The 115,343-nt window shown below is 62.9% G+C and carries 102 protein-coding genes, 4 tRNA genes, 4 rRNA genes and 1 pseudogene (2 of these 111 only partly in view); 50 read left to right on the forward strand and 61 right to left on the reverse strand.

The genetic code is table 11. The features are described 5' to 3' along the window. Together OX462_RS24700 and OX462_RS24705 are read left to right on the forward strand one after the other, a co-directional pair. Positions 1-519 carry the 3' portion of a type III pantothenate kinase gene (locus tag OX462_RS24700; protein WP_409027283.1) on the forward strand. It extends 240 nt beyond the left edge of the window, so only the last 519 of its 759 coding nucleotides appear in the window; its start codon lies off the left edge, out of view; the stop codon is at positions 517-519. Beyond that, positions 513-1,202, forward strand: a complete 690-nt coding sequence (locus OX462_RS24705) for an SPOR domain-containing protein (RefSeq protein ID WP_121668430.1) — start codon at positions 513-515, stop codon at positions 1,200-1,202. Before OX462_RS24700 ends, OX462_RS24705 begins: the two co-directional genes overlap by 7 nt. Positions 1,203-1,362: 160 nt before the next feature. On the opposite strand, the gene OX462_RS24710 is transcribed toward OX462_RS24705, so the two are convergent. From OX462_RS24710 to OX462_RS24735, 6 genes are all read right to left on the reverse strand, one after another. Beyond that, entirely contained in the window at positions 1,363-2,415 is a 1,053-nt protein-coding gene (locus OX462_RS24710; RefSeq protein ID WP_070311062.1) for a septal ring lytic transglycosylase RlpA family protein, read from the reverse strand. After that, positions 2,415-3,530 carry a rod shape-determining protein RodA gene (rodA, locus tag OX462_RS24715; RefSeq protein ID WP_070222781.1) on the reverse strand — a complete coding sequence of 372 codons (1,116 nt, stop codon included), beginning with the start codon at positions 3,528-3,530 and terminating at the stop codon, positions 2,415-2,417. Before rodA ends, OX462_RS24710 begins: the two co-directional genes overlap by 1 nt. A gap of 8 nt (positions 3,531-3,538) precedes the next feature. Next, complete coding sequence (gene mrdA / locus OX462_RS24720; RefSeq protein WP_230506391.1) at positions 3,539-5,509, reverse strand: penicillin-binding protein 2; 1,971 nt, start codon at positions 5,507-5,509, stop codon at positions 3,539-3,541. Between the two features lie 12 nt (positions 5,510-5,521). After that, positions 5,522-6,034 carry a rod shape-determining protein MreD gene (gene mreD / locus OX462_RS24725; protein WP_035824494.1) on the reverse strand — a complete coding sequence of 171 codons (513 nt, stop codon included), beginning with the start codon at positions 6,032-6,034 and terminating at the stop codon, positions 5,522-5,524. Continuing rightward, entirely contained in the window at positions 6,031-7,092 is a 1,062-nt protein-coding gene (gene mreC / locus OX462_RS24730) for a rod shape-determining protein MreC (protein ID WP_070222785.1), read from the reverse strand. Before mreC ends, mreD begins: the two co-directional genes overlap by 4 nt. 108 nt (positions 7,093-7,200) lie before the next feature. Next, positions 7,201-8,244, reverse strand: a complete 1,044-nt coding sequence (locus tag OX462_RS24735) for a rod shape-determining protein (protein WP_010393186.1) — start codon at positions 8,242-8,244, stop codon at positions 7,201-7,203. Positions 8,245-8,595: 351 nt separating this feature from the next. On the opposite strand from OX462_RS24735, the gene gatC reads away from it, so the two are divergent. From gatC to OX462_RS24765, 6 genes are all read left to right on the forward strand, one after another. Then, positions 8,596-8,898, forward strand: coding sequence for an Asp-tRNA(Asn)/Glu-tRNA(Gln) amidotransferase subunit GatC (gene gatC, locus OX462_RS24740; RefSeq protein WP_070222787.1), 303 nt, complete (start codon positions 8,596-8,598; stop codon positions 8,896-8,898). 53 nt (positions 8,899-8,951) lie between these two features. Continuing rightward, positions 8,952-10,448, forward strand: coding sequence for an Asp-tRNA(Asn)/Glu-tRNA(Gln) amidotransferase subunit GatA (gene gatA, locus OX462_RS24745; RefSeq protein WP_409027284.1), 1,497 nt, complete (start codon positions 8,952-8,954; stop codon positions 10,446-10,448). Between the two features lie 8 nt (positions 10,449-10,456). Continuing rightward, the gene (gene gatB / locus OX462_RS24750; protein ID WP_409027285.1) at positions 10,457-11,959 is read left to right on the forward strand and encodes an Asp-tRNA(Asn)/Glu-tRNA(Gln) amidotransferase subunit GatB; all 1,503 of its coding nucleotides are present in this window, start codon (positions 10,457-10,459) and stop codon (positions 11,957-11,959) included. A 190-nt stretch (positions 11,960-12,149) separates the two neighbouring features. Continuing rightward, positions 12,150-12,533, forward strand: a complete 384-nt coding sequence (locus OX462_RS24755; protein WP_070222793.1) for a BlaI/MecI/CopY family transcriptional regulator — start codon at positions 12,150-12,152, stop codon at positions 12,531-12,533. Then, the gene (locus OX462_RS24760; RefSeq protein ID WP_409027286.1) at positions 12,530-13,777 is read left to right on the forward strand and encodes a TonB family protein; all 1,248 of its coding nucleotides are present in this window, start codon (positions 12,530-12,532) and stop codon (positions 13,775-13,777) included. Before OX462_RS24755 ends, OX462_RS24760 begins: the two co-directional genes overlap by 4 nt. A 247-nt stretch (positions 13,778-14,024) precedes the next feature. Beyond that, positions 14,025-15,062 (forward strand): oxidoreductase, encoded by a 1,038-nt coding sequence (locus tag OX462_RS24765; RefSeq protein WP_409027287.1) that lies wholly within the window; start codon positions 14,025-14,027, stop codon positions 15,060-15,062. On the opposite strand, the gene OX462_RS24770 is transcribed toward OX462_RS24765, so the two are convergent. The 5 genes from OX462_RS24770 to OX462_RS24790 form a co-directional block, all read right to left on the reverse strand. Further along, positions 15,055-15,384 carry a hypothetical protein gene (locus tag OX462_RS24770; protein ID WP_409028781.1) on the reverse strand — a complete coding sequence of 110 codons (330 nt, stop codon included), beginning with the start codon at positions 15,382-15,384 and terminating at the stop codon, positions 15,055-15,057. The genes OX462_RS24765 and OX462_RS24770 overlap by 8 nt on opposite strands. Beyond that, positions 15,384-15,848, reverse strand: coding sequence for a carboxypeptidase regulatory-like domain-containing protein (locus OX462_RS24775; protein ID WP_409027288.1), 465 nt, complete (start codon positions 15,846-15,848; stop codon positions 15,384-15,386). Before OX462_RS24775 ends, OX462_RS24770 begins: the two co-directional genes overlap by 1 nt. A gap of 65 nt (positions 15,849-15,913) precedes the next feature. Continuing rightward, positions 15,914-16,105, reverse strand: a complete 192-nt coding sequence (locus OX462_RS24780) for a YqaE/Pmp3 family membrane protein (protein ID WP_070222801.1) — start codon at positions 16,103-16,105, stop codon at positions 15,914-15,916. A gap of 95 nt (positions 16,106-16,200) precedes the next feature. Beyond that, positions 16,201-17,070: an alpha/beta fold hydrolase gene (locus OX462_RS24785; RefSeq protein ID WP_409027289.1), complete on the reverse strand. Its 870-nt coding sequence runs from the start codon at positions 17,068-17,070 to the stop codon at positions 16,201-16,203. 21 nt (positions 17,071-17,091) lie between these two features. Continuing rightward, positions 17,092-17,985: a LysR family transcriptional regulator gene (locus OX462_RS24790; RefSeq protein WP_070222806.1), complete on the reverse strand. Its 894-nt coding sequence runs from the start codon at positions 17,983-17,985 to the stop codon at positions 17,092-17,094. A gap of 125 nt (positions 17,986-18,110) precedes the next feature. On the opposite strand from OX462_RS24790, the gene OX462_RS24795 reads away from it, so the two are divergent. Both OX462_RS24795 and OX462_RS24800 read left to right on the forward strand, forming a co-directional pair. Beyond that, positions 18,111-18,854: a sulfite exporter TauE/SafE family protein gene (locus OX462_RS24795; RefSeq protein ID WP_409027290.1), complete on the forward strand. Its 744-nt coding sequence runs from the start codon at positions 18,111-18,113 to the stop codon at positions 18,852-18,854. Then, positions 18,842-19,096, forward strand: coding sequence for a GNAT family N-acetyltransferase (locus OX462_RS24800; RefSeq protein ID WP_070222810.1), 255 nt, complete (start codon positions 18,842-18,844; stop codon positions 19,094-19,096). The genes OX462_RS24795 and OX462_RS24800 overlap by 13 nt, the downstream gene beginning before the upstream one ends. Here the strand turns inward: OX462_RS24800 and pyrE are convergent. Further along, positions 19,093-19,755 (reverse strand): orotate phosphoribosyltransferase, encoded by a 663-nt coding sequence (gene pyrE / locus OX462_RS24805; RefSeq protein WP_070222812.1) that lies wholly within the window; start codon positions 19,753-19,755, stop codon positions 19,093-19,095. The genes OX462_RS24800 and pyrE overlap by 4 nt on opposite strands. A 109-nt stretch (positions 19,756-19,864) precedes the next feature. Here pyrE and OX462_RS24810 point away from each other — a divergent pair, with 109 nt between their 5' ends. Further along, positions 19,865-20,641 (forward strand): exodeoxyribonuclease III, encoded by a 777-nt coding sequence (locus OX462_RS24810; protein WP_070222814.1) that lies wholly within the window; start codon positions 19,865-19,867, stop codon positions 20,639-20,641. 134 nt (positions 20,642-20,775) lie between these two features. Here OX462_RS24810 and OX462_RS24815 read toward each other — a convergent pair whose 3' ends face one another. From OX462_RS24815 to OX462_RS24875, 13 genes are all read right to left on the reverse strand, one after another. Then, a complete protein-coding gene (locus tag OX462_RS24815; RefSeq protein ID WP_070289938.1) occupies positions 20,776-21,687 on the reverse strand; it encodes a pseudouridine synthase in 912 nt (303 codons plus the stop codon). A gap of 1 nt (position 21,688) precedes the next feature. Continuing rightward, positions 21,689-22,591 carry a M48 family metallopeptidase gene (locus OX462_RS24820; protein WP_070289936.1) on the reverse strand — a complete coding sequence of 301 codons (903 nt, stop codon included), beginning with the start codon at positions 22,589-22,591 and terminating at the stop codon, positions 21,689-21,691. After that, positions 22,572-23,831, reverse strand: a complete 1,260-nt coding sequence (locus OX462_RS24825; protein ID WP_070289934.1) for an AmpG family muropeptide MFS transporter — start codon at positions 23,829-23,831, stop codon at positions 22,572-22,574. The genes OX462_RS24820 and OX462_RS24825 overlap by 20 nt, the downstream gene beginning before the upstream one ends. Beyond that, complete coding sequence (gene metW, locus OX462_RS24830; RefSeq protein ID WP_070222822.1) at positions 23,831-24,442, reverse strand: methionine biosynthesis protein MetW; 612 nt, start codon at positions 24,440-24,442, stop codon at positions 23,831-23,833. Before metW ends, OX462_RS24825 begins: the two co-directional genes overlap by 1 nt. Then, entirely contained in the window at positions 24,439-25,638 is a 1,200-nt protein-coding gene (locus OX462_RS24835; RefSeq protein ID WP_071650235.1) for a homoserine O-succinyltransferase MetX, read from the reverse strand. Before OX462_RS24835 ends, metW begins: the two co-directional genes overlap by 4 nt. A gap of 133 nt (positions 25,639-25,771) precedes the next feature. Beyond that, a complete protein-coding gene (gene ptsP / locus OX462_RS24840) occupies positions 25,772-27,514 on the reverse strand; it encodes a phosphoenolpyruvate--protein phosphotransferase (protein ID WP_070222880.1) in 1,743 nt (580 codons plus the stop codon). Between the two features lie 44 nt (positions 27,515-27,558). Then, a complete protein-coding gene (locus OX462_RS24845) occupies positions 27,559-27,828 on the reverse strand; it encodes an HPr family phosphocarrier protein (protein WP_010393142.1) in 270 nt (89 codons plus the stop codon). 92 nt (positions 27,829-27,920) lie between these two features. Continuing rightward, complete coding sequence (locus OX462_RS24850) at positions 27,921-28,325, reverse strand: PTS sugar transporter subunit IIA (RefSeq protein ID WP_035824452.1); 405 nt, start codon at positions 28,323-28,325, stop codon at positions 27,921-27,923. Positions 28,326-28,337: 12 nt separating this feature from the next. Next, positions 28,338-29,294, reverse strand: a complete 957-nt coding sequence (gene gshB, locus OX462_RS24855; RefSeq protein WP_070222826.1) for a glutathione synthase — start codon at positions 29,292-29,294, stop codon at positions 28,338-28,340. Between the two features lie 96 nt (positions 29,295-29,390). Beyond that, positions 29,391-30,689, reverse strand: a complete 1,299-nt coding sequence (gene gshA / locus OX462_RS24860) for a glutamate--cysteine ligase (protein ID WP_070222828.1) — start codon at positions 30,687-30,689, stop codon at positions 29,391-29,393. A 203-nt stretch (positions 30,690-30,892) separates the two neighbouring features. Beyond that, positions 30,893-32,431, reverse strand: a complete 1,539-nt coding sequence (locus tag OX462_RS24865; RefSeq protein WP_409027291.1) for an ammonium transporter — start codon at positions 32,429-32,431, stop codon at positions 30,893-30,895. An 11-nt stretch (positions 32,432-32,442) separates the two neighbouring features. Beyond that, on the reverse strand, positions 32,443-32,781 hold the full coding sequence (locus tag OX462_RS24870) for a P-II family nitrogen regulator (RefSeq protein WP_010393464.1): 339 nt from the start codon (positions 32,779-32,781) through the stop codon (positions 32,443-32,445). Between the two features lie 11 nt (positions 32,782-32,792). Then, the gene (locus OX462_RS24875) at positions 32,793-33,560 is read right to left on the reverse strand and encodes a TorF family putative porin (RefSeq protein WP_230506402.1); all 768 of its coding nucleotides are present in this window, start codon (positions 33,558-33,560) and stop codon (positions 32,793-32,795) included. Positions 33,561-33,830: 270 nt separating this feature from the next. Between OX462_RS24875 and OX462_RS24880 the strand changes: the two genes are divergently transcribed. From OX462_RS24880 to OX462_RS24895, 4 genes are all read left to right on the forward strand, one after another. Next, positions 33,831-34,085 (forward strand): accessory factor UbiK family protein, encoded by a 255-nt coding sequence (locus OX462_RS24880; protein ID WP_070289926.1) that lies wholly within the window; start codon positions 33,831-33,833, stop codon positions 34,083-34,085. A 119-nt stretch (positions 34,086-34,204) separates the two neighbouring features. After that, entirely contained in the window at positions 34,205-35,725 is a 1,521-nt protein-coding gene (locus tag OX462_RS24885; RefSeq protein ID WP_230506403.1) for a YifB family Mg chelatase-like AAA ATPase, read from the forward strand. Positions 35,726-35,789: 64 nt separating this feature from the next. Continuing rightward, on the forward strand, positions 35,790-36,335 hold the full coding sequence (locus OX462_RS24890; RefSeq protein WP_099409725.1) for a hypothetical protein: 546 nt from the start codon (positions 35,790-35,792) through the stop codon (positions 36,333-36,335). Between the two features lie 180 nt (positions 36,336-36,515). Further along, entirely contained in the window at positions 36,516-36,860 is a 345-nt protein-coding gene (locus OX462_RS24895; RefSeq protein ID WP_070224486.1) for a DUF1840 domain-containing protein, read from the forward strand. Between the two features lie 60 nt (positions 36,861-36,920). On the opposite strand, the gene rrf (OX462_RS24900) is transcribed toward OX462_RS24895, so the two are convergent. The 7 genes from rrf (OX462_RS24900) to OX462_RS24930 form a co-directional block, all read right to left on the reverse strand. Then, a 5S ribosomal RNA gene (gene rrf / locus OX462_RS24900) occupies positions 36,921-37,033 on the reverse strand. A gap of 319 nt (positions 37,034-37,352) precedes the next feature. Next, positions 37,353-37,465, reverse strand: a 5S ribosomal RNA gene (gene rrf / locus OX462_RS24905). A 139-nt stretch (positions 37,466-37,604) separates the two neighbouring features. Further along, a 23S ribosomal RNA gene (locus OX462_RS24910) occupies positions 37,605-40,494 on the reverse strand. A 258-nt stretch (positions 40,495-40,752) separates the two neighbouring features. Beyond that, a tRNA-Ala gene (locus tag OX462_RS24915) sits at positions 40,753-40,828 on the reverse strand. 107 nt (positions 40,829-40,935) lie between these two features. Continuing rightward, positions 40,936-41,012, reverse strand: a tRNA-Ile gene (locus OX462_RS24920). A 100-nt stretch (positions 41,013-41,112) separates the two neighbouring features. Further along, a 16S ribosomal RNA gene (locus tag OX462_RS24925) occupies positions 41,113-42,643 on the reverse strand. Together the 16S, 23S and 5S rRNA genes with 2 tRNA genes alongside form the textbook arrangement of a ribosomal RNA operon. A 384-nt stretch (positions 42,644-43,027) precedes the next feature. Beyond that, entirely contained in the window at positions 43,028-43,804 is a 777-nt protein-coding gene (locus tag OX462_RS24930; RefSeq protein WP_099411739.1) for an enoyl-CoA hydratase, read from the reverse strand. A gap of 185 nt (positions 43,805-43,989) precedes the next feature. Here OX462_RS24930 and OX462_RS24935 point away from each other — a divergent pair, with 185 nt between their 5' ends. Together OX462_RS24935 and OX462_RS24940 are read left to right on the forward strand one after the other, a co-directional pair. Then, positions 43,990-45,183, forward strand: a complete 1,194-nt coding sequence (locus OX462_RS24935) for an MFS transporter (RefSeq protein WP_409028782.1) — start codon at positions 43,990-43,992, stop codon at positions 45,181-45,183. A 137-nt stretch (positions 45,184-45,320) separates the two neighbouring features. Further along, positions 45,321-45,758 (forward strand): universal stress protein, encoded by a 438-nt coding sequence (locus tag OX462_RS24940; protein ID WP_034753546.1) that lies wholly within the window; start codon positions 45,321-45,323, stop codon positions 45,756-45,758. 37 nt (positions 45,759-45,795) lie between these two features. Here OX462_RS24940 and OX462_RS24945 read toward each other — a convergent pair whose 3' ends face one another. Beyond that, the gene (locus OX462_RS24945; protein ID WP_409027292.1) at positions 45,796-47,025 is read right to left on the reverse strand and encodes a murein transglycosylase A; all 1,230 of its coding nucleotides are present in this window, start codon (positions 47,023-47,025) and stop codon (positions 45,796-45,798) included. A 49-nt stretch (positions 47,026-47,074) separates the two neighbouring features. On the opposite strand from OX462_RS24945, the gene OX462_RS24950 reads away from it, so the two are divergent. Next, positions 47,075-47,221, forward strand: coding sequence for a hypothetical protein (locus OX462_RS24950; protein ID WP_175444843.1), 147 nt, complete (start codon positions 47,075-47,077; stop codon positions 47,219-47,221). Positions 47,222-47,245: 24 nt separating this feature from the next. Here the strand turns inward: OX462_RS24950 and apaG are convergent, their stop codons facing one another. Next, positions 47,246-47,620, reverse strand: a complete 375-nt coding sequence (apaG, locus tag OX462_RS24955) for a Co2+/Mg2+ efflux facilitator ApaG/CorD (RefSeq protein ID WP_070223779.1) — start codon at positions 47,618-47,620, stop codon at positions 47,246-47,248. Positions 47,621-47,787: 167 nt separating this feature from the next. On the opposite strand from apaG, the gene rpe reads away from it, so the two are divergent. From rpe to OX462_RS24990, 7 genes are all read left to right on the forward strand, one after another. Beyond that, on the forward strand, positions 47,788-48,462 hold the full coding sequence (gene rpe / locus OX462_RS24960; protein ID WP_070223781.1) for a ribulose-phosphate 3-epimerase: 675 nt from the start codon (positions 47,788-47,790) through the stop codon (positions 48,460-48,462). Beyond that, positions 48,462-49,166 (forward strand): phosphoglycolate phosphatase, encoded by a 705-nt coding sequence (locus tag OX462_RS24965; RefSeq protein WP_409027293.1) that lies wholly within the window; start codon positions 48,462-48,464, stop codon positions 49,164-49,166. The genes rpe and OX462_RS24965 overlap by 1 nt, the downstream gene beginning before the upstream one ends. A gap of 269 nt (positions 49,167-49,435) precedes the next feature. Continuing rightward, the gene (trpE, locus tag OX462_RS24970; protein ID WP_070312617.1) at positions 49,436-50,932 is read left to right on the forward strand and encodes an anthranilate synthase component I; all 1,497 of its coding nucleotides are present in this window, start codon (positions 49,436-49,438) and stop codon (positions 50,930-50,932) included. Between the two features lies 1 nt (position 50,933). Beyond that, positions 50,934-51,497 carry an aminodeoxychorismate/anthranilate synthase component II gene (locus tag OX462_RS24975; protein WP_099411734.1) on the forward strand — a complete coding sequence of 188 codons (564 nt, stop codon included), beginning with the start codon at positions 50,934-50,936 and terminating at the stop codon, positions 51,495-51,497. Between the two features lie 65 nt (positions 51,498-51,562). Beyond that, entirely contained in the window at positions 51,563-52,606 is a 1,044-nt protein-coding gene (trpD, locus tag OX462_RS24980; protein ID WP_070223787.1) for an anthranilate phosphoribosyltransferase, read from the forward strand. A 34-nt stretch (positions 52,607-52,640) separates the two neighbouring features. Continuing rightward, positions 52,641-53,441 carry an indole-3-glycerol phosphate synthase TrpC gene (gene trpC, locus OX462_RS24985; protein ID WP_070223789.1) on the forward strand — a complete coding sequence of 267 codons (801 nt, stop codon included), beginning with the start codon at positions 52,641-52,643 and terminating at the stop codon, positions 53,439-53,441. A gap of 20 nt (positions 53,442-53,461) precedes the next feature. After that, positions 53,462-53,932: an energy transducer TonB gene (locus tag OX462_RS24990; RefSeq protein WP_409027294.1), complete on the forward strand. Its 471-nt coding sequence runs from the start codon at positions 53,462-53,464 to the stop codon at positions 53,930-53,932. On the opposite strand, the gene OX462_RS24995 is transcribed toward OX462_RS24990, so the two are convergent. From OX462_RS24995 to dkgB, 9 genes are all read right to left on the reverse strand, one after another. Continuing rightward, positions 53,883-55,052, reverse strand: a complete 1,170-nt coding sequence (locus tag OX462_RS24995; RefSeq protein ID WP_409027295.1) for a GGDEF domain-containing protein — start codon at positions 55,050-55,052, stop codon at positions 53,883-53,885. The genes OX462_RS24990 and OX462_RS24995 overlap by 50 nt on opposite strands. A 219-nt stretch (positions 55,053-55,271) precedes the next feature. Beyond that, positions 55,272-57,092, reverse strand: a complete 1,821-nt coding sequence (locus OX462_RS25000; protein WP_409027296.1) for a M61 family metallopeptidase — start codon at positions 57,090-57,092, stop codon at positions 55,272-55,274. Positions 57,093-57,209: 117 nt separating this feature from the next. Next, positions 57,210-57,818: a nucleotidyltransferase family protein gene (locus tag OX462_RS25005; RefSeq protein WP_409027297.1), complete on the reverse strand. Its 609-nt coding sequence runs from the start codon at positions 57,816-57,818 to the stop codon at positions 57,210-57,212. Positions 57,819-57,831: 13 nt separating this feature from the next. After that, a complete protein-coding gene (locus OX462_RS25010; RefSeq protein WP_409027298.1) occupies positions 57,832-60,090 on the reverse strand; it encodes a xanthine dehydrogenase family protein molybdopterin-binding subunit in 2,259 nt (752 codons plus the stop codon). A gap of 10 nt (positions 60,091-60,100) precedes the next feature. Further along, positions 60,101-60,559, reverse strand: a complete 459-nt coding sequence (locus OX462_RS25015; RefSeq protein ID WP_070292451.1) for a (2Fe-2S)-binding protein — start codon at positions 60,557-60,559, stop codon at positions 60,101-60,103. A gap of 132 nt (positions 60,560-60,691) precedes the next feature. After that, positions 60,692-61,408: a DsbC family protein gene (locus tag OX462_RS25020; RefSeq protein ID WP_257218242.1), complete on the reverse strand. Its 717-nt coding sequence runs from the start codon at positions 61,406-61,408 to the stop codon at positions 60,692-60,694. A gap of 171 nt (positions 61,409-61,579) precedes the next feature. Next, entirely contained in the window at positions 61,580-62,812 is a 1,233-nt protein-coding gene (locus OX462_RS25025; RefSeq protein ID WP_257218241.1) for an FAD-dependent monooxygenase, read from the reverse strand. A 66-nt stretch (positions 62,813-62,878) separates the two neighbouring features. Next, a complete protein-coding gene (locus OX462_RS25030) occupies positions 62,879-63,799 on the reverse strand; it encodes an LLM class oxidoreductase (RefSeq protein ID WP_409027299.1) in 921 nt (306 codons plus the stop codon). Positions 63,800-63,809: 10 nt separating this feature from the next. After that, the gene (gene dkgB / locus OX462_RS25035; protein ID WP_409027300.1) at positions 63,810-64,634 is read right to left on the reverse strand and encodes a 2,5-didehydrogluconate reductase DkgB; all 825 of its coding nucleotides are present in this window, start codon (positions 64,632-64,634) and stop codon (positions 63,810-63,812) included. 186 nt (positions 64,635-64,820) lie between these two features. Between dkgB and OX462_RS25040 the strand changes: the two genes are divergently transcribed. After that, positions 64,821-64,896, forward strand: a tRNA-Phe gene (locus OX462_RS25040). 128 nt (positions 64,897-65,024) lie between these two features. Here the strand turns inward: OX462_RS25040 and OX462_RS25045 are convergent. Then, positions 65,025-65,564 (reverse strand): DUF2058 domain-containing protein, encoded by a 540-nt coding sequence (locus tag OX462_RS25045; RefSeq protein WP_070223805.1) that lies wholly within the window; start codon positions 65,562-65,564, stop codon positions 65,025-65,027. Positions 65,565-65,841: 277 nt separating this feature from the next. Here OX462_RS25045 and OX462_RS25050 point away from each other — a divergent pair, with 277 nt between their 5' ends. From OX462_RS25050 to OX462_RS25065, 4 genes are all read left to right on the forward strand, one after another. Beyond that, positions 65,842-66,147 (forward strand): PsiF family protein, encoded by a 306-nt coding sequence (locus OX462_RS25050; protein ID WP_046682222.1) that lies wholly within the window; start codon positions 65,842-65,844, stop codon positions 66,145-66,147. 90 nt (positions 66,148-66,237) lie between these two features. Beyond that, complete coding sequence (locus tag OX462_RS25055) at positions 66,238-66,627, forward strand: energy transducer TonB (RefSeq protein WP_083287464.1); 390 nt, start codon at positions 66,238-66,240, stop codon at positions 66,625-66,627. A gap of 128 nt (positions 66,628-66,755) precedes the next feature. Next, positions 66,756-69,026, forward strand: coding sequence for a putative bifunctional diguanylate cyclase/phosphodiesterase (locus OX462_RS25060; protein ID WP_409027301.1), 2,271 nt, complete (start codon positions 66,756-66,758; stop codon positions 69,024-69,026). A 92-nt stretch (positions 69,027-69,118) separates the two neighbouring features. Then, complete coding sequence (locus OX462_RS25065; protein WP_070292444.1) at positions 69,119-71,506, forward strand: S9 family peptidase; 2,388 nt, start codon at positions 69,119-69,121, stop codon at positions 71,504-71,506. A gap of 119 nt (positions 71,507-71,625) precedes the next feature. Here the strand turns inward: OX462_RS25065 and OX462_RS25070 are convergent, their stop codons facing one another. After that, positions 71,626-72,621 (reverse strand): cytochrome-c peroxidase, encoded by a 996-nt coding sequence (locus OX462_RS25070; protein ID WP_121668405.1) that lies wholly within the window; start codon positions 72,619-72,621, stop codon positions 71,626-71,628. Between the two features lie 208 nt (positions 72,622-72,829). Between OX462_RS25070 and OX462_RS25075 the strand changes: the two genes are divergently transcribed. Next, positions 72,830-73,255: a hypothetical protein gene (locus OX462_RS25075; protein WP_409027302.1), complete on the forward strand. Its 426-nt coding sequence runs from the start codon at positions 72,830-72,832 to the stop codon at positions 73,253-73,255. 41 nt (positions 73,256-73,296) lie between these two features. Here the strand turns inward: OX462_RS25075 and OX462_RS25080 are convergent, their stop codons facing one another. Further along, the gene (locus OX462_RS25080; RefSeq protein WP_409027303.1) at positions 73,297-74,067 is read right to left on the reverse strand and encodes a hypothetical protein; all 771 of its coding nucleotides are present in this window, start codon (positions 74,065-74,067) and stop codon (positions 73,297-73,299) included. 119 nt (positions 74,068-74,186) lie between these two features. On the opposite strand from OX462_RS25080, the gene OX462_RS25085 reads away from it, so the two are divergent. The 4 genes from OX462_RS25085 to OX462_RS25100 all read left to right on the forward strand — a co-directional run bounded on the left by OX462_RS25085 (position 74,187) and on the right by OX462_RS25100 (position 80,385). After that, positions 74,187-74,262, forward strand: a tRNA-Phe gene (locus tag OX462_RS25085). A 540-nt stretch (positions 74,263-74,802) separates the two neighbouring features. Further along, entirely contained in the window at positions 74,803-77,136 is a 2,334-nt protein-coding gene (locus tag OX462_RS25090; protein WP_409027304.1) for a PKD domain-containing protein, read from the forward strand. A 324-nt stretch (positions 77,137-77,460) separates the two neighbouring features. Next, positions 77,461-77,793, forward strand: coding sequence for a collagen-like protein (locus OX462_RS25095; protein ID WP_409027305.1), 333 nt, complete (start codon positions 77,461-77,463; stop codon positions 77,791-77,793). A 144-nt stretch (positions 77,794-77,937) separates the two neighbouring features. After that, positions 77,938-80,385, forward strand: coding sequence for an acyl-CoA dehydrogenase (locus OX462_RS25100; protein WP_409027306.1), 2,448 nt, complete (start codon positions 77,938-77,940; stop codon positions 80,383-80,385). On the opposite strand, the pseudogene OX462_RS25105 reads toward OX462_RS25100, so the two are convergent. Next, a pseudogene (locus tag OX462_RS25105) lies at positions 80,361-81,467 on the reverse strand (TCR/Tet family MFS transporter); the annotation flags it as partial. The gene OX462_RS25100 and the pseudogene OX462_RS25105 sit on opposite strands and share 25 nt — an antisense overlap. 105 nt (positions 81,468-81,572) lie before the next feature. Here OX462_RS25105 and OX462_RS25110 point away from each other — a divergent pair. The 4 genes from OX462_RS25110 (at position 81,573) to gdhA (ending at position 86,605) form a co-directional block, all read left to right on the forward strand. Continuing rightward, a complete protein-coding gene (locus OX462_RS25110; protein WP_409027307.1) occupies positions 81,573-82,211 on the forward strand; it encodes a TetR/AcrR family transcriptional regulator in 639 nt (212 codons plus the stop codon). Positions 82,212-82,299: 88 nt separating this feature from the next. Further along, entirely contained in the window at positions 82,300-83,661 is a 1,362-nt protein-coding gene (gene yegQ / locus OX462_RS25115) for a prephenate-dependent tRNA uridine(34) hydroxylase TrhP (protein WP_409027308.1), read from the forward strand. A 184-nt stretch (positions 83,662-83,845) separates the two neighbouring features. Beyond that, positions 83,846-85,054, forward strand: a complete 1,209-nt coding sequence (locus tag OX462_RS25120) for a DUF819 family protein (protein WP_409027309.1) — start codon at positions 83,846-83,848, stop codon at positions 85,052-85,054. 207 nt (positions 85,055-85,261) lie between these two features. Further along, the gene (gdhA, locus tag OX462_RS25125) at positions 85,262-86,605 is read left to right on the forward strand and encodes an NADP-specific glutamate dehydrogenase (RefSeq protein WP_409027310.1); all 1,344 of its coding nucleotides are present in this window, start codon (positions 85,262-85,264) and stop codon (positions 86,603-86,605) included. A gap of 95 nt (positions 86,606-86,700) precedes the next feature. Here the strand turns inward: gdhA and OX462_RS25130 are convergent, their stop codons facing one another. Then, the gene (locus OX462_RS25130; RefSeq protein WP_070312598.1) at positions 86,701-87,258 is read right to left on the reverse strand and encodes a flavin reductase family protein; all 558 of its coding nucleotides are present in this window, start codon (positions 87,256-87,258) and stop codon (positions 86,701-86,703) included. Positions 87,259-87,433: 175 nt separating this feature from the next. Between OX462_RS25130 and OX462_RS25135 the strand changes: the two genes are divergently transcribed. Further along, positions 87,434-88,063: a head GIN domain-containing protein gene (locus OX462_RS25135; RefSeq protein ID WP_409027311.1), complete on the forward strand. Its 630-nt coding sequence runs from the start codon at positions 87,434-87,436 to the stop codon at positions 88,061-88,063. A 42-nt stretch (positions 88,064-88,105) separates the two neighbouring features. Beyond that, positions 88,106-88,903: an enoyl-CoA hydratase gene (locus OX462_RS25140; RefSeq protein WP_409027312.1), complete on the forward strand. Its 798-nt coding sequence runs from the start codon at positions 88,106-88,108 to the stop codon at positions 88,901-88,903. A gap of 135 nt (positions 88,904-89,038) precedes the next feature. Here OX462_RS25140 and OX462_RS25145 read toward each other — a convergent pair whose 3' ends face one another. From OX462_RS25145 to OX462_RS25165, 5 genes are all read right to left on the reverse strand, one after another. Next, entirely contained in the window at positions 89,039-89,776 is a 738-nt protein-coding gene (locus OX462_RS25145; protein ID WP_409027313.1) for an AIM24 family protein, read from the reverse strand. A gap of 3 nt (positions 89,777-89,779) precedes the next feature. Beyond that, positions 89,780-90,421, reverse strand: coding sequence for an AIM24 family protein (locus tag OX462_RS25150; RefSeq protein WP_101483726.1), 642 nt, complete (start codon positions 90,419-90,421; stop codon positions 89,780-89,782). A gap of 17 nt (positions 90,422-90,438) precedes the next feature. Continuing rightward, positions 90,439-91,056, reverse strand: a complete 618-nt coding sequence (locus OX462_RS25155; protein ID WP_070217680.1) for an AIM24 family protein — start codon at positions 91,054-91,056, stop codon at positions 90,439-90,441. Positions 91,057-91,213: 157 nt separating this feature from the next. Next, entirely contained in the window at positions 91,214-94,378 is a 3,165-nt protein-coding gene (locus OX462_RS25160; RefSeq protein WP_409027314.1) for a S8 family serine peptidase, read from the reverse strand. Between the two features lies 1 nt (position 94,379). Continuing rightward, positions 94,380-95,195, reverse strand: a complete 816-nt coding sequence (locus OX462_RS25165; RefSeq protein WP_409027315.1) for an NF038120 family PEP-CTERM protein — start codon at positions 95,193-95,195, stop codon at positions 94,380-94,382. A gap of 442 nt (positions 95,196-95,637) precedes the next feature. Here OX462_RS25165 and OX462_RS25170 point away from each other — a divergent pair, with 442 nt between their 5' ends. Further along, the gene (locus OX462_RS25170; RefSeq protein ID WP_409027316.1) at positions 95,638-96,549 is read left to right on the forward strand and encodes a histidine kinase; all 912 of its coding nucleotides are present in this window, start codon (positions 95,638-95,640) and stop codon (positions 96,547-96,549) included. Between the two features lie 8 nt (positions 96,550-96,557). Continuing rightward, entirely contained in the window at positions 96,558-97,205 is a 648-nt protein-coding gene (locus OX462_RS25175; RefSeq protein ID WP_409027317.1) for a response regulator, read from the forward strand. On the opposite strand, the gene OX462_RS25180 is transcribed toward OX462_RS25175, so the two are convergent. Next, positions 97,202-99,691 (reverse strand): TonB-dependent receptor, encoded by a 2,490-nt coding sequence (locus OX462_RS25180; protein WP_409027318.1) that lies wholly within the window; start codon positions 99,689-99,691, stop codon positions 97,202-97,204. The genes OX462_RS25175 and OX462_RS25180 overlap by 4 nt on opposite strands. 106 nt (positions 99,692-99,797) lie before the next feature. Continuing rightward, positions 99,798-100,259, reverse strand: a complete 462-nt coding sequence (locus OX462_RS25185) for an Lrp/AsnC family transcriptional regulator (protein ID WP_070217690.1) — start codon at positions 100,257-100,259, stop codon at positions 99,798-99,800. A gap of 99 nt (positions 100,260-100,358) precedes the next feature. On the opposite strand from OX462_RS25185, the gene ilvB reads away from it, so the two are divergent. Beyond that, on the forward strand, positions 100,359-102,107 hold the full coding sequence (gene ilvB, locus OX462_RS25190; protein ID WP_409027319.1) for a biosynthetic-type acetolactate synthase large subunit: 1,749 nt from the start codon (positions 100,359-100,361) through the stop codon (positions 102,105-102,107). Between the two features lie 619 nt (positions 102,108-102,726). Here the strand turns inward: ilvB and OX462_RS25195 are convergent. Next, positions 102,727-103,584, reverse strand: coding sequence for a helix-turn-helix domain-containing protein (locus tag OX462_RS25195; RefSeq protein WP_070312583.1), 858 nt, complete (start codon positions 103,582-103,584; stop codon positions 102,727-102,729). Positions 103,585-103,719: 135 nt separating this feature from the next. On the opposite strand from OX462_RS25195, the gene OX462_RS25200 reads away from it, so the two are divergent. The 5 genes from OX462_RS25200 to OX462_RS25220 are packed head-to-tail and all read left to right on the forward strand — an operon-like array spanning position 103,720 to position 107,164. Beyond that, on the forward strand, positions 103,720-105,159 hold the full coding sequence (locus tag OX462_RS25200; protein WP_409027320.1) for a cytochrome P450: 1,440 nt from the start codon (positions 103,720-103,722) through the stop codon (positions 105,157-105,159). Positions 105,160-105,194: 35 nt separating this feature from the next. Then, on the forward strand, positions 105,195-105,656 hold the full coding sequence (locus OX462_RS25205) for a GNAT family N-acetyltransferase (RefSeq protein WP_409027321.1): 462 nt from the start codon (positions 105,195-105,197) through the stop codon (positions 105,654-105,656). Next, positions 105,653-106,012 (forward strand): nucleotide pyrophosphohydrolase, encoded by a 360-nt coding sequence (locus OX462_RS25210; RefSeq protein WP_409027322.1) that lies wholly within the window; start codon positions 105,653-105,655, stop codon positions 106,010-106,012. Before OX462_RS25205 ends, OX462_RS25210 begins: the two co-directional genes overlap by 4 nt. Positions 106,013-106,061: 49 nt before the next feature. Further along, positions 106,062-106,859: a hypothetical protein gene (locus tag OX462_RS25215; protein WP_409027323.1), complete on the forward strand. Its 798-nt coding sequence runs from the start codon at positions 106,062-106,064 to the stop codon at positions 106,857-106,859. Next, a complete protein-coding gene (locus OX462_RS25220) occupies positions 106,856-107,164 on the forward strand; it encodes a hypothetical protein (RefSeq protein WP_409027324.1) in 309 nt (102 codons plus the stop codon). Before OX462_RS25215 ends, OX462_RS25220 begins: the two co-directional genes overlap by 4 nt. Before the next feature lie 95 nt (positions 107,165-107,259). Here the strand turns inward: OX462_RS25220 and OX462_RS25225 are convergent, their stop codons facing one another. The 3 genes from OX462_RS25225 to OX462_RS25235 all read right to left on the reverse strand — a co-directional run bounded on the left by OX462_RS25225 (position 107,260) and on the right by OX462_RS25235 (position 112,586). Beyond that, entirely contained in the window at positions 107,260-108,909 is a 1,650-nt protein-coding gene (locus tag OX462_RS25225) for a methyl-accepting chemotaxis protein (protein ID WP_070292421.1), read from the reverse strand. Positions 108,910-109,350: 441 nt separating this feature from the next. Continuing rightward, the gene (locus OX462_RS25230) at positions 109,351-111,504 is read right to left on the reverse strand and encodes a DEAD/DEAH box helicase (protein ID WP_121670919.1); all 2,154 of its coding nucleotides are present in this window, start codon (positions 111,502-111,504) and stop codon (positions 109,351-109,353) included. 200 nt (positions 111,505-111,704) lie between these two features. After that, a complete protein-coding gene (locus tag OX462_RS25235; RefSeq protein WP_409027325.1) occupies positions 111,705-112,586 on the reverse strand; it encodes an alpha/beta fold hydrolase in 882 nt (293 codons plus the stop codon). A 135-nt stretch (positions 112,587-112,721) separates the two neighbouring features. Here OX462_RS25235 and OX462_RS25240 point away from each other — a divergent pair, with 135 nt between their 5' ends. Next, on the forward strand, positions 112,722-114,338 hold the full coding sequence (locus OX462_RS25240) for a M28 family peptidase (protein WP_409027326.1): 1,617 nt from the start codon (positions 112,722-112,724) through the stop codon (positions 114,336-114,338). 117 nt (positions 114,339-114,455) lie between these two features. Here OX462_RS25240 and OX462_RS25245 read toward each other — a convergent pair whose 3' ends face one another. Both OX462_RS25245 and OX462_RS25250 read right to left on the reverse strand, forming a co-directional pair. Beyond that, positions 114,456-114,872, reverse strand: coding sequence for an SRPBCC family protein (locus OX462_RS25245; protein ID WP_070217725.1), 417 nt, complete (start codon positions 114,870-114,872; stop codon positions 114,456-114,458). 140 nt (positions 114,873-115,012) lie between these two features. Further along, positions 115,013-115,343: the final stretch of a dienelactone hydrolase family protein gene (locus tag OX462_RS25250; RefSeq protein ID WP_070292419.1), read on the reverse strand. It continues 368 nt past the right edge of the window; the window shows 331 of its 699 coding nt (coding positions 369-699); the start codon falls outside the window, past its right edge; the stop codon is at positions 115,013-115,015.

Here is a 115,343-nt window from a genome sequence, read left to right on the forward strand (position 1 = left end):
CCGCAGCTGGCCGGACTGACGAACGGCTACCGCGCGCCGTCGCAACTGGGCTGCGACCGCTTTGCCGCCGCCATCGGCGCGCACGCGCTGGCGCCTGGCCAGGCCGTCATCGTCGCCAATTGCGGCACCGCCACCACCATCGACGCCATCACGGCCGAAGGCGTTTTCCTCGGCGGGATGATCTTGCCTGGACTGGGATTGATGGCCAGTTCGCTGGCGCGCAACACGGCGCAGCTGCCGCACATCGCCAGCGACGCTGCGCTGCCGGCCGGTTTTGCCGACAATACGGACGACGCCATCCTCTCCGGCTGCCTGGCGGCGCAGGCGGGCGCCATCGAACGGGCCGTGCGCATGCACGGCGCCAGCGCCTGCCTGCTGTCGGGCGGCGCCGCAGCGCGCATCGCACCGGCCCTGGCGCTGGCGGTGCCGCTGCACCTGGTCGACAATATCGTCATGATCGGCCTGCAGGCGGCCGCGCGCGCCGGGGCCGCAGGAACACAAGGAAACCACGTATGCTGAAATTCGTCTTCTGGCTGCTGGCCGGCGTCAACCTGCTGGTGCTGGCCATCGGCCAGGGTTATCTGGGCAGTTTTCGCAGCGAGACGCGCGAACCGGCGCGCCTGAAAAACCAGCTGCAGGCGGGCAAGCTCACCTTGCTGACGCAGGAGCAGGCGACCGCACCGGCCGTGGCCACAGCGCCTGCGCCGGTCGCCGCAGAAACGCCGGCGCCGCCGCCATCGTATGCGTGCACGGAGGTGGGCAATTTCCTGCTGGCCGATGGCCGCCGCTTCGAAGCGCAAGTGGCCGCGCTGAGCCTGGGCGACCGCCAGTCGCGCCGCAACGTCGCCGGCCAGGACATTTCCAGCTACATGGTGTACATCCCGCCGCAGGGCAGCAAGGAAGGCGCCGACCGCAAGGCCGGCGAATTGAAGCAGCTGGGCGTGACGAATTACTTCATCATGAACGAAAACAGCCCGCTGCGCTGGGGCATTTCACTGGGCGTATTCAAGTCGGAAACGAGCGCGCAAAGCCAGCTGGCATCGCTCAACAAACAGGGCGTGCACAGCGCCCGCGTCGCGCCGCGCTACAGCGCCAGCAAGCAATTCGCCTACCAGTTCCGCGACCTCGACGCCGCCACGCGCGCGCGGCTGGCCGAGATCACGAAGCAGTTCGACGAGCAGGAACTGCGCTCCTGTAAATAAGCGCCGGACCAAACCTACTGCGCGTCCGGCATAGGCAACCTGCGATGCTCACTGTGCTGCAGCCAGGTAGGTCGGATTAGCGCTTGCGCGTAATCCGACAACGCCAGCGACGCCAACCATGGTGTCGGATTACGCGCTTGCACGCTAATCCGACCTACGCTCATCTCTCAATGACGATCGGTTTGACACCCGCCGACGCCGGCAGGCTGGCCGCCGCGCGCGCCGCATCGGTGCGGCTCGTGAACGGTCCGCCGTACAGGCGGAACAACGGGCCGGCCGGCACCACATCAAGATTGCCCAGCGTTTGCGCATACGGCGCCAGTTGCGCGCGGCCCGCTTCCGCATTGTCCGCACGCGAATAGGCGCCCAGCTGCAGGTAGAAGCCGGTGGCCAGCGCCGCTGGCGCGGGCGCGGCCACGGTGGCATCGACCGCTGACAGCGCGGTGATTTCAGGCTGCACCACGGCGCGCATTTCCGGTTCGCTGTCGGCCGGCGTATCGATGGAGATGGCCACCACCGACGGCACCGGCTTGGGCGCCGCGCGGGCCGCCAGGATGGCGTCGATATCGGCCGGCAGCAGGCGTTCGACGACCACCTGGTGGCTGCCCTTGCCGAGAAAGCCCAGTTTCAGCGCCGCCGTGTAGGACACGTCGATCACGCGCGTGGCGTGGAACGGGCCGCGGTCGTTGATGCGCACGATCACCTGCTCGCCGCTGTCGATGCTCGTCACGCGCGCATACGATGGAATCGGCAAGGTCGGATGGGCCGCCGTCATCTTGTACATATCGTAGATTTCGCCCGACGAAGTGCGCTGGCCATGGAATTTCTTGCCATACCAGGTGCCCGTGCCCTTTTGCTTGAATGGCTCGTTGTCGGTGATCGGCGTGTACGTCTTGCCGAAGACAACATACGGGCGATTCGAGCGCGTCGAATACGGTTCGTTGCGCACTTCCGCATCGGGCACGTCGCGCAGGTTGGCAGGCGGATTGTCGCCCGGACCGTCATCCTTGTAGTAGCCGCCGCGCCCGGAGCCGGCCGCCGGCAAGACCGGCAAGGTGGGATCCTGGCGCACGGGCACCTTGACCTTGCCGCCCGACGGCAGCGGCACGTTGTTCGACGCGGGCTTGTGCGGCGCGGTGCCGCAGGCGGCCAGGGTCAGCAAGGCGGCAAGGCTCAGCCCGCGCATGGCGAAGGTATCGACAGGCGCCCGCATCAGGTCTGCACCAGCTTGCGGTGGCGCTGAATGCTCATCAGGATGCCGGTGGCCACGCCCAGGGTCAGCAGCGCGGTGCCGCCATAGCTGAGGAATGGAAGGGGAACGCCGACCACCGGCACGATGCCGCTGACCATGCCCATGTTGACAAACGCATACGTAAAGAAAATCATAGTTATCGCTCCTGCCAGCAGGCGAGTGAAAAAACTGGGGGCGTTGGCGGCGATCATCATCCCCCGTCCCACCAGCAGTAAATACATCAGCATCAGAATCAGATTACCGACCAGGCCGAACTCCTCCGAATACACGGCGAAGATGAAGTCGGTGGTGCGCTCCGGAACGAATTCCAGGTGAGCCTGCGTGCCGTGCGTCCAGCCCTTGCCCGTCATGCCGCCGGAACCGATGGCGATGATGGACTGGATGATATGGAAGCCCTTGCCCAGCGGGTCCTTGGTCGGGTCGATCAGCATCATCACGCGGTCGCGCTGGTAATCATGCAGGTGCGACCAGGCGATCGGCAGGCAGGAAACAAAGGTGATCAGCAAGCCGGCCAGCACCTTCCACGACAGGCCGGCCAGGAAAATGACGGTAAAGCCGGCCGCCACCACCAGCAGCGCCGTGCCCAGGTCGGGCTGGCGCGCGATCAGGTAGACGGGCACCAGCAGCAGCACGGCCGCCATCAGGAACGATTTCCAGCGCAGGGCGCCCGCATTATGCTGGAAGAACCAGGCCAGCATCAGCGGCGTGGCGATCTTCAGGAATTCGGACGGCTGGATGTCGATCACGCCGATATGCAGCCAGCGCCGCGCACCGAGCTTGATGGTGCCGAACAGCGCCACGGCCACCAGCAAGATCACCGATACCGTGTACGCCGGCACGGCGATGCGCATCATCATCTGCGGCGTGACGTTGGCCGCCACCCACATGACGAAAAAGCACAGCATGATGTTGCGCAGATGGTCCTCGATCTTGCCGGGGATGCCGATGCTGGCCGAATACAGGGTCAGCAGGCTGGTGCACAGCAGCATCAGGATGATGATCATCAGCGGCGGATCGAACACCGCCAGGTAGGGTTTGGCGCGCCGCCACAGCGAGCGCCTCTCGTTAATGGGCATGTGCTTCCTTATTGCCTGGCAGGCGGCGCCGGGGCGGCCTGCTCGTCGGTGATTTCTTCCAGGGTGCGCACTTCGTCGACATCTTCCTTGGGCACCTTGGTGGTGTCCTTTTCCTTGTCGCTCGGACGCTTGCCCAGCAGGTAGTAGTCGAGCGCCTTGCGCGCGATCGGCGCGGCCACGCCGGCGCCGAAGCCCGCGTTTTCCACCACGATGGCTATCGCGATGCGCGGCTTGTCGGCCGGCGCGAAGGCCGTAAACAGGGCGTTGTCGCGCAGGCGCTCGGCCAGCAGCTTGGCATTGTACTTTTCGTTTTTCTTGATGCCGACCACCTGCGCCGTGCCCGTCTTGCCGCCCACCGTGTACTGCACGCCGGTGAAGATGCGCGCGGCCGTGCCGCCCTGCTCGCTGGTCACGCCCACCATGGCGCGCTTGATGATGTCGATGTTTTCCTGCTTGAGCGCGATGCGGTAGCTTTCCTTCGGTACCGTCAGGGTGCGCGCACGCGTGCTCGCGTCTTCGATGATCTTCACCAGATGCGGCTTCATCACCACGCCGTTATTGGCCAGGTTGGCCGTCGCGTGGGCGATCTGCAGCGGCGTGTAGGAGTTGTAGCCGGAGCCGTTACTCACCGAAATCGTGTCGCCGCCCACCCATTTTTTCTGCTGCGGCGTCTTGAAGCGGTTGCGCTTCCACTCCGTCGACGGCAGCACGCCCGTCTTTTCATTATTCAGGTCGATGCCGGTCAGCTGGCCGAAACCGAACGGCTTCATGAAGTCGTGGATGGCGTCGATGCCCATGTCACGGCCCAGCTGATAGTAATAGGTGTTGCACGAGACGACGATGGACTTGTGCATGTCCACCGTGCCATGGCCGCCCACCTTGTCGTCGCGGAAGGTGTGGCCGCCGAGGATGAAGAAGCCGGGATCGGAAATCGACTGGCTCGGCGTGCGCTTGCCCAGTTCCAGCGCGGCCAGCGCCATGAAGGGCTTGAAGGTCGAACCGGGCGCGTAGGTGCCCGACAGGGGCCGGTTGACCATCGGCCGGTCCAGCGAGGTATTGAGTTCGTTCCAGCTTTGCTGGTCGATGCCGTCGACGAACAGGTTCGGGTCGTAGCCTGGCTTGGAGACGTAGGCCAGGATGTCGCCCGTGGCCGGGTCGATGGCCACGGCAGCGCCGCGCCATTCGCCGAACGCTTCCTCGACCACCTTCTGCAGTTCGATGTCGATCGACAGAATCAGGTTGTTGCCGGGGGTGGCCGCCGTGCGCGACAGGGTGCGCATGGCGCGCCCGCCGGCCGACACTTCCACTTCTTCGTAGCCGGTGGTGCCATGCAGCTGCTTTTCGTAGCTTTTTTCCAGGCCTTCCTTGCCGATATGGTCGGTGCCGTTGTAGTTGGCCGCGTCCTCGCCCTCTTCCAGCGCCTTGGCTTCATTGCGGTTGATGCGGCCGATGAAGCCCACCACGTGCGAGGCCACCTCGCCCATCGGATACTGGCGGAACAGGCGCGCCTGCACTTCCACGCCGGGGAAGCGGAAACGCTGCGCCGTGAAGCGCGCCACTTCCTCGTCCGTCAGGCGCGTGCGCAGCGGCACGCTGACGAAGTTCTTCGATTCTTCCAGCAGTTTCTTGAAGCGACGGCGGTCCTTGATATCGATCTGCACCAGGGTCGACAGCTCGTCGATCACCGAATCGAGGCTGGCGCTCAATTTCGACGGCGTGATTTCCAGCGTGTAGGCCGAGTAATTGCGCGCCAAGACCACGCCGTTGCGGTCGAGGATCAGGCCGCGCGTGGGCACGATGGGCACCACGGCGATGCGGTTGTCCTCGGCCTTGGTCGCGTAGTCTTCGTGCTTGATCACCTGCAGCCAGATGAAGCGCGCCAGCAGCAGCGAAAAGCAGACGAAGACGAGCGCGCCCAGGATGGTCAGGCGCATGCGGAAAAAATGCAGTTCGCGCTCGGTATTTTTCAGTTCGGTCATGGCAGGCGCCCGTCAGATCGGCCGGTTATGGTCGCGGTCCACGGCGCGGCGCTGCGGCGCCAGCAGGATCCACGTCACGAAAGGCCAGAGGGCGACGGCGACGAAGCTCTCGATGAAATTGAGCCAGCCGGGGAAACGGCCCGAGACGATCAGCCGCGTCAGCAATTGCAGCGCCTGCGTCAGCAGCAGCAGCGGCAGCACGTGCAGCGCCTGCGTCAGGATGGGGAACCACAGCACGCGCCGGTGCATCATGATGGCGAAATACGACAGCAAGGTATACGCCAAGGCATTCTCGCCCAACAGGGTCGAATCGTGCACGTCCATCATCAGGCCCATGAAGAACGCGACGCCGATGCCGACCTTGCGCGGCTGGTGGATGCCCCAGAAGACCAGCACCAGCGCGACGAAATCGGGCACGCCGACAAACTGGCCCCATGGCAGCAGATTCAGCAAAAAAGCGCACAGCAGGGAAAAACCGATGAACAGGGGGCTGACCGGCAGCAGGATGTAATGCGGGCGGTTCATCGTGTCGCTTCCTTCGGTGGCACGGCGGCAGGTGCTGGCGTTGTTACAGGCGTTGCGGCAGGTCCTGCCGGCGCCGCCGGTTTCGGCGCTGCGCTGGCGGGCGGCTTCGCGGCGGGGGCTGTCGCGGCGGCGGCAGGCTCCTTGGCCGGGTCCTTGATCGGCGCCATCTTGCCGGCGATCTTGCGGCCCGTCTTGACATCTTCGGCGGGCGGGCGCGGCGGAATATCGGGCGACGTCATCAGGATGAGCAGCTGGGTGTTGCGTTCGATGCCGGCCAGCGGCTGGCACACGACGCGACCGAACGGGCCATGCGCATTGCGCTCGACCAGGGTCACGCGCGCCACGGCCAGGCCGGCCGGGTACAGGCCGTCGAGGCCCGAGGTGATGACGATGTCGCCGATCTGGATGTCGGCGCTGGGGGCCGTGAAGCGCAGCTCCATGGTGCCCGACTTGCCGCGGCCGATGGCCACGCTGCGCACGCCGTTGCGCAGCAGCTGCACGGGAATGGCCTGCTCTTCATCGGTCAAGAGCGTTACTTCGGAGGTGAACGGGAACACGCGCGTGACCTGCCCCACCACGCCCAGGTTGTCGATCACGGGGCGGCCCAGTTCCACGCCATTCTGGATGCCGCGATCGAGCACGATCTTGCGCGAGGCCGAATCGCGCGTGTCGTACAGCACTTCGGCCATCATGGTCTTGACGGGCACGCGCTCGCGCGCTTCCATCAGCTTGCGCAGGTGGTTGTTTTCAACGATGTTGAGCTGCGCCTGCTGCAGGATCTGCGCCGAGGCGATCTGTTCGTGCTTCAGGTCGCGCACCTGTTTTTCCAGGGCCGACAGCGAAGAAAAGTAATTGCCGACGCCCAGCGCCACGTCGCGCGGCACCAGGGCCGCCATCTGCACCGGATACAGCACGGTGCCGACCGCCTGACGCACGGCCGTCAGCGCGTGCATGCGCGAATCGACCAGCAGCAGGGCGATAGAAATGCCGGCGAACACCATCATCTTGACGCGGGCGGAGGCGCCTTGTTTGAAAAGTGGCGGAGGACTGTATTCCATGACTTCCAATAATCAGGCCAGGCGCAGTGCGCCAACGTGCAGGCCCCGGTCAGACGCCGGCGCCAAAACCAAAAAAAGGCCGGAATGGTTTCCGGCCCTTCTGTCAGATTATTCGTAGGAGAAGATCGAGCCGAGCTTGTCCATACGTTCCAGTGCCATCCCGGAACCGCGCACCACGCAGGTGAGCGGGTCCTCGGCCACCAGCACCGGCAGGCCGGTTTCCTCCATCAGCAGGCGGTCCAGGTCGCGCAGCAGCGCGCCGCCACCCGTCAGCATCATGCCTTTTTCGGCGATGTCGGCGCCCAGTTCCGGCGGCGTCTGTTCCAGCGCGTTTTTCACGGCCGAGACGATGTTGTTCAGCGGGTCGGTCAGCGCTTCGAGGATCTCGTTGCTGGAAATGGTGAACGAACGCGGAATGCCTTCGGACAGGTTGCGGCCCTTGACTTCCATTTCCTTCACTTCCGAACCAGGGAAAGCCGAACCGATGGCCTTCTTGATGGCTTCGGCCGTCTGTTCGCCGATCAGCATGCCGTAGTTGCGGCGGATGTAGTTGACGATGGCTTCATCGAACTTGTCGCCACCCACGCGCACGGAACCCTTGTAGACCATGCCGCCGAGCGAGATGATGCCCACTTCCGTCGTGCCGCCGCCGATGTCGACCACCATCGAGCCGGTCGCTTCCGACACGGGCAAGCCCGCGCCGATGGCCGCTGCCATCGGTTCCTCGATCAGGTACACCTGCGAGGCGCCGGCGCCCAGGGCCGATTCACGGATCGCGCGGCGTTCGACCTGGGTCGAACCGCACGGCACGCAAATGATGATGCGCGGCGATGGACGGAAGAATTTCGAGTCATGCACCATGCGGATGAATTGCTTGAGCATTTGTTCGGTCACGGTGAAGTCGGCGATCACGCCATCTTTCATCGGACGAATCGCTTCGATATTGCCCGGCACTTTGCCCAGCATCTGCTTGGCTTCCTTGCCGACTGCCTGAATGGTCTTCTTGCCATTCGGACCGCCTTCCTGGCGGATGGCGACGACGGATGGCTCGTCCAGGACGATACCGAGGCCGCGTACATAAATAAGGGTGTTGGCCGTGCCCAAGTCAATGGCCAGATCGGTGGAGATATACCTGCGTAAAAAACCAAACATGAGTGTCCTGTAGCGCATCGAGCTGCGCAAAAGCTGTTTATGGGGAGTTTCAAAGCGGGCGCTTTCAGGCACCCTGAAAATCCGTGGAGGCGATTTTTTCGGGTTTCGCTTGGCGCTTGCGCAATCTTTTCTATGCTGCGGCAGCGGTCCATCAGCGCCGGCAACGCATTAACCCGCCATTCTACCTTATAATTTGAATGCGATTTGCTCAAAAACCATGGAAAAGTGCGACTCTTGCAGCCGCGAGTTACGCGGCATTCCTCGATTTTTGTGAGCAAAATAGCAGTAAATACCCGCGTTTTATCAAAACGCCAACTTAATACTAATGCGCGGCACTCCGCGCCATTCGCCATGTCCCTGACACTCTCCGACGTAAAACGCATCGCCCACCTGGCCCAACTTGAAATGGCCGACGACCAGGCCGTCACGTCTTTGGCCCAATTGAACAAGATTTTCGCACTGGCGGAACAAATGCAAGCCGTCAATACCGATGGCGTGGCGCCCCTGAGCCACCCGCTGGCCGCCCACATGGACAATATCGCCCTGCGCCTGCGCGAAGACGTCGCCACCGAACAGAATCGCCGCGACGCCTACCAGGCCGTGGCGCCGAAGGTACAGGATGGCCTGTACCTGGTGCCCAAGGTTATCGAATAAACACGCCGTTGCGCCGTTCCCGCCTTCTTGCCGAATATCACAATAGAAACGCCATGCATACAAAATCCATCAAACAGCTGTCCACGCTTTTGCAGAACAAGGAAATTTCCGCCGTTGCACTGGCGACGCATTTCCTCGACCGCATCGAAGCGGACAACTCGAACGCATTCCTGCACGTCGACCGTGCGCTGACCCTGGCGCAAGCAGCCGACGCCGACGCGCGCATCGCCGCCGGCACGGCCACGCCATTGACGGGCGTGCCGATCGCGCACAAGGACTTGTTCGTCACGAAAGGCTGGCGCACGACGGCCGGCTCGAAAATGCTGGCCAACTACGCCAGCCCGTTTGACGCCACCGTGGTGGAAAAATTCCAGGCGGCCGGCATGGTCACTTTGGGCAAGGTCAACTGCGATGAATTCGCCATGGGTTCCGGCAACGAGAACTCGGCCTTCGGCGCCGTGCAGAACCCGTGGGATAAAACAGCCGTGCCGGGCGGCTCGTCCGGCGGCTCGGCCGCCGCCGTCGCCGCCGGCCTCACGCCAGCGGCTACCGGCACCGATACGGGCGGCTCGATCCGCCAGCCGGCCGCCTTCTGCGGCATCACCGGCATCAAGCCGACGTATGGCCGCGTCTCGCGCTTCGGCATGATCGCCTTTGCCTCGTCGCTGGACCAGGGCGGCCCGATGGCCCGCTCGGCCGAAGACTGCGCCCTGCTGCTCACCGCCATGGCCGGCTTCGACGAACGCGACTCGACCAGTCTGTCCCCGGAACAGGGCGGCGTGGCGGAAGATTTTTCACGTGAACTGGGCCAGCCGTTGACGGGCTTGCGCATCGGCGTGCCGCGCGAGTACTTCGGCGAGGGCCTGGCCAAGGACGTGGAAGCGGCCGTGCGCGGCGCGCTGGCGCAGTATGAAAAGCTGGGCGCCACCCTGGTCGACATCTCGCTGCCGAATACGGCCCTGTCGATTCCCGCCTATTACATGATCGCCCCGGCCGAAGCATCGTCGAACCTGTCGCGCTACGACGGCGTGCGCTACGGCCACCGCGCGGCCGAGTACAAGGACTTGCAGGACATGTACAAGAAGTCGCGCGCCCAGGGCTTCGGTCCGGAAGTGCAGCGCCGCATCATGGTCGGCACCTACGTGCTGTGCCACGGCTACTACGACGCCTACTATCTGAAGGCGCAAAAGATCCGCCGCCTGATCGCGCAGGATTTCGACGCCGTCCTGAATGGCCCGAACGCCGTCTGCGACGTCATCATGGGCCCCGTCGCGCCGACCGTCGCCTGGGACCTGGGCGACAAGACGGACGACCCGGTGGCGAACTACCTGGCCGACATCTACACCCTGTCGACCAGCCTGGCCGGCCTGCCCGGCATGTCGATACCGTGCGGCTTCGGCGCAGGAGAGAAGAGTGGCAAGCGCCCCGTCGGCCTGCAAATCATCGGCAATTATTTTGGCGAAGCCAAACTGCTGAACGTGGCCCACCAATTCCAGCAAGTGACGGACTGGCATACGCGTGCTCCAGGCAACGCAACGGCCGGCATCTAAGAAAAAATTTGCGCCGCCCAGGCGGCGCCACCAAATTAAGCGAGAACACTATGCAATGGGAAGTCGTCATCGGTCTTGAGAACCACGTGCAGCTCACGACCGAATCCAAAATTTTCAGCGGTTCGCCGATCAAGTACGGCGCCGAAGCCAACACGCAGGCGAGCCCCGTCGATCTGGCGCTGCCCGGCGTGCTGCCGGTGATGAACAAGCAGGCCGTCGACCGCGCGATCCGCTTCGGCCTGGCCGTGGGCGCGACCGTCGCGCCGCACTCGGTCTTCGCCCGCAAAAACTATTTTTATCCCGATTCGCCCAAGGGCTACCAGATCAGCCAGTTCGAGGACCCCGTCGTCATCGGCGGCGCCCTGACCTTCGGCTACGAAAAGGATGGCGAATTCGTCACCAAGACGGTGAACCTGACGCGCGCCCACCTGGAAGAAGACGCCGGGAAGTCCTTGCATGAAGACTATGCCGGCATGAGCGGCATCGACTTGAACCGCGCCGGCACGCCGCTGCTGGAAATCGTCTCGGAACCGGAAATCCGCAGCGCCGCCGAAGCCGTGGCCTACGCCAAGGCCCTGCACTCGCTGGTCATGTGGCTGGGCGTTTGCGACGGCAACATGCAGGAAGGCTCGTTCCGCTGCGACGTCAACGTTTCCGTGCGTCCCGTCGGCCAGAAGGAATTCGGCACCCGCTGCGAGATCAAGAACCTGAACTCCTTCCGCTTCATCGAGGAAGCCGTGCACGTCGAAGTGCGCCGCCAGATCGAACTGATCGAAGACGGCGGCAAGGTCGTGCAGGCGACGCGTTTGTACGATCCGGACCGCAAGGAAACGCGCGAAATGCGCAGCAAGGAAGACGCCCAGGATTACCGCTACTTCCCGGACCCTGACCTGCCGCCGCTGGTCATCTCGCAAGCGTGGATCGACACGGTCAAGGCCTCGATGCCGGAACTGCCGGCCGCCATGCGCGCCCGCTTCATCAGCGAATACGCACTGCCGGACTACGATGCGCTGGTGCTGACGCAATCGAAAGCCATGGCCACCTACTTCGTCGCCGTGGTCGAGAAGGCCGGCAAGGAAAACGCCAAGGCCGCCGCCAACTGGCTGATGGGCGACGTCTCGTCGACCCTGAACCGCGAAGGCGTGGACCTGGACGACGCGCCCGTCTCCGCCGCCCAGCTGGCCGCCATGCTCAAGCGCATCGCCGACGGCACGATCTCGAACAAGGCGGCAAAGGAAGTCTTCGCCGGCATGTGGGAAGCGAAGTCAAACGACGAGCATCTGGTCGACGCCATCATCGACGCCAAGGGCTTGAAGCAGATCTCGGATTCGGGCGCGCTGGAAGCCATCGTCGATGAAGTACTGGCGGCCAACGCCAAGTCGGTGGAGCAGTACCGCGCCGGCAAGGAAGCGGCGATCAACGCGCTGATCGGCCAGGCCATGAAGGCATCCAAGGGCAAGGCCAACCCGGCCCAGCTGACGGAACTGCTGAAGGCCAAGCTGGCTGGATAATTTTCACTCGCCCCAAAAAAAGACGCTGCGGCGTCTTTTTTTTTGCCTGCCGGGTCTCCTCATAAACAAGCTTGTCTACGTTTTATGTCACGTCTGACAGGCGTTTATACGCCACTGAAAATTAAAGTATACATTTTTGTCTACAAGGTTTAATCTAGCCATATTGAATTTCAGGCAAGAGGAAGACCGCATGACCAAGACGCACGACATCCCGAAACCGACGGCAGCCGAGCTCGATCTGCTGCAGGCGCTGTGGCCGCTGGGTGCGGCCACGGCCAAGCAGGTGCACGAGGCGATGGCGCTGGCCAAGCCGGCCATCACCTATGGCACCGTGCTGCGCCTGATGCAGATCATGCACGGCAAGGGCTTGCTGATCCGCGACGAAAGCCAGCGCTCGCACGTGTATGCGCCAGCGCAGGCGCAGGACAGCCTGCAGACGAATCTGCTGAAGGAATTGATGCAGAAGGCCTTTGCCGGTTCGGCCAAGGCGCTGGTGCTGGCGGCGCTGCGCACGGGCGTGTCGCGCGCCGAACGCGAGGAAATCGAAAAAATGCTCAAGGACGATCAGTCATGAGCGGCTTCGTGCCGGCGCTGGGCTGGACCCTGCTGCACTTCCTGTGGCAAGGGCTGCTGATCGGCTGCGCCACGGCGCTGGCGTGGGCGGCCCTGCGCAATGCGCGTCCCGAGGCGCGCTACGCCGTCGGTTGCGGCGCCCTGCTGGCCTGCCTGGCGTGGCCGGCGGCGGGCTTGTATCTGCGCCTGGCCGGGGCCGATACCACGGGCGCGCTGTACTCCAGCGCCTTGCTGCCCGCCGCACTGCTGGCGCCCGACAGCCTGCCCGACCTGGACCTGCTGCTGCGCGCCGTCGTCGGCGTGTGGGCCCTGTGCGCCGCCGTGCTGGCCGTGCGCATGGCGCTGGGCATGCTGTGGATAGAGCGCAGCGCCAGGAACACGGGCACCACGCATGGACAACTGCAGACAAGGCTGTCGCGCATGGCGCACGATGCCGGCGTGGCGCGGCCCGTGCGGCTGCGCGTGCTCGACAACATCGCCAGTCCGCTCACGGCCGGCATCTGGCGCCCCATGGTGCTGGTGCCCGCGGCACTGCTCACCGGCATGCCGCCCCACCTGCTCGATGCGCTGCTGGCGCATGAACTGGCGCACATCCGGCGCCACGATTATCTGGTCAACCTGCTGCAAAACGCCATCGAGGCGCTGCTGTTCTTCCACCCCGCCGTCTGGTGGATTTCACGCGGCGTGCGCCTCGAACGCGAACATATTGCAGATGATTTCGCAGCAAGACAACTGGGCGAACCGCGGCGTCTGGCTCTTGCACTCTCGGAACTGGAACGTCTCCAGTTCTCAACCCACCACCTGGCCCAGGCGGCCAACGGAGGAGATCTTATGTCACGTATCAAACGATTGCTGCGCCCCGCACCACAAGCCCTGAACTGGAAGGCGGCCGTGCCGCTGCTGGCATTGGCCGGCGCCTGCCTCGGCATCTACGGCCAGGCCGTCGCCGCCGACAGCGCACCCGTGCTGGAGCGCCGCCCCGTCATCGACTTTGGCGTGTGCGGCAAACCGGTCTACCCGCCCGCATCGCTGCAGGCGAAGGAAACGGGCACGGTCAACCTGTCCTTTGATGTCGACGCCACCGGCAAGGTCCAAGGGTCAAGCGTGGTCAAGAGCAGCGGCCATCCTGCCCTCGACGAGGCGGCGCGCACTGGCATTGCCAAGTGCACGTTCAAGCCGGCCCTCGCTGGCGGCAAGCCGGTCAGCGCCAGCGTCAAGGTGCAATACGTCTGGAGCCTGAACTAAGATCCTATCCCAGTAGATGAATACATCTCTTGCAAGCGCCCCTCAGAAGCGGGGAGTCGTCGCGTGGCTCGCCACGCGTCCTCCTCGCGCCTTGTCCGCGCTCCTGATGTGCTGCTTGCAAAAGACGCTCCCTACTGGGATAGGCTCTAAAGCATGCGCGGCGGCATCGTGGCAGCATTGCTGCAGCGGTGCCGCCGCCCGCTTGCGGGTATGATCATGGATTCTTCCACGCACCTGTGAATCCGCCATGAACAAGATCAAAACCGGCCTGGTCGGCTACGGCTTTGCCGGCTCCACCTTCCACGCTCCCGTCCTGTCCGCCATCGATGCCCTGGAACTGGCGGCCGTCGCCTCCAGCAAGCCCGAGCTCGTGCACAAGGATTGGCCGCACGCGACCGTGTATGCGGAACCCGCGCAGCTGTTTGCCGATCCGTCCATCGAGCTGGTCGTCATCGCCGCGCCCAACGAGGCGCACTTCAGCCTGGCGCAGGCGGCCCTGCAGGCGGGCAAACACGTGGTGGTCGACAAGCCCTTCACCATTTCCAGCGCGGAGGCGCAGAGTCTGATCGCGCTGGCGAAAGAGCGCCAGCTGGTGCTCAGCGTGTATCACAACCGGCGCTGGGATGGCGACTTCCTGACCCTGCAAGCGCTGCTGGCGCAAGGCACGCTGGGGCGCATCGCCAGCGTCGAATCGCACTTCGACCGTTTCCGCCCCGAGATCCGCCAGCGCTGGCGCGAATCCGGCGCGCCGGGCGGCGGCTTGCTGTACGACCTGGGTCCGCACATGCTGGACCAGGCCATGCAGCTGTTCGGCAAGCCGGAAAAACTGTACGCCGATATCGTCCTGCAGCGCGATGGCGCGCAAGCCGTCGACTACATGCACATCGTTTTGTATTACGACCGGCTGCGCGTGGTGCTGCAAGCGGGCTGCCTGGTGAAGGCGCCGACGGCGCGCTTCGCCGTGCATGGCGACAAGGGCAGTTTCGTGAAATTCGGCCTCGATCCGCAGGAAGATGCGCTGAAGGCGGGCGGCAGGCCGGGCCAGCCCGGCTGGGGCGTGGACCCCGTGCGCGGCGCGCTGCACCTGGGCACGCAGCCGGACGGCCATTGCGAACACCTCGAGATGCAGGCGGGCCGCTACCAGGACTTTTACCAGGGCATGGCCGACGCCATCCGCCACGGCGCACCGGCGCCGGTGGCGGCCGAGGATGCGGCAGCGACGATACGCCTGATCGAACTGGCGCTGCAAAGCGCCGCCGAAGGGCGCGTGCTCGCGGTCAGTTGATGACGAAGGCCAGCACCACGGCGCCCAGCGCCAGCAAGGCCAGGCCGCAGATGAACAACAGCTCGCCCCACGATTCGTAGCGCAAGCGCGACTGGCCGGGGCGCAGCGACATGAACGAGAGCACTGCGCTGACGAGAAAGACGATGGCATCGACGGCGAGCAGCTTGTCGATGACCACGCGCATGTCGCCGCGCGGCGCCAGATGCCCGATCGACAGCACCGTCATGCACACGCCGACCATCGTCGCCGACGTGGGCAGGATATGTGCCGACAAGCCCCGCGCCGACAAGTCCCGTTCGGGCGCCTTGCCGTCGCCAGACATCAAGGCCGGCCCTGGTTCGTTCCCGCCGGCCAGACCAGCTCCACGCGCGCGGAACTGCCCGCCTTGATCTGCACCTTGCGCTCCAGCGACTTGCCGGCCAGGGTGGCGCGCAGGCTGTAGCTGCCTGGCGGCAGTTTCGCCAGCAGGAACGGTCCGCTGGCCGTCGTATCGAGCACCGGAGCGCCCTTGGCATCGCGTATTTCCAGCTTCACATCGGAGGCAAATTCCGCCTTGCCCGCCGCCTGCACGGAAAACACGAGACTCAAGGGCCAATGTCGGCTGGCGCTCTTGATGGCCGTCGACTCATCGAGGCCGATGCCGCCGCTCAGATACTCCACCGCCCCGCTTTTCTGCACGGGCGGCAGTGCACCGTCGGTTTGCGCCTGCGCCGCACTTCCCAGCAACAGCCCGGCGGCCAGCATCGCCGCCGCCAGGCCCAGGGTACCGCGTCTGTTTGATGCCATCTCACTCTCCTCATGTCGGTTGAATCAAGATAGGAAGCGCAGCTTAAACAGGCCTTAGCCCTACATCAACGCCGGCGCATGGCGTCGGCGATCTTCTGGTCCGTCTTGTACTGGCTCAGCGCATATACGGCCCAGATCGTGGCCGGCAGCCAGCCGATCAAGGTGATTTGCAGGATCAGGCAAATGATGCCGGCGATCGGACGGCCGATCGTGAAAAAGGTCAGCCATGGGAGTAACAGGGCAATCAGCAAGCGCATCGTTCGTTCCTTGAGTATTCCCCTGTGCCGCGGGGACCGGGCCGGCATGCGCCGGCGGTAAATGCAGTCAAGCCGATTATAACGATACCCGGCCCTCAAGCCTGCACGGGTGCCAGCAGTTTCTCCATCCAGGCCAGGATGGCGGCAAAGATCGTCTCGCGGTTCACTTCATTGAAATTCTCGTGATAATTGGCCGGATAAAAATGATAGTCGAGCAAGCCATCGGGCACGCTGCGCAGCAGGCTTTCCGTGGCGCGGCTGTCGGCCAGCTTGTCGTCGCCCGCCACCGCGGCGAACAGGGGGAAGCGCCAGTCCGACAGGCCGCCCGCCAGTTCCTTTTGCGCCGACGTCAGCGCATGGGCAAACCGCACCGACGCCGCACTGGCGCGTATGCCGTCGCGCTCGTCCTGGAAATGGCGCGCGGTGATGGTCTGGTCATGCGTGAGCAGCATGGTCAGGTTACCCAGCGGCACCTTCATCGTGGGGAAGCGCCGCGCCAGCCAGCCCGACAGCATCTGCAGCACCTTCGGCACGGGAATCGCATTCACGTAATACGGCGATGAAATCACAAATCCCTTGATGGCCGGATCGCCCGCAAAGCGGCGCAGCCCCAGGTGGGTGGCGATCAGGCCGCCCATGGAGTGGCCCATGACGAAGATCGGCACGCCCGGATACGCCTGCTTGACCCAGGCGAGGAACAGCTCTTCGTCGTCAAGGAAGGCGTCGAACGAGGGGATGTCCACCTTGCGCTTGCCGTCGTGGCCCACCATGTCGAAGCTGACGGTGGCGATGCCGTGCTGGCGGAAGTATAGCGCCGGCGTGACGTAGTCGCCCGCATGCGCCATGCCGCCGTGGATCGCCAGGATCACGGCGCGAGGGGGCTGTGGCGGCTGCCAGATGTGGATGGGCCGTTCGACCCGGTCGCTGCACAGCAGGCTGGCCATCTTGTCTTCTGAAAAACGCATTGCTGCTCCTGTCATGCCCTGTCACGCCTTCAGATGATCGATCAACTGGCGCGCATACAGGGGTAATTCACTGAACTGGCGCACGCAGATCGTCAGATTGCGTACCGACCAGGGATCGGATAATTCCAGGCAGCGCAGCGCCATCGTTTGCTGGCAGCGGCTGGCCGCCGCCAGCGGCACCACGCTGATGCCCACGCCGCTGGCCACCATGCGGCACACGGCATCGAAGCTGCGCAGTCGCACGCGCACCTTCAAGGGGCGGCCCAGGCGTGCCGCATGCATGCCCAGATACTGCTGCATCGCGCTGTCGTCGGCCAGGCCGATGAAATCGTGATCCAGCAGCGTGGAGAACGCGACGACGCCATCCTGGCCCAGGGCGCGGTGATGCACGCCGTCGGCCGCGGCGATCACCACCAGCCGGTCGGGGCGGAACAAAAACGTCTGCAAGCCGCGCATGTCGACCGAGTCGGACACGATGCCCATGTCGGCCAGCCCTTCCGAGACGGCCTTGACGATATCGTAACTGAGGCGCTCTTCCAGGTCGATGGTCAGGTTCGGATGGCGGTCGAGAAAAGCGCCTAGCGCCTCGGGCAAAAATTCGCTGAGCGCGGCCGTATTGCACAGCAGGCGCAACTGCCCTTTCAAGCCGCGCGCAAACTCGCCAAGCTCGCCACGCATTTTCTCCATTTGCAGCAAGACGAGGCGCGCGTGATGCAGCAGGGTCTGGCCCACGGGCGTCGGCTCCACGCCGCGCCGGCCCCGCAGCAGCAAGGGCATGCCCAGCATCTCTTCCATGCCGCGCACGCGCGCACTGCTGGAGGCCAATGCGAGATGGCTGCGCGCGGCGCCCGCCGTCAGGCTGCCCGCTTCCACCACGTTGACGAACAGCTGCAAATCGACCAGATCAAAGCGCATGACGGCTCTCCTTTTCACCATCTTACCAGCCTTCGTATTTTACCGAGGCTGACTCAAAATAATCCACCTTGGCGAAACCGCCCAGCACGCGCAGAATTCACGCAATTTACTGTGGAACAGAAAAAATGGAGACGTCATTTCTGCTGGCCGTCGGCGCCAGCTTCCTCGTCGCTGGCTTCGTCAAGGGCGTAGTCGGATTGGGCTTGCCGACGGTGGCCATGGGCACGCTCAGCCTCGTCATGCCGCCCGTGCAGGCGGCGGCCCTGTTGATCGTGCCGTCGATGGTGACGAATATCTGGCAACTGGCGGCCGGCCCCGGCCTGCGCGCGCTGCTGCGGCGCCTGTGGCCCATGCTGGCCGCCGTCATGGCCGCTACCGTGGCGGGCGGCGCCCTGCTGCCGGCCGACAGCGGCGCCTGGGCCGTCGTCGCGCTGGGCGTGGCGCTGATGCTGTATGCGCTGGCGGGCCTGTTCTCGCTGCAGCTGCGCGTGCCGGCGCGGCACGAAGCCTGGCTGAACCCCGTGGCAGGCGCCGTGACGGGACTGGTGACGGCCGCCACGGGCGTGTTCGTGATCCCCGCCGTGCCGTATCTGCAGGGACTGGGGCTGGCGCGCGATGCGCTGGTGCAGGCGCTGGGCCTGGCCTTTACGGCATCAACGGTGGCGCTGGCGGCCAGCCTGGCCCTGCACGGCGACTTCAGCCTCGGCGCGGCCGGCGCATCCGCGTATGCGCTGCTGCCGGCGCTGGCCGGCATGCTGGCCGGTCAATGGCTGCGCGGGCGCATCGCGCAGCAGGTATTCAAGCGCTGCTTTTTTATCGGCCTGTTCGCCCTGGGCCTGCATGCGGCGGTCAAACCATGGCTGGCGTGATGCGGATAGACTGGCAAGGGGACAGCGCGCTGTGCGCGTGGATCGACGGCCAGCAGGTGGCCATGCTCGATATCAGCAGGGACGCCGATGAAGTGACGGTGAACATGCTGTTCGTGAAACCGCCGTTCCGCCGGCGCGGCATCGGCGGCGCGCTGCTGCAGCGGCTGCTGCAATGCCATCCGCAAGCTGGCGCCGCCTGCAGCGACCCGCGGCTGCGGGCGCTGCTGGAAAAGACGACTTAAATACCGTAGCGCGTGCGGTACGCGGAAACGGCATCCTTGTATTGGAGCAGTTCCGGATCGGCGCCCGCGCCGTTCAGGTAGCCGAACAAGTCGTCCAGGTTGCCGATCGAGATGACGGGAATGCCGTACTGTTTCGACACTTCCTGCACCGCCGAACTTGGCGACAGCTGGCCGTCCGGGCCGGAACGCTCCATGCGGTCCAGGGCGATCAGCACGGCGCATGGCTCGGCGCCGGCGGCGCGGATCATGTCCACCGATTCGCGCACCGAGGTGCCGGCCGAGATCACATCGTCAATGATGACAACTTTGCCATGCAGCTTGGCGCCGACGATGGTGCCGCCTTCGCCGTGATCCTTGGCTTCCTTGCGGTTGAAGGCGAACGAGGTGTTGCGGCCCTTGCCGGCCAGCGCCACGGCGGTGGCCGACGCCAGGGTGATGCCCTTGTAGGCGGGGCCGAACAGCATGTCGAATTCCACGCCCGAGTCGAGCAGGGTCTGCGCGTAGAACTGCGCCAGTTCGGCCAGGGTGGCGCCGTCATGGAACAGGCCCGCATTGAAGAAGTACGGCGATGATCGCCCGGCCTTGGTGGTGAACTCGCCAAACCGCAAGACTCCCTTGGATACTGAAAACGCGATAAACTGCTGGCGTAAATTATTCACATTAGCCTCATTTTTTAAAAGTGCCTGTATTTTAATCCGCGCGCAGCGGCGAGACAATCGCCATGCCGCGCCCGCCGGCCCCGTCCAGCGCCCTTTTCATTCTCACTCTATGCCAAAAATTATCTCCGCCAACCTGAACGGCATCCGTTCCGCCGCCAAAAAAGGCTTTTTCAACTGGATGGGCACGCAGACGGCCGATTTCATCTGCGTACAGGAATTGAAGGCGCAGCTGCCCGACATGACGCCGGAATTCCTCAACCCGCACGGCTACCATGGCCATTTCCACTATGCCGAGAAAAAGGGCTACTCCGGCACGGGCGTATACAGCAAGGTGGAACCGGACGCCGTGCATATCGGTTTCGGCAGCCCTGAATTCGATGCCGAAGGCCGCTACGTGCGCTGCGATTTTGGCAACCTGTCCGTCATTTCCGTGTACTGCCCGTCCGGCTCGTCCGGGCCGGAACGCCAGGAAGCCAAGTTTCGCTTCATGGAACTGTTCCTGCCGCACCTGCTGGAATTGAAGGCGCTGGGCCGCGAAGTGGTCATCTGCGGCGACTGGAACATCGCCCACCATGAAATCGACCTGAAGAACTGGAAGGGCAACAAAAAGAATTCCGGCTTCCTGCCGGAAGAGCGTGCGTGGCTGACGCGCGTCTTCGACGAAGTGGGCTTTGTCGACGTGCACCGCGGCCTGGACAAGCGCGAAGACCAGTACACGTGGTGGAGCAACCGCGGACAAGCCTACGCGAAGAACGTGGGCTGGCGCATCGATTACCACGTCGCCACGCCCGGCATCGCAGCCCAGGCGCATACGGTCAGCGTCTACAAGGACGAGCGGTTTTCCGATCACGCACCGTTGATCATCGATTACACGGTCAAGGGCTGATCTGATACGTCCGTGGTAGTGTCGGCTTACGCGCTGCGCGCTAACCCGACCTACGCTGAATCTGCCGTAGGTCGGATTAGGTCCGCAGGACCGTAATCCGACAGCATTGTTGGCACGTCAGTGATGGTGGCGGATTAAGCATGCCACGCCAGCACGCGCCGGCTTTCGAAATGGCGCGGCTCGCCGCTCAAAGGGTCCGTGAAATCGATGGCCCGCGCCAGCAGCTGCAAGGGCTGCGACATGTCGTCTTCCTTGCACGGCAGGGCCACCGGGTAAAACGCATCGTTGACGATGGGGATGCCCAGCGAGGCCAGGTGCACGCGCAGCTGGTGCTTGCGCCCCGTATGCGGCTGCAGCCGGTACAGATTCACGCCGCCGCGCTCTTCGATCACGTCGATGACGGTTTCCGAGTTCGGCTCGCCCGCTTCCTCGCGCATGAGGAAAAACTGCGCGCCCTCGACCATGCGGCTGTGGTAGGTAAATGGAAAATCGCGTCCCGCCAGCACGGGCGCCAGCGCCTCGTACGTCTTGCGCACCTCGCGGCGCTGGAACAGCGACTGATAGGCGCCACGGCTGGCGATCTGGCGCGAAAAAATCACCACGCCGGCCGTCTCGCGGTCGAGGCGGTGGATCGGCGTGAGGTCGGCGCTATCGAGCCGTTTCTTCAGGCGCGTCAGCAAGGTCTCCTGCACGAAGCGCCCGCCCGGCGTCATGGGCAGGAAATGCGGCTTGTCGACCACGATCAGATGCTCGTCCTGAAACAGGATATCTTCCTGGAAGGGAATCGGCGTTTCCCGCTCCAGCTCGCGGTAGTAAAAAATGCGCATGCCGCGCTTGTATCCGCTGCCGGGCGCCAGCACGGCGCCGTCGCCATCGACCACTTCACCGCGCGCCATGCGGTCCCTCCATTGCGCGGCGCTGATCTGCGGATAGCGCTCGACCAGAAAGGACAGCATGTCCGGCCACTGCCCTTCCGGCAGCCACAGGTAGCTGGCCGCCACGCCGTCGCGCATGGGCAAAGGTGCGGCGGCGTGACGCTTGGTCATCCTAGCGCTGCGCGATGGCGTTGCTGCGGTATGGCGGCAAGGCGTCCACGCTGACGCCCTTGCTGCGCGCGTACAGGGGCAGCACTTGCGCCATGTGGCTGTTCATCTGCGAGATACGGTCCTTGCCCGACGGGTGCGTCGAGAGGAATTCCGGCGGCGCGCCCTTGCTCACGGCCGCCATTTTCTGCCACAGGATGACACCGGCGCGCGGGTCGAAACCGGCGCGCGCGGCCAGGTCCATGCCGATCAAGTCCGCTTCGCGTTCATCGTCGCGCGAAAACTTCAGCATCACGCCCTGCGCCGCCATATTCGTGGCGGTACTGGTGATGCTCGGATCGACACCGAGCCAGGCCGACAGTCCGGCGCCGGCCAGCTTGGCGCCGACGGCGGCCAGGTTGCCCTTGCCCGCCTGCGCCTGCGAGTGTTCGCGCAAGGCGTGCGAAATCTCATGGCCCATGACGATGGCCACTTCGTCGTCGGTCAGATTCAGCTTGGTGATGATGCCGCTGTAAAAAGCGATCTGCCCGCCCGGCATGCAGAATGCATTGACCTGGTCGGAATTGAGCAGGTTGACCTGCCAGTTCCAGTCGGCCGCCGCCTCGTTCCAGCGCGTGGCAAACGGGATGATGCGCTGGGCGATGGCGCGCAGGCGTTTCACTTGCGGATCGCTGTCGGGCACCAGCGCATTTTTTTCCTTCGCCTCGTTGACCAGCTGCGCATATTGCTGCTTCGATTGTGCATTGAAATCGGCGCCGCCGGCAAAGATGCGCGACGTCGACAGGGGACGCACCTTGATGCCGTCCTGGACCGTCGCCTGCTGGGCATGGGCGGACAGGGGCGCCAGCGCGGTGGCCGCGCACAGGCTGGCCAGGATGGCGTAACGTTTAAGGGATATTGGTGCCATTGGCAGACCTCCATGGAGCAATTTTAGGCAGCATCATCATGGCCGGAAAGGCCAGGAAGAAGCACACGATGAAAAACGAGAACCAGCCCAATTCCGCGACCAGAAAGCCCACCGAGGCATTGATCAGGGTGCGCGGCACGGCGCTCAGGCTGGAAAACAAGGCATATTGCGTGGCCGTATAGCGCGGGTCCGTGGTGCGCGACAGGAACGCGACAAAGGCGGCCGCGCCCAGGCCCAGGCTGGCGAAGGCTTCAAAACCGATCACGGCGCTGAGCAGCATGGTATTCGGCCCCACCTGCGCCAGCCAGGCGAAACCCAGAATCGCGATCGCCTGCAGCGCGCCAAACACCCACAGGCCCCGGTTGATGCCCAGCTTGAGCATCCACACGCCACCGACCACGCCACCGGCCAGGCTGGCCCAGAAACCCGTGGTGTTGGCGGCCAGGCCGATCTGCGTCATGGAAAAACCCAGGTCCAGATAGAACTTCGTCGCCAGCGCCGTGGCCATGCTGTCGCCGATTTTGTAGAGTAATACGAAGGCAAGTATCCACATTGCGTTACGCCAACCATCGCGTGCGATGAATTCCTGGAACGGCAGGATGATCGCTTCGCGCATGGTCTTTGGCGGCGAGCCGTACACGGTGGGTTCCCTGATCAGCAAGGTGCACATGAGGCCCGGCAGCATGAAGGCGGCCGTGATCCAGAACACGGGCTGCCATGGCATGCGGTCGGCCAGGATCAGCGACAGCGCGCCCGGCACCATGCCCGCCACTTTATACGCGTTGACGATGACGGCCGCGCCCAGGCCCTGCTCGTTGTCGGCAAGGATTTCACGCCGGTAGGCGTCGATGACGATGTCCTGGCTGGCCGACAGAAAGGCCACGCCGCCGGCGGCGGCCGCGATCAGGCCGATCTGCGTGAGCGGATCGAGCATGCCCATGGCGCCGATGGAAAAGAACAGCGCCACTTGCGTGAGCGCCATCCAGCCGCGCCGGCGTCCCAGTCCCAGGATGCGGTAGCGGTCCATCAGGGGCGCCCACAGGAATTTCCAGATGTACGGGAACTGCACCAGGGCGAACAGCCCCAGCGCCTTGACGTTCAAGCCCGACTTGGCCAGCCATGCCTGCAGCAGGTACAGCAGGATGAACAGGGGCAGGCCGGAACTGAAGCCCAGCACCAGCACGGCCAGCATGCGGCCATTGGCATAGGAACGCCAGCCGGGCGCCGGGCTTGTGCTCATCAATGCACCGCTTTTTTACGCAGGCGGAAGACGGCCAGGTCGCCACGCAGGTTCGGCAGCACGGAAACCATCTTGCCTTCGGCCAGGGCCACGCATTCGATCACTTCCAGGCCGCATTCCTCGGCCAGCTCGCGGAAGTCGTTGATGGTGGCGCAGCGCACGTTGGGCGTGTCGTACCACTGGTAGGGCAGCGACTTCGACACGGGCATGCGGCCTTTCAGCAAGGCCACGCGGTGCGGCCAGTAGGCGAAGTTGGGGAACGAGACGATAGCCTCGGCGCCCACGCGCACGATGTCGCGCAGCAGCGGCTCGACCTGCTTCATCATCTGCAAGGACGACAGGCACAGCACCGTATCGAAACTGTTGTCGCCAAAGATGGCCAGGCCCTTTTCCATGTCCTGCTGGATCACGTTCACGCCGCGCAGGGTGCTGGCCAGCACCTTGTCGTCGGCGATCTCGATGCCATAGCCGCTGCACTCCTTGTCGCTTTGCAGATACTGCAGCATCACGCCTTCGCCGCAGCCCACGTCCAGCACATGCGCGTTGTTCGGCACCCAATGGGCGATGAAGGCCAGGTCGGGGCGCAGCGCGCTCAATTCGTCAAAAGTCATGCGGTCTCCTTGGCGCCCTGGCGGACGGCGGTGTGCGGTGCAGGAGCGGGCAAGCCCGCCCCGATGTCGTTCCAAACCTGGCCATAATAGGCGCGCACCATGTTCATGTAGCGCGCATCTTCCAGCAGGAAGGCGTCGTGGCCGTGCGGCGCGTCGATTTCGGCATACGTGACCTGGCGGCGGTTGCACACCAGCGCTTCGACGATCTCGCGGCTGCGTTCTGGCGAGAAGCGCCAGTCGGTGGAAAACGAGGCGAGGAAGAACCTGGCCTTGGTACCCGACAGGGCTTTGGCCAGGTCGCCGCCATGCGCGCGCGCCGGATCGAAATAGTCGAGCGCCTTGGTGATCAATAAATACGTGTTCGCGTCGAAGTACTCGGAGAACTTGTCTCCCTGGTAGCGCAGATACGATTCGATCTCGAAGTCGATGCCGAAGCCGAATTTGTAGTCGCCCGTCTGCGCCGCGTCGCGCAGCTTGCGGCCGAATTTCTCGGCCATGTCGTCATTCGACAGATACGTGATGTGGCCCACCATGCGCGCCACGCGCAAGCCGTTCTTCGGCACCACGCCGTGCGCATAGAAGTCGCCGCCATGGTAATCGGGGTCGGACAGGATGGCCTGGCGCGCCACGTCATTGAAGGCGATGTTTTGCGCCGACAGCTTGGCCGTCGAGGCGATCACCACGCAGTGGCGCAGCCGCTCGGGGAACATGATGCTCCACGCCAGCGCCTGCATGCCGCCCAGCGATCCGCCCATCACGGCGGCGAACTGGGTGATGCCCAGTTCATCGGCCAGGCGCGCCTGCGCGCTGACCCAGTCTTCCACCGTCACGACGGGGAAGCTGGCGCCATACGGCTTGCCGGTGGCGGGATTGGTGTGCATGGGGCCCGTCGAGCCGAAGCAGGAGCCGAGGTTGTTGACGCCGATGACGAAGAACTTGTCCGTGTCGAGCGGCTTGCCGGGGCCGACCATATTGTCCCACCAGCCCGTGCTTTTCGGCTCGTCCGCATAGACGCCGGCCACGTGGTGCGAGGCGTTCAGGGCGTGGCAGACCAGCACCGCGTTCGATTTGTCGGCGTTCAGGGTGCCGTAGGTTTCATACATCAACATATAGTCCCGCAGCGATGCGCCGCTTTGCAGCTGCAGGGGTTGCGCAAAATACATGGTTTGCGGCGAAACGATTCCAATGGATGACATGTGTGTCGGTTTATAAAAGGGGGGCGGCCCCACGGGCCATGGTCGATGCAGCACCGCGATGATAGGTGCTGCAACTTTAACATCAGGACACCTCTTGCCGCGCGCGAGGTGTCCTGATGCTTAAGGTGACAGTTTACATGAGCTGCAGTTGCTGGACGGCTTCCGCGATCACATTTGGTTCCATCGAACGCATAATTTTGCGCATTTGTGGCGCAATCAGGCCCAGGTCGCTGTTGAGGATCTCTTGCTTGACCGCCAACAGCTGCGCCGGATGCATGGAAAACTCGCGCAAGCCCATGCCCAGCAGCAAGCGCGTGAGCTTCACGTCGCCCGCCATCTCGCCGCACACGGCCACGTCGATGCCCGCCTTGTGGCCGGCCGCGATCGTCATCGAGATCAGCTGCAGCACGGCCGGGTGCAGCGGATTGTACAAATGCGCCACTTCGTAATCGACCCGGTCGATGGCCAGGGTGTACTGGATCAGATCGTTCGTGCCGATCGACAGGAAATCCATGCGCTTGACGAACATGGGCAGGGCCAGCGCGGCGGCCGGAATCTCGATCATGGCGCCCACTTCGACCTCGTCGTCGAACTTGACACCCTCCTCGCGCAGGCTGGCCTTCGCCTGCGCGATCATGGCCAGCGACTGGTCGATCTCGAACGCATGCGCGAGCATGGGAATCAGGATGCGCACCTTGCCGAAGGCGGAGGCGCGCAAAATCGCCCGCAGCTGCGTCAGAAACAGCTGCGGCTCGGCCAGGCAGTAACGGATGGCGCGCAGGCCCAGGGCGGGATTCAAGGCCGTATGGTCGGACTGGTCGAGCGGCTTGTCGGCGCCGATGTCGAGCGTGCGGATGGTGACGACTTTTCCCTTCATCGACTGCACCGTGTTGCGGTAAGCCTCGAACTGCTCGTCCTCGGTGGGAATCTTGTGGGCGCGGCCCATGAACAGGAATTCGGAGCGGAACAGGCCCACGCCGCTGGCCCCCGACTCCAGCGCAAACGCGCAATCCTCGGGCAACTCGATATTCGCCAGCAGGGTGACGGGCGTGCCGCATTTGGTGACGGCCGGCGTCTTTTTCAGCTTGCCCAGCTTCTTGCGCGCGCGCTGCATGGCCACCTGGCGCTCGCGGTACTGTTCCAGCACCAGCGCGCTGGGGTTGGCGATGACGACGCCGGCGTCGCCGTCGATGATCAGCCAGTCATCCTGGTCGATCAGCATCGACGCCTGCGACATCCCGACGGCGGCCGGGATATCGAGGCTGCGCGCGACGATGGCCGTGTGCGAGTTCTGCCCGCCCACGTCGGTGATGAAACCGATGAAGGAGCGGTCGCGGAACTGCAGCATGTCGGCCGGAGAAATGTCGTGCGCGACGACGATCATCTGCGCCATCAATTCGTCTTCGGCCGCGGCCTTGGGCAGCAGCTGCTCCGTGCCCAGCAAGACTTTCAATACGCGCTCGGCCACCTGCTGGATGTCGGCCTTGCGTTCGCGCAGGTACGGGTCTTCGATTTCATCGAACTGCGCCGACAACTCATCGATCTGCGTCAACAGCGCCCATTCGGCGTTGTAATGGCGCTTGCGGATGATGTCGAGCGGAGCTTCGGAAATCATCGGGTCGGAGAGGATCAGCGCATGCACGTCGATGAACGCGCCCAGCTCCGTGGGCGCATCCTTGGGCAGCTCGTTCCACAGGGTCTGCAGTTCCTTGTGGACGGTGGCGATGGCGCTTTGCAGGCGCTGGACTTCGGCTTCGATCTGTTCCTGGGCGACCAGGTAATGTTTGACGTCAAGGGCGGCCGGCGCCAGCAGATGTGCGCGGCCGATGGCGATGCCGCGGGAAACCGGGATGCCGTGGAGCGTGAAAGATGCCATGGGTTGACCTGTCGGAATGCGGCTGCGGCTGCGTTCGGCGGGCATTACTCGCCTTCGCCAAACCTGTCATTAATCAGGGCGGTGAGCGCATCGACACATGCCTGCTCATCATCGCCCTCGGCTTCCAGGGTCACTTTCGCGCCCTTGCCGGCGGCCAGCATCATCACGCCCATGATGGACTTGGCGTTGATGCGGCGCGCGTTGCGGGTCAGCCAGACGTCGCTCTTGAACTTGGCGGCGAGCTGGGTAAATTTGGCGGAGGCGCGTGCGTGCAGTCCCAGCTTGTTGATGATTTCGAGTTCTTTTTGAATCATTTTTGTATGGTCTCTATCCCTGAATGCACTACGCTGATGACAATCTTGGCCTATAAAACCCGCCGCCTTCAGGGCGGCGGCCATGTACTTCCTTACTCGCCCACGCGAATGCGGTTATCGACGCGCACGGCGCCGCTTTGCGCGCCGGCCAGCGCCATCTCCACCACCACGTCGAGCGTGTCGCGGCGATACGTGATGGCGCGCAGCAGCATCGGCAGGCTGATGCCGGCGATGACTTCCACCCTGCCCGCATCGGCCAGCTTGTTGCAGCAGTTCGACGGCGTGCCGCCCTTCACGTCGGTAATCACCAGCACGCCGGAACCGTCGTCGAGGCGGCAGATGGCGTCCGACGCCAGCTTTTGCACTTCCGCCAGGTCCTGGTCGGCGACGACGTCGATGGCTTCAAACCGCTCCGTTGGACCGCGAAACACATGCGCGCAGGCAGCGATGAAAGCCTGTCCCAGCGGTGCATGTGTCATGAGCAAAATCCCTACCATAGTCAATACCCTCTAGCGCTGCTGCGCTTGCGCAACGCCATGCTCGACGGCGTCGACAAACATGGCCGCCACGTCAAAGCCCGTCTGCTGCATTATTTCCTGGAAGCAGGTCGGGCTGGTGACATTGACTTCCGTCAGATAGTCGCCGATCACGTCCAATCCTACCAGCATCAGGCCACGCGCGGCCAGGATCGGGCCCAGCTTTTCTGCGATTTCCAGGTCGCGCGCCGTCAATGGCTGCGCCACACCCGTGCCGCCGGCGGCCAGGTTGCCCCGCACTTCGCCCGCCTGCGGGATGCGCGCCAGCGAAAACGGCACCGGCTTGCCGCCGATGACGAGGATGCGCTTGTCGCCCTTGACGATGTCGGCGATGAAACGCTGCGCCATGATGGTCTGCGCGCCGTTCTCGCTCAAGGTCTCGATGATGGCGCCCAGGTTCAGGCCATCGGCCTTGACGCGGAAGATGCCCGTGCCGCCCATGCCGTCGAGCGGCTTGAAGATGACGTCCTGGTGTTTGGCGTGGAAGGCGCGCAGGCGCGCTTCATCCGACGTCACCAGGGTCGGCGACGTGAATTCGGAAAACTGGGCAATGGCCAGCTTTTCATTGTTGTCGCGGATGGCGGACGGCTTGTTGAAGACGTGCGCGCCCTGCTTTTCCGCCAGTTCCAGCAAATACGTGCCGTACACGTATTCCATGTCGAACGGCGGGTCCTTGCGCTCGATGATGGCGTCCAGGGCCGACAGGCGCACTTCCTCGGTCGAGACGACCTTGTACCAATCGTGTTCGTCGCCCGTCAGCGCGATGTGGTTTACCCGTGCCGTGACGATGCCCTCTTCCAGCGCCATGTCCTTCTGTTCGAACGCGTACACGGCATGACCGCGTTTGGCCGCCTCGCGCATCATGGCGAAGGTGGAATCTTTGTAAGTCTTGAAGCCTGCCAGCGGGTCGGCAAGGAATGCAATTTTCATGGTGCGTCCAATCGGGGAGCCTGATAAGGAATGCTTGATTCTAGCCGAGATCGCCAGGTGCGGTAGTCACCGCGCCCGGCAAGCTGCGGGGAGCGATCAATACACCTCGGGATTCGGGTCCGTGCGCTCCATTTCCAGCGACGCCGCCAGCAAGGCCAGGCGCGCCACCACGCCATACACATAGAAGCGGTTCGGCGCGGCCGTGCCCGGCTTGGCCTTCAAGTCCGGCACGGCATGCTGCTGGGCAAACGCCAGCGGCACGTACTGCGAGCCAGGCGCGTTCAGATTCTGGTCGACACCCTTTTCCGCGTGCACGCGGTAGAAGCCGCCCACCACATAGCGGTCGATCATGTAGACGACGGGTTCGGCCACGGCATCCTTGATGCTTTCAAACGTGGGCACGCCTTCCTGGATGATGACGTCGGTGACGACCTTGCCGTCCTTGACGATGGACATCTTGTCGCGCTGCTTGCGCGACAGGTCGCGCACTTCGCTGGCGTCGCGCACCGTCATGATGCCCGTGCCATACGTGCCCGCATCGGGCTTGACGATGACGAAGGGCTTTTCCTTGATGCCGTATTCCTTGTATTTCTTGCGGATCTTGGCCAGCAGCACGTCGACGCTGGCGGCCAGCGCGTCTTCGCCCTCGCCTTCCTGGAAATTGACGTCGCTGCACTTGGCGTGGAAGGGATTGAGCATCCACGGGTCGACATCGATCATCTTGCCGAATTTTTTCACCACTTCATCGTAGGCCGTGTAGTGGTTGCTCTTGCGGCGCAAAGCCCAGCCCGCGTGCAAGGGCGGCAGCAAGCTTTGTTCATGAATATTTTGCAAGATATCGGGGATGCCGTCCGACAAGTCGTTATTCAGCAGAATCGTGCACGGGTCGAAATCCTTCAAGCCCAGGCGGCGACCGTTGTTCAGGCGCACGAGGGGCTCGATGACGAGCATGTTGCCGTCCGGCAGGGCCAGCGGTGTCGGCTGGGTGATCTCGGGCGACCACGAACCGAAGCGCACGTGCAGTCCCGTCTGGCGGAAGATTTGCATCAGGCGCGCCACGTTCTGCAGGTATTGCGGCGTGGTGTTGTGCAATTCCGGCACGATCAGCAGGTTGCGGGCGTCCGGGCAATACTTGTCGATGGCAGCCATGGCGGCCTGCACGGACAGGGGCAGCATTTCCGTGGCCAGGTTATGGAAACCGCCAGGGAACAGATTGGTATCGACGGGCGCCAGTTTGTAGCCGGCGTTACGCAAGTCTACCGAGCAATAGAAGGGCGGCGTGTGTTCTTGCCACTCCATGCGAAACCAGCGCTCAATGGCCGGCGTCGCGGCCAGAATCTTTTTTTCGAGGTCGAGCAGCGGTCCGGTCAGGGCCGTGACGAGATGGGGAACCATAGTTACATCCTTAAATTATGTGCAGTATTCAAAAAAGCACACAGAACTGCCGACTATATTACCGTGTAAGTACCCCAAATCGGGGCAAAACCCTTGTTTTAAAGACCTTTTCCATTCCCACAACGAAAAAAAGGCACCTCAATGAGGCGCCTTTCTGGCCGGACATGCCGCGCCGGGGCGCTGGCATGTCAGATCCTTGTTATTTAACCATGATACGCTTGCTCGCCATGGCTGGTGATGTCGAGGCCTTCGCGCTCTTCTTCTTCCGGTACGCGCAAGCCGATGACGATGTCGACCAGTTTATAGGCGACGACGGAGACGACGGCCGACCACAGGATGGTGGTGCCGACCGCTTGCGCCTGCACCCACACCTGATGACCGATCGAATACGGATCGGCCGACATCTTGTTGGTGACATAGTCGAAGATGCCCTGGCCGCCCAATTGTGGTGCAGCAAACACGCCCGTCAGCAAGGCACCGAGGATACCGCCCACGCCATGCACGCCGAACACGTCGAGCGAATCGTCGGCGCCGATCAGGCGTTTCAGGCCATTCACGCCCCACAGGCAGACGATACCGGCCAGCAGGCCGATGACCAGGCCGCCCATCGGGCCGACAAAGCCGGCCGCCGGGGTGATCGCCACCAGGCCGGCCACGGCGCCGGACGCGCCACCGAGCATGGATGGCTTGCCTTTGCTGATCCACTCGCCAAATACCCACGACAGGGTGGCGGCGGCAGTGGCCAGCAAGGTGTTGACGAAAGCCAGGGCCGCCACGTCGCCCGCTTCCAGCGAGGAACCGGCATTGAAACCGAACCAGCCCACCCACAGCAGCGAGGCGCCGATCATGGTCATCGTCAGCGAGTGCGGCGCCATCGATTCACGGCCGTAGCCGACGCGCTTGCCGATCATGATCGCGCCCACCAGGCCGGCGACGGCGGCATTGATGTGCACCACGGTGCCGCCGGCGAAGTCCAGCGCGCCTTTTTGCCAGATCCAGCCCGCTTTCAGGGCTTCGCTGGCCGAGGTGGCGGCATTGGTGATCAGGTCAGGACCGGTCCAGAACCACACCATGTGGGCCGCTGGCAGGTAGGCAAATGTGAACCACAGCACGACGAAGGCCAGCACGGCGGCAAACTTGGCGCGCTCGGCAAAGGCGCCGACGATCAGTGCGCAGGTGATGGCGGCAAACGTGCCCTGGAAAGCGACGAAGACGAACTCGGGAATGACGACGCCCTTGCTGAAGGTGGCGGCGGCGGCAAACGTGCCCTTGGCCGGATCCCAGATACCGTTCAGGAACAGGCGGTCGAAGCCACCGAAGAAGGCGGTTTTTTCCGTGAAGGCGACCGAGTAACCGTAAATACACCACAGCACGATGACCAGCGCGAACACCATGAACACTTGCATCAGCACCGACAGCATGTTCTTCGAGCGCACCAGGCCGCCGTAGAACAGGGCCAGGCCGGGGATGGTCATCAAAATCACCAGCAAAGTGGAAATCATCATGAAACTGGTATCGCCCTTGTTGGCGACGGGCGCGGCGGCTGGCGCTGCAGCGGCAGCGGCCGGCGCAGCAGCAGCCGGTGCTGGTGCGTCAGGCACGGGCGTGACGGCGGGGGAGGCAACGGCCGTGGTCGTGGCTGCCTCCGTCTTGGCAGGGGCATCGGCAAAGCTTGGCGCGGCGACGCCAAACGCACACAGACAGGCAAACCCAGCGAGCAATTTTGTTATATTTTTACGCATCAATATTCCCCTTAGAGCGCTTCGTTGCCGGTTTCACCGGTACGGATGCGGATGACTTGTTCCAGGTTGTAGACGAAAATCTTGCCGTCGCCGATTTTACCGGTACGCGCGGCGCCTTCGATCGCTTCGATGGCCTGGTCGACAATGGCGTCATCGACGGCTGCTTCAATCTTGGTTTTTGGCAAAAAATCAACGACATACTCGGCGCCACGGTAGAGTTCCGTATGGCCTTTCTGGCGGCCGAAACCTTTGACTTCGGTGACGGTAATGCCTTGCACATTGATAGCCGACAAGGCTTCGCGTACTTCGTCCAGTTTGAACGGCTTAATGATTGCAGTAATCATTTTCATGGCAGTCTCGCTTAAAAGGTTTTGGATACGGTCAGCACGAGACCGGATTTCGCCAGATTCTTGCCATTCGGTGCCAGCGACGTGATGTTGGCCTTGACGGCGGCCAGAGCCACGGTCACCACGCCGAAATCCTTGGTCACGCCGATCTTGTAATCGTTATAGCTGAGGGAATCGTTGTGCGCGACCTTCTGGCGTCCGGCATGCAGGTTCAGCATGTAGCCATCGTGCACATCGACGTTGGCACCCACATCGAGGTAGCCGCTGTTCTTGCTGTCAGGCACGCCGAACAGATTACTGGTCGAATGCGAGTACTTGATGTAGGCCGGGCCATAGCCGAGCTGGCCGTACAGTTCGAAGGTGTTCGCGTTGGTGCTCAGCCCATTCGAGGGATAGAAGTAGTACAGGCCGCCCACATCGTAGGTGAAATCGTTGCTGATCTCGCCACGTTTGCCGCCGTAGATATCCCATTCCAGGTTGGTATCGCCGCCGCCGTCTTTGATCCATTTGATGCTCGACAACCAGGTCCCCACGTACAAACCCGTCGGGTTGTGGGTATAGTCGGCGCCGCCGCTGATGGCAGGGTCGAGACGGCTTTGCGACACGCCACGATAGCGGTAGTCGCTGGTCAGCGCCACGTTGTAGCTCACCACGTTATCAGGTACGGCTTCGGCCGCAGCAGGCGCCGCCACTGCATCCTGGGCCATGGCGCTGCCGCACAAGGCGGTCATGGCCAGCGTCAACGCTGCAGCTAAAGTCATGTTCTTGGACAGATTCTTCATGGCGATTCCCTTTTATTGAACTTTTAAAGCGGTTGAGGTTTAAAATCTTGGCTGGAGATCACAAAGCGTTCATACCTTCTTTAGCAGAATACGTGCCAGCTCTCTTGCCACCTTGACAGGTGCCTTTCCGGCCATACATACCGTGCAAGCCGCTGGGCATGCGGAAATACGTTGCTGAAGCGTTGTGGATTTGCCTATTTTCGCACCAGATTAACACCGCTGTGCACCGCAATGGTGCGATGCACATGCCGCACCATAAAAGGACTGAACATGGACATGAATACCTTCTTTAACGACTTGCAAGGCAAGATCCACCAGGCCATCGAGAACTCGCCGGCCAAGGATATCGAGAAAAACGTGAAATCGATGATGACCCAGGGCTTCGCCCGCCTCGATCTCGTCACGCGCGAGGAATTCGATATCCAGGCGCAAGTGCTGGCCAAGACCCGCGCCAAGCTCGACGCACTGGAATTGCGCCTGATCGAACTGGAAACCCGTCTGAACGAACCCAAGGCCAAGGTGTAAGGTTGTAAGGTGACGCCAGCCAGACCACGTTATTGACGGCCTTGCTGGCATAGCTCAAGCCTGACGGCGTTTCACGCGCTAGACTGAGACTGCCCGCGCCCGCGCCACAGGGGAGTTTGATGAGTCTGGCCGTCCTGAAAAGCCGCGCCCTGGCCGGCATGGAAGCGCCCGAGGTAAGTGTCGAAGTCCACCTTGCCAACGGTTTGCCTTCGTTTACGATAGTCGGCCTGCCGGATACGGAAGTGAAGGAATCGCGCGACCGCGTCCGTGCCGCGCTGCAAAACTGCGGCTTTGAGATGCCGGCGCGGCGCATCACGGCCAACCTGGCGCCGGCGGACTTGCCCAAGGAATCGGGGCGCTTCGACCTGCCTATTGCCTTGGGTATCCTGGCCGCCTCGGGCCAGTTGCCGGGCGACCAATTACATCACTACGAATTCGCGGGCGAACTGTCGCTCTCAGGCCAGTTGCGTCCCATTCGCGGCGCGCTGGCCATGACCTTTGCCATGCAGCGCAGCCCGGCGGGCGCGCCACGCGCCTTCATCCTGCCGCAGGCGAACGCGGACGAGGCGGCGCTCGTCAGCGATGCCTGCATCTATCCCGCCCACAGCCTGCTGGAAGTCTGCGCGCATTTTGCCGCGCACGGCAGCCAGACCGCCCTGCAACGCCATCAGCCCATGCTGGCAGCGCACGTCTTTCCGTATCCCGACTTTGCCGACGTGCAAGGGCAGCAGCAGGCGCGGCGGGCGCTGGAAGTGGCGGCCGCAGGCGGCCATAACGTCCTGATGGTCGGGCCGCCGGGCGCGGGCAAGACCATGCTGGCCAGCCGTTTTCCCGGCGTGCTGCCGCCCATGAGCGACGAAGAGGCGCTGGAATCGGCTGCCGTGCATTCGCTGGGTGGCCACTTCAAGGTGGAACACTGGAAACGCCGCCCCTACCGCGCCCCGCACCAGACGGCGTCCGGTGTGGCCCTGGTGGGCGGCGGCAATGTTCCGCGCCCCGGAGAAATCTCGCTCGCGCACTGCGGCGTGCTGTTTCTCGATGAAATCGCCGAATTTCAGCGCCGGGTGCTCGATGTGTTGCGCCAGCCCATGGAATCGGGCGTGATCAACATTTCACGCGCGGCCCGCCAGGCCGAGTTTCCTGCCCGCTTCCAGCTGATCGCCGCCATGAATCCCTGCCCGTGCGGTTATCTGGGCCACGCTTCGGGACGTTGCCGCTGCACGCCGGACGCCGTGCTCCGTTATCACAGCCGCCTGTCCGGCCCGCTGCTCGACCGTATCGACCTGCAGATTGAAGTGGCCGCGATGCCGCCGGCGGCGCTGGGCCGGCACGCCGGCGCCGGAGAAAGCACGCGAGCCATCGCCACAAGGGTAGCGGCAGCCTTTGCCCTGCAGCTGGCGCGCCAGGGAAAGGCGAATCAGCGCCTGAGCAGCACGGAAATCGAACAGCATTGTCGCCTGGAAACGCATGGCGAACAGCTGCTGCACGGCGCCATGGCGCGATTGCACTGGTCGGCGCGTACCTACCACCGCGTACTGCGCGTGGCGCGCAGCATCGCGGACCTGGAGGCTAGCCCCGGCATCACACAGCCGCACGTCGCCGAAGCGATCCAGTACCGGCGCGTGCTGCGTGAAATATAAGGCGGCCCGTAAGTGCCACACGTGCACGATTGCGCGCGACTGGCGGCGCTGCTACCATCTGCTGATGAAAAAACCATCACTTGCCCTCTTTCTGGCTACGCTCGCGGCCGCCGGCGTCTTGTCCGCCTGCAGTCCGAAGTTCGACTGGCGCGACTACCGCAGCCCCGACGCCCAGTTCACGGCCTTGTTCCCAGGCAAACCGGCCGTGCTGACGCGCGAGATCGATCTTGATGGTAAGAAAATCAGCCTGACCATGACGGCCAGCGAGGTTGATGGCAATACCTTCGCCATCGGCAGCGCCGTGCTCGACAGTGCAGAACAGGCGCAAGCGGCCCTGCCCGCCATGCAGACTGCCCTGTTAAAGAATATTAACGGCACCGTGCGCAGCGAAAAATCGGCATCGACGGCCAGGAGCACGGCGGCAGGAACACACCAGCACAGTTCGCTCAGCATCGAGGCCAAAGGCACGCAGCAAGGCAAGCCTGTCTTGCTGGTCGGCCGTTTCGTGGCGCAGGATAAACGGATTTTCCAGATCATCATCCTCGGTGAAGAAAGCAAGCTGTCGCGTGACACCATCGACACTTTCATGGACTCGGTGAAACTGGATTGAGACTTAACGATCGCTTAAACGGGTATTTTCACCGTAAGCAAGCTCTTGTAAATGAGTGCGTTGTCCAACAGATGGCCCTATCCGGCTTGCAAATGTGCAATCCGGGCAATCGGACGGCCTGTGCGACATTTCAAGTCGTGATATTGTTTCGACACTAACAACAAGTTTCAGAAAGCGCTTATGTTGATCTCATTCAAATCCAAATCCTCCCCTGAAGTGCTGATGTACCAGGAACATGCCCAGCGCATCCTCGACATCCTGCACAAGAACCCCACGCGCGGCGTCATCACGCCAGCCGAAGCGGGCGATGCCCTAGCCCTGCTGGAAAAAGAAGTCGCGGAAAGCAAACTGCATCCGGAAAATGACGTCGAACACGATGCGCATACGCCGGAAACGCTGGAAGATGGCGAAACGGGCGCCCATGCGCGCGCGCAAAAAGTGCATTTCTCGCAGCGCGCCTATCCCTTGATGGAGATGCTGCGCTCGGCCAAGGCGGAAAATGAAAGCATCACCTGGGGCATCTAGTCCGATGAATGCTGCAGACGAAAAAAAACCCCGCTGATGCGGGGTTTTTTTATATAACAAGCCTGACGATAACCTACTTTCACACTGGTTGCAGCACTATCATCGGCGCAAAGTTGTTTCACGGTCCTGTTCGGGATGGGAAGGGGTGGGACCAACTTGCTATGGTCATCAGGCATAACTTTTTCAACAGCCTGCTCCCAACGGGGCAGCAAACCATCTGATCTGAGGAGGCGAATTATACCGTAGGTCAGCTTGGCGCGCAAGCGCATAAGTCTCCCCTCGGACGCCAACAGTGTTGTCGGATTACGCGCTGCGCGCTAATCCGACCTACCCGGCTTGGCCGATGTGGGCCGATGTCCGTCGGCGCAGGCCGGCGTAGGTCGGCTTAGCGCAGCGTAAGCCGACAACCACCTGCGGCACCCCGCAAAACCGCCAGACGAAAAAAAACCCCACCGGAGTCCGGCGGGGTTTTTCTCTTACTGCGAATAACAAGCCTGACGATAACCTACTTTCACACTGGTTGCAGCACTATCATCGGCGCAAAGTTGTTTCACGGTCCTGTTCGGGATGGGAAGGGGTGGGACCAACTTGCTATGGTCATCAGGCATAACTTGTACCGGCGTTTGTCTCCTGTTGGACGACAAAGCCATGAATCTGGAAGAAGCAAAGATTGGGGTAATGAATGGTAGTATCAACACACACGCAACGTTGTACCGTCTTATCCTCTGTACCTGCTAAGGTTATAGGGACAAGCCGTACGGGCAATTAGTACTGGTTAGCTTAATGCATTACTGCACTTCCACACCCAGCCTATCAACGTCCTGGTCTCGAACGACCCTTCAAAGAGCTCAAGGCTCTGGGAAATCTCATCTCAAGGCAAGTTTCCCGCTTAGATGCTTTCAGCGGTTATCTCTTCCGAACTTAGCTACCCGGCAATGCCACTGGCGTGACAACCGGTACACCAGAGGTTCGTCCACTCCGGTCCTCTCGTACTAGGAGCAGCCCCCTTCAAATTTCCAACGCCCACGGCAGATAGGGACCAAACTGTCTCACGACGTTTTAAACCCAGCTCACGTACCACTTTAAATGGCGAACAGCCATACCCTTGGGACCGGCTACAGCCCCAGGATGTGATGAGCCGACATCGAGGTGCCAAACTCCCCCGTCGATATGAACTCTTGGGAGGAATCAGCCTGTTATCCCCAGAGTACCTTTTATCCGTTGAGCGATGGCCCTTCCATACAGAACCACCGGATCACTATGTCCTACTTTCGTACCTGCTCGACTTGTCAGTCTCGCAGTTAAGCACGCTTATGCCATTGCACTATCAACACGATGTCCGACCGTATCTAGCGTACCTTCGAACTCCTCCGTTACACTTTAGGAGGAGACCGCCCCAGTCAAACTGCCTACCATGCACTGTCCCCGATCCGGATAACGGACCAAGGTTAGAACCTCAAACAAACCAGGGTGGTATTTCAAGGTTGGCTCCACGAGAACTAGCGTCCCCGCTTCAAAGCCTCCCACCTATCCTACACAGATTGGTTCAAAGTCCAATGCAAAGCTACAGTAAAGGTTCATGGGGTCTTTCCGTCTAGCCGCGGGTAGATTGCATCATCACAAACATTTCAACTTCGCTGAGTCTCGGGAGGAGACAGTGTGGCCATCGTTACGCCATTCGTGCAGGTCGGAACTTACCCGACAAGGAATTTCGCTACCTTAGGACCGTTATAGTTACGGCCGCCGTTTACTGGGACTTCAATCAAGAGCTTGCACCCCATCATTTAATCTTCCAGCACCGGGCAGGCGTCACACCCTATACGTCCACTTTCGTGTTTGCAGAGTGCTGTGTTTTTATTAAACAGTCGCAGCCACCAGTTTATTGCAACCCTTTCACCCTCATGGAGTAAACCAATCAAGCTACCGGGGCGTACCTTTTCCCGAAGTTACGGTACCAATTTGCCGAGTTCCTTCTCCCGAGTTCTCTCAAGCGCCTTAGAATACTCATCTCGCCCACCTGTGTCGGTTTGCGGTACGGTCTCGTATGACTGAAGCTTAGAGGCTTTTCTTGGAACCACTTCCGATTGCTTCGTGAACAAGTTCACTCGTCTCAACCCCTTGAATTCCGCACCCGGATTTGCCTAAGTGCCTTCTATGAGCCAAAAACCAACTATTCCAACAGTTGGACAACCTTCCGCGATCCGTCCCCCCATCGCATCATACGACGGTGCAGGAATATTAACCTGCTTCCCATCAGCTACGCATCTCTGCCTCGCCTTAGGGGCCGACTCACCCTGCTCCGATGAACGTTGAACAGGAAACCTTGGGCTTACGGCGTGGAGGCTTTTCACCCCCATTATCGCTACTCATGTCAGCATTCGCACTTCTGATACCTCCAGCATCCTTTACAAGACACCTTCGCAGGCTTACAGAACGCTCTCCTACCATATATATCTGTGATAAATCACAGAACAATATCCGCAGCTTCGGTGACTGGCTTAGCCCCGTTACATCTTCCGCGCAGGACGACTCGATCAGTGAGCTATTACGCTTTCTTTAAATGATGGCTGCTTCTAAGCCAACATCCTGACTGTTTTAGCCTTCCCACTTCGTTTTCCACTTAGCCAATCTTTGGGACCTTAGCTGGCGGTCTGGGTTGTTTCCCTCTTGACGCCGGACGTTAGCACCCGACGTCTGTCTCCCAAGCTCGCACTCATCGGTATTCGGAGTTTGCAATGGTTTGGTAAGTCGCAATGACCCCCTAGCCATAACAGTGCTCTACCCCCGATGGTGATACTTGAGGCACTACCTAAATAGTTTTCGGAGAGAACCAGCTATTTCCAAGTTTGTTTAGCCTTTCACCCCTACCCACAGCTCATCCCCTAATTTTTCAACATTAGTGGGTTCGGACCTCCAGGGCGTGTTACCGCACCTTCATCCTGGCCATGAGTAGATCACTTGGTTTCGGGTCTACACCCAGCGACTGATCGCCCTATTCGGACTCGATTTCTCTACGGCTTCCCTATCTGGTTAACCTTGCCACTGAATGTAAGTCGCTGACCCATTATACAAAAGGTACGCAGTCACGGAACAAGTCCGCTCCTACTGTTTGTATGCACACGGTTTCAGGATCTATTTCACTCCCCTTCCGGGGTTCTTTTCGCCTTTCCCTCACGGTACTGGTTCACTATCGGTCGATTACGAGTATTTAGCCTTGGAGGATGGTCCCCCCATATTCAGACAGGATGTCACGTGTCCCGCCCTACTTGTCGTACGCTTAGTACCACCGGTCCGATTTCACATACGGGGCTATCACCCACTATGGCTCCTATTTCCAGAGGATTCTGTTATCGGTCCGACTATCACGTACAGGCTCTTCCCATTTCGCTCGCCGCTACTTTGGGAATCTCGGTTGATTTCTTTTCCTGCAGCTACTTAGATGTTTCAGTTCGCCGCGTTCGCCTTGCATACCTATGTATTCAGTATGCAATACCCTAAAAGGGTGGGTTGCCCCATTCGGAAATCTGCGGATCAAAGTGTGTTTGCTCACTCCCCGCAGCTTATCGCAAGCTACTACGTCCTTCATCGCCTGTAATCGCCAAGGCATCCACCATGTGCACTTATTCGCTTGTCCCTATAACGTTAGCCTCTGATTACTAGGTAATCAAAGAGCGCTACAGGGATAAGAAAGTACAACGTTGTTGCTTGTTTGTTGATACATACAATCATTACCCATCAAGTCGCCTCATGCATTGCTGCACGCATAGACTTGATCAATAAATAATCTTTACTTCTTCCAGATTGTTAAAGAACGAAACAGCTTTGATCGCTAAAAGATCAAACCTAAACCCAAGTCTTGATGACTGGCTTACGTTTGCACTTTCAAAGTACTTGGTGGAGGATGACGGGATCGAACCGACGACCCCCTGCTTGCAAAGCAGGTGCTCTCCCAGCTGAGCTAATCCCCCTATGGGTCTTGCGTGGCTTTGATCTCTAAAAATCATCTGGCTTTGCCAGTGGTTTTTAGCTATCAACCAAACGAAAGTAGGTTTGTACTTTCGTTTGACGCTTTTACTGGTAGGGCTGGTTGGACTCGAACCAACGACCCCCGCGTTATCAACACGGTGCTCTAACCAGCTGAGCTACAGCCCCAACGCGGTGCTACTACGACTACTGTTTCTTCTTCATTTAACAGCCGATAAGTGTGAACATTTGATGCGTGAACCAGTTACCTGATTCGTGCAAACTCTAGAAAGGAGGTGATCCAGCCGCACCTTCCGATACGGCTACCTTGTTACGACTTCACCCCAGTCACGAATCCTACCGTGGTAAGCGCCCTCCTTACGGTTAAGCTACCTACTTCTGGTAAAACCCGCTCCCATGGTGTGACGGGCGGTGTGTACAAGACCCGGGAACGTATTCACCGCGACATGCTGATCCGCGATTACTAGCGATTCCAACTTCATGCAGTCGAGTTGCAGACTACAATCCGGACTACGATACACTTTCTGCGATTAGCTCCCCCTCGCGGGTTGGCGGCGCTCTGTATGTACCATTGTATGACGTGTGAAGCCCTACCCATAAGGGCCATGAGGACTTGACGTCATCCCCACCTTCCTCCGGTTTGTCACCGGCAGTCTCATTAGAGTGCCCTTTCGTAGCAACTAATGACAAGGGTTGCGCTCGTTGCGGGACTTAACCCAACATCTCACGACACGAGCTGACGACAGCCATGCAGCACCTGTGTACTGGTTCTCTTTCGAGCACTCCCCAATCTCTCGAGGATTCCAGCCATGTCAAGGGTAGGTAAGGTTTTTCGCGTTGCATCGAATTAATCCACATCATCCACCGCTTGTGCGGGTCCCCGTCAATTCCTTTGAGTTTTAATCTTGCGACCGTACTCCCCAGGCGGTCTACTTCACGCGTTAGCTGCGTTACCAAGTCAATTAAGACCCGACAACTAGTAGACATCGTTTAGGGCGTGGACTACCAGGGTATCTAATCCTGTTTGCTCCCCACGCTTTCGTGCATGAGCGTCAATCTTGACCCAGGGGGCTGCCTTCGCCATCGGTGTTCCTCCACATATCTACGCATTTCACTGCTACACGTGGAATTCTACCCCCCTCTGCCAGATTCTAGCCTTGCAGTCTCCAATGCAATTCCCAGGTTGAGCCCGGGGATTTCACATCAGACTTACAAAACCGCCTGCGCACGCTTTACGCCCAGTAATTCCGATTAACGCTTGCACCCTACGTATTACCGCGGCTGCTGGCACGTAGTTAGCCGGTGCTTATTCTTCAGGTACCGTCATTAGCAAAAGATATTAGCTCTCACCGTTTCTTCCCTGACAAAAGAGCTTTACAACCCGAAGGCCTTCTTCACTCACGCGGCATTGCTGGATCAGGCTTTCGCCCATTGTCCAAAATTCCCCACTGCTGCCTCCCGTAGGAGTCTGGACCGTGTCTCAGTTCCAGTGTGGCTGGTCGTCCTCTCAGACCAGCTACTGATCGATGCCTTGGTAGGCTTTTACCCTACCAACTAGCTAATCAGATATCGGCCGCTCCACGAGCATGAGGTCTTGCGATCCCCCACTTTCATCCGTAGATCGTATGCGGTATTAGCGTAACTTTCGCTACGTTATCCCCCACTCCAGGGTACGTTCCGATATATTACTCACCCGTTCGCCACTCGCCACCAGAGCAAGCTCCGTGCTGCCGTTCGACTTGCATGTGTAAGGCATGCCGCCAGCGTTCAATCTGAGCCAGGATCAAACTCTTCAGTTTAATCTCTGTTACTTTGCCGTTTTACCGGCACCGTCATTGCTGACGGGTCGCTCACTTCAAAAACAACTGACAGGCCACTTCTTGCGAAGCGTCCTATTTCATTTATTTCTTCGTGAACATTTGATATTTTAAGTTAGACGCCAATCCGAAGATTGACGCTGCACTTGCATCAAATGCCCACACTTATCGACTGTTAATTGTTAAAGAACTGTATTCGGTGCCACTTTCGCGCTATCGACAAAGCGTTGTGTTTGTCAGCTGCGAAGAAGGAAGAGTATGAAGCGTTTCGGCTAATTCGTCAACCTTCTTTTTTACTACCCAGCCCCGAAAGGCCGCCCCTTTTGTGCCGCAAACTAGTGCGTCTCATCGGGGAGGCGAATCATATCAAAGACCGCCGAAGTTTGGCAAGCGCTTTTCCAGGAAAGCGTGCATGCCTTCTTTTTGTGCAGGCGTGCCGAAGGCAGCCTGGAACAAGCGGCGCTCATAGGCGACGCCATCGGTCAGGGTCGTTTCGAAGGCGCGGTTGACGCAATCCTTGATCATCATGGCCACCGAGGTCGGCATGGCGGCGATGGTCTTGGCGGCAGCCAGAGTTTCTTCCAGCAATTTATCAGCCGGAACCACGCGCGACACCAGGCCGATGCGTTCTGCCTCGGCAGCGTCGATGGTGCGTGCCGTCAGCAGCAGATCCATGGCCTTGGCCTTGCCGATGGCGCGCGGCAGACGCTGCGTACCGCCCGCGCCCGGCGTGACGCCAACCTTGATTTCCGGCTGGCCGAATTTGGCGCTGTCGGCGGCGATCAGGAAATCGCACATCATGGCCAGTTCGCAGCCGCCACCGAGCGCATAGCCGGCCACCGCGCCCACCACCGGTTTGCGCACGCGCAAGATATGCTCCCAGTTGCGGCTGATGTAACCCTGGGTAAAGGTGTCGGGATAAGTGTAATCAGCCATGGCGGCGATGTCAGCGCCGGCGGCAAAGGCTTTTTCGCTGCCCGTGAGCACGATGCAGCCGATATTCTCGTCCGCGTCGAATTTCAGCAAGGCGTGGCCCAGCTCATTCATCATGTTGTCGTTCAAGGCATTCAAGGCCTTGGGACGGTTCAGGCGGATGACCGCCACTTTGTCCTGGATGTCGATGATCAGGTCTTCGTATTGCATAGTGTCTCCTCTCGATGAACGGTGCAACGATTGTAGCGGCTAACGGCAGCGGCGCGGCAGGTGCGCTGCTATTATTGTGAGTCCGATCACCTTTCATCGAGCAGCGTATTTTCTCCTCCTTCTTCCAGTACTGCACCCGCTATCTGCGCGGCGACGGCAGCGCCGCCAGCGTCAATTTCCGCCGCCTGTGGTTCAGCAACGGCCTCAATTGCTTCGGCGCCCAGATCACTTCACTGGCCCTGCCCCTTTGCGCGGTACTGCTGCTGCATGCGACGCCGGAACAGATGGGCGTACTGGTCGCGCTACAGGCGCTGCCGTTCGCCCTGTTCGGTTTGCCTGTCGGCGTGCTGCTGGACCGGCGCAGCAAGCACCCGATCATGCTGTTCAGCGAAAGCATGTCCGGCCTGGCCCTGGCCAGCGTGGCTGTGGCCTACTGGTGCGGCGTGCTGTCGATGCCATGGTTATATATAGTGGGATTCATCATCGGCACGGGCTTCGTCGTCGGCGGCGGCGCCGAACAGGTGTTCCTGACTTTCCTGGTGGGCCGCGATGGCTTGATCGATGCGCAATCGAAATTTGCCGCCACGGAATCGGCTTCGCGCCTGATCGGCCCCGGCCTGGCCGGCGTACTGGTGCAAGTGCTGTCCGCGCCCGTCGCCATCCTGTGCACGGCCTGCGGATACTTGATTTCCGTTTTCAATTTGCGCGCCATGAGCGTGCGCGACCCACGGCCGGCGCCCTCCGACAAGCACGCCCTGCGCGACATAGCCGACGGCTTGCTGTTCGTCTGGCGCGAGCCGCTGCTGCGCGCGCTGGCCTGGGGCGCCGGCATCTGGCACTTCCTGTTTTACGCCAGCATGGCCTTGACGGTGCTGTTCGCCACGCGCGACCTGGGCATGAGCCCTGGCGTGCTGGGCATGACGCAGATGCTGGGCGGCGCCGGCGTCTTGCTCAGCGCCTTCATCGTCAAGCCGCTGACGAAGCGCTACGGCGCTGGCCGCACCATCCTGATCGGCCTGGCTTCGACCTCGCTCTGCTTTGCCCTGACGCCAACGATTCCCGCCGCGCTGTTCGGCAGCGCGGCGGCCAGCGCCGTCGCCTATGCCATATTGATGTTCTTTTTCGATTGCGGCGTGATGCTGTTCTTTATTCCCTACCTGGGCTTGCGCCAGAAAGTCACGCCCGATCCCATGCTGGGCAGGATGACTTCCACCATGCGCTTCCTGACGGTGGCGACGGCGCCGCTGGGCGCGCTGGCCGCCGGCTGGGTAGCGGAACATTTTGGCGTGCGCAATGGCCTGGCCTGCATCGCGGCAGGCAGCATTGCGTTGACGGTTGCCATAGTGTGGGGCACGCCGCTGCGTAGCGTGCGCACCTGAAGCGAGGAACGGGAATACACTGCAGAAAGATTGCCTTGGCGACACTATTCATGCCAAAGCCTGTGAGGTTTGATTTACATCAAGGTTTTAATTGATGTAAATCCATAAGCTGTCTTACATCACTTGAGGAGCACGCCATGTTTAACACCATCTTATTTCCCACCGACGGCTCGCCGTTGTCCGACAAAGCTGCCGAGACTGCCCTCGCCTTTGCCCAATTGAACAAGGCCAAGCTGGTCGCCATCAGCGTGGTGCAACCGTTCCCGTTCTCGCCGATGGCCGACGGCGGCATCGTGCTCGACGCCAGCCTGTATGAACAGCAGATGCAGGAAGCTTCGCAACGCGCCATCGACAAGATCGGCGAAGCGGCGCGCGCCGCCGGCGTGCCTTTCGAAGGCGTGGTGGCAGTGTCACCGAGTCCGCACGACGAAATCGTCAATGCGGCGCAAACCTACCATTGCGACATCATCCTGATGGCCTCGCATGGCCGCAAGGGCTTGAACAAGCTGTTCGTGGGCAGCGAAACGCAAAAAGTGCTCGCGCATACGCATTTGCCGGTCATGGTTCTGCGTTAAGCCAGACCATCGCTACCCCGGCGTCGCGCGCAGCAACTCAGCGCGCCGGCGCCTGCTTCGGCAACAATACCCACACGGCGCCGCTCTGTTTCATGCGGCCCGCATTCTCGGCCGCTTCCGCGCCAAAGCCAAAGAAATAATCGACACGGATCGGCCCGCGAATGGCGCCGCCCGTATCCTGCGCCATCACCAGGCGCTGCATGGGAATCTCGCTATTGGCTTGCGTGGTGGACAAAAACACGGGCGCGCCCAGCGGCAGGAAGCGCGAATCGACGGCCACCGAGCGCTGCGGCGTCAACGGCACGCCCAGCGCACCCTTCGGCCCCACTTTCGGATCGGGCAAACGCTCTTCCTTGAAGAAGACATAGCTGGGGTTAGCGTTGAACAATTCATCCTTGCGCGTCGGGTGGCCGGCAATCCACGCCTTGATGCCTTGCGCGGACGCCTGGCTCAGGGTCAGCTCGCCCTTGTCGACCAGGTAGCGGCCAATCGACTTGTAGGGGTGGCCGTTTTGATCCGCATATGCCACGCGCACGGTTTCCTGCGTATCGGTCAGCTGCACGCGGCCGGAACCCTGCACCTGCAGGAAGAACGCCTCGACTTCGTCATCCACCCACAGCAATTCCTTGCCCGTGACGGACGTGGCGCGCTCGATGTCGGCACGGGTCGCGTACGGGATCACCTTCTTGCCGACCAGCTTGCCCCGCAGGCGCATGTTCTTCAGTTCCGGATACACGCCGGACAAGTCCACCGAGACCAGGTCGTCGGGCACCTTGTACAGCGGCGTCTGGTATGGACCGCCGCGCTTGCGCGCGCCGTGCAGCAGCGGCTCGTAGTAGCCGGTGACGAGGCCCGTGCTGGCACCATCGGCCGTAATGACTTGATTGGGCACAAAGAACGTTTCGAAGAACAGACGGATGGCCTTGTCGCTGTCGGCATTCACCTGGCGCGCGATCGTGCACGATTCCTTCCAGTCCGGACGCTTGACCAGCACGCCGCACGAAGCCATGAAGGCTGGCCAGGCGGCGCGCATGTCGTCGCGGGCCCAGCCAGGCAAGGCGGCGAACTTGGCGGGCACGAAGGTGGGCGCTGCCACATCCGCGGCATCCTTGGCGTCGGCCGGCTTGGCGGGCACGGGCCTGACGACGGTCGGCGCGATGGGCGGCGCCTTGCCGCCGGCGGCGGCCGGTGGCGCCGATGGCGTGGTACAGGCGGACAGCGCGAGCGCGACGGCGCCGATGGAAACGGGTAGACTACCGCGTGTCAACAGACGGCGGGTAAATACTAAGCTGCGGGTAAATAACATAGGGGTGCGTATGTGGATCTTGATGATAGAGGCGCTGGTGGCGTTCTTCTTGCTGGCATTTATAGTCTGGTGGACCATGTATTCGGGTAAAAAACCCGCGCCACCGGCACGCCAGCAACTCAGCGAAGAACAGGACAGCACCGAAAAACTGAAATAAGGGGCCAAGCCCCCCGGCGTTGCGTCAATGCAGGGTGCGCGGCACCGACAGCACGAACTCGGGAATCAAAGCTTCGAACTGATGGCCGTCTTCTGCCACGCAAAAGTATTCGCCGCGCATCGAGCCTTGCGGCGTGCCCAGCATGGTGCCGCTCGTGTATTCGAACTGCTCGCCCGGCTGCAGCAGCGGCTGGTGGCCGACGGCGCCCAGACCGCGCACCTCTTCCACCTTGTTGTTCGCATCCGTGATAAGCCAGTGGCGCGAAATCAATTGCGCGCCAGCCGTGCCCGTGTTGACGACGCGGATCGTGTAACTGAACACGTGCCGCCCCTGGTCCGGTGCCGATTGTTCAGGCAGATATTGCGTCTTGACCGTTACCGTAAATTCATAAGTCGCCATCGTCATTCCTATTCAGACATTGCCAGTCGTATTGTGTGTCGCGCGCGACGCATTGACCATCGCGCGATGCGTATTCTGTGTTTCACGGTCCTTCAATGAAGCATGGTACCGGCGTCAAGCGTAAAATAGCGCATCTTCGCATTTTCTACTCTCAGCCTTTAGCCACCATGACAACATTCCGTATCGCTCCCAGCATCCTGTCCGCCGACTTTGCCCGCCTCGGCGAGGAAGTGCGCAACGTCGTTACCGCCGGCGCCGACATCATCCACTTCGACGTGATGGATAACCATTATGTGCCGAACCTGACCATCGGCCCGCTGGTGTGCGAAGCGATCCGCCCGCACGTGCAAGTACCGATCGACGTCCACCTGATGGTCAAGCCTGTCGATCGCATTATCCCGGATTTCGCCAAGGCTGGCGCGAACATCATCACCTTTCACCCGGAAGCGTCGGATCACGTCGACCGTTCCTTGCAGCTGATCCGCGACAATGGCTGCAAATCGGGCCTGGTCTTTAACCCGGGCACGCCGCTGCACTACCTGGAACACGTGATGGACAAGATCGACATCATCCTGATCATGTCGGTCAACCCGGGCTTCGGCGGCCAGTCCTTCATCCCGCAAGCGCTGAAGAAAATCGCCGAAGCGCGCCGCATGATCGACGAATCGGGCCGTGACATCATGCTGGAAGTCGATGGCGGCATCAAGATCGACAACATCGCCGCCGCCGCAGCAGCAGGCGCCGACACCTTCGTCGCCGGCTCGGCCATCTTCGGCAAGCCGGACTACAAGGCCGTCATCGACGCCATGCGCGCCGAGCTGGCATCCGTCAAGGGCGCCTGATGCAAGCGGGCACGGTGAAAGACCACGTACTGGCCGGCGTGCGCGCCGCCATCATCGACCTCGATGGCACGATGCTCGACACCGTGCCCGATTTTCATGTCGCCATCAACGGCATGCGCGCCGAACTGGATCTGGCACCCATCAGCGCCGAGGCCATCAAGCTGATGGTGGGCAAAGGCTCGGAAAACCTGATCCGCACCGTGCTGGCCCTCGACTTCGATGCGGCCGGCGTGGAACAGCGTTTCGAGCAGGCGATGGAGGGCTATCAGCGCCACTACCTGGCCATCAACGGCCAGTTCAGCACCCTGTACCCGGACGTGGAAGCGGGACTGGCGGCGATGAAGGTGGCGGGCCTGCGCCTGGCCTGCGTCACCAACAAGCCGATCGCCTTTGCCCTGCCCCTGCTGAAACTGAAAAACCTCGACCAGTATTTCGAGATCGTCTACGGCGGCGATTCGCTGCCGAAGAAAAAACCGCACCCGATGCCGCTGCTGCAAGTGTGCGCGGACTTCGACCTGCCGCCCGCCAAAGTGGTGGCCATCGGCGACTCCTCGAATGACGCGCAAGCGGCCAGGGCTGCGGCTTGCCCCGTATTGACGGTACCGTATGGCTACAATCACGGACACTCTATACACGATACCGATTCCGATGGTATAGTAAAGACACTGCTCGAAGCAGCACGTTTTATTGGCATGCAAAACTAAGCGGCATACTGACCAAACCCAACACCATATCGTGAACACGTTTCTCATCAAAAAACACAATGTCACCCAAACCGGCTCGATTGAGGCCTGGCTTTGGCGACGCTGGCAATCCTGGCAGGCTTAAGGGCCGAGCCGTTACGATTGCTGCCGGCTGCACACGCGTCCTTTGCGCCTCTTGCGCAAGTTCCATGTACCGGCAAGTTTTTTGATAACCCACCGCAGGGTTTGTGCACTATGCACACTCATACCCTGACGGCATGGAGAGAAACATGACCGAACTCGAATTCAAATCGCTGGGCCAGCAAGGCTACAACCGCATCCCCCTGATCGCGGAAGCGTTCGCCGACCTGGAAACCCCGCTCACCCTGTACCTGAAACTGGCACAGGCCCAACACGGCGGCAAGAACACCTTCCTGCTCGAATCCGTCGTCGGCGGCGAACGCTTCGGCCGCTACTCCTTCATCGGCTTGCCCGCCACGACCGTGTTGCGCAGCTACGGCAAACGCACCGAAATCGTCAAGAACGGCAGCGTGATCGAAGAACACGAAGGCAATCCGCTCGACTTCATCGAACAATTCCAGTCGCGCTTCAAGGTCGCCCTGCGCCCCGGCATGCCGCGCTTCTGCGGCGGCCTGGCCGGCTACTTCGGCTACGACACCGTGCGCCACATCGAGAAAAAGCTGGCCGGCGGCGCGCCGAAAGATGACTTGAAGCTGCCCGACATCCAGCTGATGGTGACGGAAGAACTGGCCGTCATCGACAATCTGTCCGGCAAGCTGTACCTGATCGTCTACGCCGACACGGCGCAGCCCGAATCGTTTTCGAAAGCACAGCAGCGCCTGAAGGACTTGCGCATGATGCTGCGCCGCGGCGTCGATGCGCCCGTCACCAGCGCGTCCGTGCGCACGGAAACCATCCGCGATTTTTCCAAGGAAGACTACCTGAAGGCGGTCGCCAAGGCGCATGAATACGTGATGGCGGGCGACCTGATGCAGGTGCAGATCGGCCAGCGCATCCGCAAGCCGTATGTCGATTCGCCGCTGACCCTGTACCGCGCCTTGCGTTCGCTCAATCCATCGCCGTATATGTACTTCTATAATTTCGGCGACATGCAGATCATCGGCGCCTCGCCGGAAATCCTGGTGCGCAATGAGAAGACGGCGGACGGCGGCAAGAAAGTCACCTTGCGTCCGATTGCCGGCACGCGTCCGCGCGGCGCCACGCCCGAGCGCGACGCCGAGCTGTCGGCCGAGCTGCTGGCCGATCCGAAAGAGATCGCCGAGCACGTGATGCTGATCGACCTGGCGCGCAACGACATCGGCCGCATCGCGGAAACGGGCAGCGTGCAAGTCACCGACCGCATGGTCATCGAAAAGTATTCGCATGTGCAGCACATCGTCTCGAACGTGGAAGGCACCCTCAAGGAGGGCCTGTCGAACCTGGACGTGCTGCGCGCGACCTTCCCCGCCGGCACCCTGACGGGCGCGCCGAAAGTGCGCGCCATGGAAGTGATCGACGAACTGGAAATCACCAAGCGCGGCATCTACGGCGGCGCCTGCGGCTACCTGTCGTTTGGCGGCGAAATGGACGTGGCGATCGCCATCCGCACGGGCGTGGTCAAGGACGGCATGCTGTATGTGCAGGCCGCGGCCGGCATCGTGGCCGACTCCATCCCCGAAATGGAATGGCAGGAAACTGAAAACAAGGCGCGCGCCGTACTGCGTGCCGCCGAACAAGTGCAAGATGGCCTGGATGGAGGGTTTTAAGATGCTGCTAATGATCGACAACTACGACTCCTTCACCTACAACATCGTGCAGTATTTCGGCGAGCTGGGTGAAGACGTGCGGGTCTACCGCAACGATGAAATCACGATCGAACAAATCGAGACGCTGAACCCGGACCGCATCTGCATCTCACCCGGCCCGAAAGCGCCGGCACAGGCGGGCATTTCGGTGGACGTGCTCAAGCACTTCGCCGGCAAGAAGCCGATATTGGGCGTATGCCTGGGCCACCAGGCCATCGGCGAAGCGTTTGGGGGCAAGGTCATCCGCGCCAAGCAAGTCATGCATGGCAAGACTTCCCTCATCGCGCATACGGGCGTGGGCGTTTTCAAAGGCATGCCCAGCCCCTTCACAGTGATCCGCTACCACTCTTTGGCGATCGAACGCGCCTCGCTGCCTTCCTGTCTGGAAGTGACGGCGTGGACGGACGACGGCGAAATCATGGGCGTGCGCCACCGGGAATACGATATCGAGGGCGTGCAATTCCACCCTGAATCGATCCTCTCGGAGCACGGCCACGCCCTGCTGAAGAATTTCCTCGAGCGCTGATTCCATGCGCACGCCACGGCGTGCCATCAGTGTCCTCCTGCGCCATCATTGAAGAAGGAAGCATCATGCCGATCACCCCACAAGAAGCCCTGCTGCGCTGCATCGAACACCGCGAAATCTTTCACGACGAAATGCTGTACCTGTTCCGCCAGATCATGTCCGGCGAAATGTCGCCCACCATGATCGCGGCCCTCACCATGGGCTTGCGCGTGAAAAAGGAAACCATCGGCGAAATCGCCGCCGCCGCGCAAGTGATGCGCGAGTTTTCCACCAAGGTGCCCATGGCCGACACCACCAACCTGCTCGACATCGTCGGCACGGGCGGCGACGGCGCGCACACGTTCAATATTTCCACCGCCTCGATGTTCGTGGCGGCGGCGGCGGGCGCCCGCGTGGCCAAGCATGGCGGGCGCAGCGTGTCGTCCTCGTCCGGCAGCGCCGACGTACTCGATTCCTTGGGCGTCAACATCAACCTGCAGCCCGAGCAGATCGCCCAGTCGATCGCGCAAACGGGCATCGGCTTCATGTACGCGCCGAACCACCACGCGGCCATGAAGCATGCGGCGCCCGTGCGCAAGGAGCTGGGCGTGCGCACGATCTTCAATATCCTCGGTCCCCTGACCAATCCCGCCGGCGCGCCGAACATCCTGATGGGCGTGTTCCACGCCGACCTGGTCGGCATCCAGGTGCGTGTGCTGCAGCGCCTGGGCGCACAGCATGCGATCGTCGTGTATGGCCGCGACAATATGGATGAAGTGTCGCTGGGCGCGGCCACCATGGTGGGCGAATTGATCAACGGCGAGATCCGCGAATATGAAATCCATCCCGAAGACTTCGGCATGTCGATGATCGCCAGCCGCAATCTGAAGGTGGCCGATTCCATCGAATCGAAAGCGAAGATGATGGAAGCGCTGCGCGGCGAGCCTGGTGCCGCCGCCGACATCGTGGCCCTGAATGCGGGCACGGCGTTGTACGCGGCCGGCGTGGCCAGCTCGATCGAAGACGGCCTGGCGCGTGCGCGCACCGCCGTCAGTTCGGGCGCCGCGCTGGCGAAACTCGACCAGTTCGTGCGCGTGACGCAGCAGCTGGGTACCCCGCCGCAAGCGTAAGCCCTCCGCCCTCCTTGATAGAATAGCAACCATCATGTCCGACATACTCGATAAAATCCTGGCCGTAAAAGCCGATGAAGTGGCCAAGGCCAAAGCCCGCCGCAGCCTGGCCAGCCTGCGCGGCGACGTGGAAAGCGACAGCGCCCTGCGTGCCGGCCTGCGCGGCTTTGAAGCCAGCCTGCGCCAGCACATCGCCGCCGGCAAGCCCGGCATCATCGCCGAAGTCAAAAAGGCGTCACCGTCGAAAGGCGTGATCCGCGCCGACTTCCGTCCGGCAGACATCGCCGCCAGCTATGCGGCGCATGGCGCGGCCTGCCTGTCCGTGCTGACGGACGAACAGTTCTTCCAGGGATCCGTCGATTATCTGCAGCAGGCACGCGCCGCCTGCGCCATTCCCGTGCTGCGCAAGGATTTCATGGTCGACATGTACCAAATCTATGAAGCGCGCGCCATGGGCGCCGACTGCATCCTCCTGATCGTCGCGGCGCTCGACCATGGCCTGATGGCCGAGATGGAAGCGTGCGCCCACGAACTGGGCATGGGCGTGCTGATCGAAAGCCACGACGGCGAAGAACTGACGGCGGCATTGAAACTCAAGAGTGCGCTGATCGGCATCAATAACCGCAACCTGCGCACGTTCGAAACGTCGCTCGACACGACCATCAATCTCTTGCCGCGCATCCCGCAAGACAAATTGATCATCACGGAATCGGGCATCCACAGCACGGCCGACGTGCAACGCATGCGCGATGCGCACATCCACAGCTTCCTCGTGGGCGAAGCGTTCATGCGCGCGCCAGACCCCGGCGTGGAGCTGGAACGCCTGTTCAGTTAAACCATGGTAGTCTGGCAGACATGAGACACGCGATCATCATCCTTGCCACTGCTGCCCTGCTGTCGGCTTGCCAGACTGCGCCCCCGCCAACGGCGCCCACGCACACGCCCACGCCCACGCCCCCTCGCACGCCGGCCGCGATACAGCTCGCCGCCAGCATCGATGCCTACAAGGCGCTGGTGGCGCAGCAGATCATGGCGGCCAACGCAGAATACACGTTCAGCGGGCGCCTGCCGCCCATGCTGCCGGCCATCGTCGTGCTCGACCTGAGCGTGGGTCCCGATGGCGAACTGAAAAGCGTGCACGTGCACCGTTCGCGCGACAGCGAAGCATCGGCCGCCGCGCTGGCCGCCGTGCGGCGCGTGCAGGTCTTCTTTCCGCCGGCCGCACACCTGATGCGCCGCCACGCCCGCACCTTCGATTTTTCCGAAACTTTCCTCTTCAACGAGCAGTACCGGTTCCAGCTGCGGACATTGTCCGGTCCTCAATAAACGCACAAGCATCGAGTTCGATGCGGTCTCGTCCACGCTCCTTGGCCAGGTACAGGGCCGCATCGGCGCGCGACAGCAACTGTTCCAGCCCTTCCACCACCGATGCCTGGCAAGCGACGCCGATGCTGACCGTACACGGTGGCAGCCCCGCATGACTGGGCTCGCGCAGCAAGGCGCGGATGCGTTCGGCCACGCCCAGCGCGTTATGCACCGGCATATCCGGCATCAGCACGACGAACTCCTCGCCGCCGAAACGCGCCACGCAATCCGATTCGCGCAGGGCGCCTTTGATAACGGCGGCCACATGCGCCAATACCTGGTCGCCCACCGCGTGACCGTAACGGTCATTGATCAATTTGAAGTAATCGAGGTCGATGCTGAGCAATGTCAGCGGCAAACGGCGGCGCCGCAGATTGCCGATTTCGCGCGCATAGGCGTCGCCAAAGCCGCGCCGGTTCAGCACCTGCGTGAGCGGATCGTGGGTCGAGCGGCGCTCCAGTATCTGCTGCAGACGCCGCGTCGCCACCGTCATGAAGCCCACCGTCAGCAGCAGCGCCATGAAATTGGCAACCGCCAGATAGATGCCGGCCGGCGTGCCGGCCACCGTCAGGTTCACGCTGGCGCCGCCATGCAGCAAGGCCGACACGCCGCGCGCCAGCACCACGACGGCTTGCAGCAGCATCAGCGCGCCAAAGAAAAAACTCGAGAAATGGCGTTCGCCATGACGCCACACCAGTTGCACCTGCCGCGCATAAAACAGGAAGACCAGCAGGGAGAAGAGCGCCACGCGCGCCGAGAAATCGGGGTGCGCCAGCAACCACCAGCAATTGCCGGCGATGGCCAGGACAAGTATCAGCAGATAGGCGCGGCGGCTGGGCGCCAGGCCAAAGAATTTCTCCGTGCCCAGCATCGACAGGCCGATGCCGGCCACCAGCGCCGCATTGGCCGCGATTATGGACAATGCCTGCGGCAGCACCTCGCGGGTGCCGAACAGCAAGGACGCGCATACCAGCAGCAGCAAACCGGCCGCCCAATGTCCGAGGCCATGCACCTCGCGCCGGAAACTGCGGTACACCGAGAACATGACGACGCTCATCGCCCCGCACATCAGGGTCGTCATCAGCATAATCGTTCGAGGATCGAGGGTTTGCACGTTGGGCGCGGTCGAAAAGAATCAGTTCGGCAATTTTAGTTTAGTTAAAGAAAAATTAGTTCATTTGCAGTAAATATGATGGCAATACGCCAATTTCAGGGGAGGCGTCACATTGAGACATTGCTGCCTGAAATAGAAAACCGGCCAGTGAGGCCGGTTTTCTGTCTTACTGCATGACAAACAGCATCATGCCGCGCTAGGACGCTTCGGCCCCGTGGCTTTCTTTGTCGCCGGCAGCAGGGCCAAGCTGACACCGGGCACGCGGTCGCCCTGCAGAACGGCGGCAAACGTCATCAACTCGTCGCGGCGGAAGGCGTGCACCGTCACTTTGGCACCGACGGCATAGCGGCCCAGCAAGGTGTCGAGGTTCGCCGGGTTGCCCGTCACGCGCAAGCCATCGACGGCCACCAGCACGTCGCCCGCCGACAGGCCCGCCACGTGGGCGGCGCCGCCCTGGTGCACCTGCGCCAATCTGGCGTCATTGCCGTCGCGGCCCAGGTTGACGTCCAGGCTGGCTTTTTCCGCCTTGCGCGCGTCGCTGTATTTCACGCCGAACGGCGCCAGCAGGCGCGCCAGCGGCACGTCGTCCGTGCCGCGGATGTAGCGCTCGAAGAACGGTTTCATGCGCGTGCCTGAAACCTCGTCGAACAGGGCTTCGACTTCGGCCGGCGTCACGCCGCGCGCTTTACCCTTGTAGAAATCACGGCCATAGCGCTGCCACAGCGCCTGCATCACGTCGTCCAGCGATTTTGCGCCATTCGTCTTGGTGCGGATCGTCAGGTCGAAAGCCAGCGCGATCAGCGAACCCTTGGTGTAGTAGCTGACGATGGCGTTCGGCGCGTTTTCATCCTGGCGGTAGTACTTGCCCCAGGCGTCGAAGCTGGAGTCGGCCACGCTTTGCTTGGTGCGGCCGCTGCCGCGCAGGACGCTGTTGACGGTCTTGCCCAGCAATTTGAAATAGGCCGCCTCGTCGATCAGGCCAGCGCGCACCAGCATCAGGTCGTCGTAATAGCTGGTAAAGCCTTCGAACAGCCACAGCAGCGGCGAATAGCTTTCCGCCTGCAGGTTGTACGGCGCAAAGGCGGCCGGCTTGATGCGCTTGACGTTCCAGGTGTGGAAGTACTCGTGGCTGCACAGGCCCAGGAATTTCAGGTAGCCGTCGCCGATTTCCGTGCTATTGGAGGCCGTCGTCGGCAGGTCGGCGCGCGCGCAGATCAGCGCCGTCGAGGCGCGGTGTTCGAGACCGCCGTAACCGTCGCCGACGGCCATGGTCATGAACACATAGCGGTCCATCGGCGCTTTTTTTGTCTTCGGCTCGAAAAAGGCGATCTGCGTTTCGCAGATGGCTTTCAGGTCGCGGCACAAACGCGGCAAGTCCAGGTTCGGCACCTTGCCCGTGACGACGATATCGTGCGGCACGCCATATGCGGTGAAGGTGGCCAGCGCGAAGTCGCCCATTTCCACCGGGTGGTCGATCAGTTCATCGTAGTTGGCCGCCTGGTAGCTGCCGAAGCCATAGCGCTTGGCCTTCAGTTCCGGCAGGGTAGTGGCCACGCGCCAGGTCTTGCAGGCGGCATCCTTGGGCTGCACGATATGCACTTCATGGGCATCGGATTCCTGGCCCAGCACGCGCAAAAACACGCTGGTGCCGTTGAAGAAGCCGTGATTCTGGTCCAGGTGGGCGGCGCGCACGGACAGGTCCCAGGCATAGACGTCGTATTCGACCGTCAATGGGCCCTTGCACGGGGCGGCTTGCCACGAATGTTTGTCCAGTTTGGTCAGCGCCACGGCCTTGCCCTCGGACTCGGCGCGGATGCTGACGATGTTGCGCGAAAATTCGCGGATCATGTAGCTGCCCGGGATCCAGGCCGGCAAGGACAGGACCTGGCCGATGGCGGCTGGCAACTTGACGGTCAACGTCACCTTGAACATGTGGCCAGCCAGATCAGCGGCGGCGATGCTGTAGATGATGCCGGCGGTCGGCGTGGTTTTCACTGCGATTTTCACTGCGGTTTTCGCCGCGGCTTTGCTTGTGGCTTTGCCGCTTGCCTTGGCTCCCGCCTTGGCGGTGATTTTTTGAATCGGTGCTTTCTTCATGTTTTCCTCGTGTCTGGCATGGATGTTCTACAATCGCCCGGGCGCGCCAGGCACCGGCGACAAATCGTCAGGGGTATCAATATCGCGCAAGATGCCGCCGTCGTCCACTGTCACTTCGCACACGGCATGGCTGTTGACGATGCTGCGCGCGCCCTGGTCGCCATCGAGCGCCAGCAGAAGCGGCAAGTGAAAGGCGCTGAATGCGACAGGATTGCCGCGCCGTCCCTGGAACACGGGCACGGCGATGTGCGCACCATCGCCGACGGCTTGCGACAAGGCGGCGATTGTAGCCGCTTCCACGAAAGGCATGTCGCCCAGGGCGATCAGCCAGCCCGGCGCGCCCCGCACGTGATCGATGGCGCAGGTCAGCGACGCGGCCATGCCCGTATCGGCGTCATGGCAGACGCGCACCTCGCAGCCCAGCGCACCGAGCACGCGCGCCACCTGCGTATCGTCGGCGCGCACCACGGCCAGCACGCGCGGCAGGGCCGCCAGCATGTTCCTGGCCGCTGCCACTACCACGGGCAAGCCCGCATGCGGGCCTTCGGCCAGCGGCTGCAATAATTTGTTCTGTACGCCGGAAGGGTCGAACCTGCGTCCCCTTCCGGCTGCCAGCAAGATGCCGACCGTACTCAAAAAGCCGCTGCCGTCATGCGGCCGCCAGGTCGAACGGCAGCTTGCGCAGGCGCTTGCCCGTCAGGGCGAACAGCGCGTTGGCGAAGGCGGGCGCCAGCGGCGGCACGCCCGGTTCGCCCATGCCCGTCGGCGCATCGCCCGACGGCACCAGGTGCACCTCGATCACAGGCATGTCGGGCATGCGCGGCACGGGGTAGTCGCCGAAGTTCTGCTGCTCCACCGCGCCATCCTTGAGCGTGATGGCCGCGCCGGGGATGGTCATGCCCAGCGCCATCAGCGCAGCGCCCTGCACTTGCGCCTCGATCGTCAAGGGGTTGACGGCCAGGTTGCAATGCACGCCCGCCCACACCTGGTGCAGCTTGGGCGCCCCCTCCACCACGGACGCTGTCACCACGTAGGCGACGACGGAATTGAACGACTCGTGCATGGCCACACCCCAGGCCTGCCCTTTCGGCAGCTTCTTCTTGCCATAGCCGGACTTGGCCACGGCAAGGTCCAGCGCGGCGATGTGGCGTGTGTGCCTGGCGTCGATCAGCTGCTTGCGGTAGGCGACGGGGTCCATCTTCGCCGCGTGCGCCGCCTCGTCGATCAGCGTTTCCATGACGAAGGCCGTATGCGTCGAGCCGACGGAGCGCCACCACAGCACGGGCACGTTCGCCTTGGCCGTATGCACGGACAGCTTCATCGGCAAGGTGTACGGCTCGCCCATGCCTTCGACCATGGTGCCGTCGACGCCATTTTTCACCATGAACGCTTCGAACGGCGTGCCGGCCATGATGGACTGGCCCACGATGGTGTGGTCCCAGGCGAGTATCTTGCCCTTGGCGTCGAGGCCGATCTGCGCGCGGTGCACATGCGACGGCCGGTAGTAGCCGCCCTTGATGTCATCCTCGCGGCTCCACATCAGCTTTAATGGACCGCTCTTGCCCGCAGCCCGGTACGCCTTGGCGACGTTGACGGCTTCGACCACGTAGTCGGACGAGGGCACGGCGCGCCGGCCGAAGCCGCCGCCCGCCATCATCGTGTGCAGGGTCACCTGCTCGGGTTTCAGGCCGGAAGTAGCGGCAATCGCCGCCTGGTCGCCCGTCTGGAATTGCGAACCGACCCACATCGTGCATTTGTCGGCCTGCAGGTCGACCACGCAATTGAGCGGCTCCATCGGCGCGTGCGCCAGGTAGGGGAATTCGTAGACGGCTTCGATCTTCTTCGGCGCCTTGGCCAGTGCGGCGACGTCAAATGCGCGCGCCACCGTGCCCGGCGTCCTGGCCAGCGCCTTGAAGGCGGCCAGTTGCTGGTCGCTGCTGACCTTTTCCACGGCGCTGCTGTCCCACTCGATCACCAGCGCATCGCGTCCCTGCTTGGCGGGCCAGTAGCCGTCGGCGATGACGGCCACGCCGCTGCCGCCACGGTCGGTCTTCACTTCCAATACCTCCAGCACGCCCTTGATGGCTTTCGCCTTGCTGGCGTCGAATTTCGCCACCTTCGCGCCAAACACGGGCGGACGCGCCACCATGGCCACCTTCGCGCCGGGCGGTTTGAAGTCGATGCCGAATTGCTGTTTTCCCGTGGATTTGGCGGCCGCATCCAGGCGTTTCACGGGTTTGCCGATGATGGAAAATTCGCGCGGGTCCTTCAGTTTGACGGTGGCGGGCAAGGGCTGGCGCATGGCCGCGTCGGCAAACTCGCCATACGTCGCCTTTTGTCCCCCGGGGCCATACAGCACGCCCTTGGCGGCCCGTACCTGGTCGGGATTGACTTTCCACTGCGCGGCGGCGGCGCCCACCAGCATGGCGCGCGCCTTGGCGCCGATTTCGCGGTACTGCGTAAACGAATGGGCGATGCTGCCCGAGCCGCCCGTCATCTGCATGCCATAGGCGGCATCCTTGTACTGCTCGCCGGCCGGCGCCAGTGCGCCATGCACCAGGCTCCAGTCGGCGTCGAGTTCCTCGGCGATCAGCATGGGCAAGCTCGTTTGCACGCCCTGGCCGAATTCGAGCCGGTTCACCTGCACCGTGACCGTGTTATCGGGGGCGATGTGCAAAAAGGCGTTCGGCGCATACACGGGCTTGGCGGGAGCGGCATCGGCCGCCTGCGCCAGCTTGCCTGCGCCGGGCAGGAAAAATCCCAGCATCAAGCCGCCGCCGGCCACCGCGCCGGCCTTCATGAATCCACGCCGCGAGACGCCATCGGCCACCGGCGCCGATGCCAGCGCCGTGCCCAAGGTCACTGCGCCATGCTGCAATGCTTCCTGATTCAACCATTCGATACGCATGTCGCTCTCCTCAGGCCAGGGTCTTGGCCGCGTCCTTGATGGCTGCGCGGATCCGTTGATAGGTGCCGCAGCGGCAGATATTGCCGCTCATGGCGCCGTCGATGTCGGCATCGCTGGGCGACTTGTTGGTGCGCAGCAGCGCCGTCGCGCTCATCACCTGGCCGCTTTGACAGTAGCCGCATTGCGGCACGTCGTGGCGCACCCATGCCGCCTGCACGGCCTTGCCCACCTGGTCGTTTTCCATCGCTTCGATGGTGGTGATCTTTTGCGCGCCGACCGAGGAAATCGGCGTGATGCAGGAACGGATCGGCTGGCCGTCGAGGTGCACCGTGCAGGCGCCGCACAGGGCTGCGCCGCAACCGAACTTGGTGCCCGTCATGTTCAGGTTATCGCGCAGCGCCCACAGGATGGGCGTGGAAGGATCGGCGTCGACTTGCGTGTCGCGTCCGTTGATATTCAAGGTAATCATCTGCTGCTTCCCCTTTTTTGGATTGTTATGGCGTCTACGAACTACACTTGATGATACGACAGCGGAAAAAAACGCAAAAAAAAGCGCGCCTTGCGAGGGCGCGCCGTCCAGCCTTCCTGGCGACAGCCCGGATTACTTAATGGTCGAGAATTTCTGTTCCAGCGTCTTCGCATCGACCGCGCCCGGAATGCGGCTGCCGTCGGCAAAGAAGATGGCTGGCGTGCCCGAGACGCGCAATTGCTGGCCCAGGGCGAGGATTTTTTCGTGCGGGTTGGCGCAAGTGGCGGCGACCGTGGCTGGCGCCTTGCCGTTCAACATCCAGTCATCCCAGGCCTTGTTGCGGTCCGGCGCGCACCAGACATTGCGCGACTTGACGATGGAGTCCGGCGACAGGATGTTGTACATGAAGGTGTAGACGGTGACGTTGTCGATTTCCTTCAGCGCGTTCTGGCGGAAGCGCTTGCAGTAGCCGCAGTTCGGATCTTCGAACACGGCGATCACGCGCTTGCCGTTGCCCTTGACGGTTTTCATGGCCGAATCGAGCGGCAGGTCCGAGAACTTGATGCGGTTGACTTCGTCCAGGCGCACCTTGGTCAGGTCTTGCGACGTCTTGGCGTCGAAGACGTGGCCGACGAACAGGTATTGCGCGGATTTGTCCGTGTACAGGATGTCGCCGCCCGTGCGCACTTCGTACAGGCCGCCGTACGGGGTTTCCTTGACCGAGTCCACCTTGGCGCCTTCGCCCAGGCGCGGCTCGATCAGCTTTTTGATGCTCGCTTCCGTCGGCGTTTCCGCGCCGGCGCACGACATCATCAGGCCCGAGGCCATCAGCAAGGCGATTTTGCTCATGCTTCTGTTCATTGTTATCACTATCACTTCTCCACTTGAAACGCCCGGCGGGACTGGCCTCTGGACCGGCGTCGTTATCTCTTCGACAAAACGATCGCCGCAGACCAGCTGCGGCGACCTTGAATTTTCACTAGTACCATTATCCGGCGATATCTTAAGATACGCTGATATTTACGGATGTCCCAATGCGTGCGAGATCATTTTTCGCTTCAGCGCAGGTAATTTATCCAGCAAGTTTAATCCCAAATTGCGAACCACGCGCAACGGCTCCAGATCGGCGCCGAATAACCGCGCCAGGCCGTCGGTCGCCAGCTGCATCAGCAGCACGTCTTCCTTGCGCGCGCGGGCATAGCGGGCCAGCACGCGCTCGTCGCCAATGCCGCGGTGCGCTTCGCGTTCGCCGATCGTCTTGACCAGCTGCGCCACGTCGGCAAAGCCCAGGTTCATGCCGTGGCCGGCCATCGGGTGCACCACGTGGGCGGCGTCGCCCACCAGGGCCACGCGCGGCGCCACCATGGCGTGCGGGCGCATCAGGGTCAGCGGGAACGCGCGCACCAGTTCCGGCTGCAGCGGCGTGAGTTTACCCAGTTTGTCGTGGCAATACGCGGCCAGGCGCGCAGCCAGGGCGTCGGCCGATTCGGCCATCAAGGTATCGGCCAGCGCATCGGGCGCCGACCAGACCAGCGAAACGCGGTCGCCCGGCAGCGGCAGCAGCGCGACGATGCCTTCGCTGCCCGTAAACCACTGGTGGGCCGCGCCATGGTGCGGTTTTTCGCAGGCGAAGTTGCTGACCACGCCGCGCTGGCCGTAGGAGCGGTAATCGAGACCGATGTCGCACTGGCCGCGCACCCACGATTGAGCGCCGTCAGCGCCCACCACCAGCGCGCAGGTGATGGTGTCGCCGCCGTCGAGGTGCACGATGGCCGAGTCGTTCGTCCATTCCAGGCGGCTGGCGCGGCCCTGCAGCACGCTGACGTTCGGCGCGAATTTCAGGGCGGCGTCCAGCGCCTGGCCCAGGTTGCGGTCTTCGACGATCCACGCCAGGGCGCCCACATGGGCGCCGTAGGCGTCGAAACCGAGTCCGCCCGCCTGCGCGCCGTCGCCGTTGACCAGCATGGCATCGACGGGCGCCACCCTGTCGCCCTCCAGCGCGCCCCATACCTTCAGCGACGACAGCAGCTGGTGCGCAGTATGATTGAGCGCATACACGCGCACATCCCAGCTGGCTTCGACCGGCCTGGCGGTGGGTGCCGGAGGGTTCGCCGGGGATAACAGCGTGACGCTTTGTCCTGCCTGGGCAAACGCCAGCGCCGTGGTTTTCGCGATGGCGCCATTGCCGACGATGCAAACGTCGCTGTGGCTGTGCATGAAGCGCCGCATGGTGGGGGGAGTGGGACTGTTCATGCGGTCATTATAGCGTTTGCCGCCCCCGTTTCAGCTAGTCAGGAAGTACAGAACGCATGCCCCAGGTCAAGCGGCGCCATGAAACACGGGCAGCACGTATTCGCCGATCTCCTGCATCGTCTCGGCCAGCGGGCGCCGGTTCTGCCGCAGCTGCAGGCCAATATGCCGCACGCCGGCCGCGCGCATGGCGTGCAGCTCGGCGATCAGGCCATCGCGCCCCGTACGCCCGCCGAAGCGGAAGCGCTGCAGCGGCAAGGTCGGATCGTCATCCAGGTCCAGGTGGATGAAGCTGACATACGGCTTGTCGTCCCCGGCCACGGCGCGCCATTGGGCGGAACGCCGGGCATGGTCTTCCGGCGTGCCCGGATAGGCGAGCCAGCCGTCCATCTGCGCGCCTATCCAGGCCGGCGACTGCTGCGCCAGCCCCGCCACCAGCAGCGGCAACGGTGCGGCCGGCTTGGGCAGCAGGCGGATGCCGGGCGGCAGGCGTATATCTCCCCAGTCGCGCAGCATGGCCACCTGCTCGCGAAAAGCCTCACCGCGCTGCGCGAAATCGCGGCCGAAGACGGGATACTCGACGGGCCGGTCGCCGCTGGCCACGCCCAGCAGCAAACGCCCGCCGCTCAACTGGTCGACGCTGGCCGCCGCTTTTAAAGTCAGCACCGGTTCGCGCAGCGGCAGCACCACGGCGGCCGTGCCCAGCAAGATGCTCTCGGTGATGCCGGCCAGGTAGCCCAGATACGTAAATACCTCGAAGACCTGGGCCGCGTCGCCGAACGACGGATCGTACAGGGGCACGTCGCGCAGCCACAGCGCCCGGAAACCCAGGCGGTCGGCCAGCTTTGCCAGCGCCGCATGCTGTTGCAGGTCCGGCTCGCCCGGCACGCGGCCGCAGGCCGCATGCGCCTGGCGCCCCGTGGACGACCAGTCATTGTCGAGCGGCAGTTCCAGGCCGATACTGAAACCGCCCTGTCCCAGCTTTGTCATGGCGCCCATCTCAATCCCACTGCGGCGCCAGGCCGTCCGGGTTGGCCAGGCGCTCGCCCCGTTCCAGGATGGCCATCTGCGCCATCTCGTCCGGCGACAGGGTGATGCGCCGGAAATGCAGGTTCGCTTCCAGGTTGGCGCGCTTCGTCGACGACGGAATCACGGCAAAGCCCTGCTGCAGCGACCAGCTCAAGGCTACTTGCGCCGGCGTCACGCCGTGTCTGGCTGCAATCGCCATGATGACCGGATCGACGACCACCTTACCGTACGCGAGCGGCATGTAGGCCGTGATGTGGATGCCCTGGCTGCGAGCGAACTCGATGACCTTGCGGTTTTGCAGGAAGGGGTGGATCTCGACCTGCTGCGTGGCGATTTCCGCCGCGCCCACCGTATCGATGGCTTGCCGCAGCTGCGCATTCGTGAAATTCGATACGCCGATGGCCTTGGTCAGCCCTTGCGCCTTGGCCTGCGCCAGCGCCGCCATGTACTCGGCCACGGGAATCGCGTCCTGCGGCGACGGCCAGTGGATCAGCGTCAAATCCAGCTGCTCCAGCTGCAGCTTGTGCAGGCTGTCTTTTAAACTGGGAATCAGCTTGTCGCGCTGCAGATTGTCGATCCAGATCTTGGTGGTGACGAACAACTCGTCGCGCGCAACGGTGCTGGCCGCGATCGCCTGACCCACGTCGGCTTCATTGCCGTAGATTTGCGCCGTGTCGATATGGCGGTAGCCGACGTCGAGGCCCGTGGTGACGGAATCGATGACGACCTGCCCCTGCAGGCGGAAGGTGCCCAGACCGATTTCAGGGATGGCGGTGTGTTGGGTAGTGGCGTGCATGCGGTAATCCTCTCAAGTCAGTAACGATGGCCACACTATGCGCCCATCCTTTGTTGAGAAAAATACCGTTTATATCAAATCATATTTGACCCCTGCGCAAGTAACGGAGTGTAAATCCTGGAAATGCAGGAAAAGTCGCAGCTGACTCTTGCATTCCCGTTTTGGTCTGCTATAATTCGCCACCTTGGCCTGGTAGCTCAGTCGGTAGAGCAGAGGATTGAAAATCCTTGTGTCGGTGGTTCGATTCCGCCCCGGGCCACCAAGAATTCGTTTCACGTTCAAAAACGCCACCTTCGGGTGGCGTTTTTGTTTGTAGTCCACATAAAAATGGGCCGTTTCCGGCCCGCAGTTACGCCAGTCCGGCACCGTCGGCACCGGGCAATCACCCTCTTACCACATCAAATCATCGGGAATCTGGAACGCCGCGTACGGATCATCCTCGTCCACTTGCGTGCTGGCCTGCTTCACGCGCACGACGATGGCGGGGTCGCGTTCGGCGATCTTGTCGGCGATGATGCGCGGCACCAGCTCCACGGCGCCGCCCAGGCAGACGATCACCAAACGGCCCGCCACCAGGTGGGCTTGCACGGCGGCCGTCACGTAGATGCGCTCGATCTTGTTGTTGAACGTGAAGTTATACGGCACGTCGCCGTTGTTACCCTTGCTCTGGCGGTTCTTTTGCACCATTTGCGCGATCTGCGCCACGATGGCTTTCTGGTTGGCGGCCGCATCGCGCTGGGCGTTCAGTTCGCGCGCGCGTTCCGCGTTCTTGCGCTGGGTCTCAAGCGCGGCCAGGCGCACCTCGTCGACGCTTTGCGTGCCGCTCTTGCGCTCGTCCTTTTTCTGCTTGCTCTTGTCCTGGTTGGCCAATTTGACCTTCTTCTTGTCGACCAGGCCGGCCTTTAAAAACTGCTCTTGCAACGAGACCATAACTACTCCGTATTGAGGGTGCGCCGGCCAAGGCAGCGGCATCGGCCGGTGGAAAGACGCTAGCATAGCAAAAAACGGCACACCCGCCGCCGCAGAATGGCCGCCCAGGCCAGCTCCGCGCCGGTGCGGCACTGCGCTTGCAGGCGTCCGTAACAAAAAGACACACTCGAGTGGAAATTTTGTTGATAAATGTCATATAGTTAGTTACGTTCTGCATATCGGCAGTTTCCAGCCGGTTGCATGCCCCCTTCCATCGTTTGCGTCTAAAGGATTTGCCATGAAACAATTAATCGCCCTCTGCATCGCTGCCGCGTTTGCCAGCACCGCCTTTGCCGCCGCACCGGAAGCGGCACCCGTCGCCAAGACGGCGCAACAGTCGAAAATGACCACCTGCAATGCGGATGCCGCCGGCAAGAAAGGCGATGAGCGCAAAACCTTCATGAAGGAATGCCTGAGCGCCAAGCCGGCGCCGGCCATGACGCAGCAAAACAAGATGAAGGCATGCAATGTCGACGCCAAGGACATGAAGGGCGACGCGCGCAAGGCTTTCATGAAAGAATGTCTGAGCGCACCGAAGAAATAGGCGCCGCTTCGAAGCGCCCGTGTGCGCTTCACCCCACAGCGCCAGCCGACAGGCTGGCTTTTTTTTGCTCCCACCATTTGGAGTTCCCCCTTGCCCTATCGCCTGTCCCCTTTCTCTGCCAGCAGCCTGCTGGCCTCCGCCTGCCTCGCCACCCTCCTGGTCGGCTGTCACACGGTCACGTCGGCTCCCATTTCGGCACCGGCCGTGCGCGTGCCGGCCAGCATGCCGGCCGGCTGCGCGCCGCCAGCCTGGCCCGCGGGCGAGAAACGGCGCGGTGCCCAGGGCCGGGTGACCTTGCACTTCACGGTGCAGGCAGACGGCAAGGTCAGCGAAGCGGCAGTCATCCGCTCCAGTGGCTATCCCGCCCTCGACGAGGCGGCCCGCGATGCGCTGGCCAAGTGCGTCTTCCAGCCCGAAACGCTGGACGGAAAGCCCGTCGCCAGCAAGGTGATCATGCCCTACCAATGGAGCAATGAATGAGGCGGCAACGCTGAACGCCGGCAATCATGACCAATGATCAAGATGACAAGAGGATTGATAGCGCGTAATATTTACTCAGCAGTAATGCACGGCGCGGCGGCAGCTTACCCCAGGGGAAGGATGGCAGCGTGGCGATATCGAGCGATCTCGCGCACTGGCGCGGCCTGGTCTTTACCCGCCTGTTGCAGGTGGTGCTGCTGCTTGGCATCGTCACGGCCATTCCCAGCGCGCTGCTGGCCGCGAGCGAGGCGATCTGGTCCATCGTCGTCCTCGACTTGCTGGCCATCGGCTGGATCGGTCTCATCTGGCACCTGCGCGCCATGCCCTACCGCTGGCGCGTGTGGCAATTCCTCATCGTCGCCTATCTGGTGGGCGTAGGCCTGCTGCTGAAAATCGGTCCCGTCAGCCAGATTTACATGATGCTCATGCCCGTGCTGGCGGCACTGCTGCTGGGCATGCGGCCAGCCTTGTCGACCCTGGTCCTGACCACGCTGACCATCTTTTTCCTCGGCCTGCATCCCGACGTCGCCCTGCGCCTGCCGGGCACGCCCGACTCTCCCGTGCTGCGCGCGCTGATCGTGGCCCTGAACTTCCTGTTTATCGCCGCCGTGCTGACCCTGTCCTGCGCCTTTCTGCTGCGCCACCTGGAAGACAGCAGCCAGGCCTTGTCGCAGCTGAACGCCGAGCTGCGCCTGACGGCCACGGCGCTGGCCCGTCTGAACGACATGGTGATGATCGCCGAAGTGCTGGACGGCCCGCCCGACCCCGGCGCCGGGACGGTATCGGCCACGCGCATCATCTTCGTCAATGACGCCTTCGAACGCAGCAGCGGCTATGCGCGCGCCGAGGTGCTGGGCCGCAGCCTGCTGTTCCAGCAAGGCCCCGCCACCGATGCGGACGAACTGGCGCGCATCGCCGCCGCCATGGCCCGTGCCCAGCCGGCCAGGGCGGAATTGCTGAACTACAACAAGGCGGGCAAGGCGTACTGGGTCGAAGCGGAACTGGTGCCCTTCACGGATGCGGAAGGCAGGCAGACGCACTGGGTGGCCGTCGAGCGGGAAATCGACGAGCGCAAGAAATCGGAAGCGGACATCCACCGCCTGGCCTTCTACGACGTGCTGACGGGCTTGCCCAACCGGCGCCTGCTGATGGACCGCATCGGCCACCTGCTGGCCGCCGCGCCGCGCAACCAGACCATCAGCGCACTGATGTTCATCGACCTCGATCACTTCAAGCACATCAACGACGCGCGCGGCCACGCCACAGGCGACGCGCTGCTGCGCCTGGCGGGCGAACGGCTGGCGCAGCTGATGCGCAAGGCCGACACGGTGGCGCGCATCGGCGGCGACGAATTCGTCGTGCTGCTGGCGCACCTGGCCGATGACCTGGACAGCGCCGCCCGCGCGGCGGCACAGGTGGCCGAGAAAATCCGCGCCGCCATCGCGCGCGACTTCGAGATCGGCGCGCAGTCCTATCATTGCAGCGCCAGCATCGGCGTGACCCTGCTGCCGAAAGCGGGCCAGCAGGCGCACGACCTGCTGCGCGAAGCGGACATCGCCATGTACCGCGCCAAGGCGGAAGGACGCAACGGCATCGCCTTCTTTGAAGCGGCCATGCAGGCGGGCGTGGAGCGCCGCCTGACCCTGGAACGGGCGCTGGCGCGCGCCCTCGACCTGGGGCAATTGTGCATGCACGTGCAGCCGCAGGTCGACCGCCACGGCCGGGTTTCGGGCGCCGAATTGCTGATGCGCTGGTCGCAGGCGGACGGCAGCCATATCGCGCCGGATATCTTCATTCCGATTGCCGAGGAATCTGGGCTGATCGTCAAGCTCGGGCACTGGGCCCTGCGCGAAGCGTGCCGCGCCGCCAGGGTGCTGGCGCAAGCTGGTCAGCCCATCCCCCTGTCCGTCAACGTCAGTCCGGCGCAGTTTCGCCAGCCCGATTTCGCCGCCCGCGTGCAGGCGGCGCTGGCCGAACACGGCACGCTGGCCGGCGCCCTGATCCTGGAATTGACGGAAGGCTTGCTGATCGACCAGCGCGACGCCTCGCTGGCGCGCATGCGCGAACTGGCGGACCTGGGCATCCGCTTTTCCATCGACGATTTCGGCACCGGCTATTCCAGCCTTTCCTACCTGACCTCGATGCCGCTGTACGAACTGAAAATCGACAAGCGCTTCATCGACGACACGCCGCGCGATGCGCGCGACACGGCCATCGTGCAGGCGATCCTGGCCATGGCGCGCCACCTGGGCTTGCGCGTCGTGGCCGAAGGCGTGGAAACGCAGGAGCAGGCCGACTTCCTCGTCGCCCACGATTGCGACGGCTTGCAAGGCTTCCTGTATGCGCGGCCGATGCCGCTTGACGACTTTCCCGGCTGGCTGGCCCGGCATCAAGCTTAGCTTTCCGACATTTCCTGCACGAAACTCCTCCGCTAGAATACCGGCCTCATAGCCTGTACCTTCACCATCCCCCTTGATTAAAGCGATCTCCGATGCGTCTGGTTCTTCCCCTGCTGCCGCTCCTGCTGCTATCTCTGCTGCCCGCCGCCCATGCGGCCCCCTCCCCCGCCGCGCCCACGCCGATCACGCTGGACCAGGCCATGGCCGATCCCGACTGGATCGGCACACCCGTCGAAGCGGCATGGTGGGGCTGGAATGGCCAGCTTTACTACAAACAAAAACGCCTCGGCTCGCCCCTGCGCGACACGTTTCACGTATCGGGCGCGCATGCGAAACTCAATAGCGGCAAGAGGGTCGACGATGCGCAGCTGGCGAACCTCGATGGGCAGCAGATGATCGTCAACCGGGCCGGCACGCGCGCCATCCTGCTGCGCAACGGCGACTTGTTCGAGCGCGACCTGAAAAACGGCGCCTTGATCCAGATCACGCGGGGCGTCTCCGCCATCAGCGACCCGCAGTATTCCGCCGACGGCGGCGCCGTGCAGTACCGCAGCGGCACCGACTGGTTCAGCTGGAGCCGTGCCGACCGCCTGAGCGCCCCCGTCGCCCTGCTGCGCGCGGCCAAGGACCCGGACGCCAAGCCGGAAGCGGACGCCCTGCGCGAGCTGCAGCTGCGCCTGATCGTCAACCTGGCGCGCCAGAAGGACGACCGCGACGCGAGCCGCGAGCGCCGTCACGAAGAGCGCCGCCTGGACGCCACGCGTGCGCCGGAACCGATCTACCTGGGCGACAAAGTGACGATTTCCGGCAGCGCCCTGTCGCCGGACGGCCGCTGGCTGCTGTTCGTCACGCAAGACAAGGCCGCCGAAAAGGGCAAGCTGGGCAAACTGGCACGCTACGTCACGGAAACGGGCTATCCGGAAGCGGACGACGAGCGCACGCGCGTGGGCCGCAACATGCCGATCGCGCAAAGCCTGAAACTGGCGGACCTGCGCACGGGCCAGGTACGCGAGATCGCTTTCGACAGCCTGCCCGGCATCGCCACCGACCCGCTGGCCAGCCTGCGCGCCGAACAGAAGCTGCCGCCGCTGAAAGGCAACCGCCCCGTGCGCATCGACGCCCAGCGCGACGGCATCGCCTGGACCGATGACGGTTCCAAAGCGGCCGTGCGCGTGCGCGCCATCGACAACAAGGACGGCTGGCTCGCCACCGTCGACCTGGCCAACGGCGCCCTCGTGCCCGCGCACCGCATCAGCGACACGGCCTGGGTCAACCGCCGCGCCGAGGAATTCGGCTGGCTGCCCGACAACGCCACCCTGTGGTATCTGTCCGAGGAAAGCGGCTACGCCCACCTGTACACGAAAACGGGCACCGCACCCGCGCGCGCCTTGACCAGCGGGCAATGGGAAGTGAGCGCCGTCGAATGGAGCCGCGACGGCAAGACCGCCTATTTTATGTGCAACCCGCAAGCGCCAGGCACGTATGAAGTGTGTGCCAGCACGGCCAAGGATGGCGGCGCGCGCGAAGTCACCAGTTTGAAAGGCGTGGAAAACTTCGGCCTGTCGCCCGATGGCGGCAAGCTGCTGCTGCGCTATTCGACCAGCTATATGCCGGCCCAGCTGGCCACGGTTTCTGTCTCTGGCGGCAAGGCGACTATCCTGACCGATACGCGCAGCGACGCCTTCAAGGCGCGCAACTGGGTCATGCCGGAACTGGTGCAAGTGCCGTCCACGCATGGCGCGGCGCCCATCTGGGCCAAGCTGTATCGCCCGGCGCAGCTGGAAGCGGGCAAGCGCTACCCGATCGTCATGTTCGCGCACGGTGCCGGCTACCTGCAAAACGTGACGCAGCGCTACCCCGTGTACTTCCGCGAACAGATGTTCCACAACCTGCTGGTGGAGCAGGGTTACATCGTGCTCGACGTCGATTACCGCGCCTCGCTCGGCTACGGCAGCGCGTGGCGCACGGCCATCTACCGCCAGATGGGCCACCCGGAACTGGAAGATTTCATCGATGGCGCCAACTGGCTGGCAGCCCAGCACCAGGGAGACATCAAGAATGTGGGCATCTATGGCGGCAGCTATGGCGGCTTCATGAGCCTGATGGCCCTGATGCGCGCCCCGGAAATCTTCAAGTCGGGCGCCGCCCTGCGTCCCGTGACGGACTGGACCACCTACAACCACGAGTACACGGCCAACATCCTGAACACGCCGGACGTCGATCCGCTCGCGTATAAAATCTCGTCGCCGATCGAATACGCCGACAAGCTGACGGGCAACCTCCTGATCGCCCACGGCATGATCGACGACAACGTGTTCTACCAGGATTCCGTGCGCCTGTCGCAGCGCTTGATCGAGCTCAAAAAGGATAACTGGGAAATGGCCAGCTACCCGATGGAGCGCCACGGCTTCGTGCAGCCGGAAGCGTGGTATGACCAGTACCGCCGTATCTATCAGCTGTTCAATCGTACGTTGAAATAAGCGATATCAACAAAAAATGTCGGATTACGCGGCTGCGCCGCTAATCCGACCTACTCGCTGAGGTGTAGGTCGGATTAGCCCGCAAGGGCGTAATCCGACACCACACCCACCACAAGCACTCAGTCAAACGGCACCGGCCGCGGCGTCGTGTCGCTCGATGGCGGCAGGATCGGCAGCACGAGGTGCGGCTGCTTGCCCGTGAGTGTTTTCAGGAAAGCGACGAGTTGCGCGTTTTCATCGGGCGCAAACGTGCGGCCCAGCTGTAAACGGCCCATCACATCGACGGCCTGCGTCAGGGTGGCCGCTTCGCCATCGTGGAAGTAGGGATACGTCAATTCCACGTTGCGCAGGGTCGGCACCTTGAAGTTGAAGCGGTCGGCATCCTTGCCCGTCACGGCCGAGCGCCCTTGCGCCGTCATCGCCGTCTTGTACGGTTCCACCACACCCATCTTCTGGAAAGTATTGCCGCCGACGGCGGGGCCGTTATGGCAGGCGATGCAGCCGCTGGATTTGAACAGCTGGTAGCCGGCCAGCTCGTCTTTCGTCAGCGCGCTTTTCTTGCCCATCAGCCATTGGTCGAAGCGCGAACCGGGCGTCACCAGCACTTCCTCGAAGGCGGCGATGGCGCGCGTGACTTGCTCGATGGTCAATTTATCCTGGCCAAATACTTGCCGGAATTCCGCGCGGTAGGCGGGAATCGAGGCCAGCACGTCGATGGCCAGCTCGTGCGTAAAAGCCATCTCGCCCGGATTGGCGATGGGGCCGCCCGCCTGCTCCTGCAAATCCTTGGCGCGGCCATCCCAGAATTGCGCCACGTTCATGCTGGAATTGAGCACCGTTGGTGAGTTGATGGGTCCGCGCTGCCAGTTGTGGCCGATCGACGTCTTGATGTTATCCGTGCCGCCCATGCTCAGGTTATGGCAGCTATTACAGGAAATAAATCCGGAACGCGACAGCCGCGGATCGAAAAACAGTTTCTTGCCCAGTTCGACCATGGCCGGATTGGCCACCTTGGCGGCCGTGATGGGCTGGATCGGCTCCTTGCTGGCGGCGTGCAGCGTGCCGCTGAAAGCGAGGCTGGCGATGAAGACAAAGGGGGAGAGGGTACGGCGCATAGTCTAACTCCTGGAAGCATTCCCGAATCGGCGGTGCACGCCGGCGCGGGAATGCAGCGCGGCGGCCCGGTCGCCACCCGACCATCGCTGATTGGATGTTGATTTATATTAACTTTGACGGCTTGATAATGAAAATGACCGGCGTCAAGGATCGTCCAGCGCGCGAATCACGCTTGCCATTTGGGCAAGCGTGGCACATGATGAAGGCATGCATACTTCTACCTACTCCGCCCTGCGCACCGCGTGCGCCGCCATCCTGCTGCTGGCTACCAGTGCCTGCGGCAGCGCCCCCGCACAAGATGCGCCACCCGCGCCCGGCAATGCCGGCTTGCTGGCGCAAATTCAGGCGGAAGTGGGCGCCGCCGCCTGCGATTCCACCCAGCAATGCCAAACCATCGCCATCGGCGCCAAAGCCTGCGGCGGTCCCGAGCGCTACCTGGCCTGGTCCAGCAAGGACTATGACGGCAAAAAACTCAAGGCCTTGGCCCAGGCGCAAGCCGAGGCCAGCCGCAAGCAGCAGCAGGCTGACGGCATAATGTCGACCTGCTCCATCGTCACGGACCCGGGCGCCACCTGCGAGGCGGGACGCTGCGTGCTGCAAAAGAGCGCCATGGGCGGCAGCTCGGCGATGTAAAAAAGCCGCTGGATCAGCGGCTTGCGTGATGCGGCAACACGTCAGGACTGCAGCTGCAAGGTCTTGACGATCTTGCTTTCCACCTTCTCGCCCGCGCCCGAGGTGGCATTCTTGCTTTCCTTGCGCAGCAACAATAGATGGTCGCCGCTGACGCCATACTGACGCGTCTCGTCCGTCTTTTGCGTAAAGCTGACGACGACAAAGGCGCGCCCGCTCACGTCAAAGTGGAAATGGCTGGCCAGCGGCGTGCCGTCGGCGGCGATCCACACCTCGATGCCGCCTTCGAACTTCTTCACATACTTGCGGTCTTTCTCCGGCACCTTGTCGAGCGACAAGGTAAAGCTGAGCAGGCGCGCGGGCTTGCCCTTGTAGCTATCGATCTTTTCCCCGCTGAACACGGCTTCCTCGATCTCGCGCGACAGGGAATCGGCCGCCGACACCATGGAACGCAACTCCGCCGCCTTCATCTCCCCCAGCGCAAAGCCGATCGGCGTCTTGACCTTCGGGTCCTTCACCCTGGCGCGCTGCTCGGCCTCCACTTTCGCCAGCAAATCCTTGCTGTAGAGCACTTGCAAGCCCGCCGGTCCGCCCTCGACAGCCACCGTGGCCTGGCCGCTATCCTCTTCCGCCGCCTTGCCCTCGCCCTCGCGGCGCCAGGTTTTCGATTCCACTTGCGCCTTGATGGGCAGCTGGCCCTGCAAGCGCGCCAGCGCCGCATTCAGATCGGCCAGCCCGTCGGCCCGCGCCGTACCGCAAAACAAACTGAACAAGCCCGCAGCCGCCAGGCCCTGCACTCCAATACGTCGCCGCATCGCCACATCCCTTCAGCTCATACAAGGATGCCAAAACACCATGTTTTGGCCATCTGTTGCATTTGAACACAGCTAGCTCTGGTCAGGTGGAAAGTCTTTCTGCTATAATTCGCCGCCTTGGCCTGGTAGCTCAGTCGGTAGAGCAGAGGATTGAAAATCCTTGTGTCGGTGGTTCGATTCCGCCCCGGGCCACCAAGAATTCAGCAGAACATAGCAAAAAGCCAACCTTCGGGTTGGCTTTTTTGTTTACCGGCTCAAAAGTCTTTGCCCCGGTCCATCCATGGTGTCCGGTAGGCCAGCATACTTCGGACGGCTCTTCTCCTTGCTCGCGTTTATTTGCTCCGCCATACAAACGTGTCGACTTAAAGCTCATTCACGCCACGCCTTCCGTCGCCGCGGAGGACGACCGCCTCAAATCAGAGTGCAAGCTTATTCAGTACTTGGCACCCATTCAGCACTACATAGCAAAAAGCCAGCCTTCGGCTTGGCTTTTTTTCAGCGTTGCTCGCTCTCGCTACGGCCTCATCGCCAGTCACGCAGCGTTACGCACAGCGATAGCTTACCCAACGCTCTGGCGGGGCACGCCTTCGTCAAATTCATCGGCTGGATTTGAAACAAGCAATATTGCTCAAAAGATATATAATTTACATCAGCAGCCTGACTCTGGCCACACCAGGCCATTTCAGTACGACGCAAGCACAGGCATCACTTAAAAATTAGAAATGGATAGATTCAATGAAGATACTGGCAACTGTACTTAGTTCGTGCATGCTCGTTGCATGCGGTGGCGGTGGTGGCTCGTCACCTGTTCCTGTCACCCCAACAAGTCTAACAGTCAACGGCACTGCCGCAACGGGGAAGGCCATTGCTGGCGCCACTATTACTGCCAAATGCCAGACAGGCACCGGCAACGCCACGACGCTGGCTGACGGCAGCTACAGCCTTGCCGTAGCCGGCGGCAACCTACCGTGCCTGCTCCAGATCACCGATCCGGCGGATGGCTCAAAATTACACACGCTCGTGCTGGGAAACGGCAGCGCCGCCACTGCCAACATAACGCCACTAACCGAAATGCTGACGGCGCGGGTACTGGGGAGCGAACCGGCGGTCTTCTTTGCCGCGTTTGACGCCACGATTGCCAACAACAAGGTCACTCCCACTGCAGTGAAGGCAGCGCAGGCTGATGTGGGGACGGTACTCAACGGTGTCGTCGACACGAGCCCCCTCGTTGATTTCCTTGCCACGCCATTGAAAGCCGCGACACAGGGCAACCCGGCCGGCGGCGATGCGCAGGACAGGCTTCTGGATGCGCTCAGAGTAAAAATCAACGCCGCCCGGCTCACCCAGGTCGTCACCGCGCTGGCCAAGATCACCAATACAGACGCCATCAAGCAAATCATCGCCGATATTGCTGCCGTCCCCCCTGTCGCCCAGGCGGGACCGCTACAAAGCGTGGTGACGGGGACTGTCGTCACGCTCGATGGCAGCGCCAGTTCGGCCGATGCCGGCCGTACGCTCAGCTATGCATGGACCCTGCAATCCAGACCGGCAGGCAGTACGGCAAGCTTGTCGTCGCCGACCTCCGTCAGACCCACTTTTACGGCGGATGTGGCCGGCACCTATGTTGCCAGCGTCATCGTCAACGACGGCAAGGTCAGCAGCAACGCGGCAGCGGTCAGTATTACGGCCAGTGTAGCCAATGCGGCGCCGGTGGCGAACGCAGGCTACGCGCAAAATGTCTTGTCCGGCAGCGTGGTGGAACTCGATGGCAGCGCCAGTTCGGACGCCAATGGCGATGTCTTGACTTTTGCCTGGGAGCTGACGACAAAACCGGCGAACAGCAAGGCCTCCTTGTCTTCCGCCAGCTCGGCCAAGAGCACCTTTATCGCCGATACCACCGGTTTGTATGTAGCTAAACTCATCGTCAACGATGGCAAGGCGAGCAGTGCGGACGCAACTGTTACTGTCACCGCCAGCGCCGTCGACAACTCCGGCCCCAACGTGTCGGCCATCACTGTCACCCCCGCCATCATTGACGTCTCGCAGACAAGTCAACAGGTGACGGCCACCGTCAGCGTGACAGATGCCACCGGCGTCAATCTCAACGCCCTGCCCGCCCCCCATTGGTACAACGTCGCCGACATCGGCGGCACCCGCATCAACAGCCAATGGAAACTGGCGTCCGGCGACGCGAAGCATGCCACCTTCAGTTCGACGGTGACGATCCCCACAGGCGCCAAAGCAGGCGAATGGCTGGTCGGCTCGCTCGCCTTCCGTGACGTATTAGACTATACGAGTACAAATGGCGGCTACAGCCAGGGTTTCACCGTGCAAAGTAATGAACTCAGCGACACATCGGGTCCCACCGTGTCAGCCATCACCGTCAATCCCACCACCGTTGATGTCTCCCAGACAAGTCAACTGGTGACGACCACCGTCACCGTGACAGATGCCACCGGGATCAATCTCAACTCCCTGCCCAATCCCTATTGGTACAACAGCGCCGATATCGGCGGCACCCGCATCGACAGCAAATGGGTGCTGGCATCCGGCGACGCGAAGCATGCTACGTTCAGTTCAACGGTGACGATACCCGCAGGCGCCAAAGCCGGCTCCTGGACGGTTGGCTGGACAGCGTTCCGTGACACATTAGGATATACGAGTACAAATGGCGGCTATAGCCAGGGTTTCACCGTGCAAAGCAATGGGCTCAGCGACACGTCAGGGCCCGCCGTTTCTGCCATCACTGTCACCCCCGCCATCGTTGACGTCTCGCAGACAAGTCAACTGGTGACGACCACCGTCACCGTGACAGATGCCACCGGGATCAATCTCAACGCCCTGCCCAATCCCTATTGGTACAACAGCGCCGATATCGGCGGCACCCGCATCGACAGCAAATGGGTGCTGGCATCCGGCGACGCGAAGCATGCTACTTTCAGTTCAACGGTGACGATACCCGCAGGCGCCAAAGCCGGCTCCTGGACGGTTGGCTGGACAGCGTTCCGTGACACATTAGGATATACAAGTACGAATGGTGGCTACGACAAAAGTTTCACCGTTAAATAAGCGCGCCAGGCAGCACCAGACGGTCAATCAGGGAGCTGCCAGCCCGCTCTGAACATCCTCAGCCAACCTCCGGGTTGGCTTTTTTGTTTGCCTTGCACAAAACCTCCACCCCACCCCGCCGCTATGTACGCAAACGAACGGACTGCAGCCGCCCAAGAGCCCATGCTGCAGGCAGACCATCACTTTCCCTCCCGCCGCCAGCGCCCTGCGCAACACGGCAGACGGGTCGGCTGGTCAGCTCTCCCGCCACACCGCCATGCGAAACTCGCGCCCGACGCCGTCGAGCCGTTCCGTACATTACGGCTCACTGCCAAAGGATGCATCATGAAACCTACCTTGATATTGCTCGCGCTCGCCTCTACCCTCGCCCTGACCGCTTGCCAGCGCGAAGCGCCACCTGCGCCGACCGTCGTCCAAGTCGTTCCCGGCCCTGCCGGCGCGCCTGGCCCTGTCGGCGCCACGGGTGCCACGGGTGCTGAAGCGCCTCCCGGCGCGACCGGTGCCACCGGCGCCACGGGCCAGACGGGCGACAGCGGCGCCGCCGGATACGATGGCGCCAAGGGCGCTACTGGTGCACAAGGCAACGATGGCGCCAAAGGCGACGACGGCGCCAAGGGCAAGACGGGCGACACGGTGATTGTCGTTCCGCAACGCTAATACCGTTAGCGCCGGCTATCGGCGACAACCTTGTTCAGCCACAACGCCAACCCTTGCGGTTGGCGTTGCTGCGTATGCGCTGTACCGCACAGTCACATCGGCCGCATCGGCCTACCCTGTCGTCATGACACAGGGAGATATCGCATGCTGACGCTCATACTGATGGTGGCCCTGCTGGGCCTGGTTGTACTGTTCGCGCCCGGCCCCGTGCGCCGCGCACTGATTACCCCGCACCTGCTGGCCCTGTTCAAACGCATCCTGCCGACGATGTCCGACACGGAACGCGACGCGCTCGAAGCGGGCACCATGTGGTGGGATGCCGAGCTGTTTTCCGGCAAGCCCGACTGGACAAAATTGCTGGGCTATGGCCGCGCCACGCTCAGCGCCGAAGAGCGCCATTTTCTTGACCATGACGTCGAGCGCTTGTGCGAACTGGTCGACGACTGGGAAACCCAACAGGCGCAGGATTTGCCACCGCAAGCCTGGGCCTACATGAAAAGCCAGGGTTTCCTCGGCATGATCATTCCCAAGCAATACGGCGGCAAACAGTTCTCCGCCTACATGCATTCGCAAGTGGTGATGAAACTGTCGAGCCGCTGCTCGGCGCTGGCCGTGACCGTGATGGTGCCCAATTCGCTGGGACCGGCCGAGTTGCTGTTGCACTACGGCACTGAGGAACAGAAAAACCATTACTTGCCGCGATTGGCTGCCGGCACCGAGATTCCCTGCTTTGCCCTGACCAGCCCGTATGCGGGCTCCGACGCGGCCGCCATCCCCGACCTGGGCGTCGTGTGCATGGGCATGCATGAAGGTCGCCCCACCCTGGGTTTCCGCCTCACGTGGAACAAGCGCTACATCACCCTGGCGCCCGTGGCGACCTTGCTGGGGCTGGCTTTCCAGACCAGCGACCCCGACCACTTGCTATCCGACAACGATACGCCCGGCATCACCTGCGCCCTGATCCCCGCCAGCCACGACGGCGTGGTGATCGGCCGCCGCCACCATCCCTTGAACGCCGCCTTCCAGAACGGCCCCACCTCCGGCAACGATGTCTTTATCCCTATCGACTGGGTCATCGGCGGCCAGGCACAAGTGGGCAAAGGATGGCGCATGCTGATGGAATGCCTGGCGGCGGGACGCGCCATCTCGCTGCCCTCGTCCAGCGTGGGCATGGGCAAGATGGCCGTGCGCGGCACCGGCGCGTATGCGGCCGTGCGGCGCCAGTTCAACATGCCCATCGGCAAGTTCGAAGGGGTGCAGGAAGCGCTGGCCCGCATGGGCGCCAACCTGTACCTGATGGATGCGGCCCGCACTCTGGCCGCGCACGCCGTCGACCTGGGCGAGAAGCCGGCCGTCATTTCCGCCATCGTCAAATACCATGTGACGGAACGCGGACGCGCGCTCGTCAACGACGGCATGGACATTCTCGGCGGCAAGGGCATCTGCGTGGGCCCGAACAATTTCCTCGCCAGCGCCTACCAGCAAATCCCCATCGCGATCACGGTCGAAGGGGCCAACATCCTCACGCGCAGCCTGATCATCTTCGGCCAGGGCGCCATCCGCGCGCATCCGTATGTACTGAGGGAAATGGCCGCCGTCAACGAAAGCGACGGCCGCAAGGCCTTGCGCGATTTCGACGCGGCCTTCTTCGGCCATGTGGGCTTTGTGCTGGGCAACCTGGCCAGGGGCTTGTGGTACGGGCTGGGCGGCGCGCGCCTGGCGGCCGTGCCCGACGCCGGCGCCCCGGCACTGGCGCCCTACTACCGCGCCCTGACGCGGCTGTCGACGGCGTTTGCCATCATGACGGATATGTCGATGTTCGTGCTTGGTGGTGAACTCAAGCGCCGCGAGCGGCTGTCCGCCAGATTGGGCGACGTGCTGGCGCAACTGTACCTGGCTTCTTCAGTGCTGAAGCGCTACGAGGACGATGGCCGGCCTGAGGCCGACCTGCCCTACGTGCACTGGTCGCTGCAGGATGCGCTGGTCAAGGCGCAACAGGGCTTGACGGGCGTGCTCGACAATTTCCCCGCGCGCGTGCTGGCCGTGCTGCTGCGCACCTTGCTGTTCCCGTTCGGCCTGCCCCACCGCCCGCCGTCCGACGAGCTGGGCAGCGAAGTGGCGCTGGCCCTGCAAACGCCGGGCGCCGACCGCGAACGCTTGCTGGCCGACGGCCATGTCGCCAGCGACAGCAATGATCCCGTCGCCTGCGCCGAGCGGGCGCTGGCCCTGCTGCCCGAGGTTTTGCACATCGAAAAACGCCTGAAGGACACGCCCGAAGGCGCGGCCCTGCGGCACCTGCCGCAAAGCCTGTCCGCCATGCAGCCCTGGCTGGCAGCGGCCAAGGCCACAGGCAACGTCAACTGTCAGGAGCACAATAGCTTGCTGGAATATGCACGCCTGGTCGATGGTTTGATCCAGGTCGACGATTTTGCGCCCGCCGCAGCGCACGAAACGCCGGACGCCTATCCCCGCGATGACGCCGGCGTGGTCGAGGCCAACGACAAGCCCAGCACAAGCGGCACCAGCGCCGCATACACGACGATCACCGACAACCAGACGGCGCCGGGCCAGTACGCCCTGACGCCAAAATAAATGCTGGAAAATACCAGCGGGCACAGCACGGATGCCAGGCTCACGGACGAGGCCAGCACGCCCTGAAACTGGCCTTGCCGGTCCTCGGCAACTTGTCGCGTGGCCAACGACTGCAGGGCCGGCGCGCCGATGCCGCCCAGGGCGAACACGGGCATGATGGCGAAGATCATCCAGCTGCGGGTGGCGAAGGCCATGACGACCAGCGCGACGCAGGCGCAGGCCACGCCCGCCAGGATGGTGGCGCGCTCGCCCAGCAGTTTCACGGCCGGGCCGGGCAGAAAAGCCTGGGCCAGCGCCTGGCACACGCCAAACGCGCCCAGCGACAGGCCGATCCACAAGCCATTCCACTCGAACGCATCGTGGCCCCACAGCGCCCAGCACACGCCATACACCTCGCCCGCCGCGCTGAAGGTAAAGAAGATGGCGGTGATCGGCAGCAAGCTTTTCTGCGATAACACCCAGCGCAGCGGGCGCAATGGATTCAATGCCAGCAGGTCGATTTTTTCGCCCGTGGGCCGACGTGATTCCGGCAACGTCAGCAACGCCAGCAGCAGGTTGCCGGCATTCAAAATGGCCGCCGCCATGAACGGCAGGCGCAGTCCGTAATCGCCCAGCGCGCCGCCCAGCACGGGGCCGATGATGAAGCCGGCGCCGAACATGGCATTGAGCAAGCCGAAACGGCGCGCCCGCGTTTCCTCGGGAGAAATATCGGTGATGTAGGCCGTGGCCACGGACACATTGGCGCTCGTCAAGCCCGCAATGGCGCGCCCCAGCAGCAGCATCCACAGGCTGGGCGCAAACGCGAGGAACAGGTAATTGACGGCCGCGCCCGCCAGCGAAAGCAGCAGCACGGGGCGCCGCCCCAGGCGGTCGCTCAGCGCGCCCAGCACGGGCGCAAAGATGAACTGCATCAACGCATACAGGGCCGTCATGATGCCGATGTACGCCGCCACGTTATCGGCATGCGTGACGTCGCGCAGCAGCGCGGGCAAGATGGGGAAGACCAGGCCGATGCCGACGGCGTCGAGCACGACCGTGGCAAAGATGACAGGCAGCGCTGTCGCCGGAACGACTATTTTCATATACTCAATCCAAATATATACTCAGTACATAAATAGTACGCCCAGCCTGGCTGTACCATCAAGCCTTATCTGTACTCAGTACACTTCGTGTATGATCGGGGCAACATGACGATTCCTTCCGACCTCCGCTCCCGCAAACGCCTTGCCACCCGGCAAGCCATCTCGAATGCCGCCACGCGCTTGTTTTTCGTGCGCGGCTTCGAGCAGGTGACGGTGGACGAGATCGCTGCGGCTGCCAGCGTGGGACGCATGACGGTGTTCAACCACTTCCCCCGCAAGGAAGACATGTTCTTCGACCGCGAGGAAGAGGGACGCGAGCTGCTGCGCGCCGCCTTGCGCCAGCGCGATCCCATGGTGCCTCCCATCGAAACGCTGCGCCTGCTGGCGCACCGCCTGGTACGGGAAGACAGTCCCTACGTCACGTTTTCCGCCGCCGGCCAGGGTTTTATTGCCACCATCGAGTCCAGCGAGACCCTGAAAGCGCGGGCGCGGGCGATCCGCGACGAGTTGGCGCAAGTGGTGGCAACGGCGCTGACCGACAGCACGGGGCGCGACGCGCACGATCCCCAGGCCCGGCTGGCGGCCAGCCTGCTGCTGGCCACCTGGAGCACGGCCCTGATCGAAGCGCACCGCGCCTTCGCGCGGCATGGCGACGCGCAGCTGGCCAAGGCCCGCTTCCTGGCCCTGGTGGACCAGGGGCATGTCGGCCTGAAGGCAGCGTTGGCGGGCACGCCTTACGTCTGACGTTTCCGGGCATCGGATGTCAATCCCTTGACCCAAGGCAAGGCAATCTGGCGCCAGCCCGCCTACAATCGCCGGCTTTGCCCATCCCATGCGCCACGCTCCCGAACTCCTCCTGCCTGCCGGCTCCCTGGCCAAGATGCATGCCGCCTTCGACTATGGCGCCGACGCCGTCTACGCGGGCCAGCCGCGCTACAGCTTACGCGTGCGCAATAACGATTTTTCGACCTTGCAAGCCTTGCAGGAGGGCATTGATGGCGCGCATGCGCGGGGCAAGCAGTTCTTTGTCGCCAGCAATATCTTCGCCCACAACGCGAAGCTGAAGACGTATTTGCGCGACATGGAGCCGGTGATCGCCATGCGCCCCGACGCCCTGATCATGGCCGATCCCGGCCTGATCATGATGGTGCGCGACAAGTGGCCGGAGATTCCCGTGCACTTATCGGTGCAGGCGAATGCCGTCAACTGGGCCGACGTGAAATTCTGGCACCGCATGGGCCTGACGCGCGTGATCCTGTCGCGCGAACTGTCGCTCGACGAGATCGAGGAAATCCGCCAGCGCTGCCCGGAAATGGAACTCGAGGTGTTCGTCCACGGCGCCCTGTGCATCGCCTATTCGGGCCGCTGCCTGCTGTCCGGCTATTTCAACCACCGCGACCCGAACCAGGGCACGTGCACGAATTCCTGCCGCTGGGATTACAAGGTAAAAAATGCCGCCGAAGACGCCAGCGGCGACCTGGGCGGCATGCAGGTAGTGCCGCTGGAATTTCACCAGGCGCTGGCCGAAGCCGACAACAATGCGTTTTCGGCCCTGCACCAGCAGCCGCGCCACCCGCTGGCCGACCAGCCCTACTTCATCGAAGAAGCGCAGCGGCCGGGCCAGCTGATGCCGATACTCGAAGACGAGCACGGCACCTACATCATGAATTCGAAGGACTTGCGCGCCGTCGAACACATCGAGCGCTTGGTCAAGATCGGCGTCGATTCGCTGAAGGTCGAAGGCCGCACCAAGTCGCTGTACTACGCGGCGCGCACGGCGCAAGTCTACCGCCAGGCCATCGACGACGCGGTGGCGGGCCGGCCCTTCGACATCAGCCTGCTGGGACAGCTGCAAGGCCTGGCCAACCGCGGCTACACGGACGGTTTTTATCAACGCCACCACACGCAGACGCACCAGAACTACATGCGCGGCGCGTCGGAAGCGGACCGCAGCCAGTACGTGGGCGACGTGCTGGGCGTGACGAACGGCTGGGCCAGGGTGGAAGTGAAAAACCGCTTTGCCGTGGGCGACCGCATCGAAGCCCTGCACCCGGGCGGCAACCGCGACTTCACCATTACCCGCATGCTGGCCGATGACGGCAGCGAAATCCAGGTGGCGCCCGGCAGCGGCCACTTCGTGCGCATCGAACTCGACGGAGCGCTGAACAAGGCCTTGCTGGCGCGCTATTTGTAACCGCCAGTCTGGCGCGCAGGGCGGCAAACCAGTATGCAAGTATTTGATTTGGCAAGAAAAATTTCAGCTGGCACCGCCTGAATAATTTGTTTAGGCTTCAACATTGCTATACGATACGGCCACCCAGCGCCCGGGGCCGTTATCGGCATCCGGTGCGTCCCTGACACGTTCACCGGAATCCCCGATGCCACCTGCCACACCTGCCCTGATCACCAATGACGCCGTCGTCCTCGGCCTGCTCGCCATGACCCTGGGGGGCGTCTTCTGGACCGCCTCGCGCGCCAACGGCTTCTGGAAAAAGTTTTATACCTATATCCCGTCGCTGCTGATGTGCTACCTGATCCCGGCGCTGCTCAACACCTTCGGCATCATCGACGGCAACGCTTCCGGCCTGTACGCCGTGGCGCGCGACTATCTGCTGCCCAGCGCGCTGGTCCTGCTGTGCGTGGCCATCATCATGTTTTTGACCGGCACCCTCGGCGTCATGCTGGGCGCCCTCGTCTCGTTCGAGGCACTGCGTTTGATCCACCCGGAAACGGTGGCGGGCGATACCTGGCGCGGCATGACGACTGTCGCCGGCTCGTGGATAGGCGGCGGCGCCAACCAGGCCGCCATGAAGGAAGTGTTTGAAGTGGACGCCACCCTGTTCGGCCAGTTCGTCGCCGTCGACGTGCTGGTGGCCAACGTGTGGACGGCCGTGCTGCTGTTCCTGGCCGGCCGCGCAGGCGCCTTCGACCGCTGGACGGGCGCCGATTTGACCGCCATCAACGCGCTCAAGGACAGCATCGAAAGCTACCGTGCGCAGCATGCGCGCATCGCCACCCTGACCGACATCATGATCATCCTCGGCGTGGGCCTGGGCGTGACGGGCCTGTCGCATTTCTTGGCCGGCCCCATCATCAGCTGGATCACCACCCTGCCGGCAGAATGGCGCCTGCAGGATTACAGCCTGACGTCGAACTTCTTCTGGATCGTCGTGCTCGCCACCACCTTCGGCCTGCTGCTGAGTTTTACCCGGGCGCGCAGCCTGGAAGGCGCGGGCGCCTCGACCATCGGCTCGGCCATGCTGTACGTGCTGGTAGCCACCATCGGCATGCACATGGACTTGAAAGCCCTGTTCGACAAGCCTTTCCTGTTCCTGCTGGGCCTGATCTGGATCGCCGTGCACGGCGGCCTGATGCTGCTCGTCGCCAAGCTGATCCGCGCGCCCCTGTTCTTCATGGCCGTCGGATCGCAAGCGAACATCGGCGGCGCCGCCTCGGCCCCCGTCATCGCCAGCGCCTTCCACCCGGCCCTGGCCCCCGTCGGCGTCCTGCTGGCCGTGCTCGGCTATGCGCTGGGCACCTACGGCGCCTACATCACGGGCTTGATCCTGCGCAGCATGGCGGGGTGATGCCCCCCCCGGCTTGAGCAGCTAAACTTGCCACGACAACGCCAGCCTTCGGGCTGGCGTTGTCGTTTACTGCTCGCATCGGCCGCAGTGTCCTGAAAACTCCCCACAATGTAGCAGAAACCCCTCAAAACCAAATTTCTGCACCATTTTTGTGCGAAATCTGCGATGATAGTTGCCCAAATAACCGATTACCTCCATGGAATTCTGATGAAATACGCATCTGCTCACGAGTATGTCCAGCATGTCGCCGCACGCAATCCAGGTCAGCCCGAGTTTCTGCAAGCCGTCACCGAAGTCATGGAGAGCTTGTGGCCGTTCCTGGAACAGCACCCGAAATACGCGGAACAAGGCTTGCTGGAACGCTTGATCGAGCCGGAGCGCGTGGTGATGTTCCGCGTGTCGTGGGTCGATGACCATGGGCAGGTGCAAGTCAACCGCGGCTACCGCATCCAGCACAGCATGGCCATCGGGCCGTACAAGGGCGGCATCCGCTTCCACCCGTCCGTCACCCTGTCCGTGCTGAAATTCCTGGCCTTCGAACAAACCTTCAAGAATGCCCTGACCACGTTACCGATGGGCGGCGGCAAGGGCGGCGCCGATTTCGATCCGAAGGGCAAGAGCCCGGGCGAAGTGATGCGCTTCTGCCAGGCGTTTGTCAGCGAACTGTTCCGTCACGTGGGTTCGGATACGGACGTGCCGGCCGGCGACATCGGCGTGGGCGGGCGCGAAGTGGGCTATATGGCCGGCATGATGAAAAAACTCAGCAACCGCGCCGATTGCGTGTTCACGGGCAAGGGCGCCAGCTTCGGCGGCTCGCTGATGCGGCCGGAAGCGACGGGCTACGGCACCGTGTATTTTGCGCAAGAAATGCTGAAGACGCGGGGCCGCTCGTTCGAAGGCATGCGCGTGTCCGTTTCCGGCTCCGGCAACGTGGCGCAGTACGCGGTGGAAAAAGCCATGGCCATGGGCGCGAAAGTCATCACCGTCTCCGATTCCAGCGGCACCGTCATCGATGAAGACGGTTTTACGCCGGACAAACTGGCCATCCTGATGGAAATCAAGAATCATTTGTATGGCCGGGTCAGCGATTACGCCGCGCGCACGGGCGTGCGCTTCGAAGCGGGTGTGTCGCCATGGCATGTGCCGGTCGACATCGCCCTGCCCTGCGCCACGCAAAATGAACTCGATATCGCCGATGCGCGCCTGCTCATCGCCAATGGCGTGCAATGCGTGGCCGAAGGGGCCAACATGCCCACCACCATCGAAGCGGCCAAGGCCTTCGAGGCGGCCGGGGTGCTGTACGCGCCGGGCAAGGCCAGCAATGCGGGCGGCGTGGCCACTTCCGGCCTGGAAATGAGCCAGAACGCGGCCCGCATTTCCTGGCCGCGCGAAGAAGTCGACGCACGTTTGCTGCAGATCATGCAAGGCATCCATGCGGCGTGCAAGCAATACGGCACGCGCGCCGACGGCACGGTCAGCTACGTCGATGGCGCGAACATCGCCGGCTTCGTCAAAGTGGCCGATGCGATGCTGGCGCAGGGTGTCATTTAAGCGTAGGTCGGCTTAGCGCGAAGCGCGTAAGCCGACACCACCGCAAGCGTCAACAATGTCGTCGGATTACGCGCGGCGTTGCCGCGCTAATCCGACTACAACATCTCGGGCTTCATCAGGCTCTTGCGGCTGATCGTGCGGCCCGACACCATGAACTCGCCATTGCCCCGGTAATGCAGGGTTTCGGGCAGCTTGGGCGAGGTGGCCACGTGGGCTTTCACGCACTCGAAAATGAAGAAGCCGCCCTTCGGGTTGCCCGCCACCTGGGCCAGCTTGCATTCGAAGTTGGCATAGCACTCGGCGATCAGCGGCGCGCCCACCTGTTCGGCCGGCTGCGGCGTCAGGCCGAAGGCCGTGAACTTGTCCGTGTCTTCGCCGCTGCAATTGCCGATCGCGACCACCTGGTCGACCATGTCGGCCGTGGGCAAGTTGATCACGCACTCCATGCTGCGCTTGATCATTTCATAGCTGTGGTTCGCGTCGGAAATAAAGCAGCCGAGCAACGATGGCGTAAATTCCATCAGCATATGCCAGGCCATGGTCATGACGTCGCTTTCGCCCTGCCACGTTGAACTGACGAGCACCACCGGGCCCGGCTCGAGGAAGCGGCGGATATCGGCGACGGGATAATCTTCTTTGTGATAATTTTTCATCTGCTCTCCAGGACGCGGTACGCCATAGCATAGACCAACGGCGCCTTCGCGGGCGCGCGGCTGGGCGATGGCGGCGTGTCATCCGCGCCGCGATTTGTGCCGTTCATTGCAAATTTCTCCCCGTTGGAGATGTTGCAACATAGAATACACTGATCAACTACTCAAGGAAACCGCCATGCGTCCTCTGTTCCTGTTGCCAGTCCTGTCCCTCGCTTGCCTCGCCAGCCTCGCGCATGCCGACGAGCAAACCCGCACGGTCGCCGCCTTCAACGCCATCGACATTCGCGGCCCCATCAGCATGGAAGTGGAATCGGGCAAGGAACAAAGCCTGCTGCTGCGCGGCGACCAGAAATTCCTCAGCGGCGTGATCACGGAAGTGGTCGATGGCGAGCTGAAAATTTCCATGAAGGATAAAGATATCAAGAAGACCGAGGGCGACCCGCGCATCATCATCACCATGCCCACCTTGCGCAAGCTGATCGCGGAAGGCGCGGGCGAGAAGATCTTGACCAAGCTCAATGGTCCAAGAGTCGACATCAGCTACAAGGGCGCGGGCCGCCTGGCCGCCGATGGCCAGGTCGACTGGCTGCGCCTGAAGGCGCAAGGCGTGGGCGAAGTCGATACGAAAGCCTTGCTGGCGAAAAACGTCGACGTGAATTTCGAAGGCATCGGTTCCGTCAAGGTGTATTCCTCGGGCGAGCTGAACGCCGTGGTGCGCGGCATGGGCGAACTGACGTATTACGGCAAGCCGAAGATCGTGCACAAGTCGATCGCCGGCATCGGCAGCGTCAACGCCGCCAAGTAAGCTTTTCCATAAAAACAAGGCCATCAGGCCACTGGAGACCGCATGACCGCTTTACAAGATACCGAGGCACCGCTGGTGCTGCGCGAAGACGAGGATGGCCTCGTCACCCTGCGCCTGAACCGCCCCCTGCAATTCAATGCCCTGTCGGAAGCCATGCTGGCCGCGCTGCAGGAAGCGTTTGATGCCATCGCGCAGCAGCCGCACGTGCGCTGCGTGGTGCTGGCCGCCGAAGGCAAGGCGTTTTGCGCGGGCCACGATTTGCGCCAGATGCAGGCCACGCGCCAGCTTGATTACTATCAAACCCTGTTCGCGCAATGCTCGCGCGTGATGCAAGCCATTCAAACCTTGCCCGTGCCCGTGATCGCCCGCGTGCATGGCATCGCCACGGCGGCCGGCTGCCAACTGGTCGCCAGCTGCGACCTGGCCGTGGCGGGCGCGTCCGCGCGCTTTGCCGTCTCCGGCATCAACGTGGGCCTGTTCTGCGCCACGCCGTCCGTCGCCCTGTCGCGCAATGTGTCGCCCAAGCGGGCTTTTGACATGCTGGTGACCGGCCGCTTCATCGACGCCGACACGGCCGCCGACTGGGGCCTGATCAATGAAACGGTAGCCGACGCGGCGCTCGACGAGGCCGTGGCGCGCCTGGCGCAGCAGATCATGGCGAAAAGCCCGACGGCCATCCGCTACGGCAAGGCCATGTTCTACCGGCAGCGCCAGCTGCCGCTGGACGAGGCGTATGCGTATGCGGGCGACGTGATGGCGCGCAATATGATGGAAGAGGATGCGGAGGAAGGCGTTGCCGCCTTTTTGGAGAAGCGGCCGCCCGGCTGGGCGCGGCCTTGAGTACCTGACCGAACCTACTGCGCGTCGGTATAGGCAGCCTGCGATACTCACCGTACTTCAGTACGGTTGCGCTTCTCGGCTACCTCTCCCTTCCGCTCGCTACGGTTCTGTCAGGTACTCTTGGACTTCCGGGTCTTAACGACTGTCCTTCATCTGCTGCTGCACGGAAAGACTCAAGGTACCGAGGTCTTCCTTGCCCAGCAGCGGCAATTGCGCCAGCAGCTGCATCAGGGCCGAGCTGCCCGTCACGTCCAGCTCGGACGACTGCACCAGCACCGTGCCGGCGCCCGTGAAGTCGATCTGCTTTTCCTCGCCCGACAGGGTAAAACCCGTGAGCGCGCCGGCGGCCGAGGCCCAGCCCTGCACGTGGGCGTAATCGTAGTGATACGAGGGGCTGGGGCAATCGGCCCAGCCCAGCACGGCCTGCTCGTCCACGCGGCACGGCAACTCGAGGAAATGCACGGGGCCGTTCGACGAGGCGATCACTTTACCGGTGCCTATCATGGTCAGATAGCCGGGCAAGGTCGATTCCTGGCAAATCACGTCCTTGGTAAACCCCAGCAGGTTTTTCGCGCGGATGGTCATGTTGGCGTTGTCCAGGTCATAGCACGCCAGGTCGTTGCCGTTGTCGCCCAGGATCAACTGGCCCTGGCCTTGCGCCACGACAAAGTGGTGGATGTATTTCGGCGCATTGAAGGCATTGCGCACGATCAGGTCGAGCACGCTGCTGCCCATGGCTTCGAAGCGCAGCTCGCCATAGAAGGCGATCATCTTGCCCTTGCGAATGAAGATCTGTTCCTTGACGTCGATGACATAGGAAAAACGGTTCAGGTTATCGTTCTTCGGCAAGGTATCGGGGTTGTAAATCGTCATGGCTTACCTTTCGCTCGCTTGGATGTAGACCGTGCCCTGGCCCGTAAACTTCACCTGGTAGGATTCGCCGGACGCCTGGCCGACGAAGGTTTTCCAGTTCAGGTCCGTGACGATGGTCGAGCTCAGCTGGCCCGTGTGGCCGATATACGCTTGCGGGTCGACGAAGACGGGCACGTCCGGCGTGACGGGCAAGCCGATGGCATTGCCGTCGGACAAAATCGCCACTTCGCCCGTGCCTTGCAGGGTGGTGGTAAACAAGCCCTGGCCCGAGGCCATGCCGCGCACCACGCCCTGCACGCCGCCCTGGTTGCCGAGGAACATGGTGCCGGCCGTCAGGCGCGCATCGAAGGCCAGCAGGGAGTCGCTTTCTACATAGAACGTTTCGCCGCGCACGGGCACGATGCTGACGAACAGGCCGCCCTGCGCGTAAAACACGCTGCCCGTGCCGCGCGCCGACATCAGGGCATAGCCCTCGTTCGTGACGGCGCGCATGGCCAGGCTTTGCACGCCCTGGCCGGCCAGGAAGGAGCGGCTGAACGCCACGTCGCCCTGGTAGGACACCATGGCGCCCTTGCGGGCGAACACTTCTTCATTGCCGAGTTTAACCTCGAGCATCTTTTCATTGATTTGCTGATAGACAGGCATCGCGGGTCCTCGCTGACTTAACGTTCGGCGGGCTGGATAAACACCACGCCCTGGCCTGTGAATTTGTGCTGGTACGATTCGCCCGAGCTCTGGCCGATCATGGTGCGCCAGTTGACATCAAAAACGAATTCCTGGCGGATATCGCCCTTGAAGCCGACGAAGGCGTCCGGGTCCACGCGCAGCGGGTGCGCCGGCGTCACTTCCAGCATGATCAGGTTGCCGCGCGAAATGACGGCCAGGTTGCCGTGGCCTTCGACGGTGGTGGAAAACAGGCCCTGGCCGGAACTGGCGCCGCGCAGGCCCGCAAAGCTGGTGCCCGTCTTCAGGCTCGTGTCGTAGGCCAGCAGGCTGCTGCTTTCGATGGTCAGCTTTTCGCCGGCCAGCGCCATGACGGTGATTTCGGCCGCGTTCTGCGCGAAAAACACGGTACCCGTGCCGGCGGCCTGCATCACCTGCATGCCTTCGTTCGTCACCTTGCGCTTGAGCGCGCCGAAGAGGCCCTCGCCGCCCAGCAGGGATTTTTCAAATTTGATGCTGCCCGTATAGGCGACCATCGCGCCGGCAATCGCCAGCACTTTTTCATCCTGCAGGCGCACTTCCAGCAGGCGGTCGGTATTGGTGCGGAAACTGGTCACGCGCGACTCCCCAAGAATGCCAGGACACAAAGCCATGGCTATCCGACAAGATACCGGGGGCGTTACCGCCATGCAAGTGCTATTCCTCCCGAACGGGGGTGAGTGCATAAAAAAAGGCGTGCCCGAAGGCACGCCTTGTGTTCATACCATGAGCGGCTTATTCGGCCGGCACCGGCCTGGCGGCGCGCGCGTTCTGGAACAGCGGCACGGGATCGTTGGTATTGACCTCGACCACCGTGACGCCCTGCACCACGCCAGCGACCTGGTAGCCGACGGCGCCCAGGTGACGCTTGCCTTCGGCCAGGTTGGACCAGCTCAGGGAGACCGTCGCCGTGCCGCCCGTGTAGGCCGTGCCCGGCATCAGCGCCTTGAAGTTGCCGTTGTTCAAGCCCGGCGCCAGCACCCACGACGACAGGGTGTAGTCGGCCTGGCCGTTTTGCGGCGCAAAGCCGATCACGCACACCTTGTACGTGCCGGCGGCCGGCAGGCGCAGTTCCACCTGTTCATTGGAACTTTCATTGCCGCTGCTGCCGACCAGTACATTGGCGGCGTTGTAGACCTCCATGTCCATGTCGGTATTCGCGCCGCCCGTCGTTTCCGCGTCGTAGGTGGCAAAGCGCGCCGCCAGGGTGCCGGCCGGGATCACCACGTTGTGCACGTTCACGCCCGTGGCGCCGCCCGCCTTGCAGGCAGCCGATGCGGCAGCGCCCGTCGTCGCCTGGCCGATCGTGCGCGTCTGGCGCACGGCTTCGACGAGACCCGACTTGACGCCGACCAGCGCCCCCGAGAAGCCCGTGCCCAGGGTCAGCACCTTGCTGCCCGTGGCCGCTTCGCTGCTGACCAGCGGAATGGCGGCCAGCGAGGTGCCGCGCGCCGTCAGCGGGCTGCGCACCGTGTGCGTGCCATCCGTCCAGCTCAGGGCGCCGTAGGTCCAGGTATTGGCCGGCGCCGTGGTGCGCGTCAGCTTGACCTGGTACTGCGCCTTGGCGCCCGGCGCCAGGCTCAGGCTCGTTGGCGTCACCGCCACCGTGTAGCCGGGCAGGCTGGCCGAGACGTTGTAGACGGCGCTGCTGGCACCCACGTTGGTCACCGTGCGCGTCAGCACTTGCGTGCCCAGTACGTTGGCCGCCGTCAGCGACGCCAGATTCAGGTTGTAGGCGGGAATGGTCCCGACGGCCTGGCAGGTGGCGGGACTGTAGACCTTCAGGTTCAGGCCGCACAGGAAACGCGCATAGTCGATTTCCGACACGTCGTACACGAGGCCGGGATCGGCGGCGCCGTTCGGCGCGATGTGGCCGGCGCCCTGGCCCCACGGCAACTGGCCCGAGTTCTTCGCCGTGGCATCCCACGACACGGAACCGTTCAAGCCATCGGGATACGTGCTGAACGCCGTCGTCATCAGCGCCGACTTGATGGCCGCCGGCGACCAGCTCGGATGCTGCTGCTTGAGCAGCGCCGCCACGCCGGCCACGTGCGGGCTGGCCATCGAGGTGCCGGAATAGAAATCCCACTCCGCCACGGGCGCTGCGCCGCCGGCGGCCACGGCATCGCGCTGCGCCGGCGTCAGGTCGGCCGTCACGCCGGCCAGGATGTTGGTGCCGGGCGCCGACAGGTCGGGTTTCAGGATGTTCGCGTTGGCCACGTTCGGCCCGCGCGAGGAGCGGTCGCTGACGATCGGCGCCTGCACCGTGGTGTCGGCGATGGTGTGGATTTCGCCCAATGCCGCCGTGCCGTCCGGATTGGCCGCCATGAAAGCCTTCAGCGCGTCGCCCTGCGCCTGCGCCAGGTGCACCGTCGACAGCACGTGCGCCTGATTGATGATGGTATTGGCGCCGCCGGCCACGTTGGCGATGACCACGCCCGCCGCGCCCGCCGTCCTGGCATTCGCGCTCTTGTTGACCAGCACATTGCCGCCGCGGTCGCACACGAGTATCTTGCCCGCCACTTTCGCCGGGTCCAGATAAGCCGGTGCGGCATCGGCCGCGCCGAAGCAGCGCAGCAGATTGACGTCCGTCGGCGGCACGCCGGCCAGGCCCGCGTCGCGCGAGCGGATCAGCGGCAGCGCCGGCGTCTTCGCGTTGCTCGATGCGCCTTCCAGCTTGCTGCCGTTGCTGAGGATGACGTTGCCCGCGTACAGGCGGTTGTGGGTGGAATTGGCCACCGTTGCCAGCCAGGGGCTGATGTGCGAGACGGGCGCCGGCACGTCGGGCGCCGGCGTGGATGGACCGGAATTGCCGCCGGAGGTGGCGACAAACACGCCGGCCGCCGCCGCGCCAAGGAAGGCGACTTCCGTCGGTTCGTCGAAGGCGCCGCCGCCCGCGTTCGGGCCGATGGAGAAGTTAATGACGTTGACGCCATCCTTGACCGCCTGGTCGATGGCGGCCACGCTGTCGGCCGTGGCGCAGCCGTTGCGGCCCGTCGACGCGGCCGTCCAGCAGACTTTATAGGCGGCGATACGGGCACGCGGCGCCATGCCCGAGGCCTTGCCCAGCGACACGCCGTTCGAGGTGGCGATGGCGCCATTGTTGCCGCCGGCCGTGGAGGCCGTGTGCGTGCCATGGCCGCCGTGCCCCGTCAGGCCGGCGACGGAATCGCGCGGCGACAGGAATTCCGTCCAGTGCAGCGCCGCCGTGGAAGCGCGGTAGTAGCGCGCGCCGATCAGCTTGTTGTTGCAATTCTCGGCGGAGAATCCTTCGCCCGTCTGGCACGTGCCTTGCCAGCTGGCCGGCGGCGCGCCGTACACGACATTGCTGCCGCTGTGGCTGGGCACGCCGTTTTCGTCGAGGCGGTCGGCAAAGGCCGTGTTCTCGGGCCAGATGCCGCTGTCGACGATGCCGATGACGATGTCTTCGCCCGCGTGCGCCTTGCCGCCCAGCTGCTCCCACAGGCCGCCCGGCTTGTCCAGGCCCAGGAAGCTGGGCGTGTAAGTGGTGTCGAGCTGCAGGATGGAGTCGGCGCTGATGCTGGCCACGCCGCTGTTTTTCTTCAGGGCCCGCACTTCATCGTCCGTCAGCAAGGCGGAAAAGCCGTTGAAGACGACGCTGTACTGGTGCGTGATTTCAGCCGCGCTGACGGTGCCGGCCACGGCGGCCTGCTTGCTGTCGAGGTAGCTCAAATAGGCCTGCACGTCGGCGGCGCCCACATTGATGCGCGCGCCCGGGGCCGGCTTGGTGGCGGCCAGGCCGTCAACCTGGCCCGTATAGGTGGCGGCCGGCTTGTCGACCAGCTGCACGATGTAGGAACGGCGTTCCTGCGCCTGCGCCGTTTGCGCCAGGCTGGCGGCCAGCAGGAGGATGGCGAGTGAAACGGGACGTAACTTCATCTCACGCTCCTTGCACGGTGAACGCGGCGACCTTGCCGCTGCGGCGGCGCGACAGCATGCCGATGGCGCCCAGGCCGGCCAGCAGCAGCATGTAGGTCGACGGTTCCGGCACGGCGCTGACGTTGATATTGTCGAGCGCAAACTGGCCCTGGTTAAAGGCGGGGAAATCGATGGAATTGCTGCACACGCCAGTGTCATTGAAAATGCAGGCGTTGAAGGTCAGGCCCGTGAACGCATAGTTGCTGAAACCGCCCAGCAGGGAAGCGCCCTGGAAATGGTAATTGCCATCGCTGCCCTGGCCGGGAAACGCCAGCGAGGTGCTGACCACCTGGCCGTTGCTGAGTGTACCGCTCAGCTGCAGTTCGCCCCACTGCATGTTGGGCAAGCCGGAGACGGGCGCGATGAAGGAATAGTCGAATCCGGCCAGGCTGAACGCCTGGCGGTCGGCACGCGCGAAATTCACGCCGCCATCGTTGAGGATGGCCAGGTAGTTGCCGGTGGCGCCCTGCGGGCAGGCGGCGATATCGCACGACGAACCCGCGCGGCCATCGAGGATGGCGCCCACGCCGCTGACGCCGCCGCCGGCCGCCGTGGTCGGGTCGGCCAGGAACCGCAGGTTGTAGCTCGACGTATTGAGCGTCTGGCCGCTTTCATACACGTCGGGACGCAAATTATCGAAGGTCAGGACATCGGCCATGGCCGGTGCCGAGACCAGCACGGACACGGCGGCCAGCGCGGCCAGGACGGTGGTGCGGCCGCGGGTAGCGGGCGGATAGACGGTGGCGGGGGATACCCGCGCATGTGATGGACGATTCATTCTATTCCCTTGATTGTTGTGGATAGATAGGTCGGCAGGTCTGGTGCCCGCTTGCAGCTTTTTCACAAAAGTGTCAACAAATATAGCAAATCGCATAAAACAAATATCATATTTTTAATATCATTTATTTATTTTTTATCTAAGCCTGCGAAACTTTGTTTTGTTTTATCTATGAAAGTTTGAGTAAGCTCAACGTTACATTGGAACAACAATGCATCGCACTGCAGGCGTGCGTGCCAGCGTGCCGGCGCGACTTCAGATAAGCTCGAAAACCGTGCCTGCGGCCAGCGCAAGCGCCCACCGTCACATCGCGGTACACCTGTTCCATCCTGGAACAGTCATCCCCTCCCCTGCCCCGCATGACGCGCCCCCCAGAGACCCCTGCGCCGATGGCATGAAGCTTGCACAACAAAGAGATCGACCGTGCTCAGGGAGCAGCATCATGGAACACTACCAACTGGCCGGCAGCGGCCGCGCAGGCACGCGGCCGGCCCGGCGCATCCTCGTGTGCTGCGCGCTGGCACTGGCTTTTTTCCTGCTGGCCGCCAGGCTGGACCTGGCCGAACGGCTGACGCACGCGCTCTGGCGCCAGGAACGCTGGCAACTCGATGAACTGGCCCTGAGCCTGTTGCTGCTGACGCTGGCGCTGGCCGGCTTTGCCGTGCGGCGCGGACGCCAGGTGGCGCTGCTGCTGGCGCAAAACCGCGCCCTCACGCAGCGCCTGCTGCGCGCGCAGGAAGAAGAGCGCTGCGCGCTGGCGCGCGAGCTGCACGATGAAGTGGGACAGGATTGCACGGCCATCCGCGCCGCCGCCAGCTACATCCTGCGCGCGCGCGACGGCGACCAGGCGAACGTGCAGGCGTGCGCCGCCAGCATCGCCCGCTCGTCGGAAGCGCTGCACGCGATGGTGCGCACGATGCTGCGCCGGCTGCGCCCGCCCGTGCTCGACAGCCTGGGATTGGCGCCGGCCCTGCAGGCGCTGTGCGACAGCTGGGCCCAGCAGCACGGCATCGCCTGCCATTTCGCGCCGCACGCCGTCCCCGCCAGCCTCGACGACTGCACCGCCACCGCCGTCTACCGCCTGGTGCAGGAAGGCTTGACGAACGTGGCGCGCCACGCGGGCGCCGACCGTGCCACGGTGGAATTGCGCGCCGATGCGCACGGCGTGCTGCACCTGGCCATCGAAGACAATGGCCAGGGTTTTGGTCCGGATAGAACGCCAGCAGATGGCTTCGGCATGCTGGGCATGCGCGAAAGAGTGGCCGGCCTGCGCGGCCATATCCGCTGGATCAGCGCGCTGGGCAAGGGTTTGCGCATCGAAGTGGCGATGCCCCTGGCGGCCGGTGCGGCATGAACGCGGCCATGACCCCGATCCGCGTGATGCTGGTCGACGACCACCCGGTGGTGCGCACGGGCTACCGCCGGCTGCTGGAACAGGGCGGCGATATCGCCGTCGTGGCCGAGGCCGGCAATGGCGAGACGGCGTATGCCCTGTACCAGGAGCACGCGCCCGACGTGTGCGTGACGGACTTGTCCATGCCCGGCATCGGCGGCCTGGAATTGTTGCGCAAGCTGCTGGCACGCGACGCCGGCGCCCGCGTATTGGTCTTCAGCATGCACGACACGCCGCAACTGATCGCCCGCGCGTTTGAGGGCGGCGCCTGCGGCTTCGTCAGCAAGCAGGCCGACCCGGAACACCTGGTCGACGCCGTGCGTGCCGCCCACGCGGGCCGGCGCTACCTCGATCCGCACAGCGTACCTGGCGTGCTGCAAGGCACGGCCCGCATGGAAGCGGACCGTTTGAGCAGCCTGAGCCAGCGCGAATTCGAAATCTTCCGCCTGCTGGCCGAAGGCCGCAGCGCCGCCGACTGCGCCCGCCTGCTGCACCTGAGCAGCAAGACGGTGGCCAACCACCAGACCTGCATCAAGGAAAAGCTCGACGTGCCCGGCCCCGCCGCCCTCGTGCACCTGGCGCTGCGCAACGGGGTCATCGAGCATATCCTCCCTTAAAACGCGTAGCGCAGACCCGCATTCACGCTGCGCGGCGCGCCCGCCGCATAGAACGTCGCATTGACCATCGGATAGTCGCCGTTCACGACGGGCAATGGCCGGGCGGCAAAATTGCCGTTGGCGTCGAAGCCCGTGGCGCCCAGTTGCGCCGCCGTCGCGTACTGGCGGTCGAACAGATTATTCACCTGGGCGAACACGCTGAGCCGTGGCGTCAGCTGGACGTTGCCGTTCAGCTCGACCACGGCGTAGCCGCCGCTCTTGCCCGCGCCCAGGTAGGCCGGGCCGCCCGCCTGGTGCCGGTTGTTCTCGTTGCCGCGCGCGTAGGCACTCGACACGGCCGTCATGGCCAGGCCCACCGTCCAGTCGCGTCCGCCCTGATAGTCCACGTGCCCCTTGAAGATATGGCTCGGTGTCAGCGGAATGCGGTTGCCGGGCGTGATGATGATATTGCCTTCCAGGCCGGGCGCCTGCGCATCGCTGCTGCTGTTGGCGCTGCCGTTGACGAGCTCCCGGCTTTGATACGTCGCCTGCAGCCACGTGTAATTGACGCCGAAGTCCAGCGCGCCCGCCTTGCCGTCCAGTGCCAGCTCCACGCCCTGGTGGCGCGTCTTGCCGAAATTCTTGAAGTAGCCGAAACCGGCCTGGTTGTCGGCCACGAACAGGATATCGTCATGGTTTTCCGCACGGAACACGCCGGCGCTCCAGCGGGCCACGTCGGCGAGCTTGCCGCGCAGGCCCGCTTCCCACGTCTTGGTGACGACCTGTTTCAAGGGTGGATCGCCCGCCATGGCGTTGGGCAGGCGGCACGGGTTGTCCGGGTCGGCGCAGCCGAGTTCGATGGCCGTCGGCGTGCGGCTGCCTTCGTTGTAGCCGAGATAGGCGCTCACGCCATCGGCCGGCGCATAGGCCAGACCGATGGCGGGATTGAAGCGGCTGAAACGGTGGTCGCCATCGAGCGAACCGCTGCCGCCGCCGGGCGTGATGGCGTCGCGGTTGCGCACGGTGCTGCGGTTGTAGCGGCCGGAGATGGTCAGGGTCAATGCTTGATTCAGCGCAATGCTGTCGCTCGCATACACGCTCCACGTGCGCATGCGCCCGCTCAAGTCGACGCGGTTGTCGACGGGCGTGCCGTCGTCGTCGATTTCCGTACCGTCGGCAAAGAAGTCGACGGGCGTGATGCTGCGGTCCGGGTTCAGATAGCCGAACTGGCTGGTCTGGCGAAACGTGGCGTGGCTGGCATCGAAGGCGGCGCCGACCGTGACGGCGTGGCGCTGCCCGGCCAGGTCGGCCAGCGCCGTGAACTGACCCGACAAACCATAGTTTTCCTGCTGCGTATGGCTGCGGTTGAGCATGCCGTTGCATTTTTCGGCCGGTTCATCGTTCAGCAGCACGTTGCCGATGCAGCGCCACTTCGGAAACGGTGTATTCGACGCGTTCGCCCCGCTGGCGGGAAAGCCCGTGTAGCCGGCCGCCGCCAGGGCCGCCCGCTCGGCCGCGCCGGGCTGGTAGACGGACTGGTCGAGCGACTCGTCGTTCAAGTCGCCATTGAAGGTGTGCGTGTCGATCTTGCGGTAGTACACATTGCCGGACAAGAGCAGGCCGGCGCCGGCCTGGTGCTTGCCCGTCACATTCAGCAAGGTCGACCTGTTTTCCGTCAAATCGGGCTTGGTGTAGACGCTGCGGTAATCGCGCGCCAGCAGTCGCTGTTCCTGCAAGCCGTTGCCCGTCAGCGCATTGTTCGCGTGGGCCACGGTGACGGCAATGTCGGTGCGCGCATCGCTCCAGCCCAGCTTGCCGAAGACCTGGCGCACGTCCGACGGCGAATCGTCGCGCCAGCCCTCTTCCTTGAAACGGTTGCCCGTCACATACCAGTGCCAGCCCTGCACATTGCTGCCGCCATGCTCGAACTCGACGGCGCGCCGCTGGTGCGAACCCAGGCGCGCCTCGACGGCTGTGCCGGGATTGCTCTTGCCATCCTTGGTCTGCAGGGCCAGCGCGCCGCCCAGGGTGTTCAGGCCGAACAGGGGGTTCGAGCCTGGCATCAGGGTCAGCGAGGCGATGGCCATGCGCGGGATCAAATCCCAGCTGACGACATCGCCAAACGGCTGGTTCAGCCGCATGCCGTCGAGGTACACGGAAAGTCCTTGCGGCGTGCCCAGCAGGGGCGAGGCCGTGTAGCCGCGGTAGCTGACGTCGGGCTGGAAGGGGTTGTTCTGCACCTCGTTCACATAGACGCTGCCCAGGTTGCGGCGCAGGAAGGCGGAAATGTCGAGCGCGCCGCTGCCGGTGATCTGCTGCGCGCTGGCCGTCTGCACGGGCGCGGCAAAGGCATCGCGCGGCCGCTCCACGGTGGGCAGCGGCATGCTGCCCGTGATAATGACGGTGGGCAAATCGTACGCCGGCTCCAGGTTGGCAGGATGGGCAAGCTCGGCGGCTTGCGCCTGGCACAGCGCCATGGCGGCGGCCGCGAATAAGGTCAGTCTCATGCAGGTCCCCGATTTATCGTGTTTTTTATTACTGCCCAGTATCGGACAGCCACCGGGGGATGGCCTAGGGAAAAACTCCCGCCGTGCTGGGAAGGGATAACAAAAGTCAGCGCTGCAAGGGAAGATAGCTTTGCTTGAGCTGGCGCAACACGAAACTGGATTTGCTGTGGCGGATACCGGGAATTTTATACAGGCGCTCGCGCAGCAGGCGTTCGTAGTCGCGCGTGTCGCTCACCGCGATGCGCAGGTAGTAATCGTAGTCGCCGGACACAAGAAACGCTTCCAGCACTTCCGGGATCATGGCCAGCGCGTGGCCGAATTCAAACAGGGCCTGGTCGGAATGGTCGTCCAGGGTGACTTGCACGATGACGGTATCGGCCAATCCCACCTTGGCCGCGTTGACGTTCACCGTATAACCCTCGATGACGCCATCGTCTTCCATGCGCTTGATGCGCGCCCAGCATGGCGACGAGGTCAGGCCCACCTTGGCGCTCAGGTCGTGCAGGCTGATGCGGGCGTCCTGCTGCAGGGCCGTCAGGATGGCGAGGTCGAATTTGTCGAGCTTCATTCTGTTAATTCCTTATTTCACAGCAAATTTTGCTGAATACTGCATTCTATACGAGAAAACCAGCAGCCTTTTCTGCCGCATCAGGCAGAAAATAAGGCCATGAAACCCGATCCAGCTCCCCTCCTCGCCCGCGCCTCGCATAACGGCGCCAGCATCCTGATCGACACCCTGCTGGCGCTGGGCGTCGACACCGTCTTCGGCTACCCGGGCGGCGCCGTGCTGCCCCTGTACGACGCGCTGCACGCGCAGCCCCGCCTGCGCCATCTTCTCGTGCGCCACGAACAGGCGGCCGTGCACGCGGCCGAGGGCTATGCGCGCAGCACGGGCCGGCCCGGCGTCGTCTTCGTCACGTCCGGCCCCGGCATGAGCAATACCACCACGGGCTTGCTCGACGCCCTGTGCGATTCGATACCCGTCATCTGCATCAGCGGCCAGGTGGCTACCACCAGCATCGGCACGAATGCCTTCCAGGAATGCGACGCGCTGGGTATTTCGCGCCCCGTCACAAAGTGGAACCGGCAAATCCGCGCGGCAGAGGAAACGGCGGCCGTCGTGCGCGAGGCGTACGCGCAAGCCACGCAAGGCCGGCCCGGCCCCGTGCTGGTCGACTTTCCCAAGGATCTGCAGCTGGCACCGGTGCGGGAAACGACGGTGCTGGCCCCTGCCACGCCGGCCCCGATGCCGCCGTCGGCAGCCTCCGATCTTGAACGGGCCGCCAGCCTGATCGCCGCCGCGCGCCAGCCCGTGTTCTATGGCGGCGGGGGCCTCGTCAATTCCGGCCCCGCCGCCTGCGCCGCCTTCGGCCAGCTGGTGAAGCTGGCGGCCGCGCCGTGCACCCTGACCTTATTGGGCCTGGGCGCCTTTCCCGCCTCGCACCCGGCCTTCCTGGGCATGCTGGGCATGCACGGCACCCTGGAAGCGAACCTGGCGATGCACCATGCGGACCTGATCGTCTGCGTGGGTGCCCGCTTCGACGACCGGGTGACGGGCAGGCTGGACGCCTTTTGTCCCGGCGCAAAGGTCATCCACGTCGATATCGACCCGGCGTCGATCGGCAAGGTGGTGCGCGCCGACGTGGCCCTGCGCGGCGACTGCGCGCCCGTGCTGAATGCCCTGCTGGCGCAGCTGCGCGGGCGATTGCTGGCGGACCGCCAGCCGTGGTGGCAGCGCATCGACGGCTGGCGCGCGCAGGACTCGCTGGCGTTCGACGACACGCCCGACGTCATCGCGCCGCAGGCGCTGATGCGGCGGCTGCAGGCAGCGCTGGACAGCATGGATGGCGGGGACGCCATCGTCTCCACCGACGTGGGCCAGCACCAGATGTGGGCGGCGCAGCATTTGCGCTTCGAGCAGCCGCGCCGCTGGCTGACCTCGGGCGGCGCCGGCACCATGGGCTATGGCTTGCCGGCCGCCATCGGCGCGCAGATCGCCCACCCGGACAAGTGCGTCGTGTGCGTCAGCGGCGACGCCTCGATCCTGATGAATATCCAGGAACTGGCCACGGCCGTGCAGCACCGCCTGCCCGTGAAAGTGGTGCTGTCGAACAATGGCTACATGGGCATGGTGCGCCAGTGGCAGGAACTGATACACGGCGGGCGCTACAGCCACAGCTACACGGAAGCGCTGCCCGACTTCGTCGCCCTGGCGCGCGCGTTCGGCTGGCAGGCGCACACGGTCAGCCGGCGCGAGGACCTCGACGGGGCACTGGCGGCCTGCCTGGCGTCCGAAGGCCCGTACTTCCTCGACGTGCGCGTGCACGGCGCGGAAAACTGCTTCCCCATGATGGCCCCCGGCGCGGGGCACCATGAAGTAACCTTATCCAAGGGCAAAATGTACAGCGGACGGTAGGTCGGATTAGCGGGGCAACGCCTCGCGTAATCCGACACCACCACCGGCCTCGCCAACGATGTGGTCGGATTACGCTCTACGAGCTAATCCGACCTACGCCAGCTTTCCCATGATGACGCCCGGCACGAGGCGCCATGAAGCTGCCTGATCAAGGGCAAAATGTACAGCGGCCGGCAGGTCGGATTAGCGGGGCAACGCCTCGCGTAATCCGACACCACCACCGGCCGCGCCAACGAGGTTGTCGGATTACGCTCTACGAGCTCATCCGACCTACGCCAGCTTTCCCATGATGGCGCCCGGCGCGGGGCACCATGAAGTAACCTTATCCAAGAGCAAAATGTACAGCGGACGGCAGGTCGGATTAGCGGGGCAGCGCCTGCGTAATCCGACACCACCACCGGCCGCGCCAACGAGGTTGTCGGATTACGCTCTACGAGCGAATCCGACCTACGCCAGCTTTCCCATGATGGCGCCCGGCACGAGGCGCCATGAAGCTGCCTGATCAAGGGCAAAATGTACAGCGGACGGTAGGTCGGATTAGCGGGGCAACGCCTCGCGTAATCCGACACCAGCGTCTTGCAACAATGTTGTCGGATTACGCTCTACGAGCTCATCCGACCTACGCCCATATCCGGTAGATCCAGTAGCTTTCATCTTCTTTCATGGCGCGCGCCAGTTCCGTGGGACTCAAGCCCGTGATTTCGCGCGTCTCGCGGCAGAAATGCGCCTGGTCGGCGTAGCCGCCGCTGGCGGCGACGTCGGACCATGACGCCGTGCCCTGCAGGATGGCGCCGCGCTCGTCGAGGAACAGCTGTTCCGCGCGGCGCATACGGCGCAAGGTGCGCATGGGCTGGCCGGCCCAGGCCTTGATGCGGCGCTCGATGTTGCGCGCGCTGCTGGCCAGGCCCGTCGATGCGGCCTGCACGCCCAGCCGGCGCACCCAGTCTTGCACGGCGCCGGCCGGTTGGTCGCCGCTCTTGCGGGCCAGCAGCCAGCGCGGCGCGAGAAAATCCTCCACCAGCCTGACGCGGGCGGCATCGTCCGGCGCGGCCAGCACGGCGTCGGACAGGGACAGCCAGTCGGCATCGAACAGTGCGCCGAGGGGGCGGAACTGGTCCAGCAAGGCATCCATCGATATGCCCGTCAACGCATGCAGGGCGGCCGGATAAAACATCACGACAAACGAGTGCACGGGACCGGGGTTGTAGCTGACCAGCGGATACGAACGGGGGCCGCCGAACAGCGCGGGCGGCATGCGCACGTCCGGCAGCGACAGGCCCGGCGCGGCCGCTTCCACGTGGCCGGCGACGGTCCAGACGATGCTGCACATGGGCGCGGCGGGAAAGCGGTTCAGGCGCTGCGCCGGCGGCAAGGGCGCGCAGCCCGTGGTGTCGCGCACGAGGATGGCGCGCACGCAGGAAGCGAGCGCGGCGCGCGGGGCGATCAAACGGGTCAGGGGCGTAGGGGCGGCTGGCATGGCGACGATTGTACCGGCAATTTCTGGCCGCGCACGATGTCGTATTCGTTCAATACAAACGGGCCGCAATCGCGTAGAGTGTGGCCATTATTGCAAGCAATCCTCGTACTTTTACCGTATCGACAGGAGATGTTCATGCCGCCACTCGACCACGCCGCCCCCGCCGTCGCCACGCCCCTGCGCCAGATCCGCCGCCTGCCGGGGCCCTTCGCCTTGCCCATCGTCGGCAACAGCCTGCAGCTCAAACTCACGCGCATCCACCGCGACGTGGAACAATGGGTACAGCGCTACGGCCCCTTCATGCGCGCCTGGTTCGGCCGCACCCTGGTACTGGTGGTGGCCGACAGCGAGGCCGTCGGCGCCGTGCTGCGCGACCGGCCCGACGGGTTCCGCCGCCCCCTGAGCAGTTCCGTCGTCTCCGACGAAATGGGCGGCGTGCCCGGCCTGTTCCTGGCCGAGGGCACGGAGTGGCGCAATCAGCGCCGCATGGTCATGGCCGGCATGGCGCCGGGCGCCATCAAGGCCTACTTCCCCGCGCTGGTGACGGTGGCGCAGCGCCTGCAGCGGCGCTGGCATCTGGCCGCCACGCAAGGCCAGGCGATCGACCTCGATGGCGACCTGAAACGCTACACGGTCGACATCATCGCCGGCCTGGCCTTCGGCACGGAAGTCAATACGCTCGAATCGGGCGAAGACGTGATCCAGCGCCACATGGACGACATCCTGCCCGCCGTGGCGCGGCGCAGCCTGTCCATGTTCCCGTACTGGCGCTATGTCAAGCTGCCCATCGACCGCCGGCTGGACCGCGACGTGGCGGCCCTGTCCGCCGCCGTGGCGGACCTGGTGCAGCAGGCGCGCGCGCGCATGGCGCACGACCCGGCGCGCCGCGCGCATCCGCCCAACCTGCTCGAAGCCATGATCGCCGCCGCCGACCTGGAAGGCAGCGGCGTGACGGACCGCAACGTGGCCGGCAATGTGCTGACCATGCTGCTGGCGGGCGAGGATACGACGGCCAACACGGTGTCCTGGATGATTTATTTGCTGCAATGCAATCCGCAGACTCTGGCGAAGGCGCGCGACGAAGTGCGGCGCCTGGCGCCCGACGCGGCCCAATTCACGATCGAGCAGATGGATAGCCTCGATTACCTGGGCGCCTGCGCCAGCGAAGCCATGCGCTTGAAGCCCGTGGCGCCCTTCCTTCCCGTCGAGGCGCTGCGCGACACGGTTATCGGCGACATCGCCGTGCCGGCCGGCACCCTCGTCTGGTGCGTGATGCGCAACGACACCGTATCGGATGCGCACTTTCCCGACCCGCAGGCCTTCCAGCCCGAACGCTGGCTGGCCGACAGCGGCGAGGCCAACAACAAGCGCGCTTCGATGCCCTTCGGCGCCGGCTTGCGCACGTGCCCGGGCCGCTATCTGGCCTTGCTGGAAATCAAGATTGCCATGGCCATGCTGCTGGGCAGCTTCGACATCGCCGGCGTCGACACGCCCGATGGCGGCGAGGCGCAGGAACTGATGGGGTTTGTGATGTCGCCCATCGGCTTGACGATGCGCCTGGCGCGGCCGCAGTGATACCATGGGGGAATCTCAGTCAACGTGCTTTCCCCATGCAAATTCACCTGGAATCGCCGCAGCAAGCGGACGTGCAAACCCTGATCGCCGAGCTGGATGCCTATCAACAAACGCTGTATCCGGCCGAATGCGTCTACTCGCTGGACCTGGCATCGTTGCCGCCGGAAACCCTGCTGTTTGCCGTCGCCCGCGATGCGGCAGGTGCGGCGCGCGCCTGCGGCGCCATCGTCGTCACGCCCGCTTTCGGCGAGGTCAAGCGCATGTATGTGCATCCGGACAGCCGCGGCCTGGGCCTGGCCAAGCGCCTGCTGGCCGTGCTGGAAGAGCAGGCGCTGGCGTGCGGCTGCCGCCTGCTGACCCTGGAGACGGGCATCCACCAGCCCGAGGCCATCGCCCTGTACGCGCGCCACGGCTACCAGCGGCGCGGACCGTACGGCGACTATCGCGACGATCCGTTCAGTGTCTTCATGGAAAAACCGCTGCAGGCGGCCGCATGAGCGCCCCATCCGACAGCCTGCTCGACATCCGCGCGCGCCTGCGCGCCTTTGCCGACGAGCGCGACTGGGACCAGTTCCACACACCGAAAAACCTGGCCATGGCCCTGTCCGTGGAAGTGGCGGAACTGGCCGAGCACTACCAGTGGCTGCCCACGGGCGCGGATGCCGAGCTGGACGAGGCCAAACGCACGGGCATCCGCCACGAGCTGGCCGACGTACTGATGTATCTGGTGCGCCTGGCCGACAAGAGCGGCGTCGACCTGCACGCGGCCGTACTGGAAAAAATGGAACTGAACGCGCAGAAATACCCGGCGCAGCAGGTGCGTGGCGACGCGCGCAAATATAGCGAATATTGATAGGCCCACCCGTGCGTGGCTGCCGCGCAAAAAGGCGTAGCATCAAGCCATGCCTACTTACCGCCCTCTTCTGCTGCCCCTGCTGGCAATGCTGTTCCATGGCACTGTTGTGCTGGCGCAAACCGCGCCCGTGCCGCAAGTCAAGGTGGACGCCACGCGCGACCCCGTCGATAAATCGTATCGCAAGATGCTGCAGGGCGTGGACCGCTTCGAGCGCGACCATGCGCTGGCGCCGCATGCCGTGCTGCGCTTTCGTCTGCTGCCGCGCCAGCCCGGCGTGGACATGACGGGCGTGCAGCTGCGCATCGCGGGCGACACCGTCAGCATCCCCTTGCCGCTGGCCGAGGACAACAGCTTTGCCCCCGTGCGCAATGCACAGGCCGCGCGCGAGGATGCCGTGCTGATCGCCAACCGCAAGGCGACCACCATGAGCTGGCGCGCGCAGGTCATCACGCCCGGCTTGCCGCCCGGCACGCGGCGCCTGGGCGACCTGCGCCTGGAATGCCGCGCCGGCATGGATTCGGGCCTGATCTCGAACGACCCGCAAATCATCGCCTGGCTGTCCAGCATGCTCTACAGCACCGACAAGGTCTGCTCGCAGCCGGACGGCAATTATCTGTTCTTCACGGACCGGCCCCTGTTCGGCGTGACCCTCGTGCATGGGGAGCGGCGCCTGGCCCTGCCGTTCACCATGCTGTATGCGGGCGGCGAGCAGACGCCCGCCTCGCTGCCCTATTGCGATTGCCAGGTGCTGCTCGACCGCACGTATTACGCGCCCCTGTGGGATGCCAGCTGGCCCGACGATACCCTGCTGGAATTTGACTATATGGACGAGGTGGCGCCATGAAGTGGCTGGTATTTCCCGTGCTGGCATTGCTGGCTGCCTGTTCCGGCACGCGCGCCTTGCAAGCAAGCAAGAACGTACCTTACGCTACGCTGGAACAGACGGTACACCTTGGCAGCAGCACGCGCGAACAGGTGCGCGCCGCGCTGGGCGACAGCACGGCCATCCGTTTCGACAGCGGCAATGAAGTGTGGATGTACAGCTACCCGGCGGCCTCTGGCGCGCAGGGAGAATATGTCATTTTGTTTGGCGGGGATGGGGTGGTGAAGAAGGTGCGCAGCGGGGACGTGTACCGGGTGAAGAAGTAAGAGTAACCCCACAGACAAAACCCGGGGGGAATGCTCCCAATGGGAAGCATTCCGGTCACGCAGTGACTGACCCCAGCCTTTCGCCGTTGGGGTAATTATCTTGCCTTCAGCAAGGCCCGCGACGCCACGCTGGGGCTACGCCCCACGCCGGCAGCCTTGCGCTTGGGCGAGGCCTTCAATTTGAAGATACCAATCGACTGGGCCACGCTCTCGGTGCGCTGCGCCAGGCTGGTGGCGGCCGCGGCCGCCTGCTCGACCAGGGCCGCATTCTGTTGCGTGATGCCATCCATGTGGATGACGGCCTGGTTGACTTGGCCGATACCCTGGTTCTGCTCGCGCGTGGTCGAGGAAATCTCGTCCATCACTTCCGTCACGCGGGCCACCGAGGCGATCACTTCCGTCATGGTGGCGCCCGCATTGCTGGTCAGCACGCTGCCCGCATTCACGGTGGCGATCGAATGGTCGATCAGGTTTTTCACCTCTTTCGCCGCCGTGGCAGAACGCTGCGCCAGGCTCCGTACTTCGCCCGCCACGACGGCGAAGCCGCGGCCGTGCTCGCCTGCGCGCGCCGCTTCCACGGCCGCGTTCAAGGCGAGGATGTTCGTCTGGAAGGCGATGCCGTCGATCAAGCCGATGATGTCGAGAATCTTGCGCGACGACGAGCTGATCTCGTCCATCGTGGTGACCACTTCGCTGACGATGGTGCCGCCCCTGGCCGCGACGGTCGATGCCTGCACCGCCAGGTCATTGGCCGTGGCCACGTGGTCGGCGCTGTTTTGCACGGTCGATGTCAGCTCTTCCATGCTGGCCGCCGTCTGCTCCAGGCTGGACGCCTGCGACTCCGTGCGGCTGGACAAGTCCATATTGCCCGTGGCGATTTCCGCCGTGGTGATGCGGATATCCTCGAAGTTGGCGCGCACGTCGCCGATGATGCTGTGCAAGTTGATATTGGTCTGGCGCAAGGCCGCCATCAATTGACCCATGTCATCGTCGCGCACCTTGTCGATCACGCCCGTCAAGTCGCCACCGGCCATCTTGCGCGCCACCGTGATGGCGTCGCCCAGCGGCGCGACGATGGAATTGTGCAGATGGGCCCAGAAATACAGCATCAGCGCGACGGCGGCAGCGGCGGCGCCGCTGAGCCAGCTGCGCGTGGCAGTGCTCGTGTCGCCGTCGATATTCCACACGGCACAGCCGAGGATGGCCAGCACCACGCCCAAGATGATGCAATGCAGGGCGATGTCCTGCGACAGGCTCAGCTTGCGCCACTCGGCCAGCTTGGCGGCCCAGCCCTGGCGCACGACGCGGCCATTGCGGATCGCCAGGTTCGCGCTATTGCCGTCTTTAAAACTTTTATACAGAGCTGCCGCTTCGTTGATCTGCTCGCGCGTGGGCTTGGTGCGCACGGACATATAGCCGATCGGGCGGCCGTTTTCGATGACGGGCGTGATATTGGCGAAGACCCAGTAAAAGTCACCATTCTTGCAGCGGTTCTTGACCATGCCGGTCCACGGCATGCCCGTCTTGATGGTGTCCCACAGGTCGGCAAACGCTTCGGCCGGCATATCGGGATGACGCAGGATATTCTGTGGCGCACCCAGCAGTTCCATTTCTGAAAAACCGCTGACCTCAATGAAATACTGATTGGCGTAATTGATGTTTCCCTGTAAATCCGTGGTGGAAACAATCGTCATGCCTTCATTTAATACGTATTCATTTTGCGTGATAGGCGTATTGACCCGCATCGTCGCTCCTCTATTTTTATCAACTAGCATAACAAAATCATAAAAACAATATACCACATCAAGCACCCATGATATATCGCCCCAGCGGCAGTGACACTGGTCAAAAAATTTAATAAAAACCAATTCATTTATGTTTTAGAATTTACTTTGATTCAACTAGATTGATTTTATTGAATGTAAAATTCAAATTGGACGCAGACACAATAATTAATAAAAAATTATGTATCGATGCGGCAGCCAATAAATATGGTGTTTGCGCCGATAAAAAAACGCGCAAGCGCTGCAATATGCGCCGGCCCATGACGGGGCCTGCCGCCAACCATAACGTCGCAACCACGAACATTTCTTGAGGGAAAATAAAAACTGGCGCGAACGCGCCAGTGGGGGAACTGTCTCCAATCCGCGACACAGGCGCCGGGGAGGCGCCTGTGCAGGGACAGCTTACTTGAATGATTTACGCGGTGGCGATTTCGGACGCGGCGGCGCAGGCTTGCGCTCCGTCGTGCCGTCATCGAGGCTGATGCGCAGTTTCTGGCCCGACACGACGACCGATTTCAGGTGGTCGAGGATTTCCGGCGGCATGCCTTCCGGCAGGTCCAGCACGCTGTAGTTGTCAAAGATATCGATGCGGCCGATATGCTTGGCTTCCAGGTTCGCTTCGTTGGCGATGGCACCCACGATGTTGCTTGGCGTCACGGCGTGCTCGCGGCCCACTTCGATGCGGTAAGCCGTCACGCCTGGACGTGGACGTTCCTTCTTCGGCGCGCGCGGCGCAGGTGCTGCGTCGCCCGCGTCCGCTGGCGCATCCTTGAACGCTGGCGCGGACTTGGCGGCGAACGGCTTGCGCGGCGCGGCTGGCGGCGCCAGGTCCGGCGCGTCGCCGTCGCGGCTGATGCGCAGCTGCTGGCCCGCGACCCACACGGTCTTCAGCTGATCCAGCAATTCTTTCGGCATGCTGTCTGGCAAGTCCAGGACGCTGTAGTCGTCATAGATTTCGATGCGGCCGATGTTTTTCGAATCGATGCCCGCTTCGTTGGCGATGGCGCCCACGATATTGCCCGGTTTCACGCCATGCTGATGACCGACTTCAATACGGAAGGTCTGCATGCCGGCATCGGCCGGACGCTGGACGCGTTCCTTTTTCGGGAAGGCCGGGCGTTCGCTGCGCTCGTTACGGTCGAAGCGGTCGCCCCGTTCCGGACGGTCGTTGCGCTCAAAACGGTCCTGGCGCACAGGACGGTCGTCTTGCCACGTGGCTTGCTCGCGCGCCTTGTTCTTGTCCAGCAGCAGCGGCGTATTGCCACGCGCCATCTTCGCCAGGGCGGCGGCGATTTCAATGGCGGGAATGTTCTGTTCGCGCTCGAAGTCCTCGATCAGCGACTGGAACTGCTCCAGTTCGCCCAAGGCCAGGGTTTCGCTGATCTGTTCCTTGAACTTGGCGATGCGCACGTCGTTGACGGCCTGGATCGTCGGCAATTCCAGCATGCCGATCGGCTGGCGGGTCGAGCGTTCGATGGCTTTCAACAAGTTCTTTTCACGCGGGGTGATGAACAGGATCGCTTCGCCGCTGCGGCCGGCGCGGCCCGTGCGGCCGATGCGGTGGGTATAGCTTTCCGGATCGTGCGGCACATCGTAGTTGACGACGTGGCTGATGCGCTCGACGTCCAGGCCGCGGGCGGCCACGTCGGTTGCCACGAGGATGTCGATCTTGCCGTCTTTCAACTGCTGGATCGTGCGCTCGCGCTGGGCTTGCTGGATGTCGCCATTGATGGCGGCGGCCGAGAAGCCGCGCGCTTGCAGCTTGCTGGCCAGCTCTTCCGTGCCCAGCTTGGTGCGGGCGAAGATGATCATGCCGTCAAACGCTTCCGCTTCCAGGATGCGCGTCAGCGCGTCGAGCTTGTGCATGCCCGACACGAGCCAGTAGCGCTGGCGGATGTTGTCGGCCGTGCCCGTCTTGGCGGCGACCGTCACTTCGGCCGGGTTCACCAGGTAGGTGGTGGCGATGCGCTTGATGACGGAAGGCATGGTGGCCGAGAACAGGGCCGTTTGATGGCCGTCTGGCGTTTCTTTCAAGATACGTTCGACGTCGTCGATAAAGCCCATGCGCAGCATTTCATCGGCTTCATCCAGCACCAGGGTTTTCAGCTTGGACAGGTCGAGCGAACCCTTGTCCAGGTGATCGATGACGCGGCCAGGCGTGCCGACGATGACGTGCACGCCGCGGCGCAGGGCCGACAGCTGCGGGCCGTAGCTTTGGCCGCCGTAGATCGGCAGCACGTGGAAGCCGGGAATGTGGGCGGCGTACACCTGGAACGCTTCGGCGACCTGGATGGCCAGTTCGCGCGTCGGTGCCAGGACCAGGGCTTGGGGTGAGCTTTGTTTCAGATCGATGCGCGACAGGATAGGCAAGGCGAAGGCGGCGGTTTTACCCGTGCCCGTTTGCGCCTGGCCCAGCACGTCGCGGTTGGCGAGCAATAATGGAATCGTGGCCGCCTGGATAGGCGACGGTGTTTCGTAACCGACATCCTTGAGCGCGCGAATCAGCGGCTCGCTCAGGTTAAGGTCGGAAAATAAGGAAATTGGTGTATCAGACATGAAATCACTCACAAGTTCGCTCGAATCGCCCAATGCGAAAGAGTGTATCTGCTAGTTTACTCTTTACTGGACCTTACCGGGTGGAACGAGGCGGCAGAACGCCATTTTTTGCATCCTAAAACGCAGAAAAATCGGCGATCCGCACGCAATTGGTGCAAAAACCAAGCAATATTATGTGTTTTGCAATAGATTCGGCTGTTTTACAGATGCGCCTCGATATTGCTTGCCGCATCGACCGAGTGGCGCAAGAACTCCAGCAAGTCCTCGTTCAGGCGGTCCTTGTGCGTCGTCGCCAGGCCGTGCGGCGCGCCCGCATACACAAGCAATTTGCTGCCGATGATGAGCTCAGCCGTGCGCCGCGCCGAGGCGGCGATCGGCACGATCTGGTCGTCGTCGCCATGGATCACCAGGGTCGGCACGTCGAATTTGGCCAGGTCGTCCGTGAAATCCGTCTCGGAAAATTGCTTGATGCACAGGTAGGACGCCGGCATGCCCGCCTGCATGCCTTGCCGCCAGAAGCTGTCGCGCACGCCCTGCGACGGTGTCGCGCCGGGCCGGTTATAGCCATAAAAGGCCTCGCTCAAGTCGCGGAAGAATTGGCTGCGGTCGGCCTGCACGCCCGCGCGGATGGCGTCAAACGCGGACAGCGGCAAGCCCAGCGGGTTTTCCGTGGTTTGCAGCATCAGCGGCGGCACGGCGCCCACCAGCACGGCGCCGGCCAGGCGCTCGGTGCCATGGCGGCCGATGTAGCGCGCCACTTCGCCGCCGCCCGTCGAGTGACCGACGAGGGTGGCGCCCGTCAGGTCGAGCGCGGCTATCAGCGCGGCCAGGTCGTCGGCATAGGTATCCATGTCGTTGCCATCGAAGGGCTGGCTGGAGCGGCCATGGCCGCGCCGGTCGTGCGCGATGACGCGGTAGCCGCGCGCGGCAAGATAAAACATCTGGTCTTCCCAGGCGTCGGACGACAATGGCCAGCCGTGGCTGAAGACGACGGGCGGACCGCTGCCCCAGTCCTTGTAATAAATCAAAGTGCCGTCGGCGGTACGCAGAGTATTGGTTGAATGCAAGTCAGGGGTAGTCATGGAACGCTCCTTGTCGGTGGGCCAGCGGCCATTGTGGCCGCAATCGGCTTGCGCACGCCGCGCGCTACGCCAGAGCATTGCGGTAGAGTAAGATTGCCGCTGCTTTGCTTTCCCGTATTCACTTTTGGAGTTGTCATGCGCTTTCCCGTCGTCCTCGCCGCCAGCCTGTTCAGCACGGCTGCCCTCGCCCAACCGCTCGTTGCCGAAGCGCCCTTGCGCGCCCATCTGTCCTTCCTGGCCGACGATTTACTGGAAGGACGCGGCACGGGCCAGCGCGGCGGCGACCTGGCCGTGCGCTACCTGGAAACGCAGGCGGCCGTGGCCGGCTTGCAGCCATTGAAAGATGGCAGCTACCGCCAGGCGCTGACCATCGTCGGCAGCAAGGCCTTGCCATCGAGCACAGTGACCTTCAGCGCAGGCGGCAAGACCTTGTCTCCCGCCTTCGGCAAGGACATCGTCTTTGGCGCGGCGAATGGCCAGCAGACAGTGGCGTTCGACGCGCCCGTGGTGTTTGCCGGCTACGGCATCCGCGCGCCCGAGGAACGCTGGGACGATTTCAAGGGCGTCGACTTGAAGGGCAAGCTCGTCATCATGATGGTCAACGACCCGCAGCCAACCGCCGCCGAACCGAACCGTTTTGCCGGCAAGTCCCTCACGTATTACGGCCGCTGGGTCTACAAGTACGAGGAAGCGCTGCGCCAGGGCGCCGCCGGCGTCTTGCTGATCCATACGACCGAGTCCGCTTCCTACCCGTGGTCGGTGCCCGCCAACGGTTTCGGCCATGAACGCTTCAACCTGGCCGGCGCGGGCAATGCGATGGAAGGCTGGCTGCAGGAAGACATGGCGCGCGCCCTGTTCCAGGCGGGCGGACAGGACCTGGACGCCTTGCGCGCCCAGGCCGAAACGCGCGAATTCCGCCCCGTGGCCCTGAACGCGACGGTCAGGGTGGCACTGAATAGCCAGGTGCGCAGCATCGAGCAATTCAACGTGGCCGGCATCGTGCCGGGCACGGACCCGAAGCTCAAGGATGAAGCCGTCATTTATTCGGCCCACTGGGACCACCTAGGCAAGGATGAGGAAGGCAGCGCCCGCGCAGGACAGAGCGACCATATCTACAACGGCGCCATCGACAATGCCTCGGGCGCGGCGGCCCTGCTGGCCATGGCGCAAGTGGCCGTGAAACAGCCGGCACGCCGCACGCAGATCTTCCTGTGGCCGGCCGGCGAGGAAACGGGCATGTTGGGCAGCACGGCTTACACGCGCGCGCCCCTGTGGCCGCTGGCCAAGACGGCAGCCGACCTGAACCTCGACAGCATGAATTTCGTCGGCAAGACGCACGACATCGGCGTGGCTGGCGCCGAGCGCAGCAGCCTGTACGCGAGCGCCGCCAAGGTCGCCAAGCGCATGGGCTTGCGCCTGGCGCCGACCATCCCCGACCTGTCCGGCGCGTTTTACCGGGCCGACCATTTTGCCTTCGCCAAGGCCGGCGTGCCCGCCTTCAACGTGGGCTCGGCCGTGTTTTCCGGCGACGGCTCGTTCGACTTCGTCAAGGAGCCGAAGGCGTCCAGCGAGCGTCTGGTCGCGTTCAAAAAGGATTACCACCAGGTCACCGATGAGTATCACCCGTCGTGGGACTTGTCGGGCATGGTGCAGCAGGCGCAGTTCACCCTGAACCTGGGCTACGAGGTGGCGAACGACAAGAATTTGCCGGTGTGGAACAAAGGCGAGGCGTTTGGAAAAGTGAAACGCTGACGTCAAGCGTAGGTCGGATTAGCGGGGCATCGCCCCGCGTAATCCGACAACATTGTCAGCAGAGTTGGTGGTGTCGGATTACGCGGCGTAGCCGCTAATCCGACCTACCTCGTTGATTCAAATCGCCATGATGCGTTTCAGGTCGACGAATGCCGTCTCGTACAAATGCTGGAACGCGCCCACCATGACCTCTTCCACGCCTTCGGCCGCATCGAACTCGCTCGACCATTCGGCCACACAGGAAGCGGCGCCCGGTTCGCCCGTGACGCGCAGGGTGGAACGGTAGTTCTTGACGGGGATCGGGCCCGAGACGATGGTGTAGCTGTAGCTCTTGTCCGCTTCGCTGTAGCTTTGCAGGCGTTCGGCGATGATGGCGCCGTCCGTGGTTTTCAGGCGGCGCACGCGGCCGCCATGCTCGGACAAACTGGTCTTGATGGAGCTCGACCATTCAGCCAGCGACTGGAAGCCGCCGATAAAATCCCACACTCTTTCGGCGCTTGCCGCCAATGTTACAGAAACAATTACTTGGGCCATCTTTAATTCGGTTCCTCATCCAGGTTTGCCGGGCGCCGCGCCCGGCCGGCCGGAGTTGCCCGGCACAGCCGCTATTTTAGCGCCCATGCGGCTTTGCTGCTGAGTAAACCATGGCTACCAGCCAGCCTGGGATGGCTGCCTTACAGATTTTCCGCCAAGAAAATCAGCGAATTGCCATGCGCGTGGGCCGCGGCACGCTGCTGGTAGCTGTCGCGGTGGGTGCAGTTGAAACCGTGCTCGGCGCCCGGGTAGATATGGATTTCCACGTCTTGCCGGTCTTCGAAGCGTTCGGCGATCTTTTGCACGGCTTCCGGCGGAATATGGCTGTCCTGGCCGCCGAAATGCATGAGCAGCGGCACCTGGATCTTGTCGGCCAGGTCCAGCTTGTTCTGGATGCCGCCGCCGTAATAGGCGATGGCGGCGTCGACCAGACCGGCCGCGGCGGCCTGGTACGACAGGCGGCCGCCGAAG

The sequence above is a fragment of the Janthinobacterium aestuarii genome, assembly GCF_046113285.1.
GTDB lineage: Bacteria > Pseudomonadota > Gammaproteobacteria > Burkholderiales > Burkholderiaceae_D > Janthinobacterium.

Bases quoted from the DNA above. Each gene is read 5' to 3' on its own strand.
- OX462_RS24705 (WP_121668430.1), top strand. From the start codon at position 513: ATGCTGAAATTCGTCTTCTGGCTGCTGGCCGGCGTCAACCTGCTGGTG.
- OX462_RS24710 (WP_070311062.1), bottom strand. From the start codon at position 2,415: ATGCGGGCGCCTGTCGATACCTTCGCCATGCGCGGGCTGAGCCTTGCC.
- rodA (WP_070222781.1), bottom strand. From the start codon at position 3,530: ATGCCCATTAACGAGAGGCGCTCGCTGTGGCGGCGCGCCAAACCCTAC.
- mrdA (WP_230506391.1), bottom strand. From the start codon at position 5,509: ATGACCGAACTGAAAAATACCGAGCGCGAACTGCATTTTTTCCGCATG.
- mreD (WP_035824494.1), bottom strand. From the start codon at position 6,034: ATGAACCGCCCGCATTACATCCTGCTGCCGGTCAGCCCCCTGTTCATC.
- mreC (WP_070222785.1), bottom strand. From the start codon at position 7,092: ATGGAATACAGTCCTCCGCCACTTTTCAAACAAGGCGCCTCCGCCCGC.
- OX462_RS24735 (WP_010393186.1), bottom strand. From the start codon at position 8,244: ATGTTTGGTTTTTTACGCAGGTATATCTCCACCGATCTGGCCATTGAC.
- gatC (WP_070222787.1), top strand. From the start codon at position 8,596: ATGTCCCTGACACTCTCCGACGTAAAACGCATCGCCCACCTGGCCCAA.
- gatA (WP_409027284.1), top strand. From the start codon at position 8,952: ATGCATACAAAATCCATCAAACAGCTGTCCACGCTTTTGCAGAACAAG.
- OX462_RS24755 (WP_070222793.1), top strand. From the start codon at position 12,150: ATGACCAAGACGCACGACATCCCGAAACCGACGGCAGCCGAGCTCGAT.
- OX462_RS24760 (WP_409027286.1), top strand. From the start codon at position 12,530: ATGAGCGGCTTCGTGCCGGCGCTGGGCTGGACCCTGCTGCACTTCCTG.
- OX462_RS24765 (WP_409027287.1), top strand. From the start codon at position 14,025: ATGAACAAGATCAAAACCGGCCTGGTCGGCTACGGCTTTGCCGGCTCC.
- OX462_RS24770 (WP_409028781.1), bottom strand. From the start codon at position 15,384: ATGTCTGGCGACGGCAAGGCGCCCGAACGGGACTTGTCGGCGCGGGGC.
- OX462_RS24775 (WP_409027288.1), bottom strand. From the start codon at position 15,848: ATGGCATCAAACAGACGCGGTACCCTGGGCCTGGCGGCGGCGATGCTG.
- OX462_RS24780 (WP_070222801.1), bottom strand. From the start codon at position 16,105: ATGCGCTTGCTGATTGCCCTGTTACTCCCATGGCTGACCTTTTTCACG.
- OX462_RS24785 (WP_409027289.1), bottom strand. From the start codon at position 17,070: ATGCGTTTTTCAGAAGACAAGATGGCCAGCCTGCTGTGCAGCGACCGG.
- OX462_RS24790 (WP_070222806.1), bottom strand. From the start codon at position 17,985: ATGCGCTTTGATCTGGTCGATTTGCAGCTGTTCGTCAACGTGGTGGAA.
- OX462_RS24795 (WP_409027290.1), top strand. From the start codon at position 18,111: ATGGAGACGTCATTTCTGCTGGCCGTCGGCGCCAGCTTCCTCGTCGCT.
- OX462_RS24800 (WP_070222810.1), top strand. From the start codon at position 18,842: ATGGCTGGCGTGATGCGGATAGACTGGCAAGGGGACAGCGCGCTGTGC.
- OX462_RS24810 (WP_070222814.1), top strand. From the start codon at position 19,865: ATGCCAAAAATTATCTCCGCCAACCTGAACGGCATCCGTTCCGCCGCC.
- OX462_RS24815 (WP_070289938.1), bottom strand. From the start codon at position 21,687: ATGACCAAGCGTCACGCCGCCGCACCTTTGCCCATGCGCGACGGCGTG.
- OX462_RS24820 (WP_070289936.1), bottom strand. From the start codon at position 22,591: ATGGCACCAATATCCCTTAAACGTTACGCCATCCTGGCCAGCCTGTGC.
- OX462_RS24825 (WP_070289934.1), bottom strand. From the start codon at position 23,831: ATGAGCACAAGCCCGGCGCCCGGCTGGCGTTCCTATGCCAATGGCCGC.
- metW (WP_070222822.1), bottom strand. From the start codon at position 24,442: ATGACTTTTGACGAATTGAGCGCGCTGCGCCCCGACCTGGCCTTCATC.
- OX462_RS24835 (WP_071650235.1), bottom strand. From the start codon at position 25,638: ATGTCATCCATTGGAATCGTTTCGCCGCAAACCATGTATTTTGCGCAA.
- ptsP (WP_070222880.1), bottom strand. From the start codon at position 27,514: ATGGCATCTTTCACGCTCCACGGCATCCCGGTTTCCCGCGGCATCGCC.
- OX462_RS24845 (WP_010393142.1), bottom strand. From the start codon at position 27,828: ATGATTCAAAAAGAACTCGAAATCATCAACAAGCTGGGACTGCACGCA.
- OX462_RS24850 (WP_035824452.1), bottom strand. From the start codon at position 28,325: ATGGTAGGGATTTTGCTCATGACACATGCACCGCTGGGACAGGCTTTC.
- gshB (WP_070222826.1), bottom strand. From the start codon at position 29,294: ATGAAAATTGCATTCCTTGCCGACCCGCTGGCAGGCTTCAAGACTTAC.
- gshA (WP_070222828.1), bottom strand. From the start codon at position 30,689: ATGGTTCCCCATCTCGTCACGGCCCTGACCGGACCGCTGCTCGACCTC.
- OX462_RS24865 (WP_409027291.1), bottom strand. From the start codon at position 32,431: ATGCGTAAAAATATAACAAAATTGCTCGCTGGGTTTGCCTGTCTGTGT.
- OX462_RS24870 (WP_010393464.1), bottom strand. From the start codon at position 32,781: ATGAAAATGATTACTGCAATCATTAAGCCGTTCAAACTGGACGAAGTA.
- OX462_RS24875 (WP_230506402.1), bottom strand. From the start codon at position 33,560: ATGAAGAATCTGTCCAAGAACATGACTTTAGCTGCAGCGTTGACGCTG.
- OX462_RS24880 (WP_070289926.1), top strand. From the start codon at position 33,831: ATGGACATGAATACCTTCTTTAACGACTTGCAAGGCAAGATCCACCAG.
- OX462_RS24885 (WP_230506403.1), top strand. From the start codon at position 34,205: ATGAGTCTGGCCGTCCTGAAAAGCCGCGCCCTGGCCGGCATGGAAGCG.
- OX462_RS24890 (WP_099409725.1), top strand. From the start codon at position 35,790: ATGAAAAAACCATCACTTGCCCTCTTTCTGGCTACGCTCGCGGCCGCC.
- OX462_RS24895 (WP_070224486.1), top strand. From the start codon at position 36,516: ATGTTGATCTCATTCAAATCCAAATCCTCCCCTGAAGTGCTGATGTAC.
- OX462_RS24930 (WP_099411739.1), bottom strand. From the start codon at position 43,804: ATGCAATACGAAGACCTGATCATCGACATCCAGGACAAAGTGGCGGTC.
- OX462_RS24940 (WP_034753546.1), top strand. From the start codon at position 45,321: ATGTTTAACACCATCTTATTTCCCACCGACGGCTCGCCGTTGTCCGAC.
- OX462_RS24950 (WP_175444843.1), top strand. From the start codon at position 47,075: ATGTGGATCTTGATGATAGAGGCGCTGGTGGCGTTCTTCTTGCTGGCA.
- apaG (WP_070223779.1), bottom strand. From the start codon at position 47,620: ATGGCGACTTATGAATTTACGGTAACGGTCAAGACGCAATATCTGCCT.
- rpe (WP_070223781.1), top strand. From the start codon at position 47,788: ATGACAACATTCCGTATCGCTCCCAGCATCCTGTCCGCCGACTTTGCC.
- OX462_RS24965 (WP_409027293.1), top strand. From the start codon at position 48,462: ATGCAAGCGGGCACGGTGAAAGACCACGTACTGGCCGGCGTGCGCGCC.
- trpE (WP_070312617.1), top strand. From the start codon at position 49,436: ATGACCGAACTCGAATTCAAATCGCTGGGCCAGCAAGGCTACAACCGC.
- OX462_RS24975 (WP_099411734.1), top strand. From the start codon at position 50,934: ATGCTGCTAATGATCGACAACTACGACTCCTTCACCTACAACATCGTG.
- trpD (WP_070223787.1), top strand. From the start codon at position 51,563: ATGCCGATCACCCCACAAGAAGCCCTGCTGCGCTGCATCGAACACCGC.
- trpC (WP_070223789.1), top strand. From the start codon at position 52,641: ATGTCCGACATACTCGATAAAATCCTGGCCGTAAAAGCCGATGAAGTG.
- OX462_RS24990 (WP_409027294.1), top strand. From the start codon at position 53,462: ATGAGACACGCGATCATCATCCTTGCCACTGCTGCCCTGCTGTCGGCT.
- OX462_RS24995 (WP_409027295.1), bottom strand. From the start codon at position 55,052: ATGACGACCCTGATGTGCGGGGCGATGAGCGTCGTCATGTTCTCGGTG.
- OX462_RS25010 (WP_409027298.1), bottom strand. From the start codon at position 60,090: ATGCGTATCGAATGGTTGAATCAGGAAGCATTGCAGCATGGCGCAGTG.
- OX462_RS25015 (WP_070292451.1), bottom strand. From the start codon at position 60,559: ATGATTACCTTGAATATCAACGGACGCGACACGCAAGTCGACGCCGAT.
- OX462_RS25020 (WP_257218242.1), bottom strand. From the start codon at position 61,408: ATGAGCAAAATCGCCTTGCTGATGGCCTCGGGCCTGATGATGTCGTGC.
- OX462_RS25025 (WP_257218241.1), bottom strand. From the start codon at position 62,812: ATGAACAGTCCCACTCCCCCCACCATGCGGCGCTTCATGCACAGCCAC.
- OX462_RS25030 (WP_409027299.1), bottom strand. From the start codon at position 63,799: ATGACAAAGCTGGGACAGGGCGGTTTCAGTATCGGCCTGGAACTGCCG.
- dkgB (WP_409027300.1), bottom strand. From the start codon at position 64,634: ATGCACGCCACTACCCAACACACCGCCATCCCTGAAATCGGTCTGGGC.
- OX462_RS25045 (WP_070223805.1), bottom strand. From the start codon at position 65,564: ATGGTCTCGTTGCAAGAGCAGTTTTTAAAGGCCGGCCTGGTCGACAAG.
- OX462_RS25050 (WP_046682222.1), top strand. From the start codon at position 65,842: ATGAAACAATTAATCGCCCTCTGCATCGCTGCCGCGTTTGCCAGCACC.
- OX462_RS25065 (WP_070292444.1), top strand. From the start codon at position 69,119: ATGCGTCTGGTTCTTCCCCTGCTGCCGCTCCTGCTGCTATCTCTGCTG.
- OX462_RS25070 (WP_121668405.1), bottom strand. From the start codon at position 72,621: ATGCGCCGTACCCTCTCCCCCTTTGTCTTCATCGCCAGCCTCGCTTTC.
- OX462_RS25075 (WP_409027302.1), top strand. From the start codon at position 72,830: ATGCATACTTCTACCTACTCCGCCCTGCGCACCGCGTGCGCCGCCATC.
- OX462_RS25080 (WP_409027303.1), bottom strand. From the start codon at position 74,067: ATGCGGCGACGTATTGGAGTGCAGGGCCTGGCGGCTGCGGGCTTGTTC.
- OX462_RS25090 (WP_409027304.1), top strand. From the start codon at position 74,803: ATGAAGATACTGGCAACTGTACTTAGTTCGTGCATGCTCGTTGCATGC.
- OX462_RS25095 (WP_409027305.1), top strand. From the start codon at position 77,461: ATGAAACCTACCTTGATATTGCTCGCGCTCGCCTCTACCCTCGCCCTG.
- OX462_RS25100 (WP_409027306.1), top strand. From the start codon at position 77,938: ATGCTGACGCTCATACTGATGGTGGCCCTGCTGGGCCTGGTTGTACTG.
- OX462_RS25110 (WP_409027307.1), top strand. From the start codon at position 81,573: ATGACGATTCCTTCCGACCTCCGCTCCCGCAAACGCCTTGCCACCCGG.
- yegQ (WP_409027308.1), top strand. From the start codon at position 82,300: ATGCGCCACGCTCCCGAACTCCTCCTGCCTGCCGGCTCCCTGGCCAAG.
- OX462_RS25120 (WP_409027309.1), top strand. From the start codon at position 83,846: ATGCCACCTGCCACACCTGCCCTGATCACCAATGACGCCGTCGTCCTC.
- gdhA (WP_409027310.1), top strand. From the start codon at position 85,262: ATGAAATACGCATCTGCTCACGAGTATGTCCAGCATGTCGCCGCACGC.
- OX462_RS25130 (WP_070312598.1), bottom strand. From the start codon at position 87,258: ATGAAAAATTATCACAAAGAAGATTATCCCGTCGCCGATATCCGCCGC.
- OX462_RS25135 (WP_409027311.1), top strand. From the start codon at position 87,434: ATGCGTCCTCTGTTCCTGTTGCCAGTCCTGTCCCTCGCTTGCCTCGCC.
- OX462_RS25140 (WP_409027312.1), top strand. From the start codon at position 88,106: ATGACCGCTTTACAAGATACCGAGGCACCGCTGGTGCTGCGCGAAGAC.
- OX462_RS25145 (WP_409027313.1), bottom strand. From the start codon at position 89,776: ATGACGATTTACAACCCCGATACCTTGCCGAAGAACGATAACCTGAAC.
- OX462_RS25150 (WP_101483726.1), bottom strand. From the start codon at position 90,421: ATGCCTGTCTATCAGCAAATCAATGAAAAGATGCTCGAGGTTAAACTC.
- OX462_RS25160 (WP_409027314.1), bottom strand. From the start codon at position 94,378: ATGAAGTTACGTCCCGTTTCACTCGCCATCCTCCTGCTGGCCGCCAGC.
- OX462_RS25165 (WP_409027315.1), bottom strand. From the start codon at position 95,195: ATGAATCGTCCATCACATGCGCGGGTATCCCCCGCCACCGTCTATCCG.
- OX462_RS25170 (WP_409027316.1), top strand. From the start codon at position 95,638: ATGGAACACTACCAACTGGCCGGCAGCGGCCGCGCAGGCACGCGGCCG.
- OX462_RS25175 (WP_409027317.1), top strand. From the start codon at position 96,558: ATGACCCCGATCCGCGTGATGCTGGTCGACGACCACCCGGTGGTGCGC.
- OX462_RS25180 (WP_409027318.1), bottom strand. From the start codon at position 99,691: ATGAGACTGACCTTATTCGCGGCCGCCGCCATGGCGCTGTGCCAGGCG.
- OX462_RS25185 (WP_070217690.1), bottom strand. From the start codon at position 100,259: ATGAAGCTCGACAAATTCGACCTCGCCATCCTGACGGCCCTGCAGCAG.
- ilvB (WP_409027319.1), top strand. From the start codon at position 100,359: ATGAAACCCGATCCAGCTCCCCTCCTCGCCCGCGCCTCGCATAACGGC.
- OX462_RS25195 (WP_070312583.1), bottom strand. From the start codon at position 103,584: ATGCCAGCCGCCCCTACGCCCCTGACCCGTTTGATCGCCCCGCGCGCC.
- OX462_RS25200 (WP_409027320.1), top strand. From the start codon at position 103,720: ATGCCGCCACTCGACCACGCCGCCCCCGCCGTCGCCACGCCCCTGCGC.
- OX462_RS25205 (WP_409027321.1), top strand. From the start codon at position 105,195: ATGCAAATTCACCTGGAATCGCCGCAGCAAGCGGACGTGCAAACCCTG.
- OX462_RS25210 (WP_409027322.1), top strand. From the start codon at position 105,653: ATGAGCGCCCCATCCGACAGCCTGCTCGACATCCGCGCGCGCCTGCGC.
- OX462_RS25215 (WP_409027323.1), top strand. From the start codon at position 106,062: ATGCCTACTTACCGCCCTCTTCTGCTGCCCCTGCTGGCAATGCTGTTC.
- OX462_RS25220 (WP_409027324.1), top strand. From the start codon at position 106,856: ATGAAGTGGCTGGTATTTCCCGTGCTGGCATTGCTGGCTGCCTGTTCC.
- OX462_RS25225 (WP_070292421.1), bottom strand. From the start codon at position 108,909: ATGCGGGTCAATACGCCTATCACGCAAAATGAATACGTATTAAATGAA.
- OX462_RS25230 (WP_121670919.1), bottom strand. From the start codon at position 111,504: ATGTCTGATACACCAATTTCCTTATTTTCCGACCTTAACCTGAGCGAG.
- OX462_RS25235 (WP_409027325.1), bottom strand. From the start codon at position 112,586: ATGACTACCCCTGACTTGCATTCAACCAATACTCTGCGTACCGCCGAC.
- OX462_RS25240 (WP_409027326.1), top strand. From the start codon at position 112,722: ATGCGCTTTCCCGTCGTCCTCGCCGCCAGCCTGTTCAGCACGGCTGCC.
- OX462_RS25245 (WP_070217725.1), bottom strand. From the start codon at position 114,872: ATGGCCCAAGTAATTGTTTCTGTAACATTGGCGGCAAGCGCCGAAAGA.